Annotated in this window: 108 protein-coding genes and 3 pseudogenes; 44 read left to right on the forward strand and 67 right to left on the reverse strand. The window is 64.8% G+C overall.

The features are described from left to right. The first annotated feature begins 366 nt into the window (after window positions 1-366). The 5 genes from AC5W54_RS11975 (at window position 367) to AC5W54_RS11995 (ending at window position 3,558) form a co-directional block, all read left to right on the forward strand. Window positions 367-654: a HigA family addiction module antitoxin gene (locus AC5W54_RS11975; RefSeq protein ID WP_495962323.1), complete on the forward strand. Its 288-nt coding sequence runs from the start codon at window positions 367-369 to the stop codon at window positions 652-654. A 347-nt stretch (window positions 655-1,001) separates the two neighbouring features. Continuing rightward, window positions 1,002-1,220 (forward strand): hypothetical protein, encoded by a 219-nt coding sequence (locus tag AC5W54_RS11980; protein ID WP_495962324.1) that lies wholly within the window; start codon window positions 1,002-1,004, stop codon window positions 1,218-1,220. Window positions 1,221-1,388: 168 nt separating this feature from the next. Further along, window positions 1,389-1,538, forward strand: coding sequence for a hypothetical protein (locus tag AC5W54_RS11985; RefSeq protein ID WP_495962325.1), 150 nt, complete (start codon window positions 1,389-1,391; stop codon window positions 1,536-1,538). Between the two features lie 196 nt (window positions 1,539-1,734). Beyond that, the gene (locus AC5W54_RS11990; protein WP_240567476.1) at window positions 1,735-2,259 is read left to right on the forward strand and encodes a helix-turn-helix transcriptional regulator; all 525 of its coding nucleotides are present in this window, start codon (window positions 1,735-1,737) and stop codon (window positions 2,257-2,259) included. 336 nt (window positions 2,260-2,595) lie between these two features. Next, on the forward strand, window positions 2,596-3,558 hold the full coding sequence (locus tag AC5W54_RS11995; protein WP_495962326.1) for an IS1595 family transposase: 963 nt from the start codon (window positions 2,596-2,598) through the stop codon (window positions 3,556-3,558). A gap of 107 nt (window positions 3,559-3,665) precedes the next feature. Here AC5W54_RS11995 and AC5W54_RS12000 read toward each other — a convergent pair whose 3' ends face one another. Both AC5W54_RS12000 and AC5W54_RS12005 read right to left on the reverse strand, forming a co-directional pair. Then, entirely contained in the window at window positions 3,666-3,953 is a 288-nt protein-coding gene (locus tag AC5W54_RS12000; protein WP_495962327.1) for a hypothetical protein, read from the reverse strand. Window positions 3,954-3,966: 13 nt separating this feature from the next. Next, window positions 3,967-5,283: a sulfite oxidase gene (locus tag AC5W54_RS12005; protein ID WP_495962328.1), complete on the reverse strand. Its 1,317-nt coding sequence runs from the start codon at window positions 5,281-5,283 to the stop codon at window positions 3,967-3,969. Between the two features lie 210 nt (window positions 5,284-5,493). On the opposite strand from AC5W54_RS12005, the gene AC5W54_RS12010 reads away from it, so the two are divergent. Then, window positions 5,494-6,774: an MgtC/SapB family protein gene (locus tag AC5W54_RS12010; protein ID WP_495962329.1), complete on the forward strand. Its 1,281-nt coding sequence runs from the start codon at window positions 5,494-5,496 to the stop codon at window positions 6,772-6,774. Window positions 6,775-6,788: 14 nt separating this feature from the next. Here AC5W54_RS12010 and AC5W54_RS12015 read toward each other — a convergent pair whose 3' ends face one another. From AC5W54_RS12015 to AC5W54_RS12040, 6 genes are all read right to left on the reverse strand, one after another. Beyond that, entirely contained in the window at window positions 6,789-8,009 is a 1,221-nt protein-coding gene (locus AC5W54_RS12015) for an RNA polymerase sigma factor (protein WP_495962330.1), read from the reverse strand. Window positions 8,010-8,019: 10 nt separating this feature from the next. Continuing rightward, window positions 8,020-8,379: a YciI family protein gene (locus AC5W54_RS12020; RefSeq protein WP_495962331.1), complete on the reverse strand. Its 360-nt coding sequence runs from the start codon at window positions 8,377-8,379 to the stop codon at window positions 8,020-8,022. A gap of 110 nt (window positions 8,380-8,489) precedes the next feature. Then, window positions 8,490-8,969, reverse strand: a complete 480-nt coding sequence (locus AC5W54_RS12025) for an SRPBCC family protein (protein ID WP_495962332.1) — start codon at window positions 8,967-8,969, stop codon at window positions 8,490-8,492. Window positions 8,970-9,002: 33 nt separating this feature from the next. Next, window positions 9,003-9,626, reverse strand: coding sequence for a LolA family protein (locus AC5W54_RS12030; protein WP_495962333.1), 624 nt, complete (start codon window positions 9,624-9,626; stop codon window positions 9,003-9,005). Between the two features lie 106 nt (window positions 9,627-9,732). Beyond that, entirely contained in the window at window positions 9,733-10,479 is a 747-nt protein-coding gene (locus tag AC5W54_RS12035) for a TIGR01458 family HAD-type hydrolase (RefSeq protein WP_495962334.1), read from the reverse strand. Between the two features lie 84 nt (window positions 10,480-10,563). Next, a complete protein-coding gene (locus AC5W54_RS12040) occupies window positions 10,564-11,061 on the reverse strand; it encodes a DUF3291 domain-containing protein (RefSeq protein WP_495962335.1) in 498 nt (165 codons plus the stop codon). 164 nt (window positions 11,062-11,225) lie between these two features. Here AC5W54_RS12040 and AC5W54_RS12045 point away from each other — a divergent pair, with 164 nt between their 5' ends. Next, window positions 11,226-11,579: an MmcQ/YjbR family DNA-binding protein gene (locus tag AC5W54_RS12045; RefSeq protein ID WP_495962336.1), complete on the forward strand. Its 354-nt coding sequence runs from the start codon at window positions 11,226-11,228 to the stop codon at window positions 11,577-11,579. A gap of 116 nt (window positions 11,580-11,695) precedes the next feature. Here AC5W54_RS12045 and AC5W54_RS12050 read toward each other — a convergent pair whose 3' ends face one another. The 8 genes from AC5W54_RS12050 to AC5W54_RS12085 all read right to left on the reverse strand — a co-directional run bounded on the left by AC5W54_RS12050 (window position 11,696) and on the right by AC5W54_RS12085 (window position 24,306). Continuing rightward, window positions 11,696-11,860: a hypothetical protein gene (locus tag AC5W54_RS12050; RefSeq protein WP_495962337.1), complete on the reverse strand. Its 165-nt coding sequence runs from the start codon at window positions 11,858-11,860 to the stop codon at window positions 11,696-11,698. Further along, window positions 11,857-13,212: an amidase gene (locus AC5W54_RS12055; RefSeq protein ID WP_495962338.1), complete on the reverse strand. Its 1,356-nt coding sequence runs from the start codon at window positions 13,210-13,212 to the stop codon at window positions 11,857-11,859. Before AC5W54_RS12055 ends, AC5W54_RS12050 begins: the two co-directional genes overlap by 4 nt. Continuing rightward, complete coding sequence (locus AC5W54_RS12060; protein WP_495962339.1) at window positions 13,202-14,623, reverse strand: TRAP transporter large permease; 1,422 nt, start codon at window positions 14,621-14,623, stop codon at window positions 13,202-13,204. The genes AC5W54_RS12055 and AC5W54_RS12060 overlap by 11 nt, the downstream gene beginning before the upstream one ends. Next, complete coding sequence (locus AC5W54_RS12065; RefSeq protein WP_495962340.1) at window positions 14,620-15,231, reverse strand: TRAP transporter small permease subunit; 612 nt, start codon at window positions 15,229-15,231, stop codon at window positions 14,620-14,622. The genes AC5W54_RS12060 and AC5W54_RS12065 overlap by 4 nt, the downstream gene beginning before the upstream one ends. Window positions 15,232-15,363: 132 nt before the next feature. Further along, window positions 15,364-16,581, reverse strand: coding sequence for a TRAP transporter substrate-binding protein (locus AC5W54_RS12070; protein WP_495962341.1), 1,218 nt, complete (start codon window positions 16,579-16,581; stop codon window positions 15,364-15,366). A gap of 323 nt (window positions 16,582-16,904) precedes the next feature. Further along, a complete protein-coding gene (gene fusA / locus AC5W54_RS12075) occupies window positions 16,905-18,947 on the reverse strand; it encodes an elongation factor G (RefSeq protein WP_495962342.1) in 2,043 nt (680 codons plus the stop codon). Between the two features lie 89 nt (window positions 18,948-19,036). Next, a complete protein-coding gene (locus AC5W54_RS12080; RefSeq protein ID WP_495962343.1) occupies window positions 19,037-19,795 on the reverse strand; it encodes a hypothetical protein in 759 nt (252 codons plus the stop codon). Window positions 19,796-19,965: 170 nt separating this feature from the next. Further along, the gene (locus AC5W54_RS12085; protein ID WP_495962344.1) at window positions 19,966-24,306 is read right to left on the reverse strand and encodes a DEAD/DEAH box helicase; all 4,341 of its coding nucleotides are present in this window, start codon (window positions 24,304-24,306) and stop codon (window positions 19,966-19,968) included. Window positions 24,307-24,473: 167 nt separating this feature from the next. Here AC5W54_RS12085 and AC5W54_RS12090 point away from each other — a divergent pair, with 167 nt between their 5' ends. Both AC5W54_RS12090 and AC5W54_RS12095 read left to right on the forward strand, forming a co-directional pair. Further along, window positions 24,474-25,016, forward strand: coding sequence for a cytochrome P460 family protein (locus AC5W54_RS12090; protein ID WP_495962345.1), 543 nt, complete (start codon window positions 24,474-24,476; stop codon window positions 25,014-25,016). Between the two features lie 25 nt (window positions 25,017-25,041). After that, window positions 25,042-25,278 (forward strand): Lrp/AsnC ligand binding domain-containing protein, encoded by a 237-nt coding sequence (locus AC5W54_RS12095; RefSeq protein ID WP_495962346.1) that lies wholly within the window; start codon window positions 25,042-25,044, stop codon window positions 25,276-25,278. On the opposite strand, the gene ada is transcribed toward AC5W54_RS12095, so the two are convergent. Then, entirely contained in the window at window positions 25,239-26,348 is a 1,110-nt protein-coding gene (ada, locus tag AC5W54_RS12100; protein WP_495962347.1) for a bifunctional DNA-binding transcriptional regulator/O6-methylguanine-DNA methyltransferase Ada, read from the reverse strand. The genes AC5W54_RS12095 and ada overlap by 40 nt on opposite strands. A gap of 363 nt (window positions 26,349-26,711) precedes the next feature. Between ada and AC5W54_RS12105 the strand changes: the two genes are divergently transcribed. The 3 genes from AC5W54_RS12105 to AC5W54_RS12115 all read left to right on the forward strand — a co-directional run bounded on the left by AC5W54_RS12105 (window position 26,712) and on the right by AC5W54_RS12115 (window position 28,197). Continuing rightward, on the forward strand, window positions 26,712-27,128 hold the full coding sequence (locus AC5W54_RS12105; RefSeq protein ID WP_495962348.1) for a VOC family protein: 417 nt from the start codon (window positions 26,712-26,714) through the stop codon (window positions 27,126-27,128). A 54-nt stretch (window positions 27,129-27,182) separates the two neighbouring features. Next, on the forward strand, window positions 27,183-27,527 hold the full coding sequence (locus AC5W54_RS12110) for an antibiotic biosynthesis monooxygenase family protein (RefSeq protein ID WP_495962349.1): 345 nt from the start codon (window positions 27,183-27,185) through the stop codon (window positions 27,525-27,527). A 232-nt stretch (window positions 27,528-27,759) separates the two neighbouring features. Further along, window positions 27,760-28,197 carry a VOC family protein gene (locus tag AC5W54_RS12115; protein ID WP_495962350.1) on the forward strand — a complete coding sequence of 146 codons (438 nt, stop codon included), beginning with the start codon at window positions 27,760-27,762 and terminating at the stop codon, window positions 28,195-28,197. Window positions 28,198-28,484: 287 nt separating this feature from the next. Here the strand turns inward: AC5W54_RS12115 and arsH are convergent, their stop codons facing one another. Genes arsH through AC5W54_RS12135 form a run of 4 tightly spaced genes read right to left on the reverse strand, consistent with a single transcriptional unit; the run spans window position 28,485 to window position 31,136 of the window. Beyond that, window positions 28,485-29,231, reverse strand: coding sequence for an arsenical resistance protein ArsH (gene arsH, locus AC5W54_RS12120; RefSeq protein ID WP_495962351.1), 747 nt, complete (start codon window positions 29,229-29,231; stop codon window positions 28,485-28,487). Continuing rightward, the gene (locus tag AC5W54_RS12125) at window positions 29,228-30,391 is read right to left on the reverse strand and encodes an MFS transporter (protein WP_495962352.1); all 1,164 of its coding nucleotides are present in this window, start codon (window positions 30,389-30,391) and stop codon (window positions 29,228-29,230) included. The genes arsH and AC5W54_RS12125 overlap by 4 nt, the downstream gene beginning before the upstream one ends. 49 nt (window positions 30,392-30,440) lie before the next feature. Further along, window positions 30,441-30,872, reverse strand: coding sequence for a PadR family transcriptional regulator (locus tag AC5W54_RS12130; protein WP_495962353.1), 432 nt, complete (start codon window positions 30,870-30,872; stop codon window positions 30,441-30,443). A gap of 54 nt (window positions 30,873-30,926) precedes the next feature. Next, window positions 30,927-31,136, reverse strand: coding sequence for a helix-turn-helix domain-containing protein (locus AC5W54_RS12135; RefSeq protein WP_495962354.1), 210 nt, complete (start codon window positions 31,134-31,136; stop codon window positions 30,927-30,929). Here AC5W54_RS12135 and AC5W54_RS12140 point away from each other — a divergent pair, their 5' ends adjacent. Beyond that, a complete protein-coding gene (locus tag AC5W54_RS12140) occupies window positions 31,137-31,289 on the forward strand; it encodes a hypothetical protein (protein WP_495962355.1) in 153 nt (50 codons plus the stop codon). 16 nt (window positions 31,290-31,305) lie between these two features. On the opposite strand, the gene AC5W54_RS12145 is transcribed toward AC5W54_RS12140, so the two are convergent. Next, window positions 31,306-32,322, reverse strand: a complete 1,017-nt coding sequence (locus AC5W54_RS12145) for a GlxA family transcriptional regulator (protein WP_495962356.1) — start codon at window positions 32,320-32,322, stop codon at window positions 31,306-31,308. Between the two features lie 103 nt (window positions 32,323-32,425). Here AC5W54_RS12145 and AC5W54_RS12150 point away from each other — a divergent pair, with 103 nt between their 5' ends. Then, window positions 32,426-33,523 (forward strand): class I SAM-dependent methyltransferase, encoded by a 1,098-nt coding sequence (locus tag AC5W54_RS12150; RefSeq protein ID WP_495962357.1) that lies wholly within the window; start codon window positions 32,426-32,428, stop codon window positions 33,521-33,523. A gap of 35 nt (window positions 33,524-33,558) precedes the next feature. Here the strand turns inward: AC5W54_RS12150 and AC5W54_RS12155 are convergent, their stop codons facing one another. Beyond that, complete coding sequence (locus AC5W54_RS12155; protein ID WP_495962358.1) at window positions 33,559-34,458, reverse strand: arylamine N-acetyltransferase family protein; 900 nt, start codon at window positions 34,456-34,458, stop codon at window positions 33,559-33,561. A 246-nt stretch (window positions 34,459-34,704) separates the two neighbouring features. Continuing rightward, window positions 34,705-35,445, reverse strand: a complete 741-nt coding sequence (locus AC5W54_RS12160; RefSeq protein WP_495962359.1) for a dienelactone hydrolase family protein — start codon at window positions 35,443-35,445, stop codon at window positions 34,705-34,707. Between the two features lie 171 nt (window positions 35,446-35,616). Here AC5W54_RS12160 and AC5W54_RS12165 point away from each other — a divergent pair, with 171 nt between their 5' ends. The 3 genes from AC5W54_RS12165 to AC5W54_RS12175 all read left to right on the forward strand — a co-directional run bounded on the left by AC5W54_RS12165 (window position 35,617) and on the right by AC5W54_RS12175 (window position 37,550). Then, entirely contained in the window at window positions 35,617-36,285 is a 669-nt protein-coding gene (locus AC5W54_RS12165) for a dihydrofolate reductase family protein (protein WP_495962360.1), read from the forward strand. Window positions 36,286-36,318: 33 nt separating this feature from the next. Next, window positions 36,319-36,549, forward strand: coding sequence for an EamA family transporter (locus tag AC5W54_RS12170; protein ID WP_495962361.1), 231 nt, complete (start codon window positions 36,319-36,321; stop codon window positions 36,547-36,549). Between the two features lie 143 nt (window positions 36,550-36,692). Continuing rightward, entirely contained in the window at window positions 36,693-37,550 is an 858-nt protein-coding gene (locus tag AC5W54_RS12175) for an Nmad3 family putative nucleotide modification protein (protein ID WP_495962362.1), read from the forward strand. Window positions 37,551-37,590: 40 nt separating this feature from the next. Here the strand turns inward: AC5W54_RS12175 and AC5W54_RS12180 are convergent, their stop codons facing one another. Further along, window positions 37,591-38,484, reverse strand: a complete 894-nt coding sequence (locus tag AC5W54_RS12180; RefSeq protein WP_495962363.1) for a LysR substrate-binding domain-containing protein — start codon at window positions 38,482-38,484, stop codon at window positions 37,591-37,593. A gap of 163 nt (window positions 38,485-38,647) precedes the next feature. On the opposite strand from AC5W54_RS12180, the gene AC5W54_RS12185 reads away from it, so the two are divergent. After that, complete coding sequence (locus AC5W54_RS12185) at window positions 38,648-38,986, forward strand: hypothetical protein (protein ID WP_495962364.1); 339 nt, start codon at window positions 38,648-38,650, stop codon at window positions 38,984-38,986. Between the two features lie 59 nt (window positions 38,987-39,045). Here AC5W54_RS12185 and AC5W54_RS12190 read toward each other — a convergent pair whose 3' ends face one another. Next, window positions 39,046-39,534, reverse strand: coding sequence for a MarR family winged helix-turn-helix transcriptional regulator (locus AC5W54_RS12190; protein ID WP_495962365.1), 489 nt, complete (start codon window positions 39,532-39,534; stop codon window positions 39,046-39,048). A 95-nt stretch (window positions 39,535-39,629) separates the two neighbouring features. On the opposite strand from AC5W54_RS12190, the gene AC5W54_RS12195 reads away from it, so the two are divergent. Further along, window positions 39,630-40,574: a DMT family transporter gene (locus tag AC5W54_RS12195; protein ID WP_495962366.1), complete on the forward strand. Its 945-nt coding sequence runs from the start codon at window positions 39,630-39,632 to the stop codon at window positions 40,572-40,574. Between the two features lie 30 nt (window positions 40,575-40,604). Beyond that, on the forward strand, window positions 40,605-41,246 hold the full coding sequence (locus AC5W54_RS12200) for a nitroreductase family protein (protein ID WP_495962367.1): 642 nt from the start codon (window positions 40,605-40,607) through the stop codon (window positions 41,244-41,246). A gap of 101 nt (window positions 41,247-41,347) precedes the next feature. Here the strand turns inward: AC5W54_RS12200 and AC5W54_RS12205 are convergent, their stop codons facing one another. The 4 genes from AC5W54_RS12205 to AC5W54_RS12220 all read right to left on the reverse strand — a co-directional run bounded on the left by AC5W54_RS12205 (window position 41,348) and on the right by AC5W54_RS12220 (window position 44,598). Continuing rightward, a complete protein-coding gene (locus AC5W54_RS12205; RefSeq protein ID WP_495962368.1) occupies window positions 41,348-41,788 on the reverse strand; it encodes a hypothetical protein in 441 nt (146 codons plus the stop codon). A 214-nt stretch (window positions 41,789-42,002) separates the two neighbouring features. Next, window positions 42,003-42,671: a GntR family transcriptional regulator gene (locus AC5W54_RS12210; protein WP_495962369.1), complete on the reverse strand. Its 669-nt coding sequence runs from the start codon at window positions 42,669-42,671 to the stop codon at window positions 42,003-42,005. A 173-nt stretch (window positions 42,672-42,844) separates the two neighbouring features. Next, complete coding sequence (locus AC5W54_RS12215) at window positions 42,845-44,143, reverse strand: NAD(P)/FAD-dependent oxidoreductase (protein ID WP_495962370.1); 1,299 nt, start codon at window positions 44,141-44,143, stop codon at window positions 42,845-42,847. Window positions 44,144-44,205: 62 nt separating this feature from the next. Beyond that, window positions 44,206-44,598: a PaaI family thioesterase gene (locus AC5W54_RS12220; protein WP_495962371.1), complete on the reverse strand. Its 393-nt coding sequence runs from the start codon at window positions 44,596-44,598 to the stop codon at window positions 44,206-44,208. Between the two features lie 114 nt (window positions 44,599-44,712). Between AC5W54_RS12220 and AC5W54_RS12225 the strand changes: the two are divergent. Further along, window positions 44,713-45,540 (forward strand): annotated as a pseudogene (locus AC5W54_RS12225) (transposase); the annotation flags it as partial. A 10-nt stretch (window positions 45,541-45,550) separates the two neighbouring features. On the opposite strand, the gene AC5W54_RS12230 reads toward AC5W54_RS12225, so the two are convergent. From AC5W54_RS12230 to AC5W54_RS12250, 5 genes are all read right to left on the reverse strand, one after another. After that, the gene (locus AC5W54_RS12230; protein WP_495962372.1) at window positions 45,551-47,029 is read right to left on the reverse strand and encodes an NAD-dependent succinate-semialdehyde dehydrogenase; all 1,479 of its coding nucleotides are present in this window, start codon (window positions 47,027-47,029) and stop codon (window positions 45,551-45,553) included. Window positions 47,030-47,038: 9 nt separating this feature from the next. Then, window positions 47,039-48,055: an ABC transporter permease gene (locus AC5W54_RS12235; RefSeq protein ID WP_495962373.1), complete on the reverse strand. Its 1,017-nt coding sequence runs from the start codon at window positions 48,053-48,055 to the stop codon at window positions 47,039-47,041. A gap of 8 nt (window positions 48,056-48,063) precedes the next feature. Then, entirely contained in the window at window positions 48,064-49,035 is a 972-nt protein-coding gene (locus AC5W54_RS12240; protein ID WP_495962374.1) for an ABC transporter permease, read from the reverse strand. Beyond that, a complete protein-coding gene (locus AC5W54_RS12245) occupies window positions 49,035-50,582 on the reverse strand; it encodes an ATP-binding cassette domain-containing protein (RefSeq protein WP_495962375.1) in 1,548 nt (515 codons plus the stop codon). Before AC5W54_RS12245 ends, AC5W54_RS12240 begins: the two co-directional genes overlap by 1 nt. A 91-nt stretch (window positions 50,583-50,673) precedes the next feature. Then, the gene (locus tag AC5W54_RS12250) at window positions 50,674-51,516 is read right to left on the reverse strand and encodes an ABC transporter substrate-binding protein (protein ID WP_495962376.1); all 843 of its coding nucleotides are present in this window, start codon (window positions 51,514-51,516) and stop codon (window positions 50,674-50,676) included. 88 nt (window positions 51,517-51,604) lie between these two features. On the opposite strand from AC5W54_RS12250, the gene AC5W54_RS12255 reads away from it, so the two are divergent. Beyond that, window positions 51,605-53,172, forward strand: a protein-coding gene (locus AC5W54_RS12255; protein ID WP_495962377.1) for an IS3 family transposase whose coding sequence is annotated in 2 segments (ribosomal slippage) — window positions 51,605-52,070 and window positions 52,070-53,172 — 1,569 coding nt in all. Because the reading frame shifts where the segments join, the coding sequence is not laid out codon by codon here. 31 nt (window positions 53,173-53,203) lie between these two features. On the opposite strand, the gene AC5W54_RS12260 is transcribed toward AC5W54_RS12255, so the two are convergent. The 5 genes from AC5W54_RS12260 to AC5W54_RS12280 are packed head-to-tail and all read right to left on the reverse strand — an operon-like array spanning window position 53,204 to window position 56,169. Then, window positions 53,204-53,506, reverse strand: coding sequence for a hypothetical protein (locus AC5W54_RS12260; protein ID WP_495962378.1), 303 nt, complete (start codon window positions 53,504-53,506; stop codon window positions 53,204-53,206). A 21-nt stretch (window positions 53,507-53,527) separates the two neighbouring features. Further along, window positions 53,528-54,403, reverse strand: a complete 876-nt coding sequence (locus AC5W54_RS12265) for an alpha/beta fold hydrolase (RefSeq protein ID WP_495962379.1) — start codon at window positions 54,401-54,403, stop codon at window positions 53,528-53,530. Next, complete coding sequence (locus AC5W54_RS12270) at window positions 54,400-54,798, reverse strand: hypothetical protein (protein ID WP_495962380.1); 399 nt, start codon at window positions 54,796-54,798, stop codon at window positions 54,400-54,402. Before AC5W54_RS12270 ends, AC5W54_RS12265 begins: the two co-directional genes overlap by 4 nt. A gap of 23 nt (window positions 54,799-54,821) precedes the next feature. Further along, window positions 54,822-55,247: a carboxymuconolactone decarboxylase family protein gene (locus tag AC5W54_RS12275; RefSeq protein ID WP_495962381.1), complete on the reverse strand. Its 426-nt coding sequence runs from the start codon at window positions 55,245-55,247 to the stop codon at window positions 54,822-54,824. Between the two features lie 34 nt (window positions 55,248-55,281). After that, the gene (locus AC5W54_RS12280; RefSeq protein WP_495962382.1) at window positions 55,282-56,169 is read right to left on the reverse strand and encodes an NAD(P)-dependent oxidoreductase; all 888 of its coding nucleotides are present in this window, start codon (window positions 56,167-56,169) and stop codon (window positions 55,282-55,284) included. 427 nt (window positions 56,170-56,596) lie between these two features. Here AC5W54_RS12280 and AC5W54_RS12285 point away from each other — a divergent pair. Beyond that, a pseudogene (locus AC5W54_RS12285) lies at window positions 56,597-57,853 on the forward strand (IS1380 family transposase). A gap of 76 nt (window positions 57,854-57,929) precedes the next feature. Here AC5W54_RS12285 and AC5W54_RS12290 read toward each other — a convergent pair. The 4 genes from AC5W54_RS12290 to AC5W54_RS12305 form a co-directional block, all read right to left on the reverse strand. Further along, window positions 57,930-58,241: a transposase gene (locus AC5W54_RS12290; RefSeq protein WP_495962383.1), complete on the reverse strand. Its 312-nt coding sequence runs from the start codon at window positions 58,239-58,241 to the stop codon at window positions 57,930-57,932. A 402-nt stretch (window positions 58,242-58,643) separates the two neighbouring features. Next, entirely contained in the window at window positions 58,644-59,429 is a 786-nt protein-coding gene (locus AC5W54_RS12295) for an N-acyl homoserine lactonase family protein (RefSeq protein WP_495962384.1), read from the reverse strand. Between the two features lie 14 nt (window positions 59,430-59,443). Beyond that, on the reverse strand, window positions 59,444-60,703 hold the full coding sequence (locus AC5W54_RS12300; protein ID WP_495962385.1) for an alpha/beta fold hydrolase: 1,260 nt from the start codon (window positions 60,701-60,703) through the stop codon (window positions 59,444-59,446). A gap of 269 nt (window positions 60,704-60,972) precedes the next feature. Further along, window positions 60,973-62,493: a sodium:solute symporter family protein gene (locus AC5W54_RS12305; protein WP_495962386.1), complete on the reverse strand. Its 1,521-nt coding sequence runs from the start codon at window positions 62,491-62,493 to the stop codon at window positions 60,973-60,975. A gap of 661 nt (window positions 62,494-63,154) precedes the next feature. On the opposite strand from AC5W54_RS12305, the pseudogene AC5W54_RS12310 reads away from it, so the two are divergent. The 9 genes and pseudogenes from AC5W54_RS12310 (at window position 63,155) to AC5W54_RS12350 (ending at window position 69,404) form a co-directional block, all read left to right on the forward strand. Next, a pseudogene (locus AC5W54_RS12310) lies at window positions 63,155-63,999 on the forward strand (IS5 family transposase). 184 nt (window positions 64,000-64,183) lie between these two features. Beyond that, a complete protein-coding gene (locus AC5W54_RS12315) occupies window positions 64,184-64,666 on the forward strand; it encodes an OsmC family protein (RefSeq protein WP_495962387.1) in 483 nt (160 codons plus the stop codon). 70 nt (window positions 64,667-64,736) lie between these two features. Then, window positions 64,737-65,588 (forward strand): deoxyribonuclease IV, encoded by an 852-nt coding sequence (gene nfo / locus AC5W54_RS12320; protein ID WP_495962388.1) that lies wholly within the window; start codon window positions 64,737-64,739, stop codon window positions 65,586-65,588. 44 nt (window positions 65,589-65,632) lie between these two features. Further along, entirely contained in the window at window positions 65,633-66,052 is a 420-nt protein-coding gene (locus AC5W54_RS12325; protein ID WP_495962389.1) for an ArsR/SmtB family transcription factor, read from the forward strand. Next, window positions 66,039-66,605: an SRPBCC family protein gene (locus tag AC5W54_RS12330; RefSeq protein WP_495962390.1), complete on the forward strand. Its 567-nt coding sequence runs from the start codon at window positions 66,039-66,041 to the stop codon at window positions 66,603-66,605. Before AC5W54_RS12325 ends, AC5W54_RS12330 begins: the two co-directional genes overlap by 14 nt. After that, entirely contained in the window at window positions 66,602-67,312 is a 711-nt protein-coding gene (locus AC5W54_RS12335) for a DUF899 domain-containing protein (RefSeq protein WP_495962391.1), read from the forward strand. Before AC5W54_RS12330 ends, AC5W54_RS12335 begins: the two co-directional genes overlap by 4 nt. A gap of 49 nt (window positions 67,313-67,361) precedes the next feature. Continuing rightward, the gene (locus tag AC5W54_RS12340) at window positions 67,362-68,183 is read left to right on the forward strand and encodes a formate/nitrite transporter family protein (protein ID WP_495962392.1); all 822 of its coding nucleotides are present in this window, start codon (window positions 67,362-67,364) and stop codon (window positions 68,181-68,183) included. Between the two features lie 217 nt (window positions 68,184-68,400). Beyond that, window positions 68,401-68,829, forward strand: a complete 429-nt coding sequence (locus AC5W54_RS12345) for a VOC family protein (RefSeq protein WP_495962393.1) — start codon at window positions 68,401-68,403, stop codon at window positions 68,827-68,829. A 38-nt stretch (window positions 68,830-68,867) separates the two neighbouring features. Further along, entirely contained in the window at window positions 68,868-69,404 is a 537-nt protein-coding gene (locus tag AC5W54_RS12350; protein WP_495962394.1) for a GrpB family protein, read from the forward strand. A gap of 15 nt (window positions 69,405-69,419) precedes the next feature. On the opposite strand, the gene AC5W54_RS12355 is transcribed toward AC5W54_RS12350, so the two are convergent. Further along, window positions 69,420-69,740: a DUF1330 domain-containing protein gene (locus AC5W54_RS12355; protein WP_495962395.1), complete on the reverse strand. Its 321-nt coding sequence runs from the start codon at window positions 69,738-69,740 to the stop codon at window positions 69,420-69,422. A 110-nt stretch (window positions 69,741-69,850) separates the two neighbouring features. Between AC5W54_RS12355 and AC5W54_RS12360 the strand changes: the two genes are divergently transcribed. Then, window positions 69,851-70,669, forward strand: a complete 819-nt coding sequence (locus AC5W54_RS12360; RefSeq protein ID WP_495962396.1) for a helix-turn-helix domain-containing protein — start codon at window positions 69,851-69,853, stop codon at window positions 70,667-70,669. Here the strand turns inward: AC5W54_RS12360 and AC5W54_RS12365 are convergent. Beyond that, entirely contained in the window at window positions 70,666-71,673 is a 1,008-nt protein-coding gene (locus AC5W54_RS12365; RefSeq protein WP_495962397.1) for a zinc-dependent alcohol dehydrogenase family protein, read from the reverse strand. The two genes, AC5W54_RS12360 and AC5W54_RS12365, sit on opposite strands and share 4 nt — an antisense overlap. Before the next feature lie 200 nt (window positions 71,674-71,873). On the opposite strand from AC5W54_RS12365, the gene AC5W54_RS12370 reads away from it, so the two are divergent. Further along, a complete protein-coding gene (locus AC5W54_RS12370; RefSeq protein ID WP_495962398.1) occupies window positions 71,874-72,734 on the forward strand; it encodes an SMP-30/gluconolactonase/LRE family protein in 861 nt (286 codons plus the stop codon). Here the strand turns inward: AC5W54_RS12370 and AC5W54_RS12375 are convergent. Beyond that, the gene (locus tag AC5W54_RS12375) at window positions 72,718-73,626 is read right to left on the reverse strand and encodes a LysR family transcriptional regulator (protein WP_495962399.1); all 909 of its coding nucleotides are present in this window, start codon (window positions 73,624-73,626) and stop codon (window positions 72,718-72,720) included. The two genes, AC5W54_RS12370 and AC5W54_RS12375, sit on opposite strands and share 17 nt — an antisense overlap. Before the next feature lie 95 nt (window positions 73,627-73,721). Between AC5W54_RS12375 and AC5W54_RS12380 the strand changes: the two genes are divergently transcribed. Continuing rightward, the gene (locus AC5W54_RS12380) at window positions 73,722-74,471 is read left to right on the forward strand and encodes an NAD(P)H-dependent oxidoreductase (protein ID WP_495962400.1); all 750 of its coding nucleotides are present in this window, start codon (window positions 73,722-73,724) and stop codon (window positions 74,469-74,471) included. 33 nt (window positions 74,472-74,504) lie between these two features. Here the strand turns inward: AC5W54_RS12380 and AC5W54_RS12385 are convergent, their stop codons facing one another. After that, window positions 74,505-77,168 (reverse strand): insulinase family protein, encoded by a 2,664-nt coding sequence (locus tag AC5W54_RS12385; protein WP_495962401.1) that lies wholly within the window; start codon window positions 77,166-77,168, stop codon window positions 74,505-74,507. 111 nt (window positions 77,169-77,279) lie between these two features. Continuing rightward, window positions 77,280-78,800: a MocR-like pyridoxine biosynthesis transcription factor PdxR gene (gene pdxR / locus AC5W54_RS12390; RefSeq protein ID WP_495962402.1), complete on the reverse strand. Its 1,521-nt coding sequence runs from the start codon at window positions 78,798-78,800 to the stop codon at window positions 77,280-77,282. An 83-nt stretch (window positions 78,801-78,883) separates the two neighbouring features. Here pdxR and AC5W54_RS12395 point away from each other — a divergent pair, with 83 nt between their 5' ends. After that, window positions 78,884-79,357 (forward strand): GNAT family N-acetyltransferase, encoded by a 474-nt coding sequence (locus AC5W54_RS12395; RefSeq protein ID WP_495962403.1) that lies wholly within the window; start codon window positions 78,884-78,886, stop codon window positions 79,355-79,357. A gap of 89 nt (window positions 79,358-79,446) precedes the next feature. Here the strand turns inward: AC5W54_RS12395 and aroQ are convergent, their stop codons facing one another. The 4 genes from aroQ to AC5W54_RS12415 form a co-directional block, all read right to left on the reverse strand. Beyond that, window positions 79,447-80,052 carry a gamma subclass chorismate mutase AroQ gene (gene aroQ, locus AC5W54_RS12400; protein WP_495962404.1) on the reverse strand — a complete coding sequence of 202 codons (606 nt, stop codon included), beginning with the start codon at window positions 80,050-80,052 and terminating at the stop codon, window positions 79,447-79,449. A 121-nt stretch (window positions 80,053-80,173) separates the two neighbouring features. Then, window positions 80,174-81,613, reverse strand: coding sequence for an efflux transporter outer membrane subunit (locus AC5W54_RS12405; RefSeq protein ID WP_495962405.1), 1,440 nt, complete (start codon window positions 81,611-81,613; stop codon window positions 80,174-80,176). Further along, the gene (locus AC5W54_RS12410; protein WP_495962406.1) at window positions 81,606-84,779 is read right to left on the reverse strand and encodes an efflux RND transporter permease subunit; all 3,174 of its coding nucleotides are present in this window, start codon (window positions 84,777-84,779) and stop codon (window positions 81,606-81,608) included. The genes AC5W54_RS12405 and AC5W54_RS12410 overlap by 8 nt, the downstream gene beginning before the upstream one ends. Window positions 84,780-84,866: 87 nt before the next feature. After that, a complete protein-coding gene (locus tag AC5W54_RS12415) occupies window positions 84,867-86,009 on the reverse strand; it encodes an efflux RND transporter periplasmic adaptor subunit (RefSeq protein ID WP_495962407.1) in 1,143 nt (380 codons plus the stop codon). A 347-nt stretch (window positions 86,010-86,356) separates the two neighbouring features. Here AC5W54_RS12415 and AC5W54_RS12420 point away from each other — a divergent pair, with 347 nt between their 5' ends. Further along, window positions 86,357-87,331, forward strand: coding sequence for a LysR family transcriptional regulator (locus tag AC5W54_RS12420; RefSeq protein WP_495962408.1), 975 nt, complete (start codon window positions 86,357-86,359; stop codon window positions 87,329-87,331). Window position 87,332: 1 nt separating this feature from the next. Here the strand turns inward: AC5W54_RS12420 and AC5W54_RS12425 are convergent, their stop codons facing one another. Further along, the gene (locus tag AC5W54_RS12425; RefSeq protein ID WP_495962409.1) at window positions 87,333-89,225 is read right to left on the reverse strand and encodes an ABC transporter ATP-binding protein; all 1,893 of its coding nucleotides are present in this window, start codon (window positions 89,223-89,225) and stop codon (window positions 87,333-87,335) included. Between the two features lie 98 nt (window positions 89,226-89,323). Between AC5W54_RS12425 and soxR the strand changes: the two genes are divergently transcribed. Continuing rightward, window positions 89,324-89,773, forward strand: a complete 450-nt coding sequence (gene soxR, locus AC5W54_RS12430) for a redox-sensitive transcriptional activator SoxR (protein WP_495962410.1) — start codon at window positions 89,324-89,326, stop codon at window positions 89,771-89,773. Window positions 89,774-89,791: 18 nt separating this feature from the next. On the opposite strand, the gene AC5W54_RS12435 is transcribed toward soxR, so the two are convergent. Then, the gene (locus AC5W54_RS12435; protein WP_495962411.1) at window positions 89,792-90,313 is read right to left on the reverse strand and encodes a DUF4231 domain-containing protein; all 522 of its coding nucleotides are present in this window, start codon (window positions 90,311-90,313) and stop codon (window positions 89,792-89,794) included. A 288-nt stretch (window positions 90,314-90,601) separates the two neighbouring features. Between AC5W54_RS12435 and AC5W54_RS12440 the strand changes: the two genes are divergently transcribed. Both AC5W54_RS12440 and AC5W54_RS12445 read left to right on the forward strand, forming a co-directional pair. Next, the gene (locus AC5W54_RS12440; RefSeq protein WP_495962412.1) at window positions 90,602-91,075 is read left to right on the forward strand and encodes an RT0821/Lpp0805 family surface protein; all 474 of its coding nucleotides are present in this window, start codon (window positions 90,602-90,604) and stop codon (window positions 91,073-91,075) included. 10 nt (window positions 91,076-91,085) lie between these two features. Then, window positions 91,086-92,096, forward strand: coding sequence for a hypothetical protein (locus AC5W54_RS12445; RefSeq protein WP_495962413.1), 1,011 nt, complete (start codon window positions 91,086-91,088; stop codon window positions 92,094-92,096). A 13-nt stretch (window positions 92,097-92,109) separates the two neighbouring features. Here the strand turns inward: AC5W54_RS12445 and AC5W54_RS12450 are convergent, their stop codons facing one another. From AC5W54_RS12450 to AC5W54_RS12475, 6 genes are all read right to left on the reverse strand, one after another. Continuing rightward, window positions 92,110-96,357, reverse strand: a complete 4,248-nt coding sequence (locus AC5W54_RS12450) for an nSTAND1 domain-containing NTPase (RefSeq protein WP_495962414.1) — start codon at window positions 96,355-96,357, stop codon at window positions 92,110-92,112. Window positions 96,358-96,533: 176 nt separating this feature from the next. After that, a complete protein-coding gene (locus AC5W54_RS12455; RefSeq protein ID WP_495962415.1) occupies window positions 96,534-96,755 on the reverse strand; it encodes a hypothetical protein in 222 nt (73 codons plus the stop codon). A 152-nt stretch (window positions 96,756-96,907) separates the two neighbouring features. After that, complete coding sequence (locus tag AC5W54_RS12460) at window positions 96,908-97,657, reverse strand: amino acid ABC transporter ATP-binding protein (protein WP_495962416.1); 750 nt, start codon at window positions 97,655-97,657, stop codon at window positions 96,908-96,910. After that, a complete protein-coding gene (locus AC5W54_RS12465) occupies window positions 97,654-98,310 on the reverse strand; it encodes an ABC transporter permease subunit (protein WP_495962417.1) in 657 nt (218 codons plus the stop codon). Before AC5W54_RS12465 ends, AC5W54_RS12460 begins: the two co-directional genes overlap by 4 nt. 82 nt (window positions 98,311-98,392) lie before the next feature. Next, on the reverse strand, window positions 98,393-99,145 hold the full coding sequence (locus tag AC5W54_RS12470; protein WP_495962418.1) for a glutamine ABC transporter substrate-binding protein: 753 nt from the start codon (window positions 99,143-99,145) through the stop codon (window positions 98,393-98,395). 57 nt (window positions 99,146-99,202) lie between these two features. Beyond that, window positions 99,203-100,309 (reverse strand): AraC family transcriptional regulator, encoded by a 1,107-nt coding sequence (locus AC5W54_RS12475; RefSeq protein WP_495962419.1) that lies wholly within the window; start codon window positions 100,307-100,309, stop codon window positions 99,203-99,205. A 206-nt stretch (window positions 100,310-100,515) separates the two neighbouring features. Here AC5W54_RS12475 and AC5W54_RS12480 point away from each other — a divergent pair, with 206 nt between their 5' ends. Next, window positions 100,516-101,955, forward strand: a complete 1,440-nt coding sequence (locus tag AC5W54_RS12480; RefSeq protein ID WP_495962420.1) for an FAD-binding oxidoreductase — start codon at window positions 100,516-100,518, stop codon at window positions 101,953-101,955. 89 nt (window positions 101,956-102,044) lie between these two features. Next, window positions 102,045-103,406, forward strand: a complete 1,362-nt coding sequence (locus tag AC5W54_RS12485; protein WP_495962421.1) for a PhoPQ-activated pathogenicity-related family protein — start codon at window positions 102,045-102,047, stop codon at window positions 103,404-103,406. A 13-nt stretch (window positions 103,407-103,419) separates the two neighbouring features. On the opposite strand, the gene AC5W54_RS12490 is transcribed toward AC5W54_RS12485, so the two are convergent. Together AC5W54_RS12490 and AC5W54_RS12495 are read right to left on the reverse strand one after the other, a co-directional pair. Continuing rightward, window positions 103,420-104,022 (reverse strand): rhomboid family intramembrane serine protease, encoded by a 603-nt coding sequence (locus AC5W54_RS12490; RefSeq protein WP_495962422.1) that lies wholly within the window; start codon window positions 104,020-104,022, stop codon window positions 103,420-103,422. A gap of 15 nt (window positions 104,023-104,037) precedes the next feature. Further along, window positions 104,038-105,225 carry a M24 family metallopeptidase gene (locus AC5W54_RS12495; RefSeq protein ID WP_495962423.1) on the reverse strand — a complete coding sequence of 396 codons (1,188 nt, stop codon included), beginning with the start codon at window positions 105,223-105,225 and terminating at the stop codon, window positions 104,038-104,040. 173 nt (window positions 105,226-105,398) lie between these two features. Here AC5W54_RS12495 and AC5W54_RS12500 point away from each other — a divergent pair, with 173 nt between their 5' ends. Beyond that, complete coding sequence (locus AC5W54_RS12500) at window positions 105,399-106,121, forward strand: YebC/PmpR family DNA-binding transcriptional regulator (protein ID WP_495962424.1); 723 nt, start codon at window positions 105,399-105,401, stop codon at window positions 106,119-106,121. Between the two features lie 73 nt (window positions 106,122-106,194). Here AC5W54_RS12500 and AC5W54_RS12505 read toward each other — a convergent pair whose 3' ends face one another. Then, window positions 106,195-107,034: an alpha/beta hydrolase gene (locus AC5W54_RS12505; protein WP_495962425.1), complete on the reverse strand. Its 840-nt coding sequence runs from the start codon at window positions 107,032-107,034 to the stop codon at window positions 106,195-106,197. A gap of 46 nt (window positions 107,035-107,080) precedes the next feature. Further along, entirely contained in the window at window positions 107,081-107,953 is an 873-nt protein-coding gene (gene menA / locus AC5W54_RS12510) for a 1,4-dihydroxy-2-naphthoate octaprenyltransferase (protein WP_495962426.1), read from the reverse strand. A gap of 96 nt (window positions 107,954-108,049) precedes the next feature. Between menA and AC5W54_RS12515 the strand changes: the two genes are divergently transcribed. Continuing rightward, entirely contained in the window at window positions 108,050-108,940 is an 891-nt protein-coding gene (locus AC5W54_RS12515; protein ID WP_495962427.1) for a bile acid:sodium symporter family protein, read from the forward strand. A 72-nt stretch (window positions 108,941-109,012) separates the two neighbouring features. Here AC5W54_RS12515 and AC5W54_RS12520 read toward each other — a convergent pair whose 3' ends face one another. Beyond that, on the reverse strand, window positions 109,013-109,756 hold the full coding sequence (locus AC5W54_RS12520; protein ID WP_495962428.1) for a creatininase family protein: 744 nt from the start codon (window positions 109,754-109,756) through the stop codon (window positions 109,013-109,015). Window positions 109,757-109,840: 84 nt separating this feature from the next. After that, window positions 109,841-111,823, reverse strand: a complete 1,983-nt coding sequence (locus tag AC5W54_RS12525) for a putative bifunctional diguanylate cyclase/phosphodiesterase (protein ID WP_495962429.1) — start codon at window positions 111,821-111,823, stop codon at window positions 109,841-109,843. Window positions 111,824-111,865 lie beyond the last annotated feature (42 nt).

The raw sequence follows: 111,865 nt of genomic DNA on the forward strand, positions 1-111,865 counted from the left end.
GGATGAACATTATGACCAGCTCAAGTTCGGCATGTGAGGATGGCCGCCTTCAGGCGGCTCAAATTCTTGCCCCTTTGAGGGGCTAACAAAATAAAGCCCCCGGCTTTGCCGGGGGATATTTACTCAACGGGTTATGCCACATCATAGGATGGCATTTTATTTTCATCCCACAGCAACTTGATCAAGCTGGGGGTACTCACCGATGAGCAGATCGCCGAGGCGACCGGGCTGACGACCGCGGAAGTCCAGGCCCTGTGCGCCGAAGACAAGCACTGATTCCACGGCGGATCATGGCTTGATCTGAAGGGGGCCAATGGAGGCGGTCAACTTCAGTGAACTACGAAGATTATCACTGAGGTACTATCCATGTTGATGCACAACCCCCCTCACCCAGGTGAAATCATCAGGGAACTATGCCTGGAGCCCCTTGGTTTGTCTGTGACCGCCGCGGCAGAAGCGCTTGGCGTAAGCCGTAAGACCCTGAGTGCGATACTGAACGGCAAGGCGGGTATCAGCCCTGAAATGGCTATCAGGCTCTCTATTGCGTTTGATACGTCGGCGGAGAGTTGGCTTGCCCAGCAGTCTCAGTATGAGCTTTGGCATGCCGAGCAGCACCGCAAGAGCCTTCGTGTCAAGAAGCTCGTTGCGGCATAAGGTAGTACCCGTCGGTGGGAGCTCCTGAACAGGACGAGCAGATGCCTGCCTGGTGGGAGCTTGGCTCCGCCGAGCGATGGGCGCCGCAGGCGCCTGGCGGTAACCGCCAACGTCTCAGGCCACCGCCAGCGCCGCTTCGCGCCGCAATCGCCCCGCAGAGCGTGGCTCCCACAGGGTAGTGGATTCCCCGCCGATGGAAGCTCCTGTCAGGAGGAGCAGATGCCCTGCCTGGTGGGAGCTTGGCTCCGCCGAGCGATGGGCGCCGCAGGCGCCTGGCGGATATCGCTGAGGTTGGGGTAACCGCTGTCAACCTGGAGCGGCGGGATAGCTTGGTGGAGGATAGAGACATGCTGGCAGAGAACCTGGAGAACCTGGTCAAGAAGGAGCGTCTGGAAGGCCGCGAGGAAGGCCGCGAGGAAGGCCGCGAGGAGGGCCGCGAGGAAGGCCGCCTCGAGGCGAAGCAGGCGACGGCCCGCAACCTGATCATGCTGGGGGTGCTCACCGACGAGCAGATCGCCGAGGCGACTGGGCTGACGACCGCGGAAGTCCAGGCCCTGTGCGCCTAAGACAAGCACTGATTCCACGGCGGATCATGGCTTGATCTGAAGGGGGGCAATGGAGGCGGTCAACTTCAGGAATAGCACTGCTCTCCGAGTGGTACGAGCAAGACATGCCGTTCTTCAGCTACCCGCTACCGCCACGTGGTGCGGCCGGGGATCTTCGGGTGGGCCCAGGTGGAACAGGGCTATGCCGCCGAGGTGAACGGCATGCCCCGCAAGCTGCAGCACGACTTCTACACCATCAAGCACTTCTCGCTGTGGCTGGATGTGCTGATCGTCCTGAAGACGGTGCAGGTTCTGTTCATGGGCGTGGGAGCGAGATGAGGGAGTAGTGATGGTGGGGGGAGATCGGATAGTGGCGCTCACATGGTTGTCAATTGACAACCGTCGATGGTCTCCCCTATGCTGACCCCCAGGAGTTTTCATGAAACGCTCACGTCATGGCAAGAAAGAGATTGCAGTTACGTCGTGTCGTCGATAACTGTACCGGTGGCGCATCCTCCGAGGAGGACGACAGATCATGACCGACTATGACTTTACCTTGAAATTTGCTATTCCCTACGGCCTCGACATGGAAGCCTTGGAGACCCGACTCTTCAAGGCAGGTTGTGATGATGCACTGGTCGGTCTCGGGCAGCAGGGCCGCTTGGCGCTGGAGTTTTCTCGTGAAGCGGCCTCTGCCGAAGAGGCGATCACCAGCGCCATGGTGGATGTGAAGCGTGCTATTCCCGGGGCGCGCTTGATTGAAGCGGGGCCCGATCTGGTCGGGGTGACGGATATGGCGGAGTTATTCGGGTTCAGCCGACAGAACATGCGCAAACTGCTGCAGTCGCATCGCGCCACCTTTCCGCTGCCGTTGCATGAGGGGCGTGCTTCGTTGTGGCATCTCGCGGAGGTTCTGGAATGGTTCCGCACACATCAGCAGAAGCCCGTTGACGAGGCCTTGCATGAGGTTGCCCGGGTCAGCATGCTGGCCAATGTCGCGCGCGAGGGGCTGCGGCTGCCGGCCGAGGAGACCCGGCGCTTCGAGGCACTGGCCTCGTAACGGCTTCTATGCCACCAGTTTTAACGACATGAGCAGCGAGGACTTCACCATCTCCGAGCAAGACTCACGCATCACCTCGCTGTGGCTGGATGTGCTGCTCACCCTGAAGACGGTGCGGATACTGTTTACGGGGTTCGGGGCGCGGTAGGTCACGAGGGACGGAGCGCTATCCTCGCAAGGCGTTGCATTGGGACTCTGGTCGCGTTGTGCTGCGCATTGCCGCGAGCCGTGGCTTCCCATACTCTGTATGTATGTCGCTATGTTGGTATCTGCTGTTGGCGTGCTTCAAAAATACTGTATAAACTACTGTATATCCAGTTTCCCCTGGAGTACACCATGAAGCGCGCAGACCTCAAAACTCTCGAGCAGACCCTGGCTCGCCTCCCCGTCGATCTCAAAAAGTACTTTTCCCATCAGCTGCTTGGGCAAATCAACGCCCAAGCGGATACCCTGATCGAGACGGCAAGATCTCACCCTCCATGTCCCCACTGCGGCAATGAGCATCCTGTCAAATGGGGGCGTGCCGGTGGTTTGCCGCGGTATCGGTGCCGGAATCCTGCGTGTCGCAAGACGTTCAATGGCCTTACGGGCACGCCCCTGGCCAAGCTGCACCACCGTGACAAATGGTTTGACTACCTGCGCTGCATGCGAGACAGCCTGACATTACGCGTCTCGGCAGCCCGAGTGGGTATCGATTTAAAGACGGCCTTCCGGTGGCGTCATCGCTTCCTGCGAGAGAGCGCCCGCGCCAACGTCAATGCCTTGTCCGGCATCATCGAGGTAGACGAGACCTTCTTCGCGGAGTCCTGTAAGGGAAAACGCCACCTCACGCACCGCAAGCCTCGGCAGCGTGGCGGACAGAGCAATAAGAAGAAAAAAGCGGATAAGATTTCAGTCGTTATCGTGCGTGATCGCAATGGCCACGTCAGTGACCTGGTGGATCCGATGCTCCAGAAGGCTACCGTTCACGACTTTCTGGCACCGATCATCGATCGCGATTCGATTTTATGTTCGGACGGGCACAGCTGGTATAAGACCTTCTCTGCTGAGCATGGGATTGCCCATCACCGACTGATCACACTCGATAACCAGCGAGTGATTGGCAAGGAATACCACATTCAGAACGTCAACAGTTATATCAGCCGATTAAAAGGCTGGATGGGGCGCTTTCATGGGGTGGGGACAGCGTATTTACCGAATTACCTGGCATGGCGGCGACTGTTTGAAACCGCCAAGCCAGCCGAGGAGGTGTGGCTTCGTGCGGCGATCGGCGGTAACCAACAGCAGATACCAACATAGCCATTCCCATACAGTATCCGGTAGTCCATAGCGCTTGGCAAATGTCGCGTTACCGCCGTCACCCGCAGGGCCGCCTGGCGACGGCCCTGTGGGTCATGCAGGAAGACTCACTCGCGCCCGAACTGCTCGGCAAGATAGTCCAGCACCGTCTCGCGTACCTCGGGAGCCATCTCCCACATGCCCTGCTGCTCGACCATCCAGTCGAGCACCTCGTCCCAGGTCTCACGGGATAGGCGCTGCTGGCGGATGATCGCCGTGGAGTGGCAGGCGACACAGTTCTGGTAGGTCTCGAGCCGCCCCTCTCCCTCGGGCAGGCCTCCGTAGTCGTCATCGCTGGCCTGCAGCGGCATGGCCAGCGCCATGCCGAGCAGCGCAACCGGCAGACATCGTCTCATCGTCACCCCCGGGTCATACGGCGATGACCGCGATGCGGTGCTGGGAGTTGTTGAGATAGCCCCGGGGGTTCCACCCCGGCACCACCGCCGGCTGCGTGTCGCCGTGGTCGTCAGTGGCCCGCGCCCACACCTCGAAATACCCCTGCGACGGCAATGCGATCTCGGCACGCCAGTGCTGCCAGGCGTAGGGATTGACCGGTTCGTCCAGCTCGGCCTCCTGCCAGGTGGCACCGAAGTCGATGGAGACATGCATGGCCGCGACCTTGCGATCCCCTGCCCAGGCATGGCCCCGTACCGCCAGCGCTTCGCCACTGGGCACTTCGACCCGGGTCTGTGGATGGGTAATGATCGACTTCACCGGCATCGAGTGGATGACCACCATGTCCTCGTCGGGCACCTCGGCACCGGGCTCCACCGGGTGGCGCGGTACGCGGTAGGAGTGGCCGGTCATGCCCGGTCCATCATGTTCCTGGTCGCGAACCCGGATGCGGGTGAGCCACTTCTGCGAACAGGAGCCGGGCCAGCCGGGCACCAGCACCCGCAGTGGGCCACCATGGGCCAGCGGCAGCGGCTCGCCGTTCATCTCCCAGACCAGCATGTTCTGCTCCTCCAGCGCCTTCTCGATCGGCACGCCGCGGCTGAGCGCCTCCCGCTCCGGGTCACCGGAGAGATGCGGGTCGGCGCCGTAGTGGGCGGTATAGACCGCCGACGACCCGACGCCCGCCGACTCGAGCACGTCCTTGAGCCGACAGCCGGTCCACTCGCCGTTGCCCACGGCCCCGATGACCCACTGGTTGCCCCGCGGCGAGGGGTTGAAGCCCGCCCGGCCGTTGCCGCCGCACTCCAGCTGGGCCTGGCGGGTGAGGGTCTCGAAGCGCTCCTTGATCTCACCCAGGGTGATCTCGAAGGGCTCATCGACTTCACCCTCTATGGTCAGGGTCCAGCCGTCGCGGTCCTCGACCTCGTCGGGCAGGCCGCCGTTGTTGCGCACGAAGAAGTGGCGGATCGGCGTGACGTCGTCATCGAGCAGGTGCACCGGCGTCTCCAGGTTCACCGGCCGGTCGTTGCGGATGATGATGTTTTCCTTGCCGAGGAGTTCGAAATCACCCACCTCGTCGGCCAGCGCCGCCGGGATCAGCCCGCCGGGCATGTGGCGGGAGAAGGGAATCGAGGCGGCCCCCACCGCGGCGGTCATGGCGGCGAGTCCCGCCCCCTTGAGAAAGCCTCGGCGATTGGTACCGGTGATGCGCCCGAACACCAGCCAGTCGGCGCGTTCGGGATCCTGGTCGTAGAGCTCGCGTAACCCTCTTGCCTTCTTGTCGTCGGACATGTCTGCCTCCAAACCGTTGTCGTCATGAGGAGTGGTCGGCAGGACATCCCTATCCGGTCGGTCCCTCTCCAGCATAGCGAGAAAATCGAGGCTCGAGCCCGGAGGGTTCCGCAAAACAGTGGAACTCTCGCAAGCACCGCGATTGATGCCGCCCGTCGCACGGTCCACCATGAAGGCGTCGCCTCTCTGCAGGCCAGGATCCCAATGCCCATGGACGACGTCGCCAGCCAGTTCATCGCCGCCAACGAGACCGCCATCCGGCTCGCGGTGGCACTGCTGCTGGGGGCGTTGATCGGTACCGAGCGGGGCTGGGTGGCACGGGAGCAGCGGTCCGGAGAGCGCATCGCCGGCATCCGCACCCATGCCCTGGTGGGGCTGCTCGGCGGCATCGCCGCGCTGCTCGCCGAACGGCTCATCGCCTGGGCCTTCCCGCTGCTGTTCCTGGGCGTGGCAGCCATCGGCCTGGTGGCCTGGCAGGCCCGGGTGGCCGAGCATCGCGACTACAGCATCACCGGCCTGATCGGGCTGCTGCTCACCTTCTGCTTCGGCGCCATCGCCGTGGCCGTCGACCTGGCCCTGGCCACCGCCTGTGCCGTGATCACCGCGGTCATCCTCGACAACAAGCGCGAGATCCACGGCCTGCTGGGCAAGCTACAGGCCCACGAGCTCGACGCCGGCCTCAAGCTGCTGCTGATCAGTGTGGTGATGCTGCCGCTGCTGCCCAACCAGGGACTGGGGCCGGGTGAGGCCCTCAATCCCTACCAGATCTGGTGGATGGTGGTGCTCATCGCCTCGATCTCCTTCGTCGGCTACTTCGCCATCCGCGTCGGCGGCCCCGAGAAGGGGATCCTCTTCACCGGCCTGTTCGCCGGGCTCAGCTCCTCCACCGCCCTGACCCTGCACTTCGCCCGCCAGTCGCGCCGGGCACCGGAGCATGGCCCACTGCTCACCGCCGGCATCCTGCTCGCCTGCGGTACCATGTTCCCGCGCATCCTGATCTATGCCGCGGTGGTCAGCCCCGGCCTGCTGGCTCCGCTCCTCCCACCGGTCACGGTCATGGGAGTCCTGCTCTATCTACCGGCACTACTGATCTGGCGCCGGCACCGCCAAGCTTTCATGGCCGACCGGCCGACACCGATCCAGAACCCCCTGGAGCTGCGCACGGCGCTGCTGTTCGGTGCCCTGCTGGCGCTGATCATGCTGCTCGGCGAGTGGCTGCGGGAGTGGCTGGGCGAGGCCGGCATCTACCTGCTGGCCGCCACCTCGGGGATCGCCGACGTCGACGCCATCACCCTGTCGCTGACCCGCATGTCGCTGGGCCGCATCGACGCCTCCACCGCGGTGCTGGGCATCGTCATCGCTGCAGCCATGAACAATCTGGTGAAGGCCGGTCTGGCCGGCGGTTTCGGCACCCGCCGCCTGGGGCTGAGAGTGGCCCTGCCAATGCTCGCCTCGCTGCTGGCAGGGCTTGGGGTAGCGTGGCTGGTCTGAGCCGGCAAGCGCGCTCAATCCCGCAGGCGTTCGACCTCGGCCAGTCGCCGCTCGAGGAAGCGCCGCTCGGCTGCCTGGGTCACCAGGCCCAGGGCCTCGCGATAGTGCTCGGCGGCCGCGCCGTATCGGCCCAGCCGGCGCAGCAGGTCGGCCCGGGTGGCCGGCAGCAGGTGGTAGCCGGGCAGATGAATCTCCTCGAGCAGGCCAAGGCCCGTCTCCAGGCTATCGGCCATGGCGATCGCCACGGCGCGGTTGAGCGCCACCACCGGGGTGGGCTGGAGACCATAGAGCAGGCTGTAGAGCGCCGCGATGCGGCGCCAGTCGGTGTCGGTCGCCGTGGGAGCCTGGGCATGCAGGGCGACGATGGCGGCCTGGATCGTGTAGGGTCCGAGCGTCCGGCCGCGCAGGGCCAGCTCGACCTGGGCGGCGCCCTCGGTGATCGCCTCCCGGTCCCAGCGGCTGCGGTCCTGGTCCTCGAGCAGCACGAGGTCGCCGGCGGCATCGGTGCGCGTCTCGCGCCGGGCGTCATGCAGCAGCATCAGCGCCAGCAGCCCCCGGGCCTCACGTTCGGCGGGCAGCAGGCCAACCAGCAGGCGGCCGAGGCGAATCGCCTCATGGCACAGGTCGTCGCGTATCAGTCGATCGCCGTAGCTGGCGGCATAGCCCTCGTTGAAGATCAGGTAGATCACCGCCAGCACCGCCTCCAGGCGCTCGGCCAGGTCGTCGTCGCCCGGCACCTCGAAGGGTATGCCGGCATCGCGGATCTTGGCCTTGGCGCGCACCAGGCGCTGGGCCAGGGTAGGCACCGGCACCATGAAGGCCCGGGCGATCTCCTCGGTGGTGAGCCCGCCCAGGGTACGCAGGGTCAGCGCCACCTGGGCGGGCCGGGACAGGGCCGGATGGCAGCAGGTGAAGATCAACCGCAGGCTGTCCAGCGGCTCGGGATCGTCGGCCTCTGCCGTGGACTCGAGCAGCAGCGCCAGGTGGGTGGCGAGTTCCCCCTGCTTGCGCTCGCGCATCTGCCGGTGACGCAACTGGTCGACGGCCTTGTGGCGGGCGGTGGCCGCCAGCCAGGAGACCGGATTCGGCGGCGTGCCTTCGGCCGGCCACTGCACCATGGCGGCCTCGAACGCCCCCTGCAGGGCGTCCTCGGCCAGCGCAAAATCGCCGAAGCGGCGAATCAGTCCGGCGAGCAGGCGGCCATACTCACGGCGATGGAGGGCAGCCAGGTTCACGAGCACCCCATCACAGCCGATAGGCCGGGTCCACCGGCCGCACCTCGACCGAGCCCCCCACCCGCAGCGGCGGGATGCGCCGGGCCAGGGCCAGGGCCTCGTCGAGGTCGCGGCACTCCACCACGTGGAAGCCCCCCAGCTGCTCGCGGGCCTCGGCGAAGGGGCCGTCGAGCATCACCACCCTGCCGTTCTGCTCACGCAGGGTGGTGGCGGTCGCCACCGACTGCAGGCGGGCACCGCCACGGTAGTGGCCGCTGGTGACCATCTCCTGGATCAGCGCATGGTAGTCGTCCATCACTTCGTCGCGCGACGCCTCGGGCAGCGCCTCCCACAATGCCTCGTCGATGCAGCACATCAGCATGTATTGCATGTCGAAATCTCCTCGGTTGCCAAGCAGCCTAGGCGCTGCCTGCTCAAGGGTCGAGCGACGCCGGGGCGAATCGACAACGGATCGAGGCGCACGGGATGTCGATGACCACCTCATTCGCGGGTGGTCCCGAGCAGCCGCACCCCGAGCCGCCGGGCGAGCCCGGTGGCACCGTCCTGCATCACGGCATGATGGTTCCAGGCGAACAGGGGACCGGCGACGGGGGCCACCAGGGCCATCCAACGCCGGGCGGGGCGTACCCGCCACTCGTATCGCACCCGGGTGACGCCCCCCTCGTCGGTCAGCAGCCAGCGACCGGTCCCCTGCACGTCGCCGCTGGCGCTCCCCTCGATCAGCCTGGCCGGCAGGACGCGGGTGACACGAATCTCGAAGCGCAGCCGATACCCCAGCCGACTCTGCCAGGTGTAGCGGTATCTGCGGCCGATGCCATTGGCGTCTCCGGGCGCCAGCTCCTCCACCGAGCGGAGGCTCTTCCACCAGGTCGGCCAGCACTGCGACTCGCTGATCACCCGATACACTGCATCGATCGGTGCCTCGAACCGCCAGGTGGTGACGAACCGCCACTCCGCCATGCTCGGGTTCCTTGCCTCGACTCGGGACGCGGCTCAGGGCGAGAAGAAATTCTCCGGCAGGTCGGGATCGATGACGATCTCCTCCAGCCATACGGTCTCGATCACGCTCCCCAGTCGGTCGAAGCTGATGACCTTGAGCGGGAACAGGGTCTCGTCGTCGAGCCACAGCTCGTAACGGGCGACCTCACCCACCCGATGGCCCTCCTCGCCCTGCACGACCAGGTGGTGACTGCGGCGGTCATCGATCACGGCGCCGCCCAGGTGATGCAATTCGCCCTGCTGCTGCAGTCGCTGCACGTTGCGCAGCAGGGTGCCCACGTCCGACTCATCCACCCGGTGCCCCCGGGCGCTGCGCACCAGGGGGTTGAGGGGGCTGAGGGAAAGCCCGGCACGTCGCTCGGGGGAGCCGAAGGGCCACAGCCGCACCCGCCGGGTCTCGGGGCTGTAGATCAGCACGGCGCCGCGGTAGGGGGTGACCATGTCCATGCGGATGAACCCGGGCCGACGGTAGGCATAGCGAATGACCTCCTCGCCTCGCCGGCCCTCGCTGCGCACGGTCAGCTGATAGGCAGGTACCTGCTCGTACCGCGACAGGGCCGCCGACAAGGGGTCGGGTTCCAGCCCGAGTGCGACCACCATCAACAGTTCCGGCAACATACCTCCCCTCCACCATGGCCAGGCGGCGATGCATCTTCTCCCAGCTTAGCAGCGCGGCGCCCCGCCTCCCCCCGGGTTGGCGAATCCGCTCGGCAACAGGCGTTCGTCAGAGCAGCCGGGGCACCCACTCGGCCAGGCTCGTCTCGACCACTGCCCCCGGCGCCCGCGCCTCGTCGCCTTCTCGATACTTGCCGGTCCGGACCAGGACGCCGTGCATGCCGATGCCCATGGCCGCGGCCACATCGGCCTCGACATCGTCGCCGACCATCAACGCATCCTCGGCCCCCACCCCGATATCCTCGAGCACCGCCCGGAAGAAGCCCGCCGCTGGTTTGCCCAACACCACGGCCTCGGTGTCGGCGGCGTACTCGAGCGCCTTGACGAAGGGGCCGACGTCCAGGTGCAAGCCGCCGCGCTGGCGGAAATAGCGGTTGGTGCCCACGGTCAGCAGCGGCGCCCCCTGCTGGAGCACCTGAAAGGCCTCGTCGAGATGCCGATAGTCCAGCCGGTGCTCGGCGTCGCACAGCACCACCGCATCGGGGTCGGCGACGTTCAAGCCGTCGAACTCGGGTTCGAGATTCTCGTGGACCAGCAGGTAGGGGCGCAGCCGGTGCCGCTCGAGATAGCGCCGCACCGCGGCCGGCGCCGTGAAGACCTGCTGCCGCTCGAGCTCGAAGCCCATCTCCAGCAGCTCGGCATAGACGGTCGCACTGGTCTTGCGGGAGGTATTGGTGACGAAGCGCAGCGCCAGGCGGGAGGACTGCAGCCGCGCCACCGCGTCCACCGCACCGGGCAGGGGTGACCCATCCTCGTGAAGCACCCCGCTGATATCGAGCAGAACCGCCTGGAGCATCGCTATCCCCCTTCGTCCCTGTTCCTTCTCAGCCTAGCAGGCGGCCGGGCGGGAGCAGGCTCGGGCGGTCGCCGGCCGCTCCGCTCAGGTGGCCGGACACTCATCGGTAAAACGACCGGGCGCCGTTGCCTCGACCGTCCCGGGAGGAGGAAAGGCCTGACGGAAGCTGAAGGCCTCGGGGGTCGGTCCATGCCGACGCAGGCGCTCCAGTCTCTCGGCAGCCTCCTCCATGGACGGACGATGTCCCGCCGGTACCCACCAGAGCACCATATAGGCCTCCGCCATCCGATCGAACCACTCCTTGCGGCGACGCATGATCTCGACATGGTCGGAGCGATACACGTAGGCATGGAGCGACGCGACGTCCTGCCAGACGGACATGTTGACCAGGAGATTGTCACCCAGAGGGCGCAGCGCCGTGGCATCGCCGCCATCGGTCTGCAGTCGCCAGACGAAGCCGGGAGATCGCTCGGCCAGGGCGTTGATACGGTCGAGGTTGGCCACGAAGTCCGCCATCGACGGCGACTCCAGCGGCTCCTTCAGCGTGGCGATATTCAACTGAGCGAGTTCATGATCGACCATGAGGTGCCTCCTTTGCGCCATCGACGCAAAAGCCTAGCCCAGCCCCCGAGCGGCTGCCACGCCTTTCGGGTGCACACCGCGGCGTTCCGGCAAGGAAAGCCGGCCGATGAGCTTCTATTCTAAGGTCGAGGGCAAAGGGCCCGAATGGCCGCCAGGAGACCGACATGATCGACGAGGATTTCCGTACGCTCGCTGTGGGGCTGCCCGGTGCGGTGGAACATGCCCACATGAACCACCCCGATTTTCGGGTCAACGGCAAGATCTTCGCCTCCCTGGGCTACCCCGACGAAGCCTGGGGCACGGTCATGCTGACGCCGGAGGAGCAGCAGCACTTCATCGCCCTGAACCCCGAAGGGTTCCAACCCGCGCCGGGCCAGTGGGGCGAGCAGGGCTGCACCAGCGTGCACCTGGCCTCGGCAGAGCATCATCAGGTGCGCGCCGCCTTGATCGCCGCCTGGCGCGACAAGGCGCCCCGGCGCATGACCGAGCACTTCCACGATGAGCCCTTCCAGGAATAGGTCCGTGCCCACGGGCACGCCGACCCTGGCCGACGTCGCGTGTCAAGGTCGCCTTACCGACCGGGGACTCTCCTTGTCCGCGTCGGCATGGCAGCGCCGTCAAGGTGCCGAGCCTCTCAGCGCCTGCGGCCGAACAGCTCCCGCCAGAAGTCGAAAGCGGCCAGCAGCACGCAGCCGAGAGTGAAAATGATCAGGTCGATATGCGGCACGAAGAGCGGCACCGTGCTCAGGAAGGCGATCAGGCCGAGCAGGGCCACACCAGCGAGTATCTTGTCGATCATGCGCCGACCTCCTGCGAGAGGGTGCGCACCAGCCAGCGCGCGGTGCGCAGCAGGCGGGCATCCTGTCCGGGCGGTGCGACCAGCTGCACGCCGACCGGCATCCCGTTGGGCCCCGTCAGCAGCGGCAGGCTGACCGCCGGCAGGCCGCAGAAGGTCCACAGCGAACAGAAGACCGGGTCGCCGGTGCTCTCGAGCCCCACCGGCGCCTCACCGGTCGCCGCCGGGGTGACGATGACATCGAAGCGGTGGAAGAGCGGATCGAGCGCATCGCGCAGCACCTTGCGCATGTCGCGGGCTGCCAGGTAGTCGGGGGCCTTCATCGCCCGCCCGTCGGCAATCAGCTCGCGCAGCTTCTCGCTCACCTGCTCCGGCGCGCGATCGACATAGTGGCCGAGGTTGCGTGCCATCTCGGCGGCCATCACCCCGCCCAGCCAGCCGACGCCGCGACCGAAGACCTCGGGCAGCTCGACCTCGTCGGCCGCCTCGCCGAGCGCCGCGGCAAGCTCGCCGAAGGCATCCCGCGTGGCCGCCTCCGCCCGCTCCCAGAAGGGCGTCCTGACAATGGCCAGCGCCGGCGTCACCGGTGGTTCGGCCAGTGCCGTGGCGGTGAGCGGCCCCGGGCTCTCTCGCACGTCCAGGTCCTGGCCGTCCTCGCCCATCAACAGCTCGACCAGCGCCGCATCCTCGAGGGAGCGCGCGAAGAGGCCCAACTGATCGAGGCTTGGCGCCAGCGTCAGCACGCCACTGCGTGGCACCGCGCCGAAGGTGGGCTTGAAGCCGATCACTCCGCAGTAGGAGGCCGGGCGGATCACCGAGCCGTTGGTCTGGCTGCCCAACGCCAGCGGCACCATGCCCGCCGCTACGGCGGCGGCCGAGCCGCTGGACGAGCCGCCGGGCGTGCGCGCGGAATCGTGGGGGTTGCGCGTCTTGCCCGGGTGGTAATAGGCCAACTCGGTGGTCACCGTCTTGCCGAGGATCACCGCTCCGGCGGCACGCAACCGCCGGACCACCGTGGCATCCTCGAAGGGACGCTGCCCCTCGTCGATGGGCGTGCCGTTGCCGGTGGGCATGCCCTTGACGTCGATGATGTCCTTGACCCCCACGGGCACCCCATGCAGGGGCCCGAGCGGCAGCCCACGCCGGCGACGTCGGTCGCGCTCCCTGGCCTCGGCCATGGCCTTGTCGCGGTCGAGGAAGGCCCAGGCCTGAACCTCAGCTTCCTGGGCATCGATGGTATCGAGGCAGGCCGCGACCAGCTCGGCCGAGCTCAGCGTCCCCTCGGCAATACGCCGCGCTGCCTCGCGGGCCGTCAACGCGGCCAGTTCCTGCGTCGAATTTTTCTTAACGCCCATAGATCAACTCCGGCAGCCAGAACACGAGTTGAGGAAAGTTGTAGAGCACCACCATGGCCAGAAAGACCATGGCCAGGAAGGGCATGCAGCCGCGGAAGATCTCGACGAGTTGTACGTGTGGTGGCGCGATTCCCTTGAGGTAGTAGGCCGACATCGCCATGGGTGGCGTCAGGAACGAGGTCTGCAGGTTGAGCGCTACCAGGATGCCGAAGAACAGCGGATCGACGCCGAAGTGCGGCAGCAGCGGCAGGAAGATCGGCACGAAGATGATGATGATCTCCGACCACTCCAGTGGCCAGCCCAGCAGGAAGATGATGAACTGCGCCAGGATCAGGAAGGTGAGCGGAGTGATGTCGAGCCCGGTGACGAACTCGGTGATCAGGTGCTCGCCGCCCAGATAGGAGAACACCGAGGAGAAGGTCCAGGAACCGACGAACAGCCAGCACACCATGGCCGTGGTCTTCATGGTCAGGTAGACCGCCTCGCGCAGGCGCTGCCAGGTCAGGGCGCGGTAGGCCACCGCCAGGAGCAGTCCGCCGAGCGCCCCCGCCGAGGCCGCCTCGGTCGGCGTCGCCAGACCGAACAGGATCGAGCCCAGCACCGCCATGATCAGCACCGCCAACGGCACGAAGGAGGTGAAGATCATCACCACCAGTTTGGCCGTGGGAATATCTCCGGTCTCTTCTTCCGTCGGCTTGGGTGCCACCGAGGGCTGCAGTACCGAGCGGCCGATGATGTAGAGCAGGTAGAGCCCGGCCAGCAGAAAGCCGGGCAGCAGCGCCCCGGCATAGAGCCGCACGATCGAGGTCCCCGAGGCCGCCGCATAGACGATCAGCATGATGGAGGGGGGAATCAGGATACCGAGCGTGCCGCCGGCACAGATCACGCCTGAGGCGAAGCCGGTGTTGTAGCGCGCCTTGAGCATGGCCGGAAAGGCCAGCAGTCCCATCAACGTCACCACCGCGCCGACGATGCCGGTGGCCGTGGCAAAGAGCGCACAGGTGATCAGCGCCGCCACCGCCATGGCACCGGGCAGCCGCTTGGCCGCGAGGTAGAGCGTCGAGAAGAGTCGGTCGACGATGTTGGCCCGCTCGACGATGTAGCCCATGAACAGGAACAGCGGCACCGCGGTGAGCACCTCGTTGGCCATCACCGAGAAGGTCTGGTTGACGAAGAGGTCGAAGATTCGGTTGTTGAAGAAGCCGTCGATCCAGGTCTGGATCAACTCCCAGTTGCCGGCGCCGGCCTCCACGGCACGGTCGTAGTCGCGCCACATGCGCCCCGGGTTGAAGTAAGCGAAGTAGCCGAAGATGATGCCCAGCGCCATCAGCGTGAAGGCGATGGGGAAACCGAGAAAGATGATGAGGATGAAGATCCCCAGCATCATGATGGCGATCTGAGGCTCCGTCATGTGTCGTCTCTCCCATGGGCGATCTCTTTGGCCTTGTCCACCTCGCCGCGGGCAGCCTGACGCATCAGCTTGTCCTCCAGTTCCTCGACGTCCTCCACATTAGGCGGCCACTCGTTGGTGCGGATGCAGAGGATGCAGCGGCACACCTGGGCAATGCCCTGGATGAACAGCAGGATGCCGGCCACCACGATGATGGTCTTGAAGTGGAACACCGGCACCCCGGCGGGAGAGTAGACGCTCACCTCCAGGTAGCGCCAGGAGCGCGCGGCATACTTCCAGCCGGCGAAGATCAGCGCCAGGATGCCGGGGAAGAAGAAGATGAAGTAGAGCACCAGCTCGACCATGGCCTGGGTGCGCGGTCGCCACAGCCGATAGAGGAAGTCACCGCGCACATGGGCGTTGCGCGCCAGGGTGTAGGCACCGCCCATCATCAAGAGGGTGCCGTAGAGGATATAGGACATGTCGAAGGCCCAGGCCGTGGGCGCGTTGAAGACGTAACGCGACACCACTTCGTAGCCCATGCCGAACGCCATGAACAGGATCAGCCAGGCAAAGGCCCGGCCAAACCAGCTCGTCACGGAATCGATGAAGCGAATGACGTTGATCATACAAGCACACCTACCGGATCGGCTCGCACACCGACCCGAGGGTCGCCGCGCAAGGGAGTAAAACACGCATTCCCTGATTCAGGCATCACGCGGCCTCCCCGGCCGAAAGTCGGGGAGGCCGCCGTGACAGCGTCAAAGCTTCAGCCTGCCGGGGAAGAAGTGCTCATAGGCGAGAGCCTGATCCACACCGTTCATGATCGTGTAGAAGCTCACGCGCTCCGCCCACTCGCGCTGGCTCTCCAGGCAGCGACGGTTGAAGTCATCCTCCTCGAGCTCCTCGATCACCTCGGACCAGGCCTCGAGCTCTGCCTGCAGGATCTCGTCCGAGGTCCGGTGCAGGGTGACGCCGTGCTCCTCCTGGAGGCGCCGCAGGTCGGTGGAGTAGTTGTCCATGGCCGACGCCGTGTTCGCGGTGGAAACCGCCTCCACGGCATGCCGCAGGATGGCCCGCAAGTCATCGTCCAGCTCGTCCATGACGTCCTTGTTGAACAGGATCTCGAAAGTCTCACTGGCCTGATGATAGGAGCTCAGGATGTAGTGCTTGGCGACGTCCTGGGCACCGAAGCGCAGGTCGGAGGACGGGTTGTTGAACTCGAAGGCGTCGATGACACCACGTTCCATGGCCGGCACGATCTCCCCGCCCGGCAGCTGGGTCACGCTCATGCCGAGCGCCTGCATAACGTTCGTGGCGAGTCCAACGGTGCGGTACTTGAAACCCTGGAGCTCTTCGACGGTGGTCACCGGATTCTTGAACCAGCCGAAGGGCTGCGGCGGCATCGGGAAGGCATAGAGACCATACACGTTCAGCCCCAGAATATCCTGGGTCAGTTCATGGTAGAGCTCCTCGCCCCCCCCCTGGTAGAACCAGCTCAGGAAGCTGGTGCCGTCCCAGCCCCACACCGGGCCGGTGCCAAACAGCGAGGCCCCGCGGTGCTTGCCGTACCAGTACGCGGCCACGGTGTGCGCACAGTCCAAGACCCCATCGCTCACGGCGTCCATTACCTGGAAGGCCTGGACGACAGCACCCGCCGGCAGCAGATCAATCCTGATCCGGCCGCCGGACATGCTCTCGACGCGGTCGACGTACTGCTGCGCAAAGTCCATCCAGATGTCACCGGAGGGCCACGAGGTCTGCATCCGCAGGACGATCGGACTCTGTGCCAGCACCGCCGGCGCACCCAGGGTACTGGCCGCCACCCCGCCGGTGGCCAGCAGGCCGCCCTTGAGGAACTGGCGTCGGGACGTCGCCTTCTCGGTCACGCCGGTGCTCGCCGGACTCGTCTCCGCGGGCGTCGTGGCAGCAGGGGTGGTCGATGTGGAGTGGGTACTGGTGTCTGTGAGGTTATCCATTATTGTCTACTCCCGTTGCGTGCAACGTCATGGTGTTGTTATCGTGTACTCGCGGTCCGGTCGCCGCGATGACGGGCGGCCACCACAGTTCCAGTGACGCGTCACGTACAGTAAAGAAGAGCTTCCCGAAAAGGTCCATTCGAGAAGGATGGTACAGCGTTGACAAGGGGCATTACCCCCCTCTGCCGCCAGTGGCTACACTGCCAGCACAGTTGTCTGATATCCGATCGTGACAAGGCCGGCCCGAGGCTTCGGGCCGGCCTTTCCATTCCTCTTCGCCTGACCGATAGGCCCGCGCTGGATGGTCTCGGGGGCTCGCCGGGCTACTCCTCCTCGGTGGGCCGATAGGCCTGCATCAGCCGGCGCTGGACGGGGTCGGGGGCCGGCTCGTAGTGGCTGAACTGCAGGGTGTAGTTGCCGGCACCACCGGTCAGCGCATTGAGCCGGTTGGAGTAGTCGGCGATCTCCGCCAGCGGCACGATCGCCTGGATGCTGACCTGGTCGCCATGGTTGCGAGTGTCCTGGATGCGTCCACGACTCGCGGCGAGATCCGCCGTGAGATCGCCCATGGCGCTGCTCGGCCCTTCGACCACCAGCTCCGCCACCGGCTCGAGGAGCGCCGGCTTCGCCTTGCGCACCGCGTCGAGGAACGCCTTGCGACCGGCGATGACGAAGGCGATCTCCTTGGAGTCCACCGGATGGGTCTTGCCGTCGTACACGGTGACCCGGATGTCCTGCAACGGGTAGCCGGCCACCGCCCCGCTGGCCATGGCCTGGCGTACGCCCTTCTCCACCGCCGGCAGCAGCGAGCCCGGAATCACCCCGCCGCGAATGGTATCCACGAACTCGAAGCCGGCCCCCCGCGGTAGCGGCTCGACGCGCAGGAACACCTCACCGAACTGCCCGGCCCCGCCGGTCTGCTTCTTGTGCCGGCAATGCCCCTCGGCGGAAACGGCGATGGTCTCCCGATAGGCGATGGAGGGCGTGCTGGTCTCGACCTCCACCCGGAAGCGCTCGCGCAGCCGCTCCAGGGCCGTGCGCAGATGCAGCTCGCCCAGGCCGCGCAGCACGATCTCCTGGGTAGTGCCATCCTGCTCAACCGCGAGCCCCCGATCCTCCTCGACCATCCTGGCCAGGGCCTCCCAGAGCTTCTGCTCGTCACCATGTCGGGTCGCCTGGATCGCCAGGCCGAAGACCGGGGCGGGCAGCGCCACCGAGCGCAGGTGGATATGGTCCTCGTCGTGGGAGTCGTGCAGCACGCTGTCGAAGGTCGCCTCGTCGACCTTGGCCAGGGCGCCGATCTCGCCGGGTCCCAGGCGTTCCACATCGAGATGCTCGCGCCCCTGCAGGCGAAACAGGGTGCCGACCCGGAACGGCTTGCGCGCGTCGCCAGCGAACAAGCGGGTATCGCGGGTAACGGTGCCCTGGTGGACACGGAACACCGCCATCTTGCCGAGAAAGGGGTCGTGCTCGACCTTGACCACATGGGCCAGGACGTGGGCATCCGGGTCGGGACGGGCCCGGTACTCGCGGGAGCCCTCCTCGTCTTCGCGCAGGAAGGGCGGCGGATTGCCCTCCAGGGGGCTCGGCATCAGCCGTGCGAAGACCTCGAGCAGTTCGCGCACCCCAGCGCCGCTGGAGGCCGACACGAAACAGACGGGCACCAAGTGCCCGTCGCGCAGTGCCGCCTCGAAGGGATCGTGCAACTGCCCGGGATCAAGCTCCTCGCCCTGCTCCAGGTAAAGCGCCATCAGCTCCTCGTCGAGTTCCACCACCTGGTCGACCAGCATCTCGTGGGTTTCGGCCACGGAGGAGAAGTCGGCCTCACCGGACGGCGTGAAGAAGCAGTCCGCCACCTGCTGGGCGCCGTTCGCCGGCAGATTGAGCGGCAGGCATTCGGGGCCGAAGGTGGCGCGGATCTCCTCGAGAAGGGCCGGCAGCGCGGAGGGCGCCGCATCGATCTGGTTGACGACGAGCAGCCGGCACAGCCCACGCTCGCCGGCCCACTGCATCATCCGGCGGGCGCTGGCCTCGATGCCGCGACCGGCATTCACCACCACCGCCACCGTCTCGACGGCGGGCAGGATGGAGAGCGCCGCTCCCTGGAAGTCGGCCATGCCAGGGGTATCGATCAGGTTGATCCAGGCATCCCGCCATTCGATGCCCATCACCGAGGCGCCGATGGAGTGCTGCAGCGCCTTCTCCTGGGATGTGGTATCGCTGACTGTCGTGCCTCTCTCCACGCTACCGGGACTGGTGATGCCGGCGGCGGTCGCCAGCAGCGTCTCGGCCAGGGTGGTCTTGCCGGCGCCGGCCGGGCCGGCCAGCGCGATATTGCGGATACTTTCGGGGGCTCGTCCGGGCATCTTCCACCAACTCCGCTGCAGATCCATGCCACGCCTACGCGACTGTTCTAGACAGGTTAGCAGGCGACAGGGAAATCGGCGGCTCGAACCTACCGCATGCCCCGTTCATCGCTGCGCCGCCATTCCCGGGTGGACTCTCTCCGCAGGAACCCCCGGTGCTCGGCACCGCTGCGAATGGGCGCTCGCCGTTGGAAATCCGGGCGCTCGACGCCGCGGCGAGGCGGAACCAACCGCTCGTGTTCGAAGCGACGTGGGCCGATGTCGACCGCCGGCGAGTGGATCCGGCCGGGGGTCCCGAACTTCACGCCGTCGTGCCGCCGAATCGGATGCCGAATGACGCGGCCGGGATGCCGCGGGCGAGGTGGCGCCAATCGCTCGTGTTCGAAGCGACGTGGGCCGATGTCGACCGCCGGCGAGTGAATCCGGCCAGGGGTCCCGAACTTCACGCCGTCGTGCCGTCGAATGACGCGGCCGGAATGCCGCGGCACTTGACGCCAACGGTGGAAGTCGTGCGGCCGCGTCCGATGTCGCGGAGTGATCACGATCACCCCCGGCGGATGCCGATGCATATGCGCCACCCCATGGCGGTGGTGTCGGTCGGTCGTGCCGAAGGAGAACTGCGTGGACACCAGGCCCCCGGGGCGCCACAGGATGCCGACATGCACCTGTGAGCTCGCCACCATCAGGGATCGGGACGACAACCCATCGGGATGAAGCGCGATCGGCGCCCGCGCTTGGTCGGTACCAACCAGGCGAACGACCGGCGACTCCTCCTGGGCAGACAGGGGAGATACCGCCATGCACAGGAGCAGCCAGGGGGCGAGCATCAGCCTGGCAAGGACACGCATGGATCACACCTCCTCGGCGGGCAGGCCTGATCGGGGAGGTCCACGCGGTTCACCCCCGCGTCAAGCGCGCACACCGCCTCTCGGCGCCTGGGCGCGGGCCGCATCGTGTCCGCGGCAGGCGACTGCTATCGATCAGTATAGTCTCGCCCACCCCACGTTCCCCCCCAGGGTCATGCCGGGTGCGGTGTCTTCACCTCGGGGGAGAGCGGCCGATAGCCGGCGCCGCGCCGCAGTTGCTGTGTCGCCTGCCACTGCTCGGCGGCGGTCAACACCTCCAGGAAGTGGACCTCGCCATTGTGCAGCACCGCCTCCGGCACGCCGTCGCGGTAGCGCAGGCAGTTGCCCGCCACCGCCGGCAGGCGCGAACCGGGGGTGAGAACCCCCAGCAGGTTGAGCGGATCGGCGGCCGCGACCACCACCCGGGTGCCGTCCGGCTCACGCTTGCGCATCGCCTTGAGCGCGCCCACCGCCTCCGGCAGCGCGAACTGCTCGCCGGCGAACTGTTGCACGAAGCGCCCGCCGCGGATCTCGCCGCGCGCCTCCAGCCGGCGATAGACATACAGCAGCTCGCGCCACGGCGGCAGCGCCGGCTCGCGTTCCAGTACCCGCCGGAACACCACGCCGTAGCGGCCGAGCAACACCCAGGCGATATGCTCCAGGCTCTCGAGGTCGGTGGCGATCCGTCGTCGCGGCGTGCTCTCCTCGTACACCGGGGCCGGCAGCCAGGACCAGCGCCCCGCGGCGTCGACGCCCGGCGCCTGGCGGCGACGCCGTCGGCGGCTCGCGGCGATCGGCGGCCGCTGGTGGGCCGGCGCGATCAGCGCGCGCAGCCCGGTGAAACTGTCCGAGGTGACCAGCCCCCAGGCGGCCAGCTCGCCCAGCGCCTCCTCCACCTGGGTGCGCAGCATCCGCGTGGTCGCGAGCAGGTCGGCAAAGAACATCGCCCCGCCGGCATGCAGCGTCTCGAGCACCCGGCGAGCCCCGCCGGACAGCGGCAGCGCCGCGGGATCGGGCCCCGGGGCGGCGGCACGCCAGTCGTTCAGCGCCTGCCGCTCGACCAGGGCGATCGGCGTGTTGCGCAACGGCCCCGGACGCCGGCGCTCGTCGTCCGCCGCCACCCGCGGCGACACCAGCCGCAACCAGACGAAATGGCCACTGGCGAGCAGGTGGTCGAGCTGGTGGGGGGCATAGTCCGCGATCCGTGCCGGGAGGACGTCCTGCTCCCAGGCACCGGCCGCCACCGGGAACCCCTCCAGGCGCTCCACCGCCGCGGCCAGGGCGTCCACGCCCTCTGGCCGCTCCGTCAGGCCGTGCCAGTCGAACAGGAAGCGCAGGTAGTGCTGGATGCTGACTGGCTCGATCTCGGCGCGCTTGAGATCGACGGCGTAGCGATGCATCCGCGCCAGCAGCCGCCGTTCGCACCATTCGACCTCGCTGACGCCCCCGGTGAAGCTGCCCTGGAGTGCGAAGCCCTCGGCCTCGAGCCTGGCCAGCGCCGCCGAGACCCGCGCCAGCGGCATGCCCAGCGGGGCGGCAAGCGTCGCGGCCGTCACCGGCCCCAGCGCTTCCAGCCGTGAACGCAGCACCTCGATCAGCGCCTCGTCGGCACTCGCCGGGGCGGGCCCCACCGCCTCGATGACCGGGTCGAGCCGCGCCTCCGGCTGGATCACGAGCAGCTCGGCAAGCCGTTCCGCGGCGACCCATAGCGTCCCGCCACCGGCGACGGACACGGTCGTCGCCCGTCGTGCCTCGACCAGCCCGGCGAACCAGGCCCGCCATTCGTGGCCCTCGGCCTCGGCTTCCGTTGCAGTCAGGAAACCGCACAGCACCAGGGCGTCGTGAAGTTCGTCCCCGTCCCGTGGGGCCGGCCAGGCCTCGTCGCGCACGCGGTGGATGATCTCGGGGTCGTAGCATGCCGAGGCGGCGGCTTCCGCCACGTCCAACGCCCCGCCGGTGCGCACGCTCAGGGTGCGACGCTCCTCCTGGGCGCCGTCGTCGAGGAAGGCATAGGGTCGCGCATTGACCACCTCTTCCGCCAGCGGCGACGGCACGGCGAGGTCGCGTCCGCTGACGGCGATCTCGCCCCGCTCCAGCCGCGCCAGCAACCGTTCCAGGCCCGCCACGTCCATCGCCTCGGTCAGGCAGTCGCGCAGGGTCTGGGCGACCAGCGGGTGGTCGGGAATCTCGCGGGCACCGGCCAGGTTCTCGGCGCAGGCCAACTGATCGGGAAAGACCACCGACAGCAGGTCCTCGGAGTCCTGGCGCTGCAGCTGGGGCGGGCGCCGCCGGCCGTTGCGGGTGCGCGGTACCGCCAGGCCGATTGAGGCGTTCCAGCGCCAGCGCAGGCCGAACATCGGCGCGTCGAGCAGCGCCTGGGTGAGCACGTCGCGCACCGTCCCGGCGTTGAGGTAGTGCCAGACCTCGTCGAGCGGGAAGCTGTGGGTGGGGCCGAGCGACAGCACGATGCTGTCCTCCAGCGCCGCCGCCTGCAGCTCGAAGTTGAACTTGCGACAGAAGCGCTTGCGCAGCGCCAGGCCCCAGGCGCGGTTGAGCCGCGAGCCGAACGGCGCGTGCAGCACCAGGTGCATGTCGCCGGCCTCGTCGAAGAAGCGCTCGAGCACCAGGTGGTGCTGGCTGGGCACCACCCCCAGTGCCGCCCGCGCCACGGCGAGATAAGCCGTCAGCTGTTCGGCGGCGGCGGGGGCGAGACCATAGGCGGTTTCCAGCCGCTGCTGGGCCTCGCCCTCGCCGCCCTCGGCCAGCCGGTCATCCACGTCCTGGCGCAGGCGCGACACCGCCGTCGAGAGCTCCGCGCTGCGCCCCGGCGCCTCGCCGAGCCAGAAGGGAATGCTCGGCGGCACGCCCCTGGCATCTTCGACGAACACCCGCCCGGTCGCCACCTTGAGGATCCGATAGCCCTGGTTACCGAGCTGGAAGACATCGCCCGGCATGCTCTCGAAGGCGAAGTCCTCGTTGACCGTGCCGACGCGGAGTTCCTCCGGCTGCAGGATCACGTCGTAGTCGAACTGGTCGGGAATGGCGCCGCCGTTGGTCAGGGCCACCAGCCGCGCACTGCGCCGCGGCCGCAGGCGGCCGTTGACCCGGTCGCGGTGCAGGTAGGCGCCACGCCGCCCGCGGCGGGTGGTGTAGCCGTCGGCGAGCATCTGCAGCACGTCGTCGAAGCGCTCCCGGGGCAGAGCCCGATAGGGCCAGGCGGCGGTCAGGCGACGGTACAGCGCCGCCTCGTCGCACTCCTCGGCGCCGGCGACCTCGGCAACGACCTGCTGGGCCAGCACGTCGAGCGGCCCGTCGGGGATGTGCAGGCGGTCCAGCTCTCCCGCCTTCACGGCCCCCAGCAGGGCCGCGCACTCCAGCAGGTCGTCGCGGGTCAGCGGAAACAGCCGCCCCTTGGGCAGGCGGCCGACGCCGTGGCCGGAGCGCCCCACCCGCTGCAGCAGGGCGGAGACGGAGCGCGGCGAGCCGAGCTGGCACACCAGGTCGACCTCGCCGATATCGATGCCCAGCTCCAGCGAGGCCGTGGCCACCAGGGCGCGCAACTCGCCCGCCTTGAGGCGCCGTTCGGCGTCCAGGCGATGTTCGCGGGCCAGGCTGCCGTGGTGCGAGGTCACCGCCGCCTCGCCCAGGCGGTCGGCGAGGTGGCGCGCCACCCGCTCGCAGACTCGCCGGGTGTTGGCGAAGATCAGGGTGGTGCGGTGCTCCGACACCAGCGCCGCCAGGCGGTCGTAGACTTCCTCCCACACCTCATTGGCCATCACCGCGGCGAGCGGCGAACCGGGCACCTCGAGCCCCAGGTCGCGCTCGCGCCCGTGGCCGGTGTCGATCACCGTGCACTCGGCGCCGCCGGTGAGGAAGGCGGCGACCTCCTCCACCGGCTTCTGGGTGGCCGAGAGGCCGATGCGCTGGGGCGGCGCGTCGGTCAGGGCGGCCAGTCGCTCCAGCGACAGCGCCAGGTGCGAGCCGCGCTTGCTGGCGGCGACGGCGTGGATCTCGTCGACGATCACCGAGCGCACGGTGGACAGCATGAGCCGGCCCGACGCCGAGGTGAGCAGGATGTAGAGCGACTCCGGGGTGGTGACCACGATGTGCGGCGGCCGCTTGCGCATCCGCTCGCGGTCGCCGGCCGGCGTGTCGCCGGTACGCACCCAGGCACGGATCGCCGGCGGTGGCAGGCCCTCTGCCGCCAGTTCCTCAGCGATCCCCGCCAGCGGCGCCTGCAGGTTGCGCTGGATGTCGTTGGACAACGCGCGCAGCGGCGACACGTAGAGCACCACCGTCTCGTCGGGCAGTGCCTCCGTGAGGCCGCGACGCACCAGGGCATCGATGGCCGCGAGGAAGGCCGCCAGGGTCTTGCCCGAGCCGGTGGGCGCGGCGATCAGCGCGTGGCCGCCACTGGCGATCGCCGGCCAGGCGCGGGCCTGGACCTCGGTGGGCGCGCCGAGGTCGCGCTCGAACCAGGCCGCGACGGCGGGATGGAAGGCAGCGAGCGGCATGGGGCCCCCTGTTTTTCAGACTCCCTGGTTACCCTCTCTCCTGACACTGCGTTTAAGGCAAGGGATCGATTGACAGCATAAACCGCCCTGCTTACACCTTAAATCGTACCGGAGCATCCGCGGGGCAGCGCGAACGCTGCCCACTCACGCACTCGGAGGAGCACCCCATGGCGCGACAACGACCGTTATGCCGGAGCCTCGCGGTTGCCGCCACGTCGCTTGCGGCTATCGTCGCACTGGCCGGTCCGGAGAACATCGAGTTCCCCGAGAATTACGCCGGCACCTTCGTCCGCTACACCACGGTGGACAAACCGGAGCGTGATCCCCCCATCGTCCGCTTCATGTACATCAATGCCGATGCCTTGGCGGCGGCACAACCGGACGAGCCCCTGCCCTACGGCTCCGTCGTGGTCATGGAGGACCACAAGGCCGAACTGGCGGACAACGGTGAGCCGACACTGGACGCAAGCGGACGTTTCATCCCCACGGATGAAGTCACCAACGTTTTCGTGCAGCAGAAGGAGCAAGGCTGGGGAGAAGAGTATTCCGAAGAAAAACGCAATGGCGAATGGGAGTACGCCTGGTTCCAGCCCGACGGCACTCGACAGGAGACGAGTATGGATCCCTGCTTCGAGTGCCATCAGCAGGTCGCGAATCAGGATTTCACCTTCACGACCTGGCCATTCGTCATGCACATCAAGAGCGAGTAGCCTCGCTGGCGCATGACGCGGCACCGTGGCGGTGCTGGACGGCCCCGCGACGGACAAGCCCTTCCTGGCCTTCGTGCACGTCGACTCCACGGGGTGGGACAAGCCCCAGGAGCTGCTGGCCCTCTCGGCGCTCCCGGAAGTCGGGGAGATCCACTCGGTGGCCGGCGACACCTGCATGCTGCTCAAGGTGCACTGCACCAGCAGCCGGGCGCTGGAAGGCGATCACTCGATGGCCGCCCCCGGCGATATCACCTCGGCGTGACCCGCCTCCCGTTCGAGCAGGGCACGCTTTCTCTCCACGCCCCAGCGATAGCCCGAGAGCGCCCCGTCGCTACGCACGACCCGGTGGCAGGGAATGGCAAGCGCGATGGGATTGGAGGCGCAGGCCCCGGCCACGGCGCGTACCGCCTTGGGAGAGCCGATCCGCTCCGCCAACTCCGCATAGCTGATCGTCGTGCCCACGGGAATCTCGGTCAGCGCCTGCCAGACGCGCTGCTGAAAGGCGGTACCACGAATATCCAGCGGCAGTGACAGCCCGACACCGGGCGCCTCGACGAAGGCCACCACCTTGGCCACCCAGGCGTCGAAGCGCTTGCCCCCCGGAAGCAGGTTGGCGTTGGCGAATCGCTCCTGGAACTCCTGCAACAGCTGCTCCGGATCGCTCCCCAGGGAGATGGCACAGATGCCCTTGTCGCTGGTCGCCACCAGTATCGTGCCCAGCGAACATTCTCCCAGGGCGAAGTGAATCTCCATGCCCTTCCCTCCCTCACGGTAGCGCCCGGGTGTCATGCCAAGCATGCGATCGGCACCGGCATAGAAGCGCCCGCTGGAATTGAAGCCCGCCTCATAGATCGCCTCGGTGATCGTCTCTCGCTGCGTCAGTGCCTGGCGCGCACGTTCCGCCCGGCAAGCGACCGCATAGGCCCTGGGCGTGAGCCCGATGACCGACTTGAAGACACGATGGAAGTGGAAGCGACTCAGCCCCGCCACCTGCGCCAGTTCGTCGAGCGATGGCAGGTCCTCGGATTCTTCGATGAGACGGCAGGCCCTGGCGACGCTCCGGGCGTGCCGCTGGGTCAACGAAGGCTCCTGGGGTCGACAACGCTGGCACGGCCGGTAACCGGCCCGCTCGGCGGCTGCCGCATCGGCATGGAACTCGGCATTTTCGCGGCGCGGCCGGCGTGACGGGCAGGTAGGACGGCAATAGATCCCGGTGGTGCGCACCGCATAGACGAAGGCGTCGTCCGCCGCGGGATCGCGGGCCAATACCGCCGCCCATTTCGCCTCAGCGGAATCGAAGGTGGCAAGTGAGTCGGAGGGCGTCTCGTTCATGGCGGGCTCCTGCAGTGTCTTCGGCGTTCTTTGTGAGTTGAGGATGAGCCCGGTACACGCCTGGCACACTCCGTCCCTTGCTTTCAAAGTGAGCCCGTCTCTTCACAGTATTTCGCAACATCCGCAGCATAGCACCGCCGGAACCGCCAGGTTTTTCGACGGCAAGCAGCGGAGAGAGACCTTACCCGGGCATCGGTCCAGTACACCGAGTCTGCACCCCCGGCGCTACCGCGTTCGGCACGGCAGCGACTCCAACGTCCTGCTACCTTGTCAGGCACAGCCCCGGCAAGCACTTGCTGACCTGGCGACGCCTACGGCTCCACTTCGGTTGGAGTCCGGCCTGATTCATCGGCAGGAGGCGACATGGATTTTCTCGTCAACCTGGATGTGGACGATCTGGAACGTGGCATCGACTTCTACGTGCAGGCTTTCGGCCTCGAGATCGGGCGCCGCTTCGGCAACGACGGCATCGAGCTGATCGGTGGCCCGGCCCCCATCTACCTGTTGGCCAAGGACTCCGGATCGCCGGCTTACGCAGCGGGTGGGGTCATGCCCGGCGCGCAGCGCCACTACACGCGCCACTGGACGCCGGTGCACCTGGACGTGGTGGTGGAGGAGATCGAGGCCGCGGTGGAGCGGGCCAAGGCGGCCGGCGCCACCCAGGAGCAGCCCATTGTCACCCACGACTGGGGTAAGCTTGCGCTGATGGCCGACCCCTTCGGCCACGGCTTCTGCTTCGTGCAGTTCCTGAATCGCGGCTACGACGAGATCGCGACCTGAAACGCTGGCGCAATGCCACACTACATCAGCCATAACAACGAATCAGGAACTCCCATGATCGCCGTCATCTTCGAAGTCATCCCCAGGCCCGGCCGCCGCGACCAGTACCTCGACATCGCCGCCAGCCTGCGCCCGCTGCTCGATGAGGTCGATGGCTTCATCTCCATCGAGCGCTTCGAGAGCCTGACCCAGCCGGGCAAGATCCTCTCGCTCTCCTTCTGGCGCGACGAGCAGGCCGTGGCCCAGTGGCGCCGGCTCGAACGCCACCGCGCGGCCCAGACCCAAGGCCGCGAAGTGGTCTTCGACGACTACCGGCTGCGCGTGGCCGGGGTGATGCGCGACTACGGCATGCACGACCGCGAACAGGCACCGGCCGACAGCCGCGCACGCCACGACTGAGCTCCACTTTTCGAGTGAAAGTATCGTGGTCGACCAGGCTCCATTCGCCGCTGTTGCGATGACAGCCACTTGCCTGGCGCGGGTAGTCGGAAACGTCCTGGGCCAGCCGCAGGCCCACCACCAGGCACACCAGCGGCTGGCCGCATGAAAATGCGTGGATGCGTGTCGAAATCGACCACGGTGAATCGACGAAAGAAAGCAGCACCGACAACAAACCTCCTGGAGGTCCCTCATGCAGCTTTCCACCTACCTGATCTTCGACGGTAACTGCCGCGACGCCTTCGCGTTCTACCAGCGCTGCTTCGGCGCCGAGCTCGAGGCCATGGCCACCTACGCCGAGATGCCCGACAGCGAAGGCATGGAAATCCCCGCGGAAGCCCGCGACCTGATCATGCATGCCCGCCTGCGCATCGGCGACCAGTTGTTGATGGCCTCGGACAATACCCCCATGTGCCCCGTGCCCTACGAAGGCATCAAGGGCGCGAGCATTGCGGTCGGCGTCGACTCCGTGCAGGAGGCCGAAAGGCTCTTCAACGCCCTGGCCGACAACGGCACCGTGCAGATGCCGCTCGAGGAGACCTTCTGGGCATATCGTTTCGGCATGCTGGTGGATCGATTCGGCGTAGCCTGGATGATCAACTACGAAAAGGCTGAGCAGGACTCGGCCTAACGCAGCGCAGCCTCGCTTCTTCCCCTGGCCGCTCGACGGGCAGACCGATGAAAGCGCGGACCTTGGCCGCCGGGCGGCGCCCTTCCCGATACACGGGTACTCTGCTGTTCTTACCTCCCCACCAGTGAGCGCCTCTGACGGCAATTAACGGAGTGTGGCCTCTCAACCGGAGCGGGAAAGTCGAACAGCTTCTCGGCGACCCATCCGGGCCAGGGGCCTCGCCATAGTGAATCGCCATGTCGTGTTGCTCTCCACCCACGGTGGCTTCGGCTTGTCGTCACCCAGCGCTATGAGGCCTGACTCACCGCCGCCCTGTCCGTCACCGGGTCGGCCTTGACGCCCGCCGCCTCGCGGCGCTCCGAGTAGCGGTCCACCAGCGTCTCGGCGTGGGGCCGCAGCAGCAGGGTGAAGCGCACCAGCTCCTCCATCACGTCGACGATGCGGTCGTAGCGCGGCGAGGGGCGCATGCGGCCGGCCTTGTCGAACTCCTGATAGGCCCTGGGCACGCTGGACTGGTTGGGGATGGTGAACATGCGCATCCAGCGCCCCAGCAGGCGCAGGGTGTTCACCGCATTGAACGACTGCGAGCCGCCGCTGACCTGCATCACCGCCAGGGTGCGCCCCTGGGTAGGCCGCACCGCCCCCAGGCTCAGCGGCAGGTGATCGATCTGGGTCTTCATCACGCCGGTGATCTGGCCGTGACGCTCGGGGCTGCACCACACCTGCCCCTCGGACCAGATGGCGTATTCGCGGAGCTCGCGCACCGCCGGGTGATCGTCGCCCGCCACCTGGTCCGGCAGCGGCAGGTCCGACGGGTCGAAGATGCGCGTCTCGGCGCCGAAGAAGCGCAGCAGCCGAGCCGCCTCCTCCACCGCCAGGCGCGAATAGGAGCGCTCGCGCAGCGAGCCGTAGAGCAGCAGGATCCGCGGTGGATGGCCCAGGGGATCGGGCAGGCCCTGACTGGGCCGCTGACGGACGAAACGCTCGTCGAGGGCCGGCAGGTAGTCGGGATCGGACAGCGTGCGTAGCCTCATGTCGCCTCCTTCATGGCGTGGGTTTGCAAAACGAGTAGCGCTCCCAGCGCCGCGAGCCCCAGGGCGGAGGAGAACAGCAGCGCCTGGGTGCCGAAGCGCTCGATCAGCAGGGCAAAGGCCAGCGGCGCCAGCGCCTGACCGAAGCGTGCCGGCACCATCAGCACGCCCTGGCGCAGGCCGTAGCCGTGGGGCCCGAAGATGGCCAGCGGCAGCGTGCCCTTGGCGATGGTCAGGATGCCGTTGCCGGCGCCGTGCAGCAGCACGAACAGCGTGGCCAGGGGGGCGCCCAGCGTCATCACGCCGAGCGCCCCGAGCGGATGGGCCACCACCGCCAGCTTTGCCGAGAGCAGCGGATGGAAGCGCTGCAGCAGCGAGAACTCGAGCAGGCGCGCCGCCACCTGGGCCGGCCCCACCAGCGCCGCGGCGGCGATGGCCGCAGCGGGCGACAGGCCCGCGATCTGCAGCAGCCAGGGCAGGTGCGCCGCCATGGCGGTGCTGACGAACCAGGTCACGGCGAAGACGAAGGCCAGCAGCGCCATGGGCAGCCAGATAGCCTCCCCCTCGTCGGTCGCCGACTCGGGGCGGGGCGCGGGCGGCTGGATGCCGAAGGGAATCAACAGGCGGTTGAGCGGCAGGCCCAGCAGCAGGTGCACCGCCGCCCAGATGAAGCAGGCGTTCTGCCAGCCGAACTCGGCGTTGAGCCAGCCGGTGATCGGCCAGCACACCGTGCTGGCGAAGCCCGCCAGCAGCGTGATGCCGGTAATCGGGCCACGCGCCTCGCGGCCGTAGAGCCCGGCCAGGGTCGAGAAGGCCGACTCGTAAAGCCCCATGCCCATGCCGACGCCAATCACCAGCCACCCCGCCCACAACATCATGGGCTCCGTGGCCAGGCCCAGCAGCACCAGGCCCAGGGCGAACACCAGGCTGGAGACGGCCAGCACGTCGCGCCCGCCGAAACGGTCGATACGTCGCCCCACGGCCGGCCCCAGCAGCGCAGACACCACCAGCGCCGAGGAGAACGCCGCGAATACCGTGCCGGTGGAAAGGCCGAGGTCCCGCGCCATGGGCACGGCCAGGATCGCCGGCAGGTAGTAGGTCGAGCCCCAGGCCAGGGTCTGGGATACTCCCAGGGCAATGACCACGCGGGTGCGAGTGTTCACTTGATACCTCGACCAACGAGGTATCGAGACCTGAAAAGACGCCTTGCCCTCATCCTTCCCGCTCCTCCTGATTCACCCGATTCGCCGTCGTCCCACCCGCCATGCGGCGGCTCTCGACGATGCAGTCCGTGGCTTCCAGCCAGGCATCCACCGCCACCTGGAAGGCCTCCCGGCCTTTCTCCGTCAGCGTGTAGACCTTGCGCGAGCGCCCCTGCACCACCTCGGCGGTCGAGCTCAGATAGCCCCCCGCCTCGAACTCGTTGAGCACCGGGTAGACCGTGCCCTCCGAGGGACTGCAGCAGCCGTGGGTGGTCCGCTCCACCGCCTGCACCACCTCGTAGCCGTGCATCGGCTTGCGGTGCAGCACGCTGAGCACGAAGAACTTCGACAGCGACATCTTGATGGTGCCGCGCCAGTAGGAAGGGTCGCTGTAGTCCGGGACCTTGCGGCCGCCGGCAGCCGTCGATCTGGGCGTCGTCATGGGTCGAAGCCTATACCTCGATGCTCGAGGCGTCAACGTCCTCGCAAGCCGCCGCTACCCGTAGCGCCGCCGCACCCGGTCGAGATAGCCGCCCGGGGTGACACCGGTCACCGCCTTGAAGTCATGGATGAAGTGCGCCTGGTCGAAAAAGCCCGCCTCGTGGGCGGTGTCGGTGAGCGGCGTGCGCCCCCTGCCCCGCTTGATCAGGGCACGGCTGTGGGCGATGCACAGCGTGCGCGCGTACTGCTTCGGCGAGAGCCCCACATGGCGCTTGAACAGCCGCTCCAGGCGCCGCTGGCCGATCGGCAGCTGCGCGACCAGCGCCTCGATGGTGCCCTGCCCCTGGTGCCGCTGCAGCCACCCCAGGGCCTCGGGCAGTACGGGGTGGCGCTCGACGCCGCGGCCCTGGCCGTGTGAACGGGTGAGGACAGCCTCACCCCGCCAGGGCCTTGCGCAGGCCCCCGAAGCGGCGCCGGTACTGGGCCGGCGTCAGGCCGACCTTGCGCCGGAACAGTCGGCCGAAGAAGGCGCCATCCTCATAGCCCACGGCCTCGGCGATGGCATCCACGGGCGTCTTCTCGGTCTCCAGCATCTGCTTGGCCTCTTCCAGGCGCAGGGTGTGCACGTACTCCATGGGCGTCAGGCCGGTGGCCTTCCGGAAGCGACGATGAAAACTGCGCTCGTTGAGCCCGGAAACCTCGATCAAGGCGGCCACGGGCGACGGCTCGTCGTAGTGCTCGGCGATCCACGCCTGGCAGCGGGCGATGACGGCATCCTCGGCCTGGCGGGTGCGTGCGAGCATGGCGAAGGGAAGCTGGCCTGCCGCGTGCCAGTCGATCAGGAACAACTTGGCGAGATGCATCGCCTCGTCGACGCCGGCCAGCCGCGCGACGAGGTACAGCGCCAGATCGCTCCAGGAGGTGCCGCCCCCCGCCATGACCAGGCGACTGCCGGTACCGCCGATCACCAGCGCGCGATGCGGATGCACCCGGACCTCCGGATAGCGACCCAGCACATCGCAGTAGGCCCAGTGCGTGGTGGCGTCCTCGCCCCGCAGCAGCCCCGACTCGGCCAGCAACAGGGCGCCCGAGCAAGCGGTCGCCAGGATGGCGCCGGCGGCATGGCAGCGCTTGAGCCACTCGACTTCCTCGCTATAGCGGCCCTCGAGCACCGCCTCGGGCGGCAGCATGATCTCGGGGATGCACACCACGTCGGGCACCCAATCCAGGCCGGCGTCGGGAACGATGCGCACGCCGTTGGCGATGGTCAATTCACGCGTGCCGCTGCGAGCGACCACCTTGGACACGAAGAGCGGCTCACCGGCCTTGCCCTCGATCAGGGCCGGCCAGTCGCGACCGGCGGCGGCGAAGACGTCGTAGACCCCATACAGGGTGGAGGCCGCCACTTCCGGGATGGCCAGCAGCGCGATGGTGGATTTCTGCGTCGACATGGCGGAAACCGCCGGTTTGTGTCCGTAGGGGCTTCAGTGTAACCCAGCCGGGAACACCAGAATGCAGTCTCCGATGCACCAACAACAACCGAGGAGAACTCGCATGACTGCCCAGGCTCAACCTTCCCTTCCCGCCGCCTTCGACGCCGCCCGCGCCGCCGACTTCGAGAGCCGCTTCGTGCGTGCCCTCAACGAGGGCGCCATGCTGCAGCTGATCTCGCTGGCCCACCGCGGCGGCCTGCTCGGCCACCTGGCCGACGGCGAACCGGTGACCAGCCGCGAACTTGCCGCCAAGGCCAAGCTCAACGAGCGCTACGTGCGTGAGTGGCTGGGTGGCGCGACGGTCGCGGCGCTTATCGAGCACGACCCACGGACCATGACCTACCGCCTTCCGCCCGAGCACGCCGCGCTGCTGACCGACGGCGGCGAGGCCAATCTCGCCGTGTTCTCCCAGTACCTGCCGCTGATGGGCCAGGTGGAGGACGACGTGCTGGAGTGCTTCCACCACGGTGGCGGCGTGCCGTACACGCGCTATGCCCGCTTCCATGAGGTCATGGCCGAGGACAGCGGCCAGACAGTGCTGCCCGTGCTGTTCGATGCCATCCTGCCCCTGGCCCCGGAACTGCCGGAAAGGCTGGCGCAGGGCATCGAGGTGCTCGACCTGGGGTGCGGCCGTGGCCTGGCGCTGATGAAGCTCGCGGAACGCTTCCCCGCCAGCCGTTTTACCGGCTACGACCTCTCCGCGGAGGCCATCGGCTGGGCGACGGAGCGAGCCGCTCGCCTGGGGCTCGCCAACCTGCGCTTCGAGCAACGCGACCTCAGCGACTTCGACCGCACGGCCCCGGCACAGCGCTACGACCTGGTCACCACCTTCGATGCCATCCACGACCAGGCCCACCCCCTGAACCTGCTCAAGGGCATCCGCCGCACCCTGCGTGAGGACGGCGTCTACCTGGCCCAGGACATCCACTCGTCGAGCCACCATCATGGCGACCGCGACCACCCGATGGGCACGCTGCTCTACACCGTGTCGATCATGCACTGCATGAGCGTCTCGCTCGCCCAGGGCGGCGAAGGGCTGGGCACGATGTGGGGTCGGGAAAAGGCGCGGGAGTACTTCGCCAAGGCCGGCTTCGGCGACATCGAGGTCCACCAACTGCCGCACGACATCCAGAACGATTATTGGGTGCTCAGGCCCTAGCCCGGCCGCATGCCTGCGCGCTGATCACACCTACCTCAAGTGCCGAGCTGCTCGCCCTCGGACGACGCCCCGGCGAGCGACTCGGCACGCCGCAGCAGGATCGCCTCCTGCTCCGGCGAGAGCACCAGCCCGAACCGCTCGCGCAGCACGCCGGGCAGCGCTTCGGCACCGATCCGCCGCAGTTCCGGTGCCTCGCCGGGGCGAAAGGTCTTGAGCTCCAGGTCGGTGAGTGCCAGGCGCTCCGCGTCCCCGTTGCGCTGGGCCACGATCCGCCGCACGAAGGGCGAGTCCGGGTGATGGGAGGCGAGATAGTTGTGCTCTTCAAAGTCAGCGCGAAAGTAGCGCTCGTCGCTGAACTGGTAGAGATTGAACCAGCCATCGTGGCGCCGATGGCGCAGCAGCCAGTACCCCAGCGGCGAGCGTTCCAGGCGATATTCCCAGGGGCCATGGTGCACCTCGACGCCCTCCTCGAGTGGGACCGGCTCACGCGGGCCGACGTTGCCGACGCCGACATCGACCAGCCACTGCCGCCCCTCTACCGTCACATGGAGGATCGTGTGCCCGATGGCGGTGATCTCGCGCGCGTCGTCGCCCATCAGCATCCGCGCGCTGCGCCCCGCGACGGCGAAGCCGAGCCGATCCAGCACCGTGGCGAACAGGGTGTTCTGCTCGTGGCAATAGCCGCCGCGCCGCCGCCGTACCAGCTTGTCCTGCAGGCTCTCCAGATCGAGCCGGATCTCGCCACCGGTAACGATCTCCAGGTTCTCGAAGGGCACCGCCTGGAGATGCGCCCGCTGCAGGGCGCGCAGCGTCGCCAGGGTCGGCGTCAACGGGCCCCGGTAGTCGATGCGTGCCAGGTAGGCCTCGAGATCGAGAAGCGGCGTCTCCCAACGGGCCGATTCATGGGGCGAAAGCGGGGACACGGTGGCATTCATGGCTGGGACTCCTTCGCTCGGCGGCACCCTGCCGCGGTGAGTGAGACAGCCGCCGAGGGCGACCTTGCCGCGCAGGCTAAGACCTCAAGCCCTCTTGAGGTAAAGCACAAGAAGTCCTATCGGCCCCATAGCCACCGCCAATGCCAGGCCTACCTGACAGCTTTCCCCCTTCTCAAAGACGGGTTTTTGCTCCCGCCATCGCGGCCCCATGCAGCGGGACCGCTGATGAACGCGGGGAAGGTCCCGTTACAGCGTCTCTTCCAGGAGCATGGCGAGCCGCTTGTGATGCAGGGCATCGGCGGCCGCCTCGTAGGAGGGGGCGTCCTTGGCCGTGAAGCCGTGGGCGGCGCCCTTGTAGAGCTCGGTGGTGAAGTGCACGCCGGCTGCGGCCAGTGCCTCGTCCATGCGGGCGATCTGCTCGGGGGGCAGCAGCTCATCCTTGTCGGCGTGACCGAGATAGACGCGCCCCGCGATGGTGCCAATGACATGCACGGGGCTGTTCGGGTCATCGGCCTCCGCCAGCCGCGCCGAATGAAAGCCGGCTGCGGCGGCGACGCGGTCAGAGTGTGCGGCCGCCAGACGCAGCGCGAAGGCCCCGGTCATGCAGTAGCCGACCACGCCTATCTTGCCGTCCGCGAACTCGGCCTCATTATCGATGCAGTCCAACAGGGCGGCGAAATCGCGGGATTGCGCCTCGGGCGTCAGGCGGCCGGCATACTCGAACAGCGTCGGACGCACCTCCGGGTCGCGGAAGGACTTGCCCTCCGGCACGACGGGGCCGCTCGCATCGCGGTAGTAGACGTTGGGCATCAATACGGCATAGCCGTTGTCCGCGATCTGCTGGGCCTTCTCGTGATAGCAGGGGCGCAGGCCGCCGATATCGGTGAACAGCACCACACCGGGCAGTGGGCCTTTGGCGCTCCCGGGCGTGAAGACGTGGGCGTCGATGATGCCGTCGGCGGCAGGGATTTCGATGGCGCGAGACATGAGCGGGCTCCGGGGTATCGATGGGATGGATGTCGTCGGGGACGCATGTCACCAAAGAGGCATCTAACCAGAGACAGACCCTGTTGACGAGGTCGTTGCCTTGCCGCCCTGTCGATTCCGCCGCCTCTCGTTCGATTACCGGGTACATGAACAAACCTGGAGGATGAGCACATGCGGAAAGTGATCGTTGGCGCGATGGTGTCACTGGACGGCGTCATGCAGGCGCCCGGCGGGCCTCAGGAAGACCCGACCGGCGGTTTCCACCACGGCGGCTGGGTCGCGCCGCTGGCGGATGAGGTGTTCGGGGAGGAGATGGGCAAGCTGTTCGAACAGCCCTTCGACCTGCTGCTCGGGCGCAAGACGTACGAGATCTTCGCCGCGCACTGGCCCTATGCCGAAAATGGCCCGGATGACGCCATCGCCAGAACCTTCAACGCGATTACCAAGTTCGTGGCGACCCGAAAAGGACTGGAGCTGACCTGGCAAGGCTCGGTGGCCCTCGGCGATGCGGCGGCCGATGTCGCCAGGCTGAAGCAGGAAGACGGGCCGACGCTGCTCACCCAGGGCAGCACCGAGCTGGTCCACACGCTGCTTGCCGGCGACCTCGTCGATGAGATTCATACGTTCACCTTTCCCGTGGTGCTGGGGAACGGCAAGAAGCTGTTCGACGACGGTGCCAAGGCTGCGGCGTTCAAGCTCACCGGCAGTCGCGTATCACCCAACGGCATTGTGATCGCCAGGTATGAGCGCGAAGGCTCGGTGAAGACCGGCGACTTTGCCATGGAGCCGCCGTCTGCGGCGGAAGTGGCAAGGCGCAAGAAGATGCAGCGGGAAGCCTAGGGCCACCGCGTGCCTTAGACGACCACCAGCGACGTGCGGGCGAGCGCGGGAGCGACCAACCTGCTGCTGGTCACTTTCCTGATCCCGGCCAGCGCCATTCTGCTGGGGAGATTCGTGCTGGGCGAGCGGCTGGAGTGGCGCCATCTGGCCGGAATGGGGCTCATCGGCCTCGGGCTTGCGGCCATCGACGGCAGGCCGTTGTGGTGGTTTCGAAGAATGGCTTACGCTTTCTGGAAAGCCAGGCGAGAGGGAACGAGCCGATGACGCTGTGTGCCGTGCAGTACGCCTCCACGACGGGCGATATCGAAGGGAGCGTGGCACGCCACGCCGAGTGCCGCCCTCTTCGATGCCTCTCCCCGGCCGACGAGCGGACCGGCCTCTGAGCCTCCCTTGCCGCAGGCCAAGGAATGAAGCTGATCCTCAGCCGCAAGGGCTTCGACTCTTCCGCCGGCGGCGTGCCGAGCCCCATCTTTCCCGATGGCCGGATGGTCGCCCTGCCGATTCCGGATGCCGCATCGACGATTCGCTACCGGGATATCGCCCATGACGGCGTCTCGCTCGGCGATCTGGTCGGCCAGCTCACCCGGGGCAAGGTGACCCCCGAGGACGGCGCCCATCTCGACCCCGACCTGATCCCCGACATGCTGCCTCGTATGCCCGGCTGGCGGCCGCTCTTCGGGCAGGCCGGCCAGGCCCAGGGGCACCTGCGCAACCAGGGAGTCGGCCCGGGCGATCTGTTCCTCTTCTTCGGGCTCTTCCGGCGCGTAGAGCCTTACGACGGCGCCTGGCGCTGGGCACCCGATTCCCGCCCCTGCCATGTCGTCTGGGGCTGGCTGCAGGTCGGGTCGGTGGTGCCGGTGGACGAGGCGCGCTCGGGGGACTACGTCTGGGCGGCCTATCACCCCCACTTCCGGCGCGGGGCCGATCCCGGCAACGTGCTCTATCTGGCCGCTCGCCGGCTCGGCCTGCCGGGGCTCGGCGAGACACTGCCCGGTGCCGGCGTCTTCCCGCGCTTCGCAGCGGAGCGCCAGTTGACCGCCCCCCATGCCGCCAACACCTCCACCTGGCGGCTGCCCGCGTGGTGCTATCCGGAAGCGGGCCGCAGGCCCCTGACCTACCACGCGAACCGCCAACGGTGGCGGAAGCGCGACGATCACGCCGAGCTGACCGCGGCGGCACGCGGCCAGGAGTTCGTCCTCGACGGCGACGACTACCCGCAAGCCCTGCCCTGGGCAGGCGACCTGATTCGCCGCCGGGATCGGTAGGCGTCGCCACCGGTTTCGCCACGCCGGCTGCTGCACCGCACTAGCCATGCATGTCGCGAAACGCCTCGATCACATACCCCACCAGGGCCTCGTTCGCCTCGCCCGCGCCGCCCCGCTTGACCAGTTCCAGCTGGTAGTCGCCGAGGGGCGGCAGCAGGGCCCTGTCGATCCGGCGCAGCGGCGGCCGGATCAGGGCCAGCGGGAAGGGCGAGACCGCCAGGTCGGCGAGCATGGCGGCCTCCTGCCCGGCGGAGTGTTCGCAGGTGTAGGCGATGCGGTAGCTCACCCCGGCCCGGTCGAGGGCATCGAGGGCCATCCCCCGCCAGGCACAGCCATGGTGGGCCAACGCCACCGGCAGCGGCGAGCGCTGGGCGGCGATCCCGCCTTCGCGCCCGGCCCACACCAGCGGCTCGCTGTGCACGATCTCGCCCTGCACCGCCTGCCCCGGGTTGCCGGAAGTGACCAGCACCAGGTCGAGCTCGCCGGCGTCCAGACGCGCCAGCATCCCCGCACTGCTGCCCACCACCACGTCGACCTGGACCGCCGGGTGCGAGCGGGCGAACCGCGCCAGCACCCCGGGCAGGATGCGCGTGCCGACGTCATCGGTGGTCCCGATGCCCACCCGCCCCTCCAGCGACGGCGCCAGGAACTGGGTCACCGCCTCCTCGTTGAGCTTGAGCAGCCGTCGCCCGTAGCCCAGCAGCACCTCGCCCTCCGGCGTGAGGCGCACCCGACGCGCCTCGCGTACGAACAGCGGCTGGCCGAGGGTCTCTTCCAGGCGCTTGATCTGCATGCTCAGGGCCGACGGCGTGCGGAACACCTGCCGGGCGGCGCGGGTGAAGCTGCCGCTCTCGGCGATAGCGACGAAGGTGCGCAGCACCTCAGTATCCAGCAGCGGCAACGGTGCGCACCCAGTGGATGGCATCTGGGTCATGGCCCCAACCTTTCAGAAATTCTTAACGGTCAATGTAGACCTTTTCGCTGGATTCATCAAAAGGCCAGGCCCATGCTGTCCCCCAGAGGTCGCGACCCTCCACCCACCCGCAAGCAGACACCGGCCGCCGCCCGCCTGGCGGCCGCCTGGATGGAGGTGCGAGATGAGCCAGTACGAACCGATTCGCCGCCCGAGAGTCGTCGCCGACAAGCCGGCGCCACCGCCCGCACCGGACTTCTATATGCCGGCCATGCCGCCCTTGGGGCTGATCACCGCCGTGGAGCACTGGTGCCACGCCTTTCGCCGCCGGTGGCAGTTCCGGCGACGCTTCCTGCCGCTGCTCGCCCATGACGACCATATCCTCGACGACGTGGGCCACCGCCGCGACGACATCCTGTGGGCATCGCGCCTGCCGCTGCGGGTCGATGCGCTGAAGGCCCTCGAGGAGTGCCGGGCGCTACGCAAGGCCCAGCAGGGCCCTCTTGACCTCAAGCAGAGTTGAGAACCCAGGCCCCTGGCGAACCGTCGCCGGGGGCCTGATCCGCGGCCGCGAGCCGGCCGCTATTCCCCTTCCAGGCCGTCGAGCAGCTTGCCGAGCAGCCGGCCCAGCGTCTCCTGCTCTTCCCGGCTCAGGGCAGCGAGCATGCGTGCCTCGTTCTCGACATGCAGCGGGACGAGCCGGTTCATCATCTCCAGCCCCTGCTCCGTCAGCGAGACCAGGGTGCCGCGACGGTCCTCGGGGTTGGGGGTACGCACGATCAGCCCGGCCCGCTCCAGGCGATCCAGGCGGTTGGTCATGCCCCCGGACGACACCATCAGGGTGCCGAACAATTGGGTCGGCGTCAGCGCATAGGGCGCGCCGGCGCGGCGCAGGGTGGCCAGTACGTCGAACTCGCCCAGCTGCAGGCCATGGGTCTTGAAGAAGGTCTCCAACTGGTTCCGGGTGATCAGCTGGCTGGTCTTCAGGTAGCCGACCACCTCCATCGGGAGCAGATCGAGGCCGGGCATCTCACGTTGCCACTGGGCGATCGCCGATTTCACTCTGTTCATTGCCAACCATTTATCTCGATGCTAAGATACTTTTATCTTGATGATAAGATACTTTGCGAGAAGATACTTCCCGCCGAGCTACGGGAGGAGGGATGATGTCGAACGCAACACTGTCGCGCAAGAGCTCAGATCGGGCCGGGCTCTACGCCTTGGGCTGCCTGCTGCTGGTCGGCACCTTCCTGGCGCTGTCGCTGGTGGTGGCCAAGCTGGCGGACGGCGCGGGGGCGCCGCGGCTGACCTTCCTGATGACGGCCATGGCCGGCGCCGGGATCGTGCTGGGCGCCATCGGAGCGCTGCAACGGCAGTCGATGGCGCTCAACCGCCGTACCCTGGAGTACGCCGCCGTGGCCGGGGCGCTGTTCGCCGTGCCCAACGCCCTGGCCTTCCTCGCGGTACGCCATGTCGGCGCGGGCTTCATCTCGCTCAGCTTCGCCTTCCCGATCCTCCTCACCTGGTTGCTGGCCGTCTGGTTGAGCCTGGAACGCCTGCGCGCCCTGCGGCTGCTGGGCGTGCTGCTGGGACTCTCCGGCGGGCTGGTGCTGGCCGCGGCCAAGGCCGGCGGCGCCGGCGGTGCCCAGGGGTGGGTCCTGCTGGTGCTGGCCATGCCGCTGGTGATCGCGCTCGGCAACATCTACCGCACGCTGCGCTGGCCCGACGGCACCGCGCCGGTGTTCCTGGCGGCGCTGATGATGTTCGGCGGCGCCGTGACGCTGCTGCCCTTCGTGCTGCTGCTCGAGCCCGGCCAGTCCCTGGCGCTGTTCACCACCGGGGCCGCCCTACGGCTGCTGCTGGTGGAAGTCGCTGTGTTCTCGGTGCTCTACCTCTTCTACTTCGTGCTGCAGAAGCTCGCCGGCCCCGTCTACCTGAGCCAGATCGGCACGGTGGCGGCGCTGGTCGGCACGCTGATCGCGGTGCTGGCGCTCGGCGAGGCCCCGCCCCCCAACCTGGGCCTGGCCGCGCTGCTGGTGGCGCTCGGTACCGTGCTCTTCCATCGCGGCGCCCGCGCCGCGTCCGTCCCGAGTGGCGCCAGGACCACCTGATAGCGTCACGTTTCCCGACAAGGAGTCATCATGAGTCTCATCGAAGCCCTCAACTGGCGCTACGCCACCAAACGCATGAACGGCGAGCGAGTGCCCCGGACACAGGTCGACCGGATCCTGGAGGCGGTGCGCCTGGCGCCCTCCTCCTACGGCCTGCAGCCCTACTCCGTGCTGGTGATCGAGGACCGGGCGCTGCGCGAGCGGATCAGTCCGGTGGCCTTCGACCAACCGCAGATCACCCAATCCTCGCACCTGCTGGTGTTCGCCGCCTGGGATCCCGTCGAGGAGGCCCAGGTCGACGACCTGATCCGGCTCACCGCCGAGACACGCGGCCAGCACCCGGACGAGCTGGCGGCATACGGGAGCACCATCAAGGAGGCCGTCGGCGGCTTCGCGTCGACCCACGAGAAATTCCAGTGGGCGGCCAAGCAGGCCTACCTGGCGCTCGGCACGGCGCTCGCCGCGGCGGCCGCGGAGCGCGTGGACGCCTCGCCCATGGAGGGCTTCGACCCGGCGGGGCTGGATGACCTGCTGGGGCTCAGGGAGCAGAACCTGCGCAGCGTGGTGCTGATGGCGCTGGGCTATCGTGACGGCGAAGCCGACCGGCACGCCGGCCTCGAGAAGGTGCGCTGGCCCCGGGAGAAGCTGTTCCTCCATATGAGCGAGACGTGATCTCTCGGCAGGCTGTTCATCCGGAGCCTACCCGGAACACGGGAGGCGCGCCCTCACTCGACCCTTCGGGAGGCCCGGATGAACAGCCACCAACCACCGGCTCACTCCACCACCTCCAGCACACCGGACATTCCCCTGTTGCGGTGGCTGGGCAGGAACCACAACTTTTTCCCGCAATAGAAGACCACCCGACCCGGGACCTGGGGTGTAAAGCGGATGACCTTCTCCTCACGCTCCAGCTCCTCCTCGATATCGAGCCCCAACGCCTCCGACTGGATCACCAGGTCATGCGGCGCAAGGCCGCTCTCCCGGCTGACCACCAGCTCCACCGGGACGCCCACCTTGACCTGAATATGCTCGGGCTCGAAGAAATAACTGCCACCGACGAGGCGGATACGTTGCACACCGTCGCCGTCGGGCGTGGCCACATATGGCTCCGCATTGGCCCAGGCCTCGCTCGTGGCCAGGGTAATCAGCGCCGCCATCATCAGCATTCCCACCCAGATGATTTTCCCGTCTATCTTGTTGTCGGCTACCATCATGTCTGCCTCTGGTTACACATCATCACCGCGGGAGCGTGCCCTCGCTGCGTCCCAATACCATGAAGGAGCGAGGATCTGCCACGTTTTTCGGGTTTCTCTTGGTCGCCCCAATCGGCACTAACTTACACTGTGCTTATGAATCGGGAGACACCATTCATCCACTCCAGAATAGCGGGCCACGAGGTGGTCGATTTGATAACACGGGACCTTGCGCTTAGAAATCTTCTTTATTTTTTAGTATATTCAATACGTTATCGGCAGCTCTTTGCACATGGTTGATAGCTGCTTTTCCAGCGGCAATTTCATCATGCAGCTCTATCGATGAAACAATTTCATCTAGCTCATGTATTGTCTCCTCAAGTCGACCTGGGCGATTAAATGATACAGCTCTAAGAAGATTAATACGATTATTGAGAATATTGACAAGATCTTTCAGCACTGAATTCTCTTCAATGCCAAACAAGACAGAATAAAACAGCTTCTTTTTCTCTAACAGTTCAGTTCCTGACGGATTACCCTTTGTCAAAGAGCGATATTCTTCCAATGATAAGCGCAGACTTTTTCTGTCTTCACTACAGCTGTGGTTCACAAAGTTTCTTACGGCCAAAGCTTCAAGCTCTGCTCGAATTTGATATATCTGCTTAGCCTCGCCCAAGCTTACTTTAGCAACAACTGCGCCACGGTGAGGCACCAATTCAACTAGTCCTTCGGCCTCAAGCGCTCTAAGTGACTCTCTCAACGATGTTCTGCTTACATCAAGAGCTTCACACAACTGTGGCTCAACAAGCCTCTCCCCTGGCTTCAAACGTCCAGAAACAATTTCTTCGCGAAGCACTTCTTGGACTTGATGGCGCAGAGAAGTGATTTCTCTTTTCAGCTTCATTTTAATTAGCCCCACTGGCACTACATTAATGCAATGATACGATAATTCAAAATCGACAAAAAATCAACTAGAAATGATATTCTCTTTCCTGTCAATGAGCCATGTGGAAGAACACAAACAAGAGAGTGAAATCCATAGCCCTCCTAAGTCCATTTCGACCGGGACAGCCATGCTCAATGCAGCTTCATTCGCGGCCTAATAAACCGGTTGAGGCCGGCCACCACCATGGTCACGGCGGTCTTGACGCTGCCGTGGATGGCGCGCTGGTGCATGCGGTAGAGCGAGGCGTAGAAGAACTTCGCCAGGTGCCCCTCGATGAACAGGCTGCGCGCCGAGGCGCCGCGCATCAGGCTACCGATCGCCTCGAAGTGGGCCAGCGAGATCAGCGAGCCGCGGTCGCGGAACACGAAGTCCTTGAGCGGCCGGTCGTCGAGCCGGGCGCGCAGGTTGCGATACAGCAGCGAGGCCTGCTGGTGGGCCGCCTGGGCGCGCGGCGGCACCGGCTTGTCGCCCTCCTGGGGACAACTGGCGCAGTCGCCGAAGGCGAAGATGGACGGGTCGTCGAGGCTCTGCAGGGTGGGGTGTACCTTGATCTGGTGGTTGCGCTCGGTGGCCAGCCCCAGCTCGGAGAGGAAGGGCGGGGCCTTGATGCCTGCGGCCCAGACGCTGAGGTCGGTGGCGATGCGCGTGCCGTCGGCGGTGGTGAAGCCTGTGGCGTCCACGTCGGTGACCCGGGTGTCGAGGTGGACCCGCACACCCAGCTTCTCGAGTTCCTTGTGTACTGCCCCGGAGATGCGGTCCGGCAGGGCCGGCAGGATCTTCGGCGCCGCCTCGAGCAAGTGCACCGAGAGCTGGCCGCTGTCGAGGCGGGTGAAGCCGTAGCTGTGCAGCATGCGCGAGGCGTCGTAGAGCTCGGCGGCGAGCTCCACCCCGGTGGCCCCGGCGCCGACGATGCCCACGGTGAGGTGCGAGTGGTCGCGCCGCTCGGGATCGCTGTAGCGCAGGAAGGTGTTGAGCATGTCGCGCCGGAAGGCCTCGGCCTGGGCCGGGCTGTCCAGGAAGTGACAGTGCTCGGCGACCCCCGGGGTGCCGAAGTCGTTGCTCACGCTACCCAGCGCCAGCACCAGCAGGTCGTATTCGAGGCGTCGCGGCGGCAGCACTTCGTTACCGTCGTCGTCGAGCACGGCGGCCAGCTCCAGGTGCTTGTGTTCGCGATCCAGGTCGCACAGGGTGCCGCGCTGGAAGCGGTAGCCGTTGGCGCGGGCGTGCCCCTGGTAGGAGATCTCGTCGAGGCCCGAGTCCAGGGCGCCGGTGGCGACCTCGTGGAGCAGGGGCTTCCAGATGTGGGTGGGGTTTCGGTCGACGAGCACGACCTCCCCCTTACCACGCTTACCGAGTTGCCGACCGAGCAAGGTCACCAGCTCAAGACCTCCTGCACCTCCACCGACAACCACAATGCGTTGTAGCGCCATGTAAGAATCCCTATATAATAATTTGAATTCAGCAATTCAGACGATGAGTTTCACTATTCTTTTTACTGTACGCGAACGGAAAACCTCTTGAAGCACCCCGTTGCCGTCGCTATCGTTTCTAAAGTTTCAGCATTAAAAAGAACTGAGTCAGAGAAAAAGATTTTAGCCCCACCACCAACTAGCTTACCGCGGGCAACTAAGCTATCACCAGGGCGAGCCTTGCTGATGTAGTTAATTGACAAAGACAATGTAGAAGCACGCGCATTTTTTCCATGTTCATCAGGATGAAACCCACAATAGCCACATGCCACATCCAGTATTGTAGCAGCAATGCCGCCCTGCAAAGTGGAGTGAGTGTTCATATGACTCTCATCAACCTTCATAGACCATTCGCAAAAATTTGGCTTCCACACAACAAGCTTTATCCCGAGAGACTCAGCGAAAGCATTGTCCATTCAAATACCCCATGACATTAATTCTCAACTTGGAAGCAGTATTTCTTACAGCTTAAGATATCGAAAGAGATGCATATATGAATATAAAGAATGCCTTACAACTCATTACATTCGCTCACTACCTGGTCTGACAATTTTCCTGCTGATCCAACGCAACACTGGTCTCTCAGTGCTGCTGCCCGGTGTCAGCCACAACACCACCTGCAAGCACATGCATAAATTGCTGCAGGTCGTGCACGAGCATAACCAAGAAAGACGCTTGCAGGGCCCATCGAGATCGACAATGTATACATTGACGGCGAACGGGCGCAAAGCGCAGGCGCGGCGTCGAGAACTACGCTTTGTCTGAAAACTGCCTGCGCTCGCCTACCCGGGGTTAACAATCGGATCAAAGTACTCATTTCCACCTCGTAAACTCCGTCTTTTCACCGATTGATGCTTTATCTGGCCATCGCTCGCCGACTTTGCAGACAAAGCTTAGGTCCCGTTCGTCGCCGCGGTGCAGACCGGTGATGAAAGCCATCCTCAGCGCGTCCAGCTTCGCCGCTTGTCCAGGTTTATCTGGCCGCGGTGCGTCGCTATGCCCAGACTGCTATCATGACAGGCAGTCAAGTGGTCAGGTGGTCAGCAATGGCCTGGGGCGATTCGGTGCCTGATATCCCGGGTTATGCCAATGAACACCTCATGACCGGCGGTGGCCGTACCAGCACGCAGATTCCTGCCTACAACTGGGTTAACGCCTTGCTGGGCAACGTCGAGAACGCCACCACCGGCAGCTACCACGCCATCCGTGGCCAACATGCGCCGCACTACCTGGCAAAGATACCTGAATTCAACCGACGCTACGACCTCACGGCCATGATCCTGCACTTTCTCCAGGTGCCAGTCAGAGCATCGCCGATGCCGTACCGGTTCCTTAAGCAGTCTGAGCCATATAAGTAATCAGGCAACCTCATGCAATCCCGCCGAGACAGACATACTTGATTGACAGATAATCATCCATGCCATACTTGGACCCCTCACGCCCAAAGCCAGACTGCTTAACACCGCCGAACGGAGCAACCTCCGTTGAGATAAGACCGGTATTCACCCCCACCATGCCGTATTCTAACGCCTCGGCAACTTTCCAGACCTGCCGCATGTCAGAAGCATAAAAGTATGAGGCAAGACCAAACTCTGTGTCATTTGCCATGTGAATCACGTCTTCAACTGTTTTGAACTTAAACACAGGAGCAAGCGGCGCAAAGGTCTCTTCACGTGCGACCTTCATTTCCGGGGTGACGCCTTTAAGAACTGTAGGTTTCACAAAAGTACCTCCAAGCGAGTGGGGCTCAGCACCTGTTACGATCTCAGCTCCTTTCGAAACAGCGTCTTGAATATGATCTTCAAGCTTGGCCTTAGCAGCCTCATTAATCAAGGGACCAAGATCAGTACCATCTACGAAACCATCACCGACTTTCATTCCCGCGACAGCATCGCCAAGCCTCTTCACGAAGGCATCGTAAATACCTTCCTGAACATAGATACGGTTTGCGCAAACGCAAGTCTGCCCATTGTTGCGAAATTTAGATACAATTGCTCCCTCAACTGCTGCTTCTAGATCTGCATCATCGAATACGATAAATGGGGCGTTGCCTCCTAGCTCGAGACTAAGCTTAAGAATCTTCTTGGCGCCCTGCCCCATTAAAATTCTCCCAACTTCTGTTGAACCAGTAAAAGTCAGCTTTTTGATAATTGGGTTTTCACACACTTCAGTGCCGAACCCTCGTGCATCTGAGGTCGGCAGGATGCTCAGCAGACCCTTTGGTAGTCCAGCACGTTCAGCAAGTGCTGCCAACGCAAGTGCTGACAGCGGAGTCTCTGCAGCTGGCTTAAACACTACAGAGCAACCTGCAGCAAGTGCAGGGGCAAGTTTTCGAGCAACCATCGCCGAGGGGAAGTTCCAAGGAGCTATAGCGGCCACGACACCTACAGGTTGCTTCAATACAACAATCCGCTTGTCTCGGTGATGCCCGGGAATAGTGTCTCCGTAAACCCGCTTAGCTTCTTCGGCGAACCATTCGATATATCCTGCACCATAAGTAATTTCTCCACGAGCTTCTGCAAGTGGCTTACCCATCTCGGCAGTTAGAATAATGGCAAGATCCTCTTGGTTATGAATTATAAGGTCATACCATCGGCGCAGAATCGCAGCGCGCTCTTTCCCTGTCATTTCGGCCCAGGCCTCTTGAGCCGTAGACGCCTGATCAATCGCGAAGCGAATTTCTGTGAGTGACAAATCTGCCACCTCTGCAAGCACCTCTCCGGTAGCTGGATTTCGAACGGAGATTTTCTTGCCTTCAGTTGGATCTACCCAGTTGCCAGCTAAAAAAGCCTGCTCACGAAAAAGAGAAGAGTCGTTGAGTCGCTCGATAATGGTAATAGTGTTCATGTTCAATCCTTACACTTGATTGCGAATGTGCGGTGCCCGGGCATAGACCGCCACCATCGGTATGATGAGGGCACCGATGACTGCCTGCTGTGCGGAAAAGCTAAGCCCGAGACCGACGAGAAGTGATGTTAGAACAGTCAGGACAAGTACTCCAAGAACGGTTGCACCGTATCCACCAGCACCGCCAAGGAGTGAAGTACCTCCGATTACAACAGCAGCGACTGTTGTAAAGAGGTAAGGACTTCCCACATCGATATAGCCGCCACCAGAGAACCCAAGAAGGAGCATACCAGCAACTGCAGACATAACACCGGAAATAGAATGGACAGCAATCCACGTGCGTGATTCCGATATCTGAAGGCGAGACGCTGCTGTTCGGTTTCCACCTAGCGCATAGATTCCCAAACCGAACCAAGTATTTCTCAATATCCAAATAGTTACAATAATGATGGCAGCCCAAATAAACACTACCGGCGGCATGTGAATACCGAATGTTGTACCGTTAAATGACGCAAGATTGGTCAGCCATTCCGGAATTACAGCGAAGACGTTTCCACCAAATTCCGAACCGATAGAAGTATAGATTTGTGCCCCTCCAGCAACTGCAAAGCCCACTGCAAGAGACATTATCAGTGCTTGCCCCTGCAGCCGGAGGCTTAAGGCACCATTGACTGCGCCAATGACTGCTCCGAGAGACACAATGATCAGTATGGCAAGCACAGGAGAAAGACCAGATGCGAGCAAACTGGGAAGCAAAATATTGGCTGCGCCGATTACAAAGGGAATCGACAGATCAAGTGCTCCTAGAAGTGCGCACAGAGTCTGACCCAAGGAGGCGATGCCTAGAAATGCCGCAAGCAAAAGTATAGAGCGTGAATTTTGCACTGACAGAAAGCCAGGTACAAACAACTCTCCAAGAAGTACTAAAGTGACAAGAAGCCCGGCGCCAATCAGGATTGATCGATTTCCTAAAAGGCTTGACCATGTTAGGTATCGTTTAGCAGTGTAATCTCTTGTGTTATCCATGATATCTCTCAATGAACTTTTTTGGGAGTAGCAGTGAAAACGTTTACGAGTAACGAAATAGCTAATATTGCACCATAAGCTAGTTGAGTAACGAATCCCGACATGGCACCGAAGTTAAAAGTTCCTAGTAGATAGGAGATCAGGAACAAATTGGTAGCTCCCAGCACAGCACCTCTTGCACTAGCACGTCCTCCTGCCAGACTCGCACCACCGAGGACAAGGGCAGTGATTGCTTGAAGAGTATAAGTGGCACCTTGCGTTGGATCTCCAGAGGAAATCAAAGCTGTATAGCTGAGTGCTGCAAACCCGGCAAAGACACCTCCAAGCATATAAGCGAGTAAACGAATTTGGTCGACACGGATTCCCGCCGTATAAGCCATTCGCTCATCTGATCCAACCAAGCGAAGTTGACGATGAAAACCGGTCATCCTCACGAGTCCCCAGAAGCAGAGGGCCACGATAACCAGCAGGAGTATGGGAGAAAAAAGACGTGGCTCACCGCCACCAGCCCAGCTAAACATCCATTCCGGAGCCACCCCGCCTGGGCGGTTCATGACGATCAAGTTCACCCCGGTCAGAATCAAGTAGCTGGATAACGAAACAATAATTGGCGCGATGCGCACATAGATAATGATTAGAGCTTGAACAAGCTGGAAAACAGCCCCGGCAAATACTGCCCATAGACAAAAGAGTAAGGGGTTAGTTATGTCATTACCCGACAGCCAAGCAATCAGCGTTACATTCAAAAACGCAATTAGCGGACCGATTGCCAAATCTACTGCCCCACGGCCAGCCATGATGATAGGTGTTAAAGCCAAAGTAGCAAGTATAAGTGGGGCAGACACAAGAATAGCGTTGGCAATACCGGATGTCGTGAACAACCCTGGTGAAATTATCAGTGCAATTATTGATAGTGCCACAAACAAAAAAACTGGCACAGCGAGAGATCCTAGTCGATCGATGGATTGTTTAAGTATCATTATTGGACCTCATGAACTTGGTCGAACTTAACATCAGTACCGCGTTCTTGACCAAACATGGCAGCCAGCATGGCTTCTTCATTGATTTCGGTACCAGCCAGTGAGCGGAATAGCGCCCCTTTAAAAAAAACATCCACCCGGTGGGAAAAGCCTATAAACTCTTCGATCTCGCTAGAGAGATAAATGACGGCACCACCTTGCTCAGCGAACGATTGCAGTTCCCTGTAAAGATCACGCTTCGTCCCCAGGTCAACACCACGCGCCGGATCATTCAGCACAATCACACGAGGATGATCCGCGAATGCTCGTGAAATCAGCACCTTTTGCTGATTGCCCCCAGACAAAGATGTAATACGGTTGGATGTCGGACCAGTTTTTATCGCCAACCGGTGAACTTCTCTTTCGAACTGGCGTTGGGCATACACCTTATCGACTTTGCCAACGGGACCAAGATTACGTCGATAGATACCCATTGCAAAGTTATCAAAAATGCTTAGCTGGGGGAATATCCCCTCTCGCTTGCGGTCTCCAGACACCCATGAGATGTGCATATTGTAAGCAACGCGGAGGGAGGTTATTTCATGTTTACAGCCCTTATTGTCAACGCAAACAACTTTTCCATCGGCAACTGAGCTAATCCCCGCAAGCGACCTGGCAAGCTGCTCTTGCCCTTGTCCGTCAAGCCCTGCCAAGCCAACGATCATACCAGGCTCGATTTCAAAGTCGAATTGATCAGCATCTTTAAAAAGCTTTATAGCCGTACCGTGTATGATTGGTGCAGATCCACCTGTTCTTTGTGGAATAACGGCGGGAGTCGCACTAAGGGTCCTTCCGGATTGTGTCATAAGCTCGAGAAGACGCGACTCCGTGATCTCATTTTTTTTCAACACCCCTACGGCCTTGCCGTCGCGCAAAATTGTGGCGCGATCAGCAATATTAATCAGCTCAGCAATACGGTGTGTTACTATAAGCACCGTAGTATTGGCGTCCCTAAGCCGCTTGATTTCTTCGTGAAGTCGCTGGGTCGCATCTAAATCCAGTGCGGCGGAGGATTCATCAAGAATCAGTATTTTTGGCTGACGCAGAAAAGCGCGGACAATTACTATCCACTGTTTTATGTACAAAGGCAGTGTTCCAACATTCGCTGTAAGATCAACTTTATGGCCGACACAGCGTTCCAGAAGCTCCCCGCCTTCCTTGATTCTTTCAGAAAGGCTCTTACCGCGGCGAAGCAGATCATCTGAACCAACATATAAGTTGTCGAGAACGCTTGCTTCATCAGCGACTAGGACTTCCTGAAAAATCGTCGCAACACCACGCTTACGAGCCCCAAGAGGAGAGTGGATAGCCCCCCCTAATATTTCGACATCACCATGATCGTGACTAATAATGCCCGACATGATTTTAGCCAATGTACTCTTTCCGCTTCCATTCTCGCCGACGATGGCATGAACTTCACCGGGACAAGCTTCAAAATCACAGCTCGTTAATGCTCGAGTTTCTCCAAAGCTTTTTGAGACGCCTCGAAGACGTATTGAGATGTTCATAGTTCGAGTCACCTTACTCAGACTTTATAACCTGAGTGTCCGGCAAGATGAGCCTGACTGTGCTGTCAGGCTCAAATCTATATAGGTTATGTCACTTGGGATTATGAAAATATTGATCAGCGACTTCCGATGGCCACCATTCCTCTTCGGTAGGCTGTATCCATTTAGTAGAGTTTAGATCACAATCCTCAGGCAACGCCTGGTTCACATCTTCAATCGTATAAGGCAGGACTGGACGCAGCATGCTCTGGAGTTTAGGCCCTTCCCCATTTAACGTTCGAAGCATTACATCCCAAGCCTGTGAAACTTCTCTTGCCGGGGGCCAGATGTGGAATGATTTTGAAATCCAGTCAGGATTTTTTTTCCAATAGCATGCAGCCGATGCTTGACCACCTAAGGTGATAGGTACCATAGGCCGGCCAGATTGAAGCATGGCTCTCAGAACGCCATTCTCCTGGGCCGACTGTGTTAGGATTCCGTCTACCTGCTGCGGATTGGTAGCAAGGAATTTTTGCAGTTCGGTTTGGGCCACTTGATCAGTCCACTTACCATTAATTTCACCTATGATTTTAATGGTCGGGTACTCTTCCATAGCCTTTTTGGCACCTTGGTCGAACGCTTCCGATGAAGCGGCTCCCGGTATACCCGAAGCTAGTACGACGTTTCCCTTACCGCCCATTTCTTCGGCTAACCACTTCCCCATATCGTAACCACCCTGCAGATGGTTGGCCGCCACATTGATGGAATAAGGAGAGGTTACGTATCCCGAAAACGAAAAGACTGGTACACCCCTAGAATGCGCATACTCAATTGTTGGATTCAGCGCGGTTACATTAGAACAACAGATAATAATAGCGTCCACACCACCATCGACCATCTGTCGCATCTGCTGAATCTGCCTAGCATCATTCAGATCAGACTGTGTGACGACCACCTCTGAAACCCCCCCAGTGTCAGGATGAGTGTCGTGCCCTCTGATACCCTGTTCTTATAAACCGATCAGGGGGCGAAAGGAGACGCTCATGCCTCGTTACTCCGAGGAACGCCGACAAGCCGTGGTGGCCAAGCTGCTGCCACCTCACAACCTGTCCCCGCAAGAGATTGCGGAGCAGGAAGGGATCTCACTGGGCACCGTCTACAAGTGGCGTAAGGAGGCCCGTGCCGAGGGTCGCTGTCTGCCCGACTCCTTGGGTCAAGGGGCTGACGGCTGGTCGTCGCGGGACAAGTTCAGCGCTGTGGTCGAGACTGCCTCGATGAATGCCGAGGAGGTGGCCGAGTATTGCCGGCGTCGTGGCCTGTACCCCGAACAGCTGGAACGGTGGCGCCATGACTGTGAGCAGGCGGCCAGCCTGTCGCATACCGAACGCCAGCGTGAGGCCGATGAGGCCAAGCAGCAGCGCAAGCGCATCAAGGAGTTGGAGAAGGAGTTGGCCCGTAAGAACGAGGCCCTGGCCGAAACCGCTGCGCTGCTGGCCCTGAGAAAAAAGGCGAGGGCGATCTGGGGGGACGAGGACGAATGATCAGCACCCCAGATCGCCGCCGCGCCGTCGCGCTGATCGAAGACGCCCGTACTCAGGGAGCCCGCCTGGAGTCCGCCTGCCGTGAACTCGGCATCACCGCCCGCACCTACCAGCGCTGGACCCGTGACGGCGGCCTCCGCGAGGACCAGCGCCCTTTGGTCGACCGGCCGGTGCCGACTAACGCGCTGACACCGGCCGAAGAGCAGGAAATCCTCGAGGTGTGCCACCGCCCGGCGTACGCCAGCTTGCCACCCGAGCAGATCGTGGTGCGCCTGTTCGACGACGAGGCGCGCTACCTGGCTTCGCCCTCGACGATCTATCGCGTCTTGCACAAACACCGCGAGGTAGTGCACCGGGGCCGTGCCAAGCCACCCAAGCGCCATGCACGGCCCACGACCTACCATGCCACCGCGCCGAACCGGGTCTGGACGTGGGATTGCTCATGGATGGGTGGGCCCATCAAGGGGCAGCACTACTACCTGGTGATGATGCTCGACATCTACAGTCGCAAGATCACCGGCTGGGAGGTGTTTCTGGCCGAGTCGGCTCACAACTCGCGCACTGTACTGGAGCGTGCGGTGCTGGCCGAGAAGGTGGTCAACCAGCCCCTGGTGCTGCACGCCGATAACGGCAGCCCGTTCAAGGGCGCCACGCTGCTGGAGAAGATGCATGACCTTGGTATCACCCCGTCCTTCAGCCGGCCGCGGGTCAGCAACGACAACCCCTATTCGGAGTCGCTGTTCCGCACCTGCAAGTACCGGCCTTGTTACCCCGTGGATGGCTTCGCCACCCTCGAGGCTGCCCGTCAGTGGGTGCATGGCTTCGTGCAGTGGTACAACCACGAGCACCGCCACAGCGGCATCCGTTTGGTGACGCCGGCACAGCGCCATGCCGGCGAAGACGCTGAGGTGTTGGCCAAGCGCCACGCCATCAATCAGGCGGCGCGTGCGGCCAACCCGACCCGCTGGAGCGGTAAGACCCGGAACTGGGCACCAGTGGGCACCGTCTCGCTCAACCCGGAGCGGGAGCTTCAGATCACCATGGGCGAGCCAGAAAAACGGGCTGCGTGAAAGCGCTCAGAGGCGACAGATTTCTTGACAACTACCGAACCAAACCCTCTTCCTGCGCTTTTGGTAAGAGATTATTCATGATCTCATTCATGATTTCGGCCCGCCATGTATTGCCCGAATAACTTGACGCGTAACCGATTTTCCACGGTGGAGGGTTCTTCGCCTCAAAGTCAGCATATACTGAAGGGCTAAGTGGAATCTCCGGATCAATCATCTCGTAGATTTTTTGTTCTTCGGGCGGTAGGTCACCGACGCCGTCGGCCCAACCAACCCCGGATGCAACTGCCATCGCTCCGGCCACTACCACACCCAACAGTGTCTTGTTGTAATTCATAAGTATTCCCCTAGCTAGCTATCATGAATTTTGTTTGATTTCTGATAGGATCGGAAGCAAATATTCACGAAACGCTGTATAGTCTTCCGTCATGGGAAAGTGGCCAAGTTTCTCCATTGGCCAAAATTTTGCACCAGGTACTAAATCGGCAAGTGCCTGAGTTTCTTTCGGAGATGTATTTGGATCATATTCCCCTGTAAGGAGATAGAGCATGCATTTCGATGTATCGATTTTGCTGGCTTCCTCATCTGACATATCGTGATCATAATAGTAATAAAATAGATCACCAGCGAAAACTCCGGGGCCACCGCAACTATACTCCCATTGGATCTCACGCACATTCTGCTCGGGCGCATATGGTGAGATATTAAGCATCATAGCCGCCCCGATGGAGGTGCGATTCACATTCGGGTTGTCAAACTCTTTGCGAATGCCCGACATTCCTACGTCGATGTATTCCACCGCGGACCGCAGGGCTCCCTCAACAGCAATAGCTGCACGGTACCGTTCGTTAAAATTAGATGCAAGATCAACGGCGAGGTGTCCTCCCATCGAACACCCTAACCAAACAGGCCTTTCCAACCCAAGGGCATCGCTCAGCGCATTCGGAAATGCCATCATCAAAGACTTTGTCATATTATATTCTTGTTCCCACCAGCGCACGCCATAAGGTGGAAGTGATTTACCATGATATGGCAAGTCAAAGGCGATGACGCGGAAATTCTTTGTCACTTCCGGATCGCATAGCATATGGCGATACTGACGGCCATCTGATCCTGCTGTGTGCCCTACGAGTAACGGAATACCTTCACCCGCTTCTTCGTAATAGACACGATATTCAATACCTTCAACTGTCAGGTAGATATAGCGACCAGTGATCGGATCATGCTTACTCATGCTCTAGCCTCCTCATTCCTAAGTTTGCGCAAAAGCGTAATCATACGATTCACCGCAGGCAGGTATGCAAAGGTTTCATTAGTATCTGAAATTGTCATATTGTGCTTCACAGCAGCTGACTGGATACACTGATAAAAGGGCTCCGGCTTGTCAGCCAGCAGCTTTTCCCATTGATCCGATCGCCCACCGATAACGATCTTACAGTCAAAGTCAGATACGGGCATGCCATTTTCTACTGATTCAAGTTCCCCATTATGAAAGTTCAATGCCCATACTTCTCCACCACCAAACTCGAGTTTGACTATACCATCTAGATAGCGTGTTTCTCTTGTGAACTCAAAGTCACTTTTGGCCATTTCTTTAAAAGCATTACAATCAAATCTCAAAAATCTCATGACTGTTCTCCTTTTTGTTAATTTCAGTTGTCAAACTCATCAAGTACCATCTGGGCATTGCGGAAGCTATCAATAGCAGCTGGCACGCCACAATAAATAGCAACTTGAAGAAATATTTCTGTGATTTCTTCACGACTAAGGCCGTTGTTTAGCGCCCCTCTGACATGTGCTTGCAACTCGTGCTGTCGATTGAGCGATGCAATCATTCCCAGATTAAGTAGAGAACGATCACGGCGACTCAGTCCAGGACGGTTCCAAATTTCGTCCCAACAATACTCAGTTACTAGCTGCTGCATTGGCCAACTAAACTCAGACGCCTTACTCAGAGAAGCTTCTACATACTTATCTCCCAGCACTTCTCTTCGGGTTTTTAGGCCTCGCCTAAATGATTCAGAAGCTTTTTCCATATTTTCATCTTGACTCATGCTTTCATGTTTTTTTTCATTCATCACTTTCAATCCTCTATTGCATTAAAACAAAAACCTAATCTGCTTTTTTAGCAGATTTTGATAAGGTTTCATATATTCGTGTATGATCTACATCACCACCTACAGCGTGCATTGCGGAGTCCCACTTTTCGGCGGTCTGCATCAAGCCCTCTTGAGTAAGCCCTAATTCCTCTGATAGCTGAGCAGCAATTCCAATGTCTTTTGCCATAAGCCCCAAAGCAAACCCCGAAGAAAAGCTACCACTTAAAATAAACTGCTTCATCTTTACTTCAGTGGCATTATTTTTTCCACTTGAAGCGTTTAATACATCTACGACAGTCCCGCTATCCATTCCGAAAGCTTGAGCAAGCTGAACTGCCTCGCAAGCAGCGATTACACCTGCCCCTGACACATAATTATTAATTGCCTTCATGGCATGGCCAGCACCAACCGGACCACAGTAAAAAACTTTTTTCGCTAGTGACTTAAGAACTGGAGACACCTTCGCTAAGTCTTTTTCCGCCCCCCCTGCCATAACAGTTAATGTCCCGTCGATGGCGCGTTTAACACCTCCAGACACAGGCGCATCTACAACGCGGATCCTGCTTCCAATATTTTCTGACAATGCTCTTGTGTCAAGGGGCGACGATGAACTCATTTCAATCAAAATTGCACCATCTCTTGCGCATCTCCACGCCTCACCATCACACAGCACGGATCTAACAATCTCTCCATTTGGGAGCATTGTAATAATAACTGACGCATCTTTTATCGCTTCATCCACGGAGCTTGAAGGGATGCCGCCTGCTTCTGAGAATTTATTATTTGCCTCAGTTGACAAATCAAACCCCTGAACCAAGTATCCTTCTTTTAACAAGTTAAGCGACATGGGCAATCCCATCCTGCCTAAACCAATTACAGCTATTCTATCTTTGACTGTCATCGATTAGTTTCCTTTTTTCCTGAGGTCCTCATACCACAACCATGAATCAAAAACTTAATTTCTTTTCACTACATTAGTATGCTTTGCGGGCAAGAATTATAAAGATGTCATTTATTTAAAAAAACATCATCTCACCGGTGTCAGAAACGGATAGCATCACTCCAACGTTTCATATCTTTTGCTAATCGTAGCATCGTATGACAAAGATACCATAATACAATGGTCTAAGATTTTTTCCCTAGAATTGCTGTCGATAGTCATTCTCATTTAATTCGCCTTGATCCCAGCTCATTCATCAGGACACCGAATGAGGGTGTTGAACCGAGGGCTTGCGGGCACCGGCCCTCTCCAACGTCATCAACCCGCCTCATTTCACCGGGCTGAGGTAGAAAAGAAGATGGCGAGCAATTCATCACGCAGAATCAAGATGTTAGTGACAGAACACGATTCAAGAGGACTACTCGCCATGGGTGAAAGACTATCCACCTGGACACCCTCTGCAACGGGTCCATCCGCGTTGAAACGAGCGCTCAGCGCACCACCAGCGACAGCGGTGCCTTGCTGCTGCGTGGAGCCCTCGACAACAGCGGTGTGATCGAGGCGCTGGAAGACAATCTGGTCGATCGACGCCATCCGCTGCGCATCCGTCATTCGCTATCCAGCCAGCTGCGCACCTTGGTGCTGCAGCGCGCGATGGGCTGGATCGACCTCAGCGATACCGACACGCTGCGGCGTGATCCGCTCTGGCAGCTGGCCTGCAGCGATGCACGAGGGATGACGCCTTTGGACCAAGATCGGCCATCTCAAGCCACGTTGTCGCGGCTGCTGACTTGCCTTGGGCGCCATGACAACATCGATGCCGTGCACGAGGGCCTGCTGCGACTGGTGGTCTGGCGTCTGACCTCGCTGAAGAACGGCGAGCGCCCCGCGCAGTTGACTCTGGATATTGACGGCCTGCCGATCGAGGTCCATGGCCACCAAGGTGGCTCGGCGTTTCACGGGCTTTACGGTGCCTGCATTTACTCTCCGCTGGTCGCCTCGCTGGCTGAAACCGGCGACATGGTGGGCGGCCTGTTGCGCGGCGGTAACGCCGGCCCGGCCGAGACTGCCGATACCTGGATTCCGCACCTGGTGCGGCGGCTCAACGAAAGCACCGGGGCCCAGGTACGAGTGCGCATCGACGCCGGGTTCACCGACAACGACACGCTGGAGGCCCTGGAAGATCGCGATATCGAGTACCTGGGGCGACTGCGCAGTCCCTCGGGGCTTCAGAAGCTGGCGGCGCCGTACCTGAAACGGCCCCGAGGCCGCCCGCCCGAGCAACCTCGGGAGTGGTTCCACGACCTTGAGTACCAAGCCGGTTCCTGGCCAACGCCGCGACGCGTGGTGCTGGTGGTGCAGGAACGTCCTGATGACCTGCTGCTGCATGCCTTCTTCCTGGTCACCAACCTCGGCAAGTTCGACTGGCTGCCGGAGAAGGTCCTGGCGCTCTACCGCAAGCGCGGCAGCGCCGAGGCCCACATGGGCGAGGTGAAGTCGGCCCTCGACATGCACCTCTCCTCGACGGATCGCAGCGATGCTGTCGCTGCACGCCCGACGCATCACGGTGCACCTCGGCGATGCCGCCGACAAATGGTGGCCCACCTTGCTGAAGGGGCTACCTCGGCTGACGGCCTTGGCCTGACACTCAGCATCACCATGATTCAAGTTAGTCAGCAGAGCGGCCACAACGGCGGTCGACGGCCACGGCTGCAGCGACCTTACGAGTTCTCGTCCTCGTCGAGCAGGCGCTTGAATTTTTTTAGTGCATAGATCTGCAGATGGGCCTCGCCCAGTGCCTCCTTGGTCTCCCGGAGCTCGGCTTCATACTGCTCACGGATGTCCTTGGGGCGGGCCTTGAACCCGTTCTCCATGTTGCGCTGGGCCTCATCGATCCAGCCCTCGACCTCGGAGACCGTGAGGGCGTACTGGCGGGCCACCTCAGCGACCGTGGTCTTGCCCTTGAAGATGTCCATGACCACAGCGGCCTTGCGCTTGGCGGTCCATCGCTTGATCGGATTGTCGTCGCTCATCCTGTCCTCCTGATGGCTGCACTATAGCCTGTGCAGCTCAGAAGGGGGTCACTTCAATATCACAGTATCGTTATGTTATATGACAGCGGTTAAGGGGTGCTTCTATACCCAAATAAATAAATGGCTTACTGTTTAAATCGGTTGTTGTAGTGCCAATCCTGGAACCGTGTTTTCAGGGAAAACAGTAATTTACACGTTTATCTGTCGAAGTCGGAGGGGGGCAGACCCTTGAATGTTCCAGCCATGAAAAAAAGCCTCCAGGAAATACCGCGAGTTTCGCACCACTCCTTGCCTTTTCCCAATTAGACTGATAAACCTCTTGTTGTTGACGTCGCGTCAAAGGAACTGACTTGGCTTGCGCTACAGCGATCTTATGAGCAATCATAACAAATCTTATTTTGCCTATGCTATTTTTGCTATTATTCCTTCGGCTTCATCAGAAGGTGATGCAAAGCGATTCATTACTTCTGGATCATGCCCGGGGATTATGAGATCCTTTGATGATGCTAGCTCACTCAGCCTATCGAAGCCATCCAGCATTTCCCCTACATTAAAGACAATGGGGAAAGGGTGCTTCTTTTCAAGATTATCATAGAAATGGGTAGCATCAGACGCTAGTACAACCCATCCATTCTTAGTCCATACTTGTATAACTTGGAGGCCAGGACAATGTCCTCCTATACAGTGGACATATAAGCCAGATGAGATCTTATAGCTCCCGTCTACAAACACAACCTTTCCTTGATATATCTTTTTAACTAAAAGAATGACATCTTCTACGTCATAAGGAGCTCTTACGAAAGGATGACTCATGTATCTACCGGTAGAAAAAGCCACCTCTCTCTCTTGTATGTAGAAGTGTGCGTTAGGAAATAAGTCTATATTACCTCCATGATCATAATGCAAATGAGTCAATATCACTGACGATATATCAGCCGACTTTATGCCAAGGAGTTCAAGACCTTGTGTAGGACATCTTAAAAAGGTTCTCCCTCTTTTTTTGGCTGCATCGCTGTTGAAGCCTGTATCGACGAGAAAAACTTTACTCTCTGACTTTAAAACCCAAACATAATAATCCATTGAGCCAGGGGTTTCATGAGGGTCCCCTGCTATAAAATTTTCGCTGCTTTTTCTATTAACAGTAGCGTACTTTATGGCGTACACAGAAAATTTATCGAGCTTTTCCATTTCTATAACCTCAGTTAGATTGAATTTATCCTGTCTAGCTCAGGAATAAGGTATTCCAAGAATAACGAAGGGTTCTCTGTCATTGGAAAATGCCCCAACTCCTCCATCACGGTCAATTTTGAGTTTTTAATGACCGCTGCCAGCCTTTTTGAAGCTTCTGGAGTGCAAGAGTAGTCATATCTGCCTGTAAGCAGAGACACAGGACACCCCGAGTTGTTAATAAACTCAGACAAAGCGTATCCATCGTACTCTTCGCTATAAAACCATAGATCACCAGGATATACCCCGGGACCACTCTGTGAGTATATCCAGCTGGCAAACCGCTTGTTTTTTAGCGGAGATCCTGGACTCATTAGCCCACGGACATAAGCACCGCAGTAGCGAGATGAATTAACTGAGGGGTGATCGAGATAAGGATTAAGCCGGCCAGGCGATCGGTCTGGAGCCCCGACACCAATTACACCACGAACAAATGGAGAAGAGCTGGCTGCAAGAGCCATACAGATAGCTGCTCCCATTGAACAACCAACAACAATAGTAGGCTTTTTGATCACTTGCTCAATAAATGCTAGGCACCAATCACGATAGCCTTCCATTTCCAGCCTGTAGGATCCAGCCTCATAAGAAAATGTAAAAGAAGATCTCCCATGGAGAGGCATATCAAAAGAATAGCAGTTCCAGTGCTCGCTAATAGCCTCAGAGCATAAAACCTCTAAATATTGCCTGCTGTCTGCTCCTGCTGTGTGCAGGAACAATACTGAAGGAGAAGAAGATGAGGGGCCTGACTGCTCATAAAAAATATTAGCACAATCGCCACCTCTGTAGACCTTTTTATATCCGCACTTAATATTATCCAAAGAGCTCTGATTAATTAAGTCTACCATGCTTTCTCTATTCTTATTTGGAGACGTCAATTCGAACAATCGCTCTATTGTGTTTAGCGACCTAGCAATATCTATGTCATCGCCAGACACATTGAAACTCTTCGAATAATTCCTTAGAGCTGTAAATGAGTGAAACCCAGGGGCAGGAAGTGGTGATAAAACCTGTTCCCAAATATAAGAAGGAGACGAAAACTCTAAATAGATGTGGCATGGATCTTTACTTCCCTCACCACAAATACTTATTAACTTGCTCTCGTCATAGTCCTCTATACGTATCGTAATCTCCAAGCTCAACTCAATGGCTGATGACTGAAGCTCCGTATCTTTATTAGCTGCATCAAGCCAGTCACAGATCTTTTCAGCTATATTTTTTTCCTTTTGGTCATTCATTGTATACATGCTCCTTTTCGCCTTACCATTCATTATCGCTGGGACTGTAGCCGGGTCGTCAGGGTATTTTTACCCCGACGGCAATCGCCTAAGCCTACTTAGAGATTCTGCTTGTTATTTTATTCCAAAAAACAATTGCTTCGATCTTGTTAGCAAGATACAACATGTCATGAAGTTTATCATAAGCAATATCGTATTATGTTCCGGTTTCTCAGCATGCTGCGGCATACATTACTTATGCCGCAGCATGGAACTATAGTTAGACTCCTTTATTTAGAATATTCAACAGCTGGGCTTTCTTCATTTTTCTCACTACCCATGTATTTCCTGTATAGGCCATGGTAATTTTCAATTGATTCTTCAGGAACCTTCTTGGTTACTAAGCTAACAGCCAGCGTGACAAAAGAGTTAACAATTAAGCCCGTTATACCTGGCCCAGGAAGGGCCGAAGGCTCAAATATTGCAACTGCCGCCAGCGCTATTGTTCCAGTAACCAATCCAGCAATTGCGCCAGAAGCTGTAATGAATTTCCAGTACAAAGCTCCTAGTGCCGCGGGAACCAGTTGCAACCCTAATCCAAAGCCTAGAGCAGCAATCGGTACAATTAGCCCCGAACCACTAGGACTCATGGCAAGATAGAAGATCAAACCAGTCATGACCAAGACAACGAATCGGTTGATATTAGTTTCCTTGAAATTTAGCCTTCGTATCGAAGGGATTTTATAGCAAATATCCTCTGCCACTAGGCTAGCAGAAGAAAGCAGCTGACTATTAATAGTAGAAATTGCAGCAGCTAAGATCCCAGCTACAACGAATGTACCTGCAATTGGGGCATATTCAGAAAAGAAGAGGGGAAGAAGCGCGTCGCTATTCTCCTCCACGCCAGGGATCAGGCCTTGCACATTAGCAGCAATTCCGACGAACAGAGGAATGCATGCCATCATCCAGGAGTTCCAAAAGGGTGTTAATGCTGCGACTTTTCCGAGAACTTTGGCTGAACGTGCAGAGTAAAACTTCTGCCACATATGAGGTAAAACCCATGAGCCAAACCCAAGGCCTAACCAAAGTTCAACCATTTGTAATGTACTTCCACTATTTACAAGCTTCTCTGGATGCGTTTGGGCTACATTATGAAATACATCCCATCCCCCAGCTTTTCCTATAACAAAAACAAGTACGAAAAAGAGGATAGATCCGAAGAATATGCCCATGAAGGTATCGGTCCATGCTGTACCTCGGAAACCAGCCCATAGCACAATAAAACCAACGATAACAGTCGTGATTGTAACCCCTACTACATATGGGATAGCTCCATCTGTAAGACCTTCTAGAGCACGAGCTCCACCTGTAACTTGTATTAACATGTAGGGAGTGAGTGCTGCAATACCAATAAGGGCAAACAAAATTCTAAGCATTGAGCTTCGGTAATAATGCTCAATCATTTGCCCTGGGGTAACAAAATTAAAAACTTTCCCAGAGAGCCATATCCGTGTTCCGAAAAACCAGATAAAAAAAGCATGGAATATTGTCCACACGGTAAAACCCATAAACCACACACCTGAACGATAATATGAGCCGAAAGACCCCAGCAACGTCCAAGTTGAGAAATATGTTGCTCCCATGCTCATCAGAAGTACAAAAGTTCCTATATTCCTCCCGCCAACAATAAATCCGTCAGCCCCGCTATTAGCTGAACTCTGAGAATTTTTTGCCGACTGGTAGGATATAAACACCATTATCCCTACAAACAAGAGCACTACAATTAAGGTCGTCATTCCATAAGACATCATTTAGCCCTCTTTTGTTCTGAATGACTCTCTTCAATAGGATATTCTTCCAGATTTTTAATTAACGGCTTAAAGCAGAGCGGGTATGTTAAGGCAACACAGACTGTCAGGATTACATTTAATCCCAACACCCAAGCCATCGGCAATGGCAAAGGACCTACCCATTGTAATGAGTTAAGCATTCCGAAGCTTGGAAGCCAAGTAAGTAACAAGCAGATAGTTACTACTAACCATAGTACCCTACGACGTATCCTTAGCGACATATCGTCTCCAATGTTATGATTGTATTACTATTCATTACATTTAGCATGCTTTGCAAGCACAAATTATAAAGACGTCATTGATTTAAAAAAATCACCACCTCACCGGTGTCAGAAACGGATAGCATCACTCCAACGCATCAAATCCTTCTTGCCAATCGTAGCATCGTATGACAAAAATACCATAATACAAAGGTATAAGACCTTTTTCCTAGAATTGCTGTAGATAGTCATTCTCATCTAGGGAAACGCTGCATAAATCCCGCCGCCGCTGCCTGGCAGCCACCGGCGGGGTAGAATCTGCCCCACCTGCCACCGTCTGACAGAGCCACCCGATGAAGCAGATCTCGTTTGCCCAGGCTGAGCACCAGAACAAGAAGAAGGTCACCCGCCGATAGCGATTCCTGGCCCAGATGGATGCCCTGGTGCCATGGCAACGACTGATCGAGGCGCTGTCACCGTCCTACTTCCCGAATTCGGCGGGCAAGCGGGGCCGGCCACCCATTGGCCTGGAGCGCATGCTGCGGATCGATTTCCTCAGCAGTGGTATGCGCTCGCCGACGAGGCGCTGGAAGATGCCATCTACGACACCAGGCCATGCGCGACTTCATCGGTATCGACCTGGCCATCGAGAGCGTGGCGGACGCTACCACGCTGCTGCGTTTCCGCCATCTGCTGGAAAAGCATGCGCTGACCCAGCGGATTTTCGAGGAGATCAACGCCAGCCTGGCCCTCAGGGCCTGTTCATGCGTGAGGGCACCATCGTCGACGCCACCATCGTGGCGGCGGCCCCCTCCACCAAGAACCAGGCCAAGCAACGCGATCCGGAGATGAAGCAGACCCGCAAGGGGAAGCAATGGTACTTCGGCATGAAGGCCCATATCGGCGTCGATGCGGTCACCGGACTGACCCACAGTGTCGCTGCCACCTCGGCATGTGGAAGCACCTGGGCGAAGAGAAAGATGACCCTGACTCCCGGTGCTGTGTCGCCGCCAAGCGCGGCGCCATCAAGAAGATGGAAGACAGTCCCATGAAAACGCTGCTGCTGGCATTCGAGAAGGCCAAGGCCAGCATCCGCGCCAAGGTGGAACACCCGTTTCATGTCATCAAGAACCTCTTCGGCTACCGAAAGGTTCGCTACAAGGGATTGGCCAAGAACCAGGCGCAGCTGTTCACCCTGTTCGCCCTCGGCAATCTGGTGCTGGCTGGCCGATGCCCAGGCCATGCTGACGGGGCCAGTGTTTCTTGAATCTGACTTGGCAGCCGGGTTATCCGGCTGCCAGGGTGAAAAGGCCACCAACAGTAGTCAGAAAGTGACCGCTGACGCGGTATATGTGCCGCCCTGAGCGCTTTAGCTGCTCAGAGATAGATTGATCAGCGATTCCTTAGCGGGTCACACGGCGATTGAACGCCAGGCACCAGAGGAGAAACCGATGAGCCAACCCCAGCACGACTACTGGGTGCGGGTCACCTGGACGGGTAACCAAGGTAGCGGCACCCGCCGCTACCGCGACTATTCGCGCGACCACGAGATCGAGGTGGCCGGCAAGGCCACGCTGCGAGGCTCTGCCGACCCCGCCTTCCTGGGCGACGCCGAGCGGCACAACCCCGAGGACATGCTGGTCGCCTCCCTCTCGGCCTGCCACATGCTGTGGTATCTGCACCTGTGTGCCGATGCCGGCGTCGTCGTCGAGCGCTACACCGACCAGGCCGAGGGCAGCATGGCCCTGACCGGCAACGGCGGCGGCCACTTCACCCGGGTGACGCTGCGCCCGCAGGTCGGTATCGCCGCCGGCAGCGACCCGGCGCTGGCCGAGCAGCTGCACGAGCGTGCCAACCGGCTCTGCTTCATCGCCAACTCGGTCAACTTCCCGGTGCACTGCGAGCCGACCATGGAGCGGGCGTCGGCGCCTTGAGCGGCTGATGGCGCCCCGCCACGGTGCTATCGTAAGCCCACCCTTGAGCCGTGATGGAAGGAAACGCCGCATGAAATATCTCGGAGCCCACGTCAGTGCCGCCGGCGGCCCCGATCAGGCCGTGTTACGCGCCGTGGAGATCGGCGCCGACGCCTTTGCGCTGTTCACCAAGAACCAGCGCCAGTGGCACGCCAAGCCGCTGACCGACGAGGCCATCGAGGCCTTTCGCACGGCCTGCCGCGAGCACGGCTTCGGCCCGGGGCAGATCCTTCCCCACGACAGCTACCTGATCAACCTCGGCCACCCGGATGCCGCCGGGCTCGAGAAGTCCCGCGCGGCCTTTCTCGACGAATTCCAGCGCTGCGAACAGCTCGGGCTCACGCTGCTCAACTTCCACCCCGGCAGCCACCTGAAGAAGATCAGCGAAAGCGAGTGCCTGACCCGCATCGCCGACTCGATCAACCATGTGCTCGCCGAGACCCGGGGCGTCACGGCAGTGATCGAGAACACCGCCGGCCAGGGCACCAACCTGGGCTGGCGCTTCGAGCACCTCGCCGAGATCATCGACCAGGTCGACGACGGGTCGCGGGTCGGGGTGTGCATCGACACCTGCCACGCCTTCGCCGCCGGCTACGACCTGCGCACGCCGGAGGCCTGCACCGCGACGCTGGACGAATTCGACAAGGTGGTCGGTTTCGAGTATCTGCGCGGCATGCACTTGAACGACGCCAAGAGCGAATTCGCCAGCCGCGTCGACCGCCACCACAGCCTGGGCCAGGGCAATATCGGGCTGGACGCCTTCACCACCCTGATGCGCGACCCGCGCATCGACGACATCCCCATGGTACTGGAGACCATCGAGCCAGCGATCTGGGCCGAGGAGATCGCCTGGCTGCGGGCCCAACAGCTCGACGCCGCCTAGGCCTCCGGGTCCGACATCCACCTTCCCGCGTCAATGACCATCCAATGCTCAACCAGACGGTTGACAAGCCTTCATCGGCGATCTATCTAAACCATATGGTTGAACAACAGACGATCGTCCTGGATCGGGTCTTCCATGCCCTGGCCGACCCGACCCGACGGGCAATGCTCCAGCGCCTCGCCGCAGGCGAGCGCAGGATCGGCGAGTTGGCCTCGCCCTTCCCGATGTCGCTCGCGGCCGCCTCCAAGCATGTGCGCGTGCTGGAACAGGCGGGGCTGATCCGTCGCCGCGTGGAGGGTCGGGCCCACCTCTGCCGACTCAATCCGGACCCGCTCGCCGCGGCCGACGAGTGGCTGCACTTCTACGAGCGCTTCTGGAGCCAGCGCCTCGATGCGCTGGAGGAGGCCCTGAAAGACGATGATGCCAGCTTGAACCATGAAAGGAACCGTCATGGAGCGCGATGAACAGGGTCGGCTGCTCGAATCGGACAGCATCCGCTTCGAGCGCCTGCTGCCCGGCCCCATCGAGCGGGTCTGGGCCTATCTCACCGACTCCGACAAGCGTGCCCGGTGGCTCGCCGCCGGCAACATGACGCCTCGGCCGGGCAGCGCCTTCGCCCTGCACTTCGACCACGCCGGCCTGTCACCGCACCGGGCGCCCGCGCCGGACCGCTTTCGCCAATTCGAGGGCGGCTGCACCACCCAGCACGAGATTCGCCGCTTCGAGCCGCCCCATGTGCTGGTGATGACCTGGGGTGGTGGTCACGAGGGCCCGTCCGAGGTGACCTTCGAGCTCAGCGAGGAAGGCGACCGGGTGCGGCTGGTGCTGACCCATCGCCGGCTGGGCGATCTCGACACCCTGGTCGACGTGGCCGGTGGCTGGCACACCCATCTCGCCATTCTGGTCGAGGTGCTGGAGGGCCGTACGCCGCAGCCCTTCTGGCCATTGTTCGAAGAGTTGGAGGAATACTACCAGCAGCACATCACGTTGCAGCACAACGGGAGGAACCAACAGTGAACGATGCCCCCATTCCCCTGCCCCCCGTCGTCTCGATGGACGAGTGGCAAACAGCACTCGAGCGCCAGGTCGCCAGGGAAAAGGCGCTGACCCGCGAACGCGACCGGTTGAACGCCGAGCGCCGCCGGCTGCCGATGGTCGAGGTGACGAAGGCGTACACCTTCGAGGGGCCGGCGGGCACCGCAAGCCTGCTCGACCTGTTCGAGGGACGTCGCCAGCTGATCGTTTACCATTTCATGTTCGGCCCCGACTGGGAGGCCGGCTGCGACGGCTGCTCCTGGGTCGTCGACGCCATGAGCCATCCCGCCCACCTGCACGCCCGCGACACCTCGCTGGTCCTGGTGTCGCGCGCGCCGCTGGAACAGCTCGAGCGCTACCGGGCGCGCATGGGCTGGCGGCATTTGCCCTGGGTCTCCTCCCTGGGCAGCGACTTCAACCTCGACATGGGCGTGACGAGCCAGGACTGCTGCGCCCCGGACACCGACCGCGGCGAGCGCCACGGCGTGAGCGTCTTCCTGCGCGATGGCGAGCGGGTCTATCGCACCTACTTCACCGGCAGGCGCGGCGTCGAGTACCTGGGGAGCCACTGGACCTACCTGGACCTGACGCCCTACGGCCGCCAGGAGACCTGGGAGGACTCCCCCGAGGGCTGGCCCCAGTCGGCGCCGTATGCGTGGAACCGTCGCCACGACGAGTACGAGTCGTGACCCGCTATAGTGAGGGGATACGATATCCGGGCATGGGTGGGTCGACGCAATGGATAAGGGATACCTGTTTGGCGACGCCTATCAGCCAAGCCAGATCGCGCGACGAGTGGAGAGCATGGGTGTGGCCAAGGCCCGCGCGGACGCCCTGACCCTGATGGTACTGGCCGTGCTCGCCGGTGCCTTCATTTCCCTCGGCGCCCTCCTGTTCACCGTCATCATGACCGATCCCGGCCTGGGTTTCGGCGTGACCCGTCTGCTCGGTGGCCTGGGCTTCTGCCTCGGCCTGGTGCTGGTGGTGATCGGCGGCGCCGAGCTGTTCACCGGTAACAACCTCCTGGCCATGGCCTGGGCGAGCCAGTTGATCACTACCCGTGAGGTGCTGAGGAACTGGGGGCTGGTCTATCTGGGCAACATGATCGGCTGCCTGGGTACGGTGTTACTGGTGGTGTGGGCCGATATCGCCAGCCTGGGTGGCGGCGCCGTGGGGGAAACGGCGCTGCAGATCGCCCGCGGCAAGGCCGGACTCTCCCTGGGTGAGGCCTTCGCCCGCGGCGTGCTGTGCAACGTACTGGTATGCCTGGCCGTATGGCTGGCGATGGGTGGGCACAGCGTCACCGACAAGATCCTGGCCATTCTGCTGCCAATCAGCGCCTTCGTGACCCTGGGTTTCGAGCACTCGATCGCCAACTGGTTCTTCCTGCCGCTCGGCCTCGTCCTGGATGGGCAAGAGACGGTGACGTTCACCGGCTCACTCGCCAATCTCGTGGTGGTCAGTGCCGGCAATATCGTCGGCGGCACCCTGTTGGTCGCCGGGGTGTATTGGCTCGCTTACCTACGCAACCCGGATAAACCGGAAGATCAGCCATCGTGAGCCACCCTACCACTCGACCCGGCCAAGGATTGGATCCCGACGGGGAGCTCATGCCAGTTCGGCCATTTCTGCCGCCGATAGCAGCTCTCGTTTTTTGCCTTCAAGGAACACCCGGTGGCCATCTCCGCGCAGAGGAAGCCACCAACTTGATCTACCCTGAATTTCACCTCACCGGGGTGTCCCGGGGATGATGTGCCACGAACGGGGGTAGCATCACATGCAACCGCGTATCACGCTGATCACGTTAGGCGTCGACGACCTGGAGCGCGCGCTGCGCTTCTATCGCGATGGCCTCGGTCTGGAAACGCCCGGCATCGTCGGCGAGGAGTTCGAGGAAGGCGACGGGGCCGTGGTGTTCTTCGAGCTGCAGGGCGGCCTCAAGCTCGGGCTCTGGCCGCGTCGCTGCATCGCCAATGACGCGAACCTGCCGATGGGCGCGCCGAGCGCGACCGAATTCACCCTGGCGCACAATGTCGCCTCCCGGGAAGAGGTCGATGGCGTCATGGAACAGGCAAAAGATGCCGGCGCCACGATCACCAAGCCCGCTCATGAGACCTTCTGGGGCGGCTATGCCGGTTACTTCCAGGACCCCGACGGCCATCTGTGGGAAGTGGCCTGGAACCCTGTCTGGGAAGTCGAGGAATGAGAGGGAAGGGACAGGAAGCGCACCGACAAGAGGTCCCGATGACCGGCACGCAATCCATCGAGCGCGCCATCCACGAGCGGGTGATGCTGGTGCCCTCCGCCCCGTCCTGGCCGGCACGCTTCGACGCCGAGCGCCGTCGCCTGCTGGAGCGGTTTCCCGCCAAGCTGCTCGACGTGCAGCATATCGGCAGCACCGCCATTCCCGGCATGCCGGCCAAGCCCATCATCGACGTCATGGCCGGCGTCGCCTCCATGGCCGTCGCCGACGCCCTGTTCGAGCCAATTCTCGATCACGGCTACGTGACCTCGGTCGAGTTCAACGCCAACCTGACCGACCGCCGCTGGTTCATGCGCCACACCCACGGCCATCGCACCCATCACCTCCACGTGGTGGTCCACGACGGCGACCTGTGGCGACAACGCCTGGCCTTTCGCGATGCCCTGCGCAGCGACCCGGCGCTGGCCGAACGCTACGCCGCCCTCAAGCGCGAACTGGCTTCCCACCACCGTGAGGATCGGGAGGCCTACACCCGGGCCAAGGGCGAGTTCGTGCGCGCGGTCATTGGGCCAGGCTGACACCGCCCGAAGCATCTAACCGAGAATATCGACGCCGCGGTGCCCTTCCGGCACCCCCTCCACCAGGATGACGTCGCCCACGGCGTTGGCGGTGCGCAGCGGCAGGATGCACCGGTAGTCTTCTGAGTGGTACCACGCCCGGGCCTGCTCCAGGCTGGGGAAACCGAGCATGATCGTATCGCCCTGCCAGTTGCCCTCCAGCACTTGGGTGGTGCCACCGTGGATCAGGTAGCGACCGCCATAGGGCGCGAGGGTGGCATCGATCTTCTCCAGGTACTCGACGATCTCAGGCCCGATGGTGACGTCCTGCAGGCGGGCGATGGCGTAGGCGGTCATGGCGTTGCTCCTGTGGTGGGTTTGCCTCGACAGCTTCGCCCCCTTGGCGCGGCGTGGCGATTACCTGCGAGGTAATAGCCAGGCATATCGCTTGGCGCTAATCTGGGCCCATGACCACGACCTCCCCCACCCCCGGGCAGCTGTTGAAGACGTGGCGCCAGCGGCGGCGGCTGAGCCAGCTTGCGCTCGCCACCGACGCCGACGTCTCCCAGCGCCACTTGAGCTTCGTCGAATCCGGACGGGCCACGCCCAGCCGGGAGATGCTGCTGCACCTCGCGGAACGGCTGAACGTTCCCCTGCGCGAACGCAACCGGTTGTTGCTCGCCGCCGGCCTCGCCCCGGCCTTCGCCAAACGCTCTCTTGATGCTCCGGAGCTCGACACGGTGCGCGGCGTGATCGAACGGCTGCTGGCGAGCCACGCCCCCTACCCGGCGCTGGCCGTCGATCGCGACTGGCACCTGCTGATGGGCAACCGCCCGCTGGAACGGCTGCTCGACGGCATCGCCCCCGAACTGCTGAAACCACCGGTCAACGTGCTGCGGCTCACCCTGCATCCCCGTGGGCTTGCATCGCGCATCCGCAATTTCCGCGAATGGCGCGCCCATATTCTCGAACGCCTGGCCCACCAGGCCGGCAGCGCCGCCGACCCGGCCCTTGGCGACCTCGCCGAGGAACTGAAAGGCTACCCGGTACCGGCCGGGGCGCGCCTCCACCTGGCCAGCGCGTCGTCACGCCACGGCGGGATCGTCGTGCCGCTGGAGCTGGCCATGCCGGATGGCCGCGTGCTGTCGCTGCTGAGCACCACCACGGTGTTCGGCACCCCGCTCGACATCACTCTCGAAGAACTCGCCATCGAGTCGTTCTTCCCGGCGGACGCGGCCACTCAGGAAGCGTTGCAACAGCTGGCCACGGCGGTGCCGCCCGGCTAGAACGACAGGCAGATCTTGCCGAAGTGCCGCCCCGCCTCCTCGTGGCGGAAGGCGTCGGCGATCTGCTCGAGTTCGAAGGTGCTGTCGATGATCGGGCGCACGCCGCCGGCCTCGATGCCGCGCACCATCTCCTGCTGGTGGATGCGGCTGCCGACGATCAGCCCCTGCAGACGCGCCTGCTTGGCCATCAGCTTGGCGGTGGGGACCTCACCGCCACGCCCCGTCAGCACGCCGATCAGCGAGATGTGCCCGCCGATGCGCACGGCATCGATGGACTGCGGCAGGGTGCCGGGCCCGCCGACCTCGATCACGTGATCGACGCCCTGGCCGTCGGTCAGTGCCTTCACCTTCTTCCCCCATTCCGGCTCGGCCTGGTAGTTGAGGGTATGGTCGGCGCCGAGCTCCTTGAGCCTTGCGATCTTCTCATCCGAAGACGAGGTGGAAATCACTCGCGCGCCCATCGCCTTGGCGAACTGCAGGGCGAAGATCGAAACGCCGCCCGTTCCCAGGGTGAGCACGGTATCGCCGGCCTTGAGGTTACCGTCGACCACCAAGGCACGCCAGGCGGTGAGCCCCGCGGTGGTCAGGGTGGCGGCCTCCTCGTGGCTGTAGCCCCTCGGCGGGTGAGTGAACCAGGTGGCCGGGCGAATCACCTGCTCGCGGGCATAGCCGTCGACACCGTCGCCGGGCGTGGTCCTGAAGTCGCCGACCCGCGCCGGCCCGTCGAGCCAATAGGGAAAGAAGGTGGAGACCACCGCATCGCCCACCGCGAACTCCTCGACACCGTCGCCGACCGCCTCGACCAGGCCCGCCCCGTCGGACATGGGAATGCGGCCGTCCTCGGTCGGCATCTTGCCGGACACCACGCCGTAGTCGTGGAAATTGAGCGAGCTGGCGTGCACGCGTACGCGGATCTCGCCAGGCCCCGGCTCGCCGGGCGTCTCCTGTTCGACGACTTGCAACCGATCCAGCCCACCGGGGCTCTGTAGGGTGACGACCTTCATCTCCGCACTCCTTCCAAACTTTCAACCAGGCTGCCAGGAGACTAGTCCAACTTCCCGGTGGAAGGGCAAGCGATGGCGTGCCTGCACGACGAAGAAACCGGCTATGCTACAGAAGCACGGTGGATGCTTCATGGCCTGCCCCGTCCACCTATCCCGGGAGCACCTCTCCCCGCCAGCCCGGCAGCGTCAGGAGGTGGAACATGAAGCGCTCCATGATGACGGTGACCCTCCTTTCTGTCGGCCTTCTTGCCACCAGTACCAGCCAGGCCGCCGAGCTGTGGCGCTCGGCGGGCTTCGCGACCCCGGAATCGGTCCTGCACGATGCCGCCAACGACCGCCTGATCGTCAGCAACATGGATGGTGGCCACATGGATGCCAATGGTACTGGCTATCTTTCGCTGCTCTCACTCGACGGAGAGATGCTGGTGGAAAGCTGGAGCACTGGTCTGGATGCACCGAAAGGCATGGCGATCCTCGATGACCGGCTCTATGCGGCTGACATTACCCGGCTCCATATGATCGACCTCGCGACCGGCGAGATCCTCGAAACCACCACACTGGAAGGCGCGGTGTTTCTCAACGATGTGACGGCCGATGCGTCCGGCGCCATCTATGTGACCGACATGATGACCCATGCCATCTATCGCCACGCGGACGGGGAGGCTTCGCTCTGGTTGCAGAGTGACCAGCTGAACCACCCCAATGGCATTCTCGCGCAAGACGATCACTTGATCGTCGGCACCTGGGGGGCAGGCATGCAAGAGGATTTCACCACCGAGGTGCCAGGCGGTCTCGTGTCCGTCGATATCGCCACACAGGCCATCACGCCCCTGCCCCAGGCCGAGCGTTTCGGCAATCTCGACGGCGTGGTCGAGGTCGACGGCGCCTTCTTCGTGACCGACTACATGGCCGGGGTGCTCTGGCGCCACGTGCCCGGCAGCGAACCGGAACGGATGGCCACTCTACAGCCCGGCAGCGCCGATCTCGGCACCGACGGCAAGGTGCTGTTCATCCCCTTGACGAACGACGACGAGGTGATTGCCATCAGCATCGAGGACTGAGGTGTCGACGCGCCCCAGCTTTCGTGCAGAAGTCCAGACTCCCGCTACCGATCAACGCCTCGGCGACGAAGGCTAGAAAGGTGCGGATGCGCGCCACCCGGCGCAGGTCGGGGTGGGTCAGCAGCCACAGCTCGGTGGCGAGTTCCGGGATCGGCTCGCCGACCCGAACCAGGGCCGGTTCGGCATCGGCCAGGTAGCAGGGCAGCACGGCGCGGCCCAGCCCGTCGCGGGCGGCGGCCAGCATGCCGAGCAGGGTGTCGACGCGGTAGCGGCAGCGGTCGTCCAGACCCTGGGCAGCCATCCAGGAATCCAGTGGCGCATAGCCCAGGTGGCGGTCCGGCCCGATCCAGGCGGCGGCATCCCCCGCCCCGTCGCCCCGGGCATAGATCGCCTGGGCGATGTGGCCGACCCGCCGCCCCACCAGATGCTCGGGGGGCGACGACGAGGGCCGCACCGCCACGTCGGCATCGCGCTGGGAGAGATTGAACAACTCATTGGAAACCGCGACCTCGAGCACGATCTCGGGATGGGCGCGCCGGAAGTCGGCGAGGATCGGCGACAGCAACCCCATCAGCAGGGTATCGGTGGTGGTCACCCGCACCGTCCCCGATAGCCGCAGGTCGCGCCCCACCAGGCGCCGTTCGGCACGCAGCACCTCGTCTTCCACTCGCGAGGCCGTCGCCGCGAGTTCCTCCCCCGCCGCGGTGGGCGAATACCCCGTCCGTGCCCGCTCGAACAGCCTGACTCCCAGGCGCCGCTCGATGGCGTTGAGGCGCCGGAACAGTGTGGCGTGGCTGGCACCCAGCCGCCGCCCCGCTCCCGACAGTGTTCCCGCCTCGGCGATGGCCAGCACGACGCGCAGGTCGTCCCAATGCAGCACTTGTTCATTCATGCAAGGCTCATTGTCATTCTTGGGGAATATCGGTTCGTCAGCGTACAGCATAGCCTGCAGGTACACACCGTATGCTTTCCTACGGAGACACCGCCATGCATGCCCTGATCGTCTACTGCCACCCCGAGCCCCGCTCGTTCAACGGCGCCCTGAAGGACGTGGCCATCGAAACCCTGCAGCGCCTGGGCCATAGCGTCGAGGTATCGGACCTCTACGCCGAGGGGTTCGACCCCGTCGAGCAGCCGGCGCACTTCGTCGAGCGCGCCGAGCCGGAGACGTTCCTGCCGCTGACCGAACAGCGCCATGCCTTCACCGCCGGCACCCTCCCCGACGACGTGAAGCGCGAGATCGCCCGGCTGGAGCGTGCCGATCTGGTGATCCTGCAGTTTCCCCTCTGGTGGCACGGCCTGCCGGCGATGCTCAAGGGCTGGTTCGACCGGGTCTGCGTCTATGGCGGGGTCTACTCCGGGAGCATGCGCTACGACCGCGGCCGCTTTCGTGGCAAGCGGGCGATCGGCTCGGTGACCACCGGCTCGCCGGCACCGGCCTTCACGCGGCACGGCCGCGGCGGCGACATGGCGACCCTGATGTGGCCCATGCACTGTTCGCTCTACTACCTGGGCATGGACGTGCTGGCGCCGCAGGCCACCTACGGTGTGCAGGGCGGCGGGCTCAGCTACCAGGCGGAAGAGGACTTCCGCGCCCATCTCGAGACCGCGAAGACGAACTGGGCCCGGCGACTGGCCACCCTCGAGGAGGCTAGTCCGATTCCCTTCAGCGGCTGGGACGACTGGGACGAGCACGGCGTGCTCAAGGACGAGCATCCGGCCCGGTGGCGGCCCTGAGCGACGCCGACCCGCCGACGGCAACGCATGCCATCAGGTATGCAGCCACACCCAGGGTGAGGGCAGCAGCCGGGCCTGGTAGAAGCGCTGCAGCTCCTCGAGGGTCAGGTCGGCGACGGCCTGCAGCAGTTGTCGGGGCCGCTGGACATCGGCGTCGCCCGCGGCCAGGCCGGCCCAGAACTGCGCCGCCTGCTGAACGGGCTGGCGCTGCTGCGCCTGCAGGGTCTGCAGCAGGCCGTCGCGGTAGTGGGCGAAGCGCTCGGGGTCGAGCGTGGGGAGGGGGGCGTCGGGCGCCGTCAGGAAGTGGCGTATCTGCTCCTGCAGCTCGTCCACCGAGAGCGACGGCGACTGCACCAGCAGGATCAGCCCCGGGCGGTCGTGCAGGGGCAGGTAGCGGGCCAGCACCACATAGCCGAGCTGCTGTTCGATGCGCAGCCGGTGAAAGAAGGCATCGTGGAGCAGCGCGGCCAGCAGACGATAGCGGGCCTCCTGCCACGGCGAGGCGTCGGACCCCGGCAGGTACAGGGCCACCGCACTGTCGGGGTCCGACGCCGCGAGCCCATAGTGGTAGGCCTGGCCCGCCTGCAGCGGCACGATGGGCGGCCGGCGGCGTACCACCGCTGACGACTCGCCGGCCAGCAGGCGCGCTTCCAGCACATCGGCCAGCCGCTGCGCCTGGGCCCCATCCAGCGGCCCCGCCATCAGGCAGTCGATCCCCACGCCGTGCAGCAGTTCATGCCGAAACGCCTGCAACCGCTCGCGTCGCACCGTGGCCAGCCCGGCCAGCCGCTCCTCGTCATCGAAGCCGTAGCCCAGCCGTGCCTCGGGCAGCCGCAGCAGGCGGCGAAAGGCAGGGTCGTGCTGCTGCGCCTCCCAGCGCACCTGCAGTCCCCGCCGGGCCTGGTCGAAGCGCTCCGCGGTGATCCGGGTTCGGGACAGGCAGCTCGACAGGCGTTGCAGCAGCCTGTCGAGCTGCTCGGGAAAGCCGCTGCCCGTCAGCGTGATGCCCTGGTGATGGCGGCTCAGCGTCACCTCCAGGCCGGCGGCCCGTGCCTGCTGCCACTCGGCGGCCAGCTCCCGCTCCAGCCAGGCGATCAGCAGCGCCGTCAGGACGGTGGCGTTCAAGGTGTGCGTGGGGCAGGCGGCCACCAGGTTCAGGTAGATCGCGGTGCGCCCCCCCGGGGCCCGGGCGAGCGGCTGATGCCAGACCCGGCTCCGCCCGCTGTCGCGCAGCAGGCGGGGCACGGGGGCGCTCGAGCCCTCCGGCTTGGCATCGGGTATCGCCATGATGAAGGGGTTGGGGGGTGGCAGCGTGAAATCGAGCGCCCCGTCCCATCGGGTGGCCCCGGGTTCGGGCGCCGCCGCGACCCGATAGGGCGCCGGGAACCAGGGGCTCGTGCGATCGCCCCGAACCGCCGGGTCGACCGTCAGCGCCAGCAGGTTGTCCGGGGTCAGGTGGGCCAGGCAATCGCGGATCACCCGGGGCTGGCACGCATCCAGCCGATAGGGGCCGCGCAGCGCTTCCGCGACGGGATAGCGGTGGAGCTGGTCGGCCAGCGACTTGACGAACTCCAGGGTGGACGTCGTCGCGGCGAGCCGAAAGCGCTGTTCGGCCAGCGCCTGCCGTTCCCGGTGGCGCCAGGCGGCGATGCCGTCCGCCTCGATTCGCCGCAGGCAGGCGAACACCGCCGCCGTGATCGCCGCGGTGTGGTCCATGCCGTCGGGCGTGAGGCGCAAGCGGATCTGGAACAGGGCCTGGGGCCGGGTATCCAGCAGCACCGAGCCGTCGATGTCCGTGAGCCAGCCCCGATCCATGAGCTGGCCGTACAGGCTGCCGGGGCCACGGAACGCCAGCAGCTGCCCCAGGTACGCCCAGGGTTGCAGGTAGTCGTCCGGCCGCAGGGCGGGCACCGGAAAGCACAGGCGCAGCTCGTGGCAGCGATGCGCCGGCTGCAGCGCCAGTCTCAGGGGGAGGCTTCCCGGCGGCAGCAGGGGCGGATGGGCCGCCGGCGCCGGCATCGTCCCGGGCGGGATATCGGCGAAACAGCGACGCACCTGCCGCTCCAGGGTGTCCAGCGGCTCGGTCCCGACGACCGCCAGCCACAGGTTGGCGGCCGTGTAATGGCGCTGCCGGAAGGCCATCAGGGCCCGGCGCAGCGACTCGGGTGCCGCCCCCAGGGTGTCCCGGTTGCCGGCGAGAAAGCGGCTGGCGGGATGCGCCGGAGCGAGCACCTGCTTGATGACGCCCAGAATGCGCTGCTCGTCGTCCCCTCGCCGTGCCCGGTACTCCGCGTCGATCACCTCGCGCTCCTGCGCAATGGCCGATTCGGTCAGGCGTGGGGCGATGAAGAACTGGGCGAAGCGATCCAGGGCGCCATCGAGCCGGGCCGGCGGGATCTCGAAGAAGTAGCGAGTCTGATCGAGCTCCGTCGTGGCGTTGTAGCGCCCGCCATGCCCCTGGACATAGGCCGGGAAGTCTTCCGGTACCGGGTACCTTTCCGTGCCCAGGAACAGCATGTGCTCCAGCAGGTGGGCCAGCCCCGCGCAATCGGGCGGTTCATCGCCGCTACCGGCGCCGACGCTCATGGCAGCCCCCGCCTGGTCGGCGTCAGGATCGCAGAGCAGCAGGACCCTCAGGCCGTTGGGCAGGGTGAGCGATCGGCACTGGCGACGATCGCCGGGAGGCGTATGGATCATCGGGGCGGTTCCGGGCGATGGGGAACGGGCGGCAGGCGATCGGCCGACGCTGTCGCTACCGTCAACGGTACCACAGCCCCGGGCAGTGCTCGAACCGGGGCAGGAGCCCGTTCAGCGGCAGGATCGCTCGCCGGTGACCGCTGCCCATTCGCGCGCCAGCCAGCGTCCGGCACGCTCGATCTCGTCTTCGCTGGCGCCGGCATAGCCCAGCACCAGACCGGGGCGCCCCGGTTCGCGCAGGTAATAGCATGACAGCGGCGAGAGCGTGACGCCCTGCCCGGCGGCCCTGGCGACCAGCGTCCGCTCGGTTTCCAGGTCGTCGAGCCAGGCCACCAGGTGCATGCCGGCCTGGCCCTCGGAGAGCCTCAGGCCTCGCGCCACCGCCGGCGCCAGGGCCTCGCGCAGCCGTGCCTGTCGCCGGCGATAGCAGTCACGCATGCGCCGCACATGGCGCGAGAAGTGTCCCTGGGCGATGAACTCGGCCAGCGCCGCCTGCACCGGATACTGTCCCTCGCGATGCAGGCGTGCATTGGCCCGCCGGAACGGCACCACCAAGGGCTCGGGCAGCACCAGATAGCCCAGCCGCAGCCCCGGATAGAGCACCTTGCTGAAGGTCCCGACATAGATCACCCGGGCCCCGTCGACCAGCCCCTGCAGGGCGGCGATGGGCCGCTGGCCATAGCGGAACTCGCTGTCGTAGTCGTCCTCGACGATCCAGGCGCGGTGACGCTCGGCGACCTCGAGCAGCGCCAGCCGCCGCGCCAGGCTCATCGTGACGCCGCCGGGATATTGATGAGAGGGCGTGACATGGATCAGGCGGGGCGAGTCGCCGCCGACGGGCACGCCCGGAATGCTCATGCCCTCATCATCCACCGGCACCGGTTCCAACTCGAAACCGGCCGCACTGAAACAGGCCTGGGCCCCGTGGTAGCCGGGTTCCTCGACCCACACCCGGTCGCCGACATCACCGAGCATCCGTGCCAGCAGCTCGAACCCCTGCTGGGCCCCCTGAACGATCAGGATCTGCTCGGGGCGACAACACACCGAGCGCGACAGCCGCAGATAGTCGCACAGCGCCTCGCGCAGCGCCGGCACGCCGCCCTGAGCCTGATAATCCAGCCACTGGGTGGGCGTCGCATGCAGGTGGCGTCGCAACAGTCGCTGCCAGGTCTCGTGGGGAAAACGATCGAGCGCCGGCACACCGGGTGCGAAGGCGCCGAAGCGGTCGTCCAGGCTGGCGCAGAAGTCGAGAAGCTGCAAGCCTCGCGACGACAGCACGGCCTCGCCCGCTTCGGCCTGACCCAACGGCGAACTCGCCTCGCCAGACAGGCTGGCCATGGGCTCGAACGTCACCTCCGCCACGAAGGTACCGGCACCGGGGCGGCTCTCCAGGAAACCTTCGGCGATCAACTGGTCGATGGCCGCCAGCACGGTGTTGCGACCCAGGCTCAATTCACGTGCCAGGCGGCGCGAGGACGGTAGCCGCTGGCCGCTGACCAGTCGGCCTTCCTGCACCCAGCGGCGCAGCGTCTGGTAAAGCCGTTGCGCCAGCGGCGCCGAGGCCGGGCAGGCCAGTTCGAGCCCCAGCGCCTCGCTGACCCAGTCTGCTGCGTCACCGACAACCGGTCCCATGAATTTCCCCAAAACTGGTTCTAATCGAGGAACCAATATGCCGCCAGACTGAGCGGGTGTCACCCCCTCAGGAGGACCTTCCCATGTCGGTACGTCATGCCAAGCTGCGCGATATCGAAGCCCTCGGTGAGCTGCTCGACGGCTACCGGGGGTTCTACGACCAGCCTTCGGACCCGGCCCGTGCCCGGAACTTCCTGGCACACCGCCTGGGCCTGGGCGATTCCCACCTGCTGGTCTACGAGGATGAAGGTGGCGAACTGCTCGGCTTCGTGCAGCTCTACCCGCTGTTCTCCACCGTGCGCCTGGCCCCACTGTGGCTGCTCAACGACCTCTTCGTCGCCCCCCGGGCGCGCCAGCACGGTATCGGCCGGGCGCTGATGACCGCCGCCCGCGACCTGGCCCTGGCCAACGGCGTCAGGCATCTGAAGCTGGCCACCCAGACCGAGAACCGGGTCGCCCAGGGGCTGTACGAGTCGCTGGGCTGGCAGCGCGACACGGTGTTCCACCACTATGGGCTGACGGTGGGCGACCGGGTCCTCGAGGAGAGCTGCTCATGACGGAGACGAATGCCTACGGCCAGCCGGTGGGCCACCGGGTGGTGGGCGGGCGAGGCGCCGCCTTCTCCAGCCTGACCCGGGAGTAGGACTTAGCGAGCCATGCGTTCCATCAGCGGTGCCAGTGCCACGGCGCGCGGCTCGCCATCGAAGTCGTCCTGGACCAGCACCCGGGCCCGCGCCTCCAGGTAACGGCCCGCGCCCTCGACCCGGGCGATCCGCTGCATGTCGCCCAGGGCGTCGATGAGCTGCGGCGTCTGGCGATCGAGCACCGGCCGGACCTCCTCGGCCAGGTCCGGCGCACTGGCGAACGGCGAACGCCCCTCCTGCAGCCATTGATGGTGGAGGCGGCGCTGGATGTGCTTGCTGGCGTCGAACTGCTTCTGGAAGAACTCGCGGGCGAAGGCCTCGTCGACCCCCGCCTCGCTCGCTTCCTCCGCGACCCGGTCGAGGATCTGCGCCTCGCGCTCCGGGGCATTGATCGCGGCCCCGGAGTTCCACTTGGCCCTGGCCACGTCCTCCGCGACGTCGAGTCGTTCATCGATCAACACCAGCATCCGGTCGATGGCCACCTTGTCCTCATCCGGCGGCTCCGGGGGCTGCATCTGGCAACCGGCGAGGAGGAACAGGACGAGTAGAGCGAAGGCATGCCGGGGATAGGAAAACGAGGGAAGCGTTCCTGGGCGGTAACGGGGCATCGGGGCAACTCCCTTGCGAGTGGATTCAGAGCCATTGTGGCAAGAAATCACCGACCCGGCCTCCTGCCGCCCGGGTGGTGCTCCCGGGCATCTCCCGGCGGCAGACTATCGTAGCGCAGCCTCAGAGCGAGGCGCTCTCGACACTCATTCGCCTGCCCTCCGGGACGTCGTCCCAGCCGCCGGCCAGCGCCTTGTAGAGCCCGACCAGGGCCGTGGCGGAACGGGTATGGCTGCGCGCCAGGCTGTCCTCGGCCTCGAGCCGCGAGCGCTCGGCGTCGATGACCTCCAGGAAGTCGATGACCCCTACCTCGAAGCGTACCCGGGCCTGGCGCGCCGCCTCGCCGCTGGCCTCGGCGGCGTCGACCAGGTGCTCGCGCTCGCGCAGCGCCTGGGCGTACCGGGCGAGCGCGGTCTCGGTCTCCTCGAGCGCCGCCAGGACCGTCTGTTCGTAACGGGCCAGGTTGGCATCGGCGTCGGCATCGGCGGCGGCCATCCGGGCGCGGACCCGCCCCGTATCGAGGAACGACCAGTCGACGCCGAGCGCGATCAGCCGCGTCTCGCTGTCGCGAGCGAACAGGTCGCCGGTGCTGGCCGCCTGGGTCCCCAGCAGCCCGCTCAGGGTGAAGCGCGGATAGAGGTCGGCGGTGGCCACACCGATGCGGGCGCTGGCGGCCTCCAGGCGGCGCTCGGCGGCGGCGATGTCCGGGCGTCGGCGCAGCAGCTCGCCGGGCAGGCCGGTGGCCACCCGGGCCGGCAGCGCCGGCGGGGCGGCCGGCGCCTCCAGCACCGCGACCAGGGCGCCGGGCTCCTGGCCCGCCAGCACGGCGATGCGGTGCGTGGCGGCGGCGATCTCGCCCTCGAGGGCCGGAAGGCGCGACAGCGTGCTCTCCAGCTGGGCCCGGGCGCGCACGCTGTCGAACTCGGTGCCACGGCCCGCCTCGAGGCGCGCGTCCACCAGCGCCAGCGACTCGCGCTGGTTGTCGGCGTTGGCCCGCGCGACCCGCAGCTGCTCCTGCAGCCCGCGCAGCCGGAAGTAGGTGTCCACCAGTTCGGCGACCACCACCACCTGCAGCGCATGCAGGTCGGCGGCCGAGGCCTCGGCGTCGGCGCGCTGGGCCTCGACGCTGCGACGCACGCGGCCGAAGAGATCCAGCTCCCAGAAGGCCGATACCCCGGCATCGAAGCTGTCGCCATCGCGGTCGGCGCGTGAGACGCCCGGCATCTGGTCGGCGCTCAGGCGCTGATTCGCCACACCGCCCTCGGCGGTGACCGTCGGCGCCAGGTCGCGGCGGGATTGCCGCAGCAGGGCCCGGCTCCGGTCGTAGCGCGCCAGGCCGATACGCAGGTCGTGGTTGGCGGCCAGGGCCTCCTCCACCAGTTGCGTCAGCAAGGGGTCCTCGAAGCGCCGCCAGAACTCGGCCTCGACCGGGTCTGTGGAATAGAGCGCTTCGTCGGCACGCGTCAGCGTCTCGGGCGCCGGTGACGCCGGCGCTCGATAGTCGGGGCCCACGGCGCAAGCTGTGAGCGCCAACAGCACGGGCATCAGCAACAGGCTACGCACGGTATTCGCCCTCCATCGGCAGGGAGCTCTCGGGCTCCGGGCGGTCACGCGTCACCAGCTTGCGCAGGGCGACGTAGAACACCGGGGTCAGGAAGAGACCGAACAGGGTGACGCCGAGCATGCCGGCGAACACCGCGGTGCCCAGCGCCTGGCGCACCTCGGCGCCGGCCCCGCCGGCGAGCATCAGCGGCACCACCGCCGCGGTGAAGGTGATCGAGGTCATGATGATCGGCCGCAGGCGCAGGCGGCAGGCCTCCAGCGCCGCCTCGACGATGCCCCGGCCCTGCAGCTCCAGCTCGCGGGCGAACTCGACGATCAGGATGGCGTTCTTGCACGCCAGGCCGATCAGCACCACCAGGCCGACCTGCACGAAGATGTTGTTGTCGCCGCCGGTGAGCTTCACCCCGATCAGCGCCGAGAGCATGCACATCGGCACGATCAGGATCACCGCCAGCGGCAGGGTCCAGCTCTCGTAGAGCGCCGCCAGCGCCAGGAACACCAGCAGGATCGCCAGCGGGAAGACCACCAGGGCGGCGCCGCCCTGGTTGACCTGCTGGTAGCTCAGATCACTCCATTCGAAGGTCATGCCGGCCGGCAACACCGACGGCGCCAGGCCCTCGACCACCGCCAGCGCCTGGCTGGACGAGAGAACCCTCGGATCGGACTCGCCCATCAGGTCGGCGGCCGGGTAGCCGTTGTAGCGGATCACCGGATCCGGCCCGAAGGTCTCGCTGACGCGGATCATGCTGCCGATCGGCACCATCTCGCCGTTGACGTTGCGGGTGCGCAGGCGATCGATGTTCTCGACGTCCAGGCGGAAGCCGCCATCGGCCTGGGCGATCACCTGCCAGGTGCGGCCGAAGCGGTTGAAGTCGTTGACGTAGGCCGAGCCCAGGTAGACCTGCAGGGTCTCGAACAGGTCGGTCAGCGGCACCCCCTGGGCCTTGGCCTTGATCCGGTCCACGTGCAGGTCGAGCTGCGGCACATTGGACTGGTAGGAAGTGATCGGGTAGCCCATGCCCGGCGTCTGCGCCAGCGCACCGCTGAGGCCGTCGACGGCGTTCTGCAACTCGCCGTAGCCGAGGTTGGCGCGGTCCTGCACGAACAGCGAGAATCCCGAGCCGGAGCCGAGCCCGAGGATCGCCGGCGGCATGAAGGCGAAGGTGAAGGCCTCCTGCAGGGCGGCGAACTTGCCGTTGAGCTCGGCGGTGATCGCCTCGGCGCTGCGCTGGCGATCGCCGAACGGTTCCAGGCCGAAGAACACCGTGCCGGAGTTGGGCGTGTTGGTGAACTGCAGCGGGTTGAGCCCCGGGAACGCCACGGCCGCCTCGACCCCTTCCGTCTCCAGGGCGATCTCGGTCATCTGCCGGATCACCGCCTCGGTGCGATCCAGCGACGCGCCCTCGGGCAGCTTGGTGCCGCCGATCAGGTACATCTTGTCCTGGGTGGGGATGAACCCGCCCGGCACCGCCTGGAACATCAGCCCGGTGGCCGCCAGCAGCACGACGTAGACGCCGAACACCACGCCACGCCGGCGCAGGCTGCGCCCCACCCCGCCCTGGTAGCGTTCGGAGCTGGCGTGGAAGAAGCGGTTGAAGGGGCGGAACAACCAGCCGAAGAGGACGTCGATGAGCCGCGAGAAACGATCCCGGGGGGCATCGTGGGGCTTGAGCAGCAGCGCCGCCAGCGCCGGCGACAGCGACAGCGAGTTGATCGCCGAGATCACCGTGGAGATGGCGATGGTCACCGCGAACTGGCGATAGAACTGGCCGGTGACCCCCTCGAGGAAGGCCATGGGCACGAACACCGCGCACAGCACCACCGAGATGGCGATGATCGGCCCGCTCACCTCGCGCATCGCCTGGTGCGCCGCCGCCAGCGGCGCCAGCCCCTCGGCGATGTTGCGCTCGACGTTCTCGACCACCACGATGGCGTCGTCGACCACGATGCCGATCGCCAGCACCAGGCCGAACAGCGTCAGGGTATTGATCGAGAACCCCAGCAGGTAGAGCACCGCGAAGGTCCCCACGATCGACACCGGCACCGCCAGCAGCGGGATGATCGAGGCGCGCCAGGTCTGCAGGAACAGCGTCACCACCAGCACCACCAGCAGCACCGCCTCGAGCAGGGTCTTGATCACCGACTCGATGGAGTCGCGCACGAACACCGTCGGATCGTAGACAATCTCGTGTTCCACCCCTTCGGGAAAGCGCTCGGCCAGCTCCTCCATCTTCTCGCGCACCGCGTCGGATAGCGCGATGGCGTTCGAGCCCGGCGCCTGGAAGATGCCGATCGCCACGGCCGGATCGTTGTCGAGCAGCGAGCGCAGCGAGTACTCGGCGGCACCGAGCTCGAGCCGGGCGACATCGGAGAGGTAGGTGATCTGGCCGTCACCGCCGGTCTTGACGATGATGTCGCCGAACTCCTCCTCGGTGGTCAGGCGCCCCTGAGCGTTGATCGAGATCAGGAAGTCCGATGACGCGGGGGTCGGCGGCGCACCGAGCTGGCCCGCCGAGACCTGCACGTTCTGCTCGCGGATCGCCGCCAGGATATCGCCGGCGGTCAGCCCCCTCGCGGCGGCCCGGTCGGGGTCGATCCACACCCGCATGGCGTAGTCGCCGGCGCCGAACAGCATCGCCTGGCCGACGCCGGGCAGCCGCGCCAGCTCGTCGCGCACGTGCAGCGCCGCGTAGTTGCGCAGATAGGTGCTGTCGTAGCGGCCATCCGGCGAGGTCAGCTGGGGCACCATCGTCAGGTCGGGCGACTGCTTGTCGGTGGTCACCCCCTGGCGCCGCACCGCCTCGGGCAGCCGGGCCAGCGCCTGGCTGACCCGGTTCTGCACCTGCACCTGGGCCGCGTCCGGATCGGTACCGGGGCGGAAGGTCAGGGTCATCGCCAGCACCCCGTCGGAACCGGCCACCGACTTCATGTACATCAGGTCCTGGACCCCGGTGATCGCCTCCTCCAGCGGCGTGGCCACCGTCTCGGCGATCTCCTTGGGGTTGGCGCCGGGATAGACCGCCCGCACCTGGACGGTAGGCGGCACCACGTCGGGGTACTCGCTGACCGGCAGCAGCGGGATGGTGATCGCCCCGGCGATGAAGATCAGGATCGACAGCACCGCGGCGAAGATCGGGCGGTCGACGAAGAATTTCGCAAAATCCATGGCAGGACTCCCTCCTCGGGGCGGACAGAGGGCGTCCGCCCCGGGGCCATCGTTCAGGGGTTAGGGTGATCGCTGGAGTCGTGACGCTCAGCGCGTGGCGGCCAGCTCCTCGGCGGCGCCGGCCGGCCCGCGCATGTCGACGCTCTCGGCCGCCACCGGCATCCCCGGGAAGAAGATCCGCTGGGCACCGCGCACGACCACCCGGTCACCGGGCTCGAGGCCGGACGCCACCACCCGCAGTCCCTCGGCCATGCGCCCGAGCCGCACATCGCGGCGCTGTGCCCGGTCCTCGTTGTCGACCACGTAGACGTACTTGCGGTCCTGGTCGGTGAGCACCGCCTTGTCGTCGATCAGGATGGCGTCCTCCGAGCCGCTGCCGAGCAACTGCACCCGGGCAAACATGCCGGGCGCGAAACGCCCGTCGCCGTTGTCGAGCACGGCGCGCGTCAGGATCGTTCCCGACGCAGCGTCCAGCCGGTTGTCGACGAAGTCCACCTCGCCCTCGTGGGGATAGCCCACATCGGTGGCCAGACCGATGCGTACCGGCGTGCGCTCGTCGCGGGAACTCGTGCGCTCGCCGTTGCGGGCCATGGCGTCGTACTGCAGGTAGGTCTGCTCGTCGCTGAAGAAATGCACGTGGACCTTGTCCAGGGAGACGATGCTGGTCAGCGGCGTGGCCTCCGAGACCAGGTTGCCGACGGTCACCAGGGCCCGGCCGGTACGCCCGGCGATGGGCGCGCGGACCTCGGTGAACGCCATGTGCAGGCTCGCCGTGTCGACCGCCGCCCGCGCCGCCAGGATATCGGCCTCGGCCTGGGCCGCCGCCGCCCGGCGCTGGTCCAGTTCCTCCCGGGAAATGGCGCGGGTCTGGGCGAGCGCCTCCGCCCTGGCGGCCTCGCTGCGGGCGAGTTCGGCCCGGGCGCGCGCCCGCTCGAGATCGGCCTCGGCCCGTGCCAGCTCGGCCCGGTAGGGGCGCTGGTCGATCACGAACAGCACATCGCCCGCCTCGACGCTCTGGCCCTCGGTATAGTGGATACTCTCGATGTACCCCGTCACCCGCGGACGCAGCTCCACCGTCTCCACCGCCTCGATGCGACCGGTGAACTCGTCCCAGAAACGCACGTCCTCGACCACCACATCGGCCACGCTGACCTCGGGTGGGGGCGGCGCCTGCTGCGCACTGTCTGCCTGACCGTCACAGCCCGTCAGGAATACGAGTCCCGAAAACATGGCGGTAACCATGACGCTTCTCACGAGACCCGAGTGATGGAACATCTTGTGGACGTTCATGAGTGACCTCTATCGACTCGGAATGGCGGAGTACCCCGCCGCTTGATCATCGGACCTGGCAGTTGAATTGCCGTGGACTCTATCCAGTCGATTGATAAGGAGGGGAATCGACAACCGGCAATCCGATGCAGTGCGTCACCATAAAGCCATATCGATAACTTGATTAGTCGGGTCGTCAGGGAAATACTGTCCCATTGACGGGATAGTCACCGTGCAACCGCTCCCTTGTTTGTTCAGCGCTACTTGTTCGGCCCCTGACACTCCAGGCACGGAACGGGACAACGATAATGTTGCAGGATCTCAACGACGCCTTGATCTTCGCCAAGGTGGTGGAACAGGGCAGTTTCATCTCGGCGGCCAAGCAACTTCGCCTTGGAAAGACGACGGTCAGCCGCAAGGTGCAGGACCTGGAGCGGCGCCTCGGGGCCCGGCTGCTGAACCGCACCACTCGCAACCTGAGCCTGACCGAGGCCGGCGCCGTCTATTACGACTACTGCAATCGCATCGTCCGGGATCTCGGTGAAGCCGAGAGCGCCGTCCATCAGCTCGAGGAGAGCCCGAGAGGTTGGCTGCGCGTTACCGCCCCCTTCACGATGTGCACCGAGTTCACCTCGACCCTGGTGCGGGACTTCCGCAAGTTGCATCCCGCGGTCAGGATCGAACTGGTGCTCTCCAACGAGCGCCTGGACCTGGTGGCCAACCAGATCGACGTCGCGCTGCGGGTTGGCCCCCTGCCGGACTCCAGCATGGTGGCGCGGCCCCTGGCCCGCTTTCGCTCCTTCGTCTATGCCAGCGCGGAGTACCTCGCCCGCCATGGCGAGCCCCGGGAGCCGGCGGAGCTGGCCTTCCATCCGGCCCTGGCCAAGTCCACCGACCAGCGTGGCCAGCGCTATCTGTGGCAGCTGCACAAGGGAGCGCGCCGGGAGGAGGTCGAGATCGACCCCATCGCCATCGCCAACGACCCCTTCGTGCTGCGCGGGCTGCTGGTCGAGGGCCAGGGGGTGATGCTGGCCAGCGAGATCGTCGCCTGCCTGGGCCCGGAGGAGAGGCAGCTGAAGCGCATCCTGGACGGCTGGGAAGGCCCCGAGGTGGAGCTGAACGCGGTCTTTCCGGGCGGGCGACTCATCTCGCCCAAGGTGCGCACCTTCGTCGACTTCGTGGTCGAGAGCATGCGGATCGAGAGCCTGTCGCCCCCCGAACTGTGGCAGCCGCCGGTTCACACCGAGGAGGTCTCCGTCGAGGCCGCCGACGAGACGGCCTGAACTACGACACGGAGGGCACGGCCCGGCCCGGTGACTCGTCCACCTCCCCATTGATGTCGAGCCCCAGGAAGCCGCCAGACTGGCGACGCCACAGGGCGGCGTAGAGGCCGTCGCGGGCCAGCAGTTCCCGGTGGGTGCCGCTCTCGACGATGCGCCCCTCGTCGATCACCACCAGCCGGTCGAGCATGGCGATGGTCGACAGCCGGTGGGCGATGGCGATCACCGTCTTGCCCTCCATCAGCGTATAGAGCTGCTCCTGGATCGCCGCCTCCACCTCGGAGTCGAGAGCCGAGGTGGCCTCGTCGAGTACCAGGATCGGCGCGTTCTTGAGCAGCACCCGGGCGATGGCGATGCGCTGGCGCTGGCCACCGGAGAGCTTGACCCCGCGCTCGCCGACATGGGCATCGAGGCCGCGGCGCCCCGTGATGTCCACCAGGTCATCGACGAAGGTGTCGGCATGGGCCCGGCGAACGGCCTCCCGGATCGCCTCCTCGCTGGCTTCCGGGCTGCCATAGCGGATGTTGTCGCGCAGCGAACGGTGCAGCAGCGAGGTGTCCTGGGTGACCATGCCAATCCGCTGGCGCAGCGACTCCTGGGTCACCTCGGCGATGTCCTGGCCGTCGATCAGGATGCGCTCACCCTCGAGGTCGTAGAAGCGCAGCAGCAGGTTGGCGAGCGTCGACTTGCCGGCCCCGGAGCGGCCAATCACCCCGACCTTCTCGCCGGGCGCGATGCTCAGGCTCATGCCGTCGAACACGCGAACCCCCTCGCCGTCGGGCCGCGCGTAGCCGAAGCGCAGCGCCTCGAAGCGGATCTCGCCACGCGGCACGGCGAGCTCCCCGGCCCCGGGACGATCCTTGACCGCCGGCTCCCGGGCGATGGTGTTGATGCCGTCCTGCACCGTGCCGATGTTCTCGAACAGCCCCGCCACCTCCCACAGGATCCAGTTGGACATGAAGCGGATGCGCATCACCAGGGCGATGGCCACGGCGATGACGCCCAGTGACACCGCCTGCAGGTACCAGGCGCCGATGGCCATGGCGGCGACACTCGCCAGCAGCAGCGAGTTGAGCAGCGTCAGGCTCACCGTCAGCTTGGTGGCCAGGCGCATCTGGCGGTGTACGGTGACCATGAACTTCTCCATGGCATCGCGGGCGTAGGCCTGCTCGCGCCGGGTATCGGCGAACAGCTTGATGGTCTGGATGTTGCTGTAGCTGTCGACGATACGCCCGGTCATCCGCGCCCGGGCGTCGGCCTGGTCCATGGAGACCTGGCGCAGCCGCGGCACGAAGACCCGCATGATCACCACATAGCCGGCGAGCCACGCCACCAGCGGCAGCATCAACCACGGCTCGGCGTTGCCCATCAGCAGCATGGCGCCGGCGAAATAGACGATCACGTAGACCAGCAGGTCCATCAGCTTCATCACCGTCTCGCGAATCGCCAGCGCCGTCTGCATCACCTTCTGGGAGACCCGGCCGGCGAACTCGTCCTGATAGAAGGCCATGCTCTGGCCGAGCATGTGGCGGTGGGCCAGCCAGCGGCCGATCATCGGGTAGTTGCCGAAGATGCTTTGGTGGGTGACCAGCGACTGCAACAGGGTCAGCAGCGGCAGGCCGATCACCACCAGCGCCGCCATGCCCGCCAGGCGCCAGCCGTACTCGGCGAAGAAGCCCTCCCGCTCGGCGCCGGCCAGCCAATCCACCAGCTCGCCCATGTAGCTGAAGAACAGCACCTCGGCGGCCGACACCAGCGCCGTGAGCAGCGACATGGCCAGCAGCAGCGGCAGCACCGGCCGCGAGAAGTGCAGGATGAAGGCGAACAATCCCTTGGGTGGCGTTCCTCGATTGTCCGCCGGATAGGGATTCACCAGGGTTTCGAAGTAACGGAACATGGCAGCAGTCCGGTTGCGATAACGATCCCGGGGTGGCTTGCCCGGGGATTGGCTGGCAGGGTAAAACCTCTAGTTAAGTTGAGGTCAAGGAGAAGTTCATGTCACCTCCTCTGCAGCGCGAGCTCAGCGTCGGCGAGGTCGCCGCGCGCAGCGGCCTGGCGGTCTCGGCCATTCACTTCTACGAGGCCAAGGGGCTGATCCGGAGCCGTCGCAACGCCGGCAACCAGCGCCGCTTCAGTCGCGACGTGCTGCGCCGCGTCGCCATCATCAAGGTCGCCCAGCGCACCGGCATCTCGCTGGCCGAGATCCGCGAGGCCTTCGAGACCCTGCCCGCCTCCCGGGCTCCCACTGCCGCCGACTGGCAGCGCCTCTCGGCGAGCTGGCGGGAGAGCCTGGATGAACGCATCCGCTGTCTCACCCAACTGCGCGACCAGCTCGACCACTGCATCGGCTGTGGCTGTCTGTCGATGGACGACTGCCCGCTGCGCAACCCGGGGGATGAGCTGGGCGAGCAGGGAACCGGGGCGCGGCTGCTCGACCCCGACTGATCGCGTCCCACCGCGGGCTTACCCCTTCCCCTCCTTTTCGCGCGCCCGGGGCGACAGGCTCTGCTCGGTGGTTCGCACCCAGCGGGCATGCTCGCTCGAGACGTGCTCCTCCACCCGCTCGGCGAGCAACCGCAACGCCTCCGCGCGGTCCAGGTCGCGGTAGGGGCCGGCGGCCGCGAGCAGGAGGAATTTCTCGTGTTTCAGGTGTTCGGCGGTGGCCCGGTACTGAACCCACAATGGGCCGAACTGATTGATCTGATCGGTGGCCTCGAGCACCGCAATCGAGGCCCCGAGGAGCGCAGTCAACCAGCGGGCCAACGGCGGATCTGCCAGCGAGAGCACCGGGATGGCGGCGGCGAATGCCACCTGCACCAGGCGCAGGCGCTTGTGCCAGCGTTGGCAGTTCCGGCTGCGCTGCCCATACCAGGCGAGCTGGTCTTCCAATCGGCGCCACTCGGCACGCTGGAGCAGGGCGTCGTCCGGCAGGAGACCGTCCATGGCCGGTGAATTGCTGGGCTCAGCGGGTTCGGAATCGTCCACGGCTCCCTCCGATAATCATCGCCACGGCATCCACTACAGGGCCTCAGCCCCGCTTCGGCAGGGCTTGGTCTGTCAGGTCGGCGAACTCGGTCGGTTTCCGGACCAAGCCTGAAAGAAAGATAGCAGCCCGGCGCCTACGGCATGGAGCGAATGCGGCCCCGGTGCAATACTATCGACAAGGACGCGGCAAGGACGCGAAGAGTGCCGGGGACGGAACCCGTGCGACTTCCCTCGACAGCGGTCACTGTACGGCGCGGCCGGGGACCCACCCACACCGAGGAGGCGGTCATGGCGACGTCAATGGCGCGTCCGTTGCGCCTGCTGTGCATCGTGCTGCTGAGCCTGTTCACGCTGGGCGGCTGTCAGACCACCAGCACCGGTGAGGGCGTCGGCACAGGCCTGGGCGCTCTCATCGGTGCCGGACTGGGTTCACAGGTAGGTAGCGGTTCCGGGCGGACCGCCGCCATCCTGATCGGTGCGGGGCTGGGCGCATGGCTCGGCAGGGAAATCGGCATCCGGCTGACCCGTGAGGATCAGCGCTCCATGAGCAACGCGCTCGACCGGACGCCCGACGGCGAGTCGGAAAGCTGGCGCAACCCCGAGACCGGGAACGACTTCACGATGACCCCCCGGAACACCTTCGAACGCGGCGACCAGCAGTGCCGGGAATTCGAGATGGTGGTGCTGGTCGACGGCGAGCCCCGTCGCACCGATGGCACGGCCTGCCGGCGGCCGGACGACCAGGAGTGGACCACGGTCTAGGTGAGCGATCATGAACAGGGCCAACGCAGGGCATCACCGCTGGAGATGGTTTCTCGCCTGCCTGCTGGCCGGTGTGCTGGCGATCTCGCCGCTGGCATCGGCCCAGTACAGTTCCAGTGATGACGTCGGCCCCGCCGGCACCAGTGACGGCGCCCCTTCCGGAAGCAGCGTCGACCCCGAGGGCTACGACCGACCGCCGGACGGTGGGAATGACTGGACGGTACCAGCCATCGTGGCCGGCGCCGTGGCCACTGTGCTGGTGGCGCGCTGGCTGCGGGACCGTCGGCAGCAGCAAGCCACCGCCGGCGATGGTGACATGCTGGAGCGGCTACGTCGGCAGGGCCCCGAGTTCGCCCCCGCGTACAACTCCAGCGCCTTCGCCGCCATCGGCATGGTACGCGGCGGCTGGCCGTTCGTGCTGGACTTCGCCCACGAGCGGCCGGTCATGGTCACGCTACGCCTCAGCGCCCGGGGGCTGCCGGAGATCTACACCCTGCGGATCCCCTTCGGTGCAGACGAGACGGGGCAGCATCGCCTGCAGTTCACCCTGCCGCCGGAGTTCGGCGACAGCGAGCGACCCGCCGCCATCGCCGTGACCGCCACCGACATGAGCGGCGAGCGCACGGAGCCCTCGTTCCGGATCCAGGCGCTCGGATGCGGCCCGCGCGCCGTGGGCTCGGTAGCCATCGAGGAGGTGTCGTTCCTGCCACGCCTGATTCGCGCCCAGGCACGCGAGCAGGCCTCCTACCGTTTCTTCTCGCACTCCGAATTTCCCAGCGCCGTGGCCGAATTCATGCGCGTGGAGCCGGCCGATGACGGTGAGCGCCACTTCTTCGTCAACGAGGCTCCCATCGCCGGCGGCGTGGCGGCTGGGCGCAGCATCGGCCCGCGCCACTGGGACGGGCGCGACACGGGCCAGCGCCTCTCCACGGGGACGCACCGCCTCAAGATACGCGCCTGGGCGCCGACGGAAGGCTGGATCACCGCCTGGTCGGACTCCCGGGTCAGCGTATCGCCCTGATAGCCCCGCATCGTCACTCCCCGGCCCCGGCCAGATCGGTCGCGAGCTGTCGCCATGCCTCCGCCGACAGGGCCACCACTTCGCCCGGCGGGGTCAGACGCGTGCCGGTCAGCACCTGCTGCCGACGGACCGGCCGGGCCGGCGACGCCTCGAACGGCGGCAGACGCCAGAGGGTGACACGATCGCCCGCGGTAACCAGCAGCCGGCTCGCCGTCGTCCCGAAGTCGCTGTCGACCGCCGGCCAGCCATGGCCCGCCCCACGCAACGCGGGGGTCAACGAATGCCCGCTGACGGCATCCCAGAGATGCACGCTGCCCTGGGCCTGCCAGCTGAGCACTCGCTCCCCGTCCGGGACGAAGGTCGCACCGGCGATATCGCCCTCATGAGCCAGGGAGGCGAGCAGCTCGGCGGTCTCGGCCTCCCAGACGCGTACGCTACCGCCGCCCCAGCTCAGGATCCGCCCGCTGTCGGCATGCAGTCGGGCCCCTTGGGCGGCATCGTGGTACAGGGCGATGGCCCCGCCCCCCGGGTCCCGCCAGGCAACGAGGTCGACGACACCGTCGCTGCGCGTGACCAGCAGGCGAGACCCGTCGAGCTCGGCATGGCGGACCAGCGCCCCCTCGAGGAGGGTCCGCCGCAATACCGGTTCGCGCGCCGCGACGTCCCATAGCCGCAGGCGCCGGTCCTCTCCCCAGGTCACCAGGAGCCCGCTCCCATCCCCGGCAAAGGTCGCGCCGCGCAGGCGGCACTCCGGCGCCTCGTCATCCGGTGTGATCGGCACCGCGCGGGCGCTGCCGACACGCCACAGCCAGGCGGTGCACCCCCGCTCCCCCCAGAACAGCAGGCGGTCGGCATCGGCGCTCCACACCACCCCGGCCACGGGTTCCTCACCCGCGGTGCCACCCGGCGATGCCAGGGCCCGAAAGGCGGCATCCTCCCAGCTCCAGAGCCGCACGTCGCCGCGGGCGCTGGCGGTCAGCAGGCGGCCACCGCCGGGGGCGAAGGCCGCGAGCACGGCCTGGGGATCCAGCAGGCGTCGCGCCGGTTCGTCGCCGCGGGTCGTCGACCACGCATGGACATGCCCATCGAGGGTGACGGCCCGGATCATGGGCTCATCCGCCACCAGCGCGGCATCGAGCACCTCGGCCGGGAACTGCTGCGTCGCCCTGGCCGCCGTGGGCGGCGCCTGCCACCACCTCAGGCTACCGTCGCTTCCGCGGCTGAGCAGGTGCCGCCCGTCCTCGCTGGCCATCACCTCCCTGACCGTCGCCGCATGCCGCAGCGGCAGGCCCAGCGGCTCACCGGTACGACTCGACCAGAGTCGGACATCGCTGCCATCCCAGGTCAGCAGACGGCCGCCGGGGGCAAAGCGGGCGCCCGTCACGGGGGCATCGAGGCTGGCCACCGCCTCACCGGTCGCGCCGTGCCAGAGTCGGGCCGCCCCCCCGCCCGGGCTCCAGGTCAGGATACGCTCGCCCTGCACCAGAGGCGGGACGATCTCGTCCGCGTGGCGCACCACGGGACCGACGGGGAGCCGCGACTCGAGATCCCACACCCGCGCGGTCCCGCAGGCCCCATGGTTCCAGACCAGAAGCCGGCTCGTATCATCGAGCAGCCGCGCCCCGATGGCCCTCGGGCTGCAGCGCCCGCCCTCCGCCGGGGGCAGTTCGAAATCCGGCAGCGCGGGCAGCCACAGGTGACCCTCGCGGCTCCAGAGCACCAGCTCGTGGGGCTGTCGGCCCAGGGCGCCGCCGATGATATCGCCGACATGGCGCGCCACCACTCCGGCGGTGTCGAGGCTCCAGACCACCGCTTCGCCGTCGCGAGTCCACAACAGCAGCCTCGAACCGCCCGGCGAGATGGCCACACCCGCCACGCCGGCTGCATGGCGCCATACACCCAACGGTTCACCACTCGTCAGGTCCCATACCCGGGCGTCGCCGCCGCGGTGCACGCTCACCGCCGTGGCCTCGTCGTCGCCGCCGATCCAGACGCCTTCCACTGCCGAGGGGAGCGTAACCAGCAGGGCACCGCTGAACCGGTCGCGAATCTCGGCGTCCCGATCGTCACCATGGAGGACGATCCGGCTCGCCCAGGGCCGCCCACCTGGGGAGACGGTCTGCAACCCGCGTCGCCCCGGGGCGAGAACCGGCGCCACGGTCGAGTCGTCCCGGGACCAGAGCTGGTTGCTGCCGTCGCCGCCCCACAACCGCAGTGTGTCGCCGTCGGCAACCCAGGCGGCCGTCATCAGCGCCGGGCCGAGGTCCAACGCGCCCGCCAGGGCCGGCCCGCTCCCCAATCGGACGCCGGCCCAGTGGACGCTCGCGGCACGCGCCGGGTCGAGCGCCAGCTCCGCAGCCTGCATGAAGTGGTGGCTCGCCGCGAGGAGGCGGGCCTCACGGTCGCGGGCGCTCACCCCGCTGGCCCAGTGCAGATCGGCCAGGCCCTGCCGGGTGATCCGCTCCTGCTGGTGCAGCGACCAGGCGAGCCAGGACAGGCCGATCACCCCCAACAGCAGTGACAGCCAGGTGGCGGTGATCCAGCCACGTCTCCTCCATTCCCGCCAGCGGCACGCCTGCAGGTAGCCCCGTTCCGTCGCGTCGAGCGTGAAGGAGCCCGCTCCGGTGAGCGCCTGCGCCGCTTCCAGGCGGTTGCCACGGTGGACCAGCAGCTCGGCGGGCCGCCCACCGCCGTCCCATTCGCTGGCGGCACGCCGCAAGCCGTCTCGCACCCGCAGCGCCTCGCGATTGGCCTCCAGCCAGCGATTGAGCCGGCGCCAGACCCGGAACAGCGATTCATGGGCCACTTCCAGGGTGCGTCCCTCCTGGTCGCTGCCGGCGATCAGCAGGCGCGCCTGGATGAAACGCTCGAGCAACGGATGGCTGATGGCCGGCAATGCCGCCCAGCGCACCGCCTGGCGCGTGTAGCGCCCCTCGTCGTCGAGTCGCACCAGGTCGAACAGGACGGCACGTAACGCCTGCCACTCTGCCGGAGTGGGTGCAGCAGCCTCGAGCACCGCTTCGGCCGACCGGGCCACCGAGCCGTGCAGTCCGCCGAGGCCGTGGTACTCGGCCAGGGTGAGGCGCCCATCCGCGCCCCCGGCTTCCCACAGCTCGCGCAGGGTGAAGGCCAGCAGGGGCAGCGCATCCTGGGTCGCGGTATCCGCCACCATGGCACGCACCAGGCCGGGCTCGAGCTCGAGCCCGGCGAGCTCTGCCGGCCCCTCGATGACCGCCGCGAACCCCTCCACCGACAGCGGCTCCACGGTCAGCGGCACCAGCGGGACGTCACGCCAGGCGGGGTGCTCCTGGAGGGCGCCGAGAAAGTCGGAGCGCAGTGTCGCGATAACGAGCACGGGCGCCCCGGTATCCTGCAGCACGGGGCGCAGCCCCGCCATGAACTGCTCGGCCTGGGCCGAGTGCGACAGCAACTCCTCGAGCTGGTCGATGACCAGCACCAGGGACGAGTGCGCCCTGCCGGGCCGTCGTTGCAGCTCACGCTGCACGCTCGTCAGCAGCGAGGGACTCGTCTCGGCGTCGAACACGAGGTCCGGCATCGCGTCGTCGAGACCGGTGCGGAGTTGCGCCCTGAACTCGTCCATCGGCCGGTCGCGGGGACGCACCGGGCCGATCAGCGTCCAGGCGTCGGGGACGGCACGCAGTCGCGGCATGATGCCGGCGCGAACCAGCGACGACTTGCCGCTGCCCGAGGCGCCCAGGAACAGCAACAGGCGCGGGCCGCCGAAGTGTCGCAGCTGATGGAGGCGGTCCAGGGCCTGCTGGATCTCGGCATCGCGGCCGAAGAAGATGGCGGCGTCCACCTCCTCGAAGGCCATCAGGCCGGGATAGGGCGGACGGCGACGGTCCCAGGCGAAGACCCCGATCAATCCCCGGCGCAACCGCTCGTAGCCCGCCTGCGGCTCCTTGACCAGGTCGATCACCTGCAGCTCCGCGAGCTGGGGGCGGAGCCGGCATGGGGCGATGCGCACCGGGAAGATCCGCTTGCCCAGCGCCCGGGCGTGACTCAACTCGGCGAGACACCAGCACGAGGCCATGGCGGCTTCGCTGCACAGCACGATCATGGCCTGGCAGGCGCGCAGGCGACGGTAAAGCTCGGCTTCCCAGTCGCGCCCGGGGGGAATCCCGTGCTCGGGATCGAAGTCCAGGAACAGCGAATGATGGCCCTGTCGTTGCAGCCAAGCGGCCATCTCGCGGGCCGCCTCGCTATCGGTGCTGCTGTGGCTGATGAAGAGCGTGCTCATGGATTCGTCACCCAACGACACCCTGACCCGCCACTCTGGAGGGCCACCGGGGGCACAGCGCGGGAGCAGCCACCCGGCACTGCATGGCTAGCATCGAGGTCAGCCAGCCGGCGCCATGCCGAATAGGCGGCGACACGCCTCCCTGGGGGATCCGGCGTGCCGCGAGGCCCCGCCGTCTATGAGGCCTCGAATGGCCGCGACCAGAGCTCGTCCGGCTCATGGCGCCGGAGAATTTCCTCCGTCTCGGGTTTCGCCGTGTCCGGGATGATCACCTTGACCTGGTAGGTCTCCCGGTCGAAGAACAGCTTCTCGCGTGGAAAACCCTCGGATACCAGCTCATCGTAGGCATTGGTGGCCTTCATGGCACTGCCATAGGTAGCTGTGACAGTCTGGGTCATGATGTCCTCCTTCAGCAGAGTAACGAATCGCAGGCGCCAAGCGGCGCTGCGCCAGTCCCGGGGTATTGCCTCGCCCCGTCAGCACTCAGTATAGGGAGAACCGTTCACCGGCCGGGTTGCCTTCCCATCCTGCGGCCGCTGCCCGGGCCCTCCTAGCTCTTTACGTGGCCCAGGAAGTCGCGGAACCGCTCCGAGGGCGGATCGGCAAACATCGAGGCCGGGTCTCCATCATGAACGATCTGGCCGTGGTCCATGAAGATCAGGCGGTGGGCGGCCACCTCGGCAAAGCGCATCTCGTGGGTGACGATGAGCATGGTCATGCCCTCGGCGGCAAGCCCCTGCATGACCTGCAGCACCTCGCCACGCAGCTCCGGATCCAGGGCCGAGGTGGGCTCGTCGAAGAGCATCACCTTGGGGTTGACCGCCAAGGCTCGGGCGATGGCCACCCGCTGCTGCTGGCCCCCCGACAGTTCCCGGGGCAACTGGTCGGCCCACTCCAGCAGGCCGACCCGCTCGAGCAGCCGATCGGCCGTGGCCCTGGCCTCGGCCCGCGACTGACCGCGGACCTTGCGCGGCCCCAGCATGACGTTCTGCCGAGCGGTCATGTGCGGAAAGAGGTTGAACTGCTGGAACACCATTCCGGTCTCGCGGCGGATCGCCCGAGGGCTGGTACCGCGTTCGCCGAGCACCTTGCCACCCACTTCCAGGGTGCCCTCGCTGAGGCGCTCGAGCACATTGAGACAGCGCAGCAGGGTGGACTTGCCGGAGCCCGACGGGCCGACGATCACCACTACCTCGCCGACCGCCACGGTCAGGTCGATGCCCTTGAGGACGGTGGTGTCGCCGAAGCGCTTGCCGAGCTGATGGCAACGGATGATGGGCGAGGACGCGTCGGAACTCACAGGATGGTCAACCTCCGCTCGATCAGGCGCATGACCATCGCCAGGGCAAAGGTCATGATCAGATAGAACACCGCCACGGCGGTCCAGATCTCCAGCGCCCGTCCGGTCTGGGCGGTGAGCTGCTCGCCGCGCTGGGCCAGCTCCGCCACCCCGATCACCAGGAACAGCGCGGAGTCCTTGAGGCTGATGATGAACTGATTGCCCAGCGGCGGGATGGTGCGCCGGAACGCCAGCGGCCCGACGATCGAGTCCAGCACCTGGAGATAGGAGAGCCCCAGGGCCAGGCCGGCATCGGTGAGGCCACGATCAATGGAGAGCACCGCCCCACGCACGATCTCGGTGATGTAGGCGCCGGCATTGAGCGCCAGGCACAGCGAGGCGGCGGCGAAGCCGGACAGGGTCACGTCGATGGCCAGGGGCAGGGCAAAGTAGATGAACATGGCCTGGACCACGATAGGGGTACCGCGGATCACCGAGACGTACACGAACACCAGCCAGTGGATCACGGGAAGCCGGAACGCCATGACCAACCCGCACAGGGTACCGATGACGAGGCCGCCACCGATCCCCAGGAGCGTGATCTGGGCGGTGAGTTGGGCACCCTGCATCATCTGTGGCATGGCATTCCACACCACATCCCAGCGAAAATCCATGGGGAGACCCTCCCGGTCAGGCTACCGATTCGAACAGTCGGGTAGTGCCCGCCGCCAGCGGCGGCGGGACGGGGAAGCCTGATCAGCGGGGGCTGGGCTGCTCGCCGAACCAGCGTTCGTAGATCTCGGCGTAGCGGCTGTCTTCCATCATCCCCAGCAGGCTGATGTTGACGGGGTTGCGCAGCTCGCTGCCGCGCGGGAAGGCCATGGCGTAGGATTGGGCGTCCAGGTTGTCCCCCACGGCCTTCACCTCGCCGTCGCCGGCGGTGTCGATGTAGTAGAGCACATTGGGCGTGTCGTGAAGGGCGGCATCCACGCGCCCCGAACGCAGCTCGAGGTAGGCCTGTTCGGCGCGGGGGAAGCGCGTGACCTCGGTGTTGGGCAGATTCGCCTCGGCATAGTCGTCGCTGGTGGTGCCGGTGGTCACCGCCAGCTCGCGGCCATCGAGATCATCGACACTACTGATCTCCTCCTCGTCGGCGCGGACCATCAGCATCAGGCCGCTGTCGTAGTAGGCGTGGGAGAAGTCCATGGTCTCCTCGCGCTCGGAGGTGATGGTGATGGCGGCGATGGCTCCGTCCACCCGCCCTGTCTGCAGGGCCGTGATGATGCCGGAGAAGTTCATGGTGTCGTACTCGTACTCCCAGCCGTTCTCCTCGGCAATGGCCTCCCACAGCTCGATCTCGAAGCCGGTCCATTCGCCATCCTCCTCGAACATGAACGGCACGAAACCGGACGGAATGGCAATAGTCAGGCGCTCGTCCTGGGCCTGAGCCGTACCGGCAAACACCAGCAGGGCAACGGCGGAACACAGGGTCAGAAAGGCGTTTCGCATGGCGGCACCTCCCTATTGGTCCTCTGTTATTGACCCTAGAGGGGGGGGTGAGGGGTGTCAAATCGGCGAAGCGTCGCGTCTGCCGCGGGCGTTACGATGCCCGGCCGGCTCCCATCCGGCGGATGGCTCGCCTTGGCGAGAAACCGCCTCGCGCTCGGCCAGCCGGGTCTGCTCGCGTCGCCAGGTGGCCGGGGGCAGGCCGGTTTCCCGACGGAAGGCGCGGCTGAACGCGGCCTCCGACTCGTAGCCGACCTCCAGGGCGACCGCGGCCACCGAGGCGCTCGATTGGCGGAGCAGCCCCGCGGCCACCTGCATGCGCCACTTGGCCAGGTAGTGCATCGGCGCATGGCCGGTGAAGCGCGCAAAGCGCTCGTGCAGAGCCGAGCGCGACAGGCCGATGCGGTCGGCGAGCTTGTCGATCGTCCAGGCATCGCCCGGCCGTTGATGCAGCAGCGCCAGGGCGCGGCCCACGTGGCGATCCCGGAGTCCGGCGAACCAGTTCGACTGCTCCTTCGACATCTCCTCGAGATAGCGACGCATCAGTTCGACGAACATGGCCTCGCTGAGCCGTTCGAGCAGCGCTTCGCCGCCGGGTCGCTTGTGAGTCGACTCCGACAGCGCAAAGCGGATGAAGTGGGCGATCCAGTCGTCATCGTCATCGGCCCTGGCACGCACATGCAACAGGTGAGGCAGACTGGCGAGCAGCGGGTTGAAGGGGTTCGCATCACAGCCGAAGAAGCCGCATACCAGGGTCGCACCGTGCCGCTCGCGCCCGCGGTCCAGACGCGACATCAGCAGCGACTCGCCCTGCCGGCTGGCCAGGAACGGCAGCTGCTCCGGCCGCGGCAACCCATAGGGGCTCAGGTCCACCGTCCCGCGCATGCCCGGTTCGCTCGACATGACGTGCGGGTCGCCCCGCGGGAAGATCACCACGTCACCCTCGCGCAGGGCCACCGGCGACGCGCCGATCACCGAGGCCCAGCACTCCCCCTGGGTGACGACATGGTAGGCCATCACGTGCTCGACCCCCGGCATGATCAACGTGGCGATCTCGGCTGCCGGGGGCGACTCACTCACCCAGCGAGCACTGCCCTCGACGTGATAGAACACCGCCCCTCGCAAGCGGACGCTGCGCAGCACCTGAGACAAGGTGTCCTGGCTCATATCCGCCTCGCGGGTGGTGGAGAAGGGGCATGCCGCCCTGCCTGAACCAGTATTACGGACGTTCCCCCCGGCCGCCACGACAAACCGGATTCCCGGTCAAGTGTCGAGGAGTTCCGGTCAGTCAGTCCGACGCTCGGCTCTCCATACTGCACTTCGCAGCATCACTTCCCCATCCGTTGCGAGCATGAACGACAAGGAGAACAACCATGCAACACCTGACCTATCAGACCCTCGACGGGAGCCGCGCCGCGCTGTCGCCCGACGAACTCGACGCCTTCGCCCAGGGTATTCGTGGCGGGGTACTCACCGCCGCCGATGCAGACTACGAGCCGGCACGTCGCGTCTGGAACGGCATGGTCGACCGCCACCCGGCGCTCATCGCCCGGTGCCTCGGAGCCCAGGATGTGCGCCATGCGGTCGACTTCGCCCGCACCCACCGCATGCTGCTGAGCGTGCGCGGTGGCGGCCACCACATCGCCGGCAATGCCGTCGCCGACGGCGCCCTGATGATCGACCTGTCGCTCATGCGCACCGTGCGCGTCGACCCGGAGCAGCGCACGGCACGTGTCGGTGCCGGCGCGCTGCTCGGCGACCTCGACCACGAGGCCCAGGCCTTCGGGCTGGCGACGCCGCTCGGGATCAATTCGACCACCGGGGTGGCCGGTCTGTGCCTGGGCGGCGGCTTCGGCTGGCTGACCCGCAAGTACGGCATGACCATCGACAACCTGCTCTCCGCCGACGTGGTGACCGCCGACGGCCAACTGCGGGTCGTCTCGGCCACCGAGGAGCCCGAGCTGTTCTGGGCGATTCGCGGCGGCGGCGGCAACTTCGGCGTGGTGACCTCCTTCGAGTTCCAGCTCCACCCCGTGGGGCCCCAGGTCTACGCCGGCCTGGTCGTCTATCCCTTCGCCCAGGCGCGACAGGTATTGCAGGCCTGGCGCGACTTCGCCGCTGGCGCCCCCCGGGAACTCAGCGTCTGGACGGTACTGCGCCAGGCCCCGCCCCTGCCCTTCCTGCCCGAATCGATCCATGGCAAGGAGGTCGTGGTCTTCGCGCTGGTCCACAACGGCGACCCCGGCGAGGGCGAACGCCTGGCGGCCAGGGTGCTCGAATTCGGCGAGCCGGTCGGCAGCATGCTCGGCACCCAGCCCTACGCCGGCTTCCAGACCGCCTTCGACCCGTTGCTGGCTCCCGGTGCGCGCAACTACTGGAAGTCCCACAATTTCGCCGAGATCACCGATGAACTGATCGACGCGGTGATCCACGGCGCCTCGACCCTGCCCGGCCCCGAGTGCGAGGCCTTCATCGCCCAGCTCGGCGGCGCAATGGGCGAGGTCGCGGAGACGGACACCGCCTACGCCGGGCGCGACGCCAACTTCGTGATGAACGTCCACGGCCGGTGGCAGGATGCCGCCGACGATGACAAGGTGCGCGACTGGGCCCGCGGGGTCTTCCGCGATACCACACCGTTCGCCACCGGTGGCGGCTACGTCAACTTCCTGACCGAGGACGAAGGCAACCGCGTCGACAGCGCCTATGCCCGGAACTACGCCAGGCTGCAACAGCTCAAGCAGCGCTTCGACCCCGACAACCTGTTCCGCCTGAATCCCAACATCGCCCCCGCGGCACTGGCCAGGACGGCCTGACCCGGGCCCGCCCCCACGGGGCGGGCCCTCTCATCCACCGCCATCCCGGCCTATGCTCAGGGACAGGATCCACGATGCAGGTTCCGGCGATGCGAACTCCTCGACGACTGTGGCTCGCGGCCCTGTGCTGCAGCGCCCTGATGACCGCCGGCCACACCGGTGCCGGGAATGCCACGCCGCCGCCCGATTCCCCGCTGGCGGCCTATGTCGCGACCCCCGACGACAGCTTCGCCTGGCGGGTGGAGCGGCAGGCCCGGGTGCTCGGCACCGACACCACCCTGATACGGCTGGTCTCCCAGCGCTGGCGCGACACGGAGTGGCGGCACCAGCTATGGCTCATCGACCCCACCGGGGGTCGGGGGGCCCCCCAGGCCCTGCTGTTCATCGGCAGCGGCACCTGGCCCCGCGAGGGCGAACCGTCCCACGACCCGCCCCGGGAAGCGCCCCTGTTCGTCGCCCTGGCGCGGGCACTCGATACCCCGGTGGCGGTGCTGCGCCAGGTGCCCTTCCAACCGCTGTTCGACGGCCTGAGCGAGGACGCCCTGATCGCGCTCACCTTCTCGCGCTTCCTGGAGGATCCCGACGACAGCCACTGGCCGCTGCTGCTACCCATGGTCAACAGCGCCGTGCGCGCCATGGATGCGCTGCAGGCGCTCAGCCACGGCTGGGAACAACCCATCGAGGCCTTCACCGTCACCGGCGCCTCCAAGCGCGGCTGGACCACCTGGCTGACGGCGGCGGTGGACGCGCGCGTCACGGCACTGGCCCCGATGGTCTTCGACATCCTCGACATGGAGCCCCAGCTCGACCACCAGCGCGCGGTGTGGGGCGAACTCTCGCCGCAACTGGCCGACTACACCGAGCGAGGCCTCGACCGGCAGCTGGCCAGCGAGGCCGGCCGCCGCCTCCAGGCGCTGGTGGATCCCTACCACTATCGCGACGCCCTCACCCAGCCCAAGCTGCTGGTGCTCGCCACCAACGACGCCTACTGGCCGGTCGATGCCCTGAACCTCTACTGGACGGCGCTGCCCCAGCCCCGCTACGTGCTCTACCTGCCCAACCAGGGCCACCGGGCCCGCGACGTCGGCCGGCTGGTGCCGACCTTGAGCGCCCTCCACCGGCACGTGGCCCGGGGCCAACCACTACCCGACCTGCAGTGGGACTATCACCACGATGGGGACGACGTCACGCTGCGGGTCACCACGATTCCCGCCCCCGCCCAGGCCCGGGCCTGGGTCGCCCGGGCGCCCGAACGCGACTTCCGCGAGGCGCGCTGGGAGCCCCGGCCGATGCAGCCGGACGGCGAGGCCTTCACGATCACCCTGCCGCGGCCGGACGAGGGCTATGTCGCGCTGTTCGGCGAACTGGAGTTCGCCCAGGACGAAGGCGGCCCCATGACGCTGTCGACCACGGTGCAGGTCGTCGCCGGTGGGGAGGGACCATCCCCCTGAGCAGGAGACCCCATCAGCTCCCTCCCAGCGGTGCCAGCAACTCATGGAAGAAATGCCGTGCGAGCGTCGGCTCCAGCCAGAACATGACGACCACGCCCCAGGCCCCGCCCCACAGGTGAGCGCTGTGGTTGATGTTGTCGCCGCCGCGACGCTGGGCATGGACGGAGTAGGCCACATAGATTCCGGCGAAGACGATCGCCGGCACCGGCACGAAGAACACGAACAGCAGCGACCAGGGCCGCAGCAGGATATAGGCGAACAGCAGGGCGGAGACCGCCCCCGACGCCCCCAGGCTGCGGAAGCGGGGGTTGCGCCGCTGACGCAGGTGGGTCGGCAGGATCGCCACCAGCAGGCCGGAGAGATAGAACAGCACGAACCCCAGCGACCCGACACGCGGCGTCAGCACCAGCTCCATCACCGTCCCGAAGAAGTAGAGGGTGATCATGTTGAAGAGCAGGTGCGTGCCGTTGGAGTGGATGAGGCCGTGGCCGAGCAGCCGCCACCACTGCCCCTTCGCGACCCCGGGCGGCCAGTAGATCAGGGCATCGAACAGGCGCGGCGAGCGCCAGGCCAGCAGGCTCACCGCGGTGGTGACGGCGATCAGTATCAGGGTCATGCTCATCGATGGAGACTAGCGCCACTCATGCAGCCGCCAGTCGTTGTCGGTGAGCGGCACGCCCCCCTTGGGGGTGACCCGCACGGTATCGCTCAGGCCGATGCCCCACTCGCCCGGCAGGCGCAGGCAGAGCGGCAGGTGGAAGACCATGTCGGCCATGAACTCGCGTCCCTGGCCCCTGGCGATATAGCCGGTGCCCTCGACCCAGCTCGGCGGGAACTGGGCCCCCACCGCATAGCCGAATACCCCGGAGAAGAAGACCCGGTCCGAGTGGGGCGCGAGCACCGCCTCGGCGGCCCGGGCGGCGGCGTCAAAGGTATTGCCCGGGCGCATCTCGGCAATCAGCGCCTCGAACAGCGCCCGACAGACGTCACGGAGCGCCTGCATCTCGTCGCTCGCCCGGCCGGCCACGGCGGTCCGCATCATCGGCGCGGTATAGCGCTGGAAGGCGGAGCCGAACTCGAGGAACACCGGCTCGTCCTCGCCGATCACGTTGCGCTTGTGGTTGACGTGGATGACGCTGATGCGCCGGCCGGCGGTGACGATGGGTTGCAGGCTCATGAACTCCCCGCCCGCGGCCAGCATCGCCCGGGCCCCCTCGGCCGCCACCTCGTCGTCGGTGACCCCGGGGGCGATCACCGCCATGGCCGAGCGCAGGCCCAGGGACGTGATCCGCGCGCTCTCGCGCAGGCAGTCGAGCTCCGCCGGGCTCTTCACGATGCGCAGGCGATCGAGCAGCGCGCCGCCGTCGTCGCGGAAGCGCTCGACGCCGAGGCGCGCCTGCAGTTCGCGGATCACCCCAAAGCGCAGGCCGGCGCCGAAGGCATCCACCCCGACGCTATGATACGGCGCCAGGGTCTCGGCCAGCGGTTCGATCACCTCCTCGACGCCCTCCCAGCGGTAACCGAGGATCTCATCGACCGTTGCCGTCACCACCGCCGGGCCGGTCTCGATGGAGGGGACCTGGAGCACCAGGTGGTCGGCGGAGACGACCAGGCAGGTATGCACCGAGACCTCGAAGGTGTGGTAGCCGGTCAGGTAGAAGATATCGGCGGGATCGGTCAGCAGCAGCGCCTCGATACCCGTCCCCTGCATCGCGGCACGTGTCCGGGCCAGGCGTGCCGCGAACTCCGCTGGCGCAAAGGGTAGCTCGCTGGCCGCGAGCCGTTCGGCGAGGGCGTGGCGATAGGCGTGATGATCCATGACACACTCCGGCAGCGGGAACACGGTCTGTCCCGGGGAACGCCCCCGGAAGCTATCGCCAGTGTAGCCATGACCCGCAGCAGGCTGCCCGGACGCGGCACAAAATATCCCTGTTCGGGTCCGGTGCGGTTTCGTAGAATCCAGCCTCGTGTTAGACGCAACAGGACAACGATATGGGTAGGGCCTTCCAGAACCGCAAGGAATCCATGGCCAAGACGGCCGCCGCCAAGACCAAGGTGTACAGCAAGTACGGCCGCGAGATCTATGTGGTCGCCAAGCAGGGGGGCACCGATCCCGCCGGCAACCTGAGCCTGCGCGGCCTGATCGAGCGCGCCAAGAAGGACCAGGTGCCCAGCCACGTGATCGACAAGGCGCTGGACAAGGCCAGCGGTGTCGGTGGCGAGGACTTCTCCCCGGCCCGCTACGAGGGCTTCGGGCCCGGCAACTGCATGGTCATCGTCGACTGCCTGACCGACAACCCCAACCGCACCTTCGGCGACGTGCGCGCCTGCTTCAACAAGGCCAAGAGCAAGCTCGGCACGCCGGGCAGCGTCAGCCACATGTTCGACCACTGCGCCATCCTCGCCTTTGCCGGCAGCGACGAGGAAGCCGTCCTCGAGGCGCTGATGGAGGCCGATGTCGACGTGACCGACATCGAGAACGAGGACGGCCGCATCACCGTCTTCGCTCCCCATACCGAATACGCCAAGGCCAAGCAGGCGCTGCTCGACGCCTTCGGCGAGCTCGACTTCGAGGTCGACGAGATCCAGTTCGTGCCCCAGACCATGACCCCGGTCGAGGGCGACGACGTGGCCCTGTTCGAGAAGCTGCTCGACACCCTCAACGACCTCGACGACGTGCAGAACGTCTTCCACAACGCCGAACTGGCCGAGTAGCCTCTCACCACGCCCCCCTGCCGCCGCCCCCGGAGGGCGGCGGCGGTAAACGCCTCTCTCGCGCCGGGCCGCGTCACGGCCGCGCCAGGCCCGCCTCCTCGCTCAGGAAGGCATCGATCCCCGCCGAGTAATCCGGCTCGCTGTCGACGAAACCGGTGTTGTGGCCGCCGCGGATCTCCAGCAGCCGCTTGGGCTCGCCGGCCGCCGCATATACCAGCTGGCCCTCGACGAAGGGGATGATCTCGTCCTCGCGGCTGTGGATCACCAACAGCGGCGCCTCGAGGCGGGTCACATAGGTCTCGGTGTCATAATCGAAGCGCACCAGCCAGCGCACCGGCAGGAAAGGGTAGAGGCGCTGCCCGAGCTTGGGCACCGAGCGGAATGGCGATTCCAGGATCACCGCTCCCGGCGGACTCTCGCCGGCCAGGGCACTGGCCAGCTCCGCCGCCACCGCGGCCCCCAGCGAGCGGCCGAACAGCACGATCTTCCCGGGCGGGACCTCGATCTCTTCCACCAGCCAGCGCCAGCCGGCACGGGCATCCAGTGCCGTGCCTGCCTCCGAGGGGCTCCCCTCACTGCGCCCGTAGCCACGGTAGTCGAGGATCAGCACCGAGAGTCCCAGCCGATGGAACTGCGCGATCGACGCCAGCCGGTGGGAGATATTGCCGGCATTGCCGTGGAAGAACAGCAGGCTGGCACGGGGCTCGTCCACCGGTATCCACCAGGCGTCGAGACTCAGCCCATCCTCGGTCTCGAGTGTCACCGGGTCCCAGGCCAGCCCGCGGTCTGCCGGGGTGCCGACATGCTCGCGCCCCATGTGCGGCAGGTAGAGCAGGCGGCTCTGGAAGCCCCAGGCCAGCGACACCACCAGGGCATAGACCAGCATCAGCCCGACGAGAAAACGCAGCACCATGAGACCTCCGTGATCCAGGGGCCCTGCGGCCCCGGCCCAGTCACACTCAGGCGACGGCCAGGACGAAGCGCAGGCCCAGCCAGCCGGCCACGACCAGCGAGAAGAGTGCCGCCTGCCCCAGCAGCGGATTGAGCGCGGCGCCGTCGCAGCGCCATAGTCGCCGGTTCAAGCCCAGCGCCGCCACGACGGTGGCGCCCCAGGCCGCCCAGGTCCACGCCGGCAGGTGCAGGGGCAGGCTGGGCAGCAGCGGCCCCAGTGTCAGGGTAGCGAACAGCAGGCGGGATCTCCGCTCGCCCAGCCGGACCGCCAGGGTGACCTTGCCGGCCCGGGCATCGGTATGGCGGTCGCGCAGGTTGTTGACGACCAGGATGGCCGCCACCGGCAGGCCCATCAGTACCGCGGCGAGGTAGGCCTGGGCGGGAATCGGGCTCTGCTGGGCGAGCAGGCTGCCCAGCACCGCCACCGGCCCGAAGAACAGCCAGACCGCGGCCTCCCCGAGCCCCCGGTTGGCGTAGGGTCGAGGGCCGCCGCTGTAGCCGAGCACACCGAGCAGCGACAGCCCGCCCAGCACCCACAGCAGCCAATGGCCGAAGAGCGCCAGCCACAGCCCCGTCGCCACCGCGATGCCGAGCGTCAATGCCAGCCCGGCACGCAACTCGCCGGCCCCCAGCAAGCCGGCCTGGAGCGCCCGGGTCGGCCCCAGGCGGTCCGGCCGATCCACGCCGGCGAGACCATCGAAGAGATCATTGGCCAGGTTCACCGCCAGCTGCAGCGCCACGGCACACAGCAGGCAAAGGATCGCCGTCAGCCAGGAGAAGTGACCGGGCACCACCAGCGCCTGCCCCAGCAGCACGGGACCCAATGCCGCCGGCAGGGTGCGGGGGCGTAACGTCTGCCACCAGATTGTCGTCTTGCTCATCGCATGATCATCCCTGACGTCATGGATGCCGTTCGCCGGCACCCCGAGACATGGGTCATACTGTGTTGGCAGCAGGAGGCCGCGCAAGGAGGCAGAATGTCCGCAGAGTGGTTGTCACAGGTCGTACTCCCCTGGGTGCTGGCCGGCGTCATGATGGCCATGGGCCTCAACCTGACCGGGGCCGACTTCGCCCGCACCTGGCACCATCCCCGCCGCGTACTGCTCGGCACCAGCCTGCAGATGCTGGCGCTGCCGCTGCTGGCCTGGGGGCTGGTGCTGCTGTTGCCCCTGCCGCCGCTGGCGGCCGCCGGGCTGCTGCTGGTGGCCCTGGTGCCGGGCGGCGCGACCTCGAACATGTTCAGCTACCTGGTCCAGGGCGACCTGGCCCTCTCGGTCAGCCTGACCGCCATCGCCGCGGTGCTGGCCCCCTTCACCCTGCCGATGATCATGGACTGGAACCTGGAACTCCTCGGGCTGACCGCCCGGGGCTTCTCGCTCCCCTACTGGCACACCGTGGGCCAGCTGCTGCTGGTGACCCTGCTGCCGGTGCTGGCCGGCATGCTGCTGCGCCGGTCACTGCCCGTCCGTTGGCTCGCGTGGCTGCTGCCCAAGGTGAAGGTCTTCACCGGGGTGGCGATGATCGCGGTGGTGGCCGCACTGTTCGTCAGCCATGCCGAGCGGCTGCCGGCCCTGCTCAGCCTCGAGACCCTGGCGGTGCTGCTGCTGTGCATACTGGGCATGGCGCTGGGCCGGCAGCTCGCACGACGCCTGCGCCTGCCCCACGCCAGCGTGCGTACCATCACCGTGGAGGTCGGCGTCCAGAACGCCGGCGTGGCGATGATGGTGGCCTTCGTGATCCTGCAGCAGCCGGCCATCGGCCTGGTGCCGCTGCTCTATGGGCTGCTGATGAACGTGCCGGTGTTCCTGTGGATGTTCGCTTGCCTGTGGCGTGACCGGCAGCCGGTGGCCGCTGCGGAGCGACTCTAGGCTCGTCCCGGCCGTCGCCGAAAGCGCCGGGGCCAGTCGCTGAGGCGCCGAGGCGCCGGGAGGCGGCAGCGTTCAAGGCTGGCCGATAAAGGCCCGATAGGCCTCCCAGGCGTCCTCCACACCGGCCTCCAGGAAGCGGGCGCCGTGCTCGATGCTGGCCAGCGACGGATCCGAGCCCATGCGGCCATCCGGGAAGCGGCGGCGGAACTCATCGGCATCGCACTGGGCGCTGCCCTTCGGGGCGATCTGCGGCGACATCGGTACCTGCTTCACCGCCTCCGGCCTGGCGAACCAGGAGAGCGACACCTCCGAGGGCGTGGCATGACCGCCCTCGGCATCGCCGTACAGCGACTCGGCCAGTTCGCGTCCCCGCCGCCCGGCGAACCAGTTGAACAGGGCCAGCTCGAGCACGCCACTCCGCCCCTGCAGGCTGCGCTCCGAATAGACCTCGGCGAAGGCCGCGTTCACGGTGGCGATGTTGCCGCCATGGCCGTTGAGGAAGAACACATGGGTGAAGCCGTGGCGCGCCAGCGAGACGACAGTATCGCGCAGCACCGCGATCAGGGTGCTCGGCCGCAGGGTGATGCTCCCCGGGAAGGCCAGGTGGTGCTGCGCCATGCCGATGCTCTGGGTCGGCCCCACCAGCACATCATGCCGCTCGCCCAGCGCCCAAGCGATCGCCTCGGGACAGATCGCGTCGGTGCCCACCAGGCCGTTTGGCCCGTGCTGTTCGGTCGAGCCGATGGGCACGATGATGCCCGTCGCGCGTTGGAGATAGGCTTCCACCTCCGGCCAGGTGGCGTGTTGCAGTCTCATGGGGCGGCTCCTCGATTGTCCGTCAAGCGATCCACCGATGATGCCAGATAGACGGACGACGTGCCGGATGCCGGCACGATGGCACTATTCTGGAGCCTTCTCGTCCGGAGAGTCACGGTACTCCATGCGTGACCAGAGGGGCCCCCGCAGGAGATCACACCCCTGCTGGCGCAGGTAGTCGGCCTGCTCCCGGGTCGCCACGCCACCGGCGATGACCTGCTTCCCCAGCTGGTGAGCCATGCCGATCATCGACCGGATGATCGCCTGATGGTGGGGGGTGTCGAGGCAACCGGCGATGAACGGCTTGTGGATCTTGATGGTATCGATCGGGAAACGGTTGAGGTGCCCGAGAATCGAGTGTCCGCTGCCGAACTCGTCGACGGCCAGCCGCACACCGAGTGCCTTGAGCCGCTCGAGCATGGCGGCGGCACGCTGGGGGGCACGCATCAGGCCGCTCTCGCTCAGCTCGAGCTCGAGCATCTCGCTTGGCAAGCCGCTGTGGCCCAGGAGCTCCCCGACCCGGTCGATGATCTCGCCATCCAGCAGCTCGGCGGTCGAGACCTGTACCGCCACCCGCAGGTCGATGCCCGCCTCGATCCAGGCCTTGGCATGGCGACACGCCCTCGCCAGCACCCACTGGCCGATGATGGCCGCCTGGCCTGCCTCCTCGGCGACCGACATCCAGCGCGCGGATTCCAGCGTGCCGAACCGGCTCGACTGCCAGCGCGGCTGTGCCGAGATCGCCACGACCTGGCCGCTGCGTGCACACAGCGTAGGCAGGTAGTAGAGCTCCAGCTCGCCGAGCGGCAGGGCCTCGCGGAGTTCACTGCGCAGGGCGAGGCGATCGAAGTCGTCGTCGCGCAACTCGGCGGTGAACACATGGTAGCGGCGACGACCGAGACGCTGGGCATGGCGCCGGGCGCGATTAGCATGACGCATCAGTTCGTTCACCGTACGCCCATGCTCGGGAAACAGACTGATGCCGATACAGCAACTCGCGACCACCTTGTGGCCACCCAACTCGACGGGCTTGCAGGTCCAGTCGAGCAGGCGCTCGACGACCTTCAACACCGCGTCCGGCGGCTCGAGGCCCGGCAGCACCGCCATCATCTCATCGCTGCCGAGGCGACTGACGACCCCGCTGCCGCCCAGGCAGCGCTTGATGCGCTGGGCGGTCTCGTGCAGGTAGTAATCGCCCATCTCCAGGCCCAGTGACTCGTTGATCGCCTTGAGCTGGTCGATGTCGATATGCAGCACGGCCACCCTCCCCCCCTGGCGGGGAGGATCGGCGATGAGCTCCGCCAACCATTGCTGGGCATGCCTGCGGTTCGTCAGGCCGGTCACCCCATCGTGAAGGGCATGGTCGGCCAACTCCAGCAGCATCTCGCCGCACAGCTGCTGCACCGCGGCCAGGTTCTGCTCGGCCTGCCGTCGGGAGGCGCGTTCGTGGTGGAGCGCCAGGACCTGCTGCTGCAGGCGGGAGACCTCGCGCAGCCGCTGCCGCGACTCCAGCCGGCTGTAGTGCTCGGCCGGCAAGACTTGGGAGTGATGATCGCAGATGGCGTCGAAGGCCGCCTGATCCTCGGACCGATCGAAATGCTGCAGGGCATAGCCGCACAGCAGGGTCAGCGGCAGGCGATGGCAGGCCGCATGCCAGAGCGCCTCCAGTTGCACCGCCGCCGCCGCGTTGCCCCGGGCACACAGCAGGTCGACCAACTCCCCGAAGGCGCGGGTAGGCGCGGCGCCGGCGGCCTCGATGCCGGCAAGCAGGTGGCGCTCGAACAGCGCCTCGACCGGCATGCCGTCGCGCATGATGGTCTCGAGCATGAGGTCGGCGTCATGTGCCACGAGTTGCCCGCTTGCCATGGCCGCGACGGTATCCAGGCCACCGGCTTCCAGCCGCTGCAGCACGGCCGCCAGGTGGGGGGGCGTCAACAGCACCAGCAGGCGTTCACCGGCGTCGGCCCCGGCCCGCAGGTAGTCGGCCACGACGTCGGCAAGGAAGGTCTCGTCCGCGTAGAACTGGACGACATGATCGTGAGGCTGGCACTGGGTCGCGACTTGCATGAGGCACTCTTATCCACGGTGGCAAAACCCGCGCGATCAATC

This window comes from Halomonas sp. LMYGS-3, from assembly GCF_059509875.1.

Bases quoted from the DNA above. Each gene is read 5' to 3' on its own strand.
- AC5W54_RS12450 (WP_495962414.1), bottom strand. From the start codon at position 96,357: ATGAGCACGCTCTTCATCAGCCACAGCAGCACCGATAGCGAGGCGGCC.
- AC5W54_RS12130 (WP_495962353.1), bottom strand. From the start codon at position 30,872: ATGACGACGCCCAGATCGACGGCTGCCGGCGGCCGCAAGGTCCCGGAC.
- AC5W54_RS12350 (WP_495962394.1), top strand. From the start codon at position 68,868: ATGACCGGCACGCAATCCATCGAGCGCGCCATCCACGAGCGGGTGATG.
- AC5W54_RS12500 (WP_495962424.1), top strand. From the start codon at position 105,399: ATGGGTAGGGCCTTCCAGAACCGCAAGGAATCCATGGCCAAGACGGCC.
- AC5W54_RS12240 (WP_495962374.1), bottom strand. From the start codon at position 49,035: ATGATACTTAAACAATCCATCGATCGACTAGGATCTCTCGCTGTGCCA.
- AC5W54_RS12455 (WP_495962415.1), bottom strand. From the start codon at position 96,755: ATGACCCAGACTGTCACAGCTACCTATGGCAGTGCCATGAAGGCCACC.
- AC5W54_RS12375 (WP_495962399.1), bottom strand. From the start codon at position 73,626: ATGAATGAACAAGTGCTGCATTGGGACGACCTGCGCGTCGTGCTGGCC.
- aroQ (WP_495962404.1), bottom strand. From the start codon at position 80,052: ATGCCCCGTTACCGCCCAGGAACGCTTCCCTCGTTTTCCTATCCCCGG.
- AC5W54_RS11990 (WP_240567476.1), top strand. From the start codon at position 1,735: ATGACCGACTATGACTTTACCTTGAAATTTGCTATTCCCTACGGCCTC.
- AC5W54_RS12090 (WP_495962345.1), top strand. From the start codon at position 24,474: ATGGCGCGACAACGACCGTTATGCCGGAGCCTCGCGGTTGCCGCCACG.
- AC5W54_RS12060 (WP_495962339.1), bottom strand. From the start codon at position 14,623: ATGACGGAGCCTCAGATCGCCATCATGATGCTGGGGATCTTCATCCTC.
- AC5W54_RS12445 (WP_495962413.1), top strand. From the start codon at position 91,086: ATGAACAGGGCCAACGCAGGGCATCACCGCTGGAGATGGTTTCTCGCC.
- AC5W54_RS12415 (WP_495962407.1), bottom strand. From the start codon at position 86,009: ATGTTTTCGGGACTCGTATTCCTGACGGGCTGTGACGGTCAGGCAGAC.
- AC5W54_RS12245 (WP_495962375.1), bottom strand. From the start codon at position 50,582: ATGAACATCTCAATACGTCTTCGAGGCGTCTCAAAAAGCTTTGGAGAA.
- AC5W54_RS12215 (WP_495962370.1), bottom strand. From the start codon at position 44,143: ATGGCGCTACAACGCATTGTGGTTGTCGGTGGAGGTGCAGGAGGTCTT.
- AC5W54_RS12370 (WP_495962398.1), top strand. From the start codon at position 71,874: ATGAAGCGCTCCATGATGACGGTGACCCTCCTTTCTGTCGGCCTTCTT.
- AC5W54_RS12440 (WP_495962412.1), top strand. From the start codon at position 90,602: ATGGCGACGTCAATGGCGCGTCCGTTGCGCCTGCTGTGCATCGTGCTG.
- AC5W54_RS12480 (WP_495962420.1), top strand. From the start codon at position 100,516: ATGCAACACCTGACCTATCAGACCCTCGACGGGAGCCGCGCCGCGCTG.
- AC5W54_RS12490 (WP_495962422.1), bottom strand. From the start codon at position 104,022: ATGACCCTGATACTGATCGCCGTCACCACCGCGGTGAGCCTGCTGGCC.
- AC5W54_RS12295 (WP_495962384.1), bottom strand. From the start codon at position 59,429: ATGGAAAAGCTCGATAAATTTTCTGTGTACGCCATAAAGTACGCTACT.
- AC5W54_RS12005 (WP_495962328.1), bottom strand. From the start codon at position 5,283: ATGTCCGACGACAAGAAGGCAAGAGGGTTACGCGAGCTCTACGACCAG.
- AC5W54_RS12115 (WP_495962350.1), top strand. From the start codon at position 27,760: ATGCAGCTTTCCACCTACCTGATCTTCGACGGTAACTGCCGCGACGCC.
- AC5W54_RS12355 (WP_495962395.1), bottom strand. From the start codon at position 69,740: ATGACCGCCTACGCCATCGCCCGCCTGCAGGACGTCACCATCGGGCCT.
- AC5W54_RS12485 (WP_495962421.1), top strand. From the start codon at position 102,045: ATGCGAACTCCTCGACGACTGTGGCTCGCGGCCCTGTGCTGCAGCGCC.
- pdxR (WP_495962402.1), bottom strand. From the start codon at position 78,800: ATGGGACCGGTTGTCGGTGACGCAGCAGACTGGGTCAGCGAGGCGCTG.
- AC5W54_RS12055 (WP_495962338.1), bottom strand. From the start codon at position 13,212: ATGGGCGTTAAGAAAAATTCGACGCAGGAACTGGCCGCGTTGACGGCC.
- AC5W54_RS12085 (WP_495962344.1), bottom strand. From the start codon at position 24,306: ATGCCGCTCGCTGCCTTCCATCCCGCCGTCGCGGCCTGGTTCGAGCGC.
- AC5W54_RS11980 (WP_495962324.1), top strand. From the start codon at position 1,002: ATGCTGGCAGAGAACCTGGAGAACCTGGTCAAGAAGGAGCGTCTGGAA.
- AC5W54_RS12305 (WP_495962386.1), bottom strand. From the start codon at position 62,493: ATGATGTCTTATGGAATGACGACCTTAATTGTAGTGCTCTTGTTTGTA.
- AC5W54_RS12065 (WP_495962340.1), bottom strand. From the start codon at position 15,231: ATGATCAACGTCATTCGCTTCATCGATTCCGTGACGAGCTGGTTTGGC.
- AC5W54_RS12140 (WP_495962355.1), top strand. From the start codon at position 31,137: ATGGCGCTTGAACAGCCGCTCCAGGCGCCGCTGGCCGATCGGCAGCTG.
- AC5W54_RS12395 (WP_495962403.1), top strand. From the start codon at position 78,884: ATGTCGGTACGTCATGCCAAGCTGCGCGATATCGAAGCCCTCGGTGAG.
- ada (WP_495962347.1), bottom strand. From the start codon at position 26,348: ATGAACGAGACGCCCTCCGACTCACTTGCCACCTTCGATTCCGCTGAG.
- AC5W54_RS12080 (WP_495962343.1), bottom strand. From the start codon at position 19,795: ATGCGTGTCCTTGCCAGGCTGATGCTCGCCCCCTGGCTGCTCCTGTGC.
- AC5W54_RS12150 (WP_495962357.1), top strand. From the start codon at position 32,426: ATGACTGCCCAGGCTCAACCTTCCCTTCCCGCCGCCTTCGACGCCGCC.
- AC5W54_RS12050 (WP_495962337.1), bottom strand. From the start codon at position 11,860: ATGATCGACAAGATACTCGCTGGTGTGGCCCTGCTCGGCCTGATCGCC.
- AC5W54_RS12190 (WP_495962365.1), bottom strand. From the start codon at position 39,534: ATGAACAGAGTGAAATCGGCGATCGCCCAGTGGCAACGTGAGATGCCC.
- AC5W54_RS12420 (WP_495962408.1), top strand. From the start codon at position 86,357: ATGTTGCAGGATCTCAACGACGCCTTGATCTTCGCCAAGGTGGTGGAA.
- AC5W54_RS12200 (WP_495962367.1), top strand. From the start codon at position 40,605: ATGAGTCTCATCGAAGCCCTCAACTGGCGCTACGCCACCAAACGCATG.
- AC5W54_RS12470 (WP_495962418.1), bottom strand. From the start codon at position 99,145: ATGCGAAACGCCTTTCTGACCCTGTGTTCCGCCGTTGCCCTGCTGGTG.
- AC5W54_RS12340 (WP_495962392.1), top strand. From the start codon at position 67,362: ATGGATAAGGGATACCTGTTTGGCGACGCCTATCAGCCAAGCCAGATC.
- AC5W54_RS12260 (WP_495962378.1), bottom strand. From the start codon at position 53,506: ATGAATTACAACAAGACACTGTTGGGTGTGGTAGTGGCCGGAGCGATG.
- AC5W54_RS12365 (WP_495962397.1), bottom strand. From the start codon at position 71,673: ATGAAGGTCGTCACCCTACAGAGCCCCGGTGGGCTGGATCGGTTGCAA.
- AC5W54_RS12330 (WP_495962390.1), top strand. From the start codon at position 66,039: ATGGAGCGCGATGAACAGGGTCGGCTGCTCGAATCGGACAGCATCCGC.
- AC5W54_RS12040 (WP_495962335.1), bottom strand. From the start codon at position 11,061: ATGGTCGATCATGAACTCGCTCAGTTGAATATCGCCACGCTGAAGGAG.
- AC5W54_RS12410 (WP_495962406.1), bottom strand. From the start codon at position 84,779: ATGGATTTTGCGAAATTCTTCGTCGACCGCCCGATCTTCGCCGCGGTG.
- AC5W54_RS12300 (WP_495962385.1), bottom strand. From the start codon at position 60,703: ATGAATGACCAAAAGGAAAAAAATATAGCTGAAAAGATCTGTGACTGG.
- AC5W54_RS12045 (WP_495962336.1), top strand. From the start codon at position 11,226: ATGATCGACGAGGATTTCCGTACGCTCGCTGTGGGGCTGCCCGGTGCG.
- AC5W54_RS12290 (WP_495962383.1), bottom strand. From the start codon at position 58,241: ATGAGCGACGACAATCCGATCAAGCGATGGACCGCCAAGCGCAAGGCC.
- AC5W54_RS12160 (WP_495962359.1), bottom strand. From the start codon at position 35,445: ATGTCTCGCGCCATCGAAATCCCTGCCGCCGACGGCATCATCGACGCC.
- AC5W54_RS12105 (WP_495962348.1), top strand. From the start codon at position 26,712: ATGGATTTTCTCGTCAACCTGGATGTGGACGATCTGGAACGTGGCATC.
- nfo (WP_495962388.1), top strand. From the start codon at position 64,737: ATGAAATATCTCGGAGCCCACGTCAGTGCCGCCGGCGGCCCCGATCAG.
- arsH (WP_495962351.1), bottom strand. From the start codon at position 29,231: ATGAGGCTACGCACGCTGTCCGATCCCGACTACCTGCCGGCCCTCGAC.
- AC5W54_RS12270 (WP_495962380.1), bottom strand. From the start codon at position 54,798: ATGAGATTTTTGAGATTTGATTGTAATGCTTTTAAAGAAATGGCCAAA.
- AC5W54_RS12145 (WP_495962356.1), bottom strand. From the start codon at position 32,322: ATGTCGACGCAGAAATCCACCATCGCGCTGCTGGCCATCCCGGAAGTG.
- AC5W54_RS12205 (WP_495962368.1), bottom strand. From the start codon at position 41,788: ATGATGGTAGCCGACAACAAGATAGACGGGAAAATCATCTGGGTGGGA.
- AC5W54_RS12385 (WP_495962401.1), bottom strand. From the start codon at position 77,168: ATGATCCATACGCCTCCCGGCGATCGTCGCCAGTGCCGATCGCTCACC.
- AC5W54_RS12110 (WP_495962349.1), top strand. From the start codon at position 27,183: ATGATCGCCGTCATCTTCGAAGTCATCCCCAGGCCCGGCCGCCGCGAC.
- AC5W54_RS12280 (WP_495962382.1), bottom strand. From the start codon at position 56,169: ATGACAGTCAAAGATAGAATAGCTGTAATTGGTTTAGGCAGGATGGGA.
- AC5W54_RS12265 (WP_495962379.1), bottom strand. From the start codon at position 54,403: ATGAGTAAGCATGATCCGATCACTGGTCGCTATATCTACCTGACAGTT.
- AC5W54_RS11975 (WP_495962323.1), top strand. From the start codon at position 367: ATGTTGATGCACAACCCCCCTCACCCAGGTGAAATCATCAGGGAACTA.
- AC5W54_RS12035 (WP_495962334.1), bottom strand. From the start codon at position 10,479: ATGCTCCAGGCGGTTCTGCTCGATATCAGCGGGGTGCTTCACGAGGAT.
- AC5W54_RS12070 (WP_495962341.1), bottom strand. From the start codon at position 16,581: ATGGATAACCTCACAGACACCAGTACCCACTCCACATCGACCACCCCT.
- AC5W54_RS12475 (WP_495962419.1), bottom strand. From the start codon at position 100,309: ATGAGCCAGGACACCTTGTCTCAGGTGCTGCGCAGCGTCCGCTTGCGA.
- AC5W54_RS12520 (WP_495962428.1), bottom strand. From the start codon at position 109,756: ATGAGACTGCAACACGCCACCTGGCCGGAGGTGGAAGCCTATCTCCAA.
- AC5W54_RS12180 (WP_495962363.1), bottom strand. From the start codon at position 38,484: ATGACCCAGATGCCATCCACTGGGTGCGCACCGTTGCCGCTGCTGGAT.
- AC5W54_RS12210 (WP_495962369.1), bottom strand. From the start codon at position 42,671: ATGAAGCTGAAAAGAGAAATCACTTCTCTGCGCCATCAAGTCCAAGAA.
- AC5W54_RS12230 (WP_495962372.1), bottom strand. From the start codon at position 47,029: ATGAACACTATTACCATTATCGAGCGACTCAACGACTCTTCTCTTTTT.
- AC5W54_RS12025 (WP_495962332.1), bottom strand. From the start codon at position 8,969: ATGGCGGAGTGGCGGTTCGTCACCACCTGGCGGTTCGAGGCACCGATC.
- AC5W54_RS12155 (WP_495962358.1), bottom strand. From the start codon at position 34,458: ATGAATGCCACCGTGTCCCCGCTTTCGCCCCATGAATCGGCCCGTTGG.
- AC5W54_RS12505 (WP_495962425.1), bottom strand. From the start codon at position 107,034: ATGGTGCTGCGTTTTCTCGTCGGGCTGATGCTGGTCTATGCCCTGGTG.
- fusA (WP_495962342.1), bottom strand. From the start codon at position 18,947: ATGCCCGGACGAGCCCCCGAAAGTATCCGCAATATCGCGCTGGCCGGC.
- AC5W54_RS12030 (WP_495962333.1), bottom strand. From the start codon at position 9,626: ATGTTGCCGGAACTGTTGATGGTGGTCGCACTCGGGCTGGAACCCGAC.
- AC5W54_RS12315 (WP_495962387.1), top strand. From the start codon at position 64,184: ATGAGCCAACCCCAGCACGACTACTGGGTGCGGGTCACCTGGACGGGT.
- AC5W54_RS12000 (WP_495962327.1), bottom strand. From the start codon at position 3,953: ATGAGACGATGTCTGCCGGTTGCGCTGCTCGGCATGGCGCTGGCCATG.
- AC5W54_RS12195 (WP_495962366.1), top strand. From the start codon at position 39,630: ATGTCGAACGCAACACTGTCGCGCAAGAGCTCAGATCGGGCCGGGCTC.
- AC5W54_RS12020 (WP_495962331.1), bottom strand. From the start codon at position 8,379: ATGCAATACATGCTGATGTGCTGCATCGACGAGGCATTGTGGGAGGCG.
- AC5W54_RS12525 (WP_495962429.1), bottom strand. From the start codon at position 111,823: ATGCAAGTCGCGACCCAGTGCCAGCCTCACGATCATGTCGTCCAGTTC.
- AC5W54_RS12185 (WP_495962364.1), top strand. From the start codon at position 38,648: ATGAGCCAGTACGAACCGATTCGCCGCCCGAGAGTCGTCGCCGACAAG.
- AC5W54_RS12325 (WP_495962389.1), top strand. From the start codon at position 65,633: ATGCTCAACCAGACGGTTGACAAGCCTTCATCGGCGATCTATCTAAAC.
- menA (WP_495962426.1), bottom strand. From the start codon at position 107,953: ATGAGCAAGACGACAATCTGGTGGCAGACGTTACGCCCCCGCACCCTG.
- AC5W54_RS12345 (WP_495962393.1), top strand. From the start codon at position 68,401: ATGCAACCGCGTATCACGCTGATCACGTTAGGCGTCGACGACCTGGAG.
- AC5W54_RS12360 (WP_495962396.1), top strand. From the start codon at position 69,851: ATGACCACGACCTCCCCCACCCCCGGGCAGCTGTTGAAGACGTGGCGC.
- AC5W54_RS12220 (WP_495962371.1), bottom strand. From the start codon at position 44,598: ATGGACAATGCTTTCGCTGAGTCTCTCGGGATAAAGCTTGTTGTGTGG.
- AC5W54_RS12465 (WP_495962417.1), bottom strand. From the start codon at position 98,310: ATGGATTTTCGCTGGGATGTGGTGTGGAATGCCATGCCACAGATGATG.
- AC5W54_RS12010 (WP_495962329.1), top strand. From the start codon at position 5,494: ATGGACGACGTCGCCAGCCAGTTCATCGCCGCCAACGAGACCGCCATC.
- AC5W54_RS12425 (WP_495962409.1), bottom strand. From the start codon at position 89,225: ATGTTCCGTTACTTCGAAACCCTGGTGAATCCCTATCCGGCGGACAAT.
- AC5W54_RS11995 (WP_495962326.1), top strand. From the start codon at position 2,596: ATGAAGCGCGCAGACCTCAAAACTCTCGAGCAGACCCTGGCTCGCCTC.
- AC5W54_RS12495 (WP_495962423.1), bottom strand. From the start codon at position 105,225: ATGGATCATCACGCCTATCGCCACGCCCTCGCCGAACGGCTCGCGGCC.
- soxR (WP_495962410.1), top strand. From the start codon at position 89,324: ATGTCACCTCCTCTGCAGCGCGAGCTCAGCGTCGGCGAGGTCGCCGCG.
- AC5W54_RS12515 (WP_495962427.1), top strand. From the start codon at position 108,050: ATGTCCGCAGAGTGGTTGTCACAGGTCGTACTCCCCTGGGTGCTGGCC.
- AC5W54_RS12175 (WP_495962362.1), top strand. From the start codon at position 36,693: ATGAAGCTGATCCTCAGCCGCAAGGGCTTCGACTCTTCCGCCGGCGGC.
- AC5W54_RS12165 (WP_495962360.1), top strand. From the start codon at position 35,617: ATGCGGAAAGTGATCGTTGGCGCGATGGTGTCACTGGACGGCGTCATG.
- AC5W54_RS12235 (WP_495962373.1), bottom strand. From the start codon at position 48,055: ATGGATAACACAAGAGATTACACTGCTAAACGATACCTAACATGGTCA.
- AC5W54_RS12380 (WP_495962400.1), top strand. From the start codon at position 73,722: ATGCATGCCCTGATCGTCTACTGCCACCCCGAGCCCCGCTCGTTCAAC.
- AC5W54_RS12275 (WP_495962381.1), bottom strand. From the start codon at position 55,247: ATGAATGAAAAAAAACATGAAAGCATGAGTCAAGATGAAAATATGGAA.